The organism is Serratia sp. JSRIV004 (assembly GCF_019968705.1).
Lineage (GTDB): Bacteria > Pseudomonadota > Gammaproteobacteria > Enterobacterales > Enterobacteriaceae > Chania > Chania fonticola_B.
On the sequence record NZ_CP074140.1, the window covers coordinates 2,700,625 to 2,814,611 of the forward strand.

The 113,987-nt window shown below is 53.4% G+C and carries 118 protein-coding genes, 2 pseudogenes and 1 other annotated feature (2 of these 121 only partly in view); of the genes and pseudogenes, 82 read left to right on the forward strand and 38 right to left on the reverse strand.

All coding sequences use genetic code 11. From position 1 onward, the window contains the following. The 10 genes from KGP21_RS12910 to KGP21_RS12955 form a co-directional block, all read left to right on the forward strand. Positions 1-453, forward strand: the 3' portion of a protein-coding gene (locus tag KGP21_RS12910) for a YmfL family putative regulatory protein (RefSeq protein ID WP_021805917.1). It extends 81 nt beyond the left edge of the window; the window shows 453 of its 534 coding nt (coding positions 82-534); the start codon falls outside the window, past its left edge; the stop codon is at positions 451-453. A 189-nt stretch (positions 454-642) separates the two neighbouring features. Continuing rightward, on the forward strand, positions 643-888 hold the full coding sequence (locus tag KGP21_RS12915; protein WP_202728176.1) for a hypothetical protein: 246 nt from the start codon (positions 643-645) through the stop codon (positions 886-888). Continuing rightward, positions 860-1,048, forward strand: coding sequence for a DUF4222 domain-containing protein (locus KGP21_RS12920; protein ID WP_094981935.1), 189 nt, complete (start codon positions 860-862; stop codon positions 1,046-1,048). Before KGP21_RS12915 ends, KGP21_RS12920 begins: the two co-directional genes overlap by 29 nt. After that, positions 1,038-1,982, forward strand: coding sequence for a helix-turn-helix domain-containing protein (locus tag KGP21_RS12925; protein ID WP_223538400.1), 945 nt, complete (start codon positions 1,038-1,040; stop codon positions 1,980-1,982). The genes KGP21_RS12920 and KGP21_RS12925 overlap by 11 nt, the downstream gene beginning before the upstream one ends. Next, positions 1,979-2,701, forward strand: a complete 723-nt coding sequence (locus tag KGP21_RS12930) for a replication protein P (protein WP_223538401.1) — start codon at positions 1,979-1,981, stop codon at positions 2,699-2,701. The genes KGP21_RS12925 and KGP21_RS12930 overlap by 4 nt, the downstream gene beginning before the upstream one ends. Then, on the forward strand, positions 2,698-3,042 hold the full coding sequence (locus KGP21_RS12935) for a hypothetical protein (protein WP_223538402.1): 345 nt from the start codon (positions 2,698-2,700) through the stop codon (positions 3,040-3,042). Before KGP21_RS12930 ends, KGP21_RS12935 begins: the two co-directional genes overlap by 4 nt. Next, positions 3,039-3,263 (forward strand): hypothetical protein, encoded by a 225-nt coding sequence (locus KGP21_RS12940; RefSeq protein WP_223538403.1) that lies wholly within the window; start codon positions 3,039-3,041, stop codon positions 3,261-3,263. The genes KGP21_RS12935 and KGP21_RS12940 overlap by 4 nt, the downstream gene beginning before the upstream one ends. Continuing rightward, positions 3,248-3,817 (forward strand): MT-A70 family methyltransferase, encoded by a 570-nt coding sequence (locus KGP21_RS12945; protein ID WP_223538404.1) that lies wholly within the window; start codon positions 3,248-3,250, stop codon positions 3,815-3,817. Before KGP21_RS12940 ends, KGP21_RS12945 begins: the two co-directional genes overlap by 16 nt. Further along, entirely contained in the window at positions 3,814-4,800 is a 987-nt protein-coding gene (locus tag KGP21_RS12950; RefSeq protein WP_223538405.1) for a DUF968 domain-containing protein, read from the forward strand. The genes KGP21_RS12945 and KGP21_RS12950 overlap by 4 nt, the downstream gene beginning before the upstream one ends. A 52-nt stretch (positions 4,801-4,852) precedes the next feature. Next, positions 4,853-5,212, forward strand: a complete 360-nt coding sequence (locus KGP21_RS12955; protein ID WP_223538406.1) for an antiterminator Q family protein — start codon at positions 4,853-4,855, stop codon at positions 5,210-5,212. Between the two features lie 77 nt (positions 5,213-5,289). Here KGP21_RS12955 and KGP21_RS12960 read toward each other — a convergent pair whose 3' ends face one another. Further along, positions 5,290-5,427: a hypothetical protein gene (locus tag KGP21_RS12960; protein WP_223538407.1), complete on the reverse strand. Its 138-nt coding sequence runs from the start codon at positions 5,425-5,427 to the stop codon at positions 5,290-5,292. A gap of 10 nt (positions 5,428-5,437) precedes the next feature. After that, complete coding sequence (locus tag KGP21_RS12965; protein WP_223538408.1) at positions 5,438-6,721, reverse strand: hypothetical protein; 1,284 nt, start codon at positions 6,719-6,721, stop codon at positions 5,438-5,440. Positions 6,722-7,033: 312 nt separating this feature from the next. On the opposite strand from KGP21_RS12965, the gene KGP21_RS12970 reads away from it, so the two are divergent. Beyond that, the gene (locus tag KGP21_RS12970; RefSeq protein ID WP_223538409.1) at positions 7,034-8,062 is read left to right on the forward strand and encodes a site-specific DNA-methyltransferase; all 1,029 of its coding nucleotides are present in this window, start codon (positions 7,034-7,036) and stop codon (positions 8,060-8,062) included. Between the two features lie 162 nt (positions 8,063-8,224). On the opposite strand, the gene KGP21_RS12975 is transcribed toward KGP21_RS12970, so the two are convergent. Beyond that, positions 8,225-8,476, reverse strand: a complete 252-nt coding sequence (locus KGP21_RS12975) for a bssS family protein (protein WP_223538410.1) — start codon at positions 8,474-8,476, stop codon at positions 8,225-8,227. 153 nt (positions 8,477-8,629) lie between these two features. Here KGP21_RS12975 and KGP21_RS12980 point away from each other — a divergent pair, with 153 nt between their 5' ends. From KGP21_RS12980 to KGP21_RS13110, 28 genes and pseudogenes are all read left to right on the forward strand, one after another. Beyond that, positions 8,630-9,022, forward strand: coding sequence for a putative holin (locus KGP21_RS12980; protein WP_223538411.1), 393 nt, complete (start codon positions 8,630-8,632; stop codon positions 9,020-9,022). Then, positions 9,019-9,303, forward strand: a complete 285-nt coding sequence (locus KGP21_RS12985; protein ID WP_223538412.1) for a phage holin family protein — start codon at positions 9,019-9,021, stop codon at positions 9,301-9,303. The genes KGP21_RS12980 and KGP21_RS12985 overlap by 4 nt, the downstream gene beginning before the upstream one ends. Next, the gene (locus tag KGP21_RS12990; protein WP_223538413.1) at positions 9,300-9,926 is read left to right on the forward strand and encodes a glycoside hydrolase family 19 protein; all 627 of its coding nucleotides are present in this window, start codon (positions 9,300-9,302) and stop codon (positions 9,924-9,926) included. Before KGP21_RS12985 ends, KGP21_RS12990 begins: the two co-directional genes overlap by 4 nt. Next, entirely contained in the window at positions 9,923-10,282 is a 360-nt protein-coding gene (locus tag KGP21_RS12995) for a hypothetical protein (RefSeq protein WP_223538414.1), read from the forward strand. The genes KGP21_RS12990 and KGP21_RS12995 overlap by 4 nt, the downstream gene beginning before the upstream one ends. 218 nt (positions 10,283-10,500) lie before the next feature. After that, a complete protein-coding gene (locus KGP21_RS13000) occupies positions 10,501-11,193 on the forward strand; it encodes a DUF4145 domain-containing protein (protein WP_223538415.1) in 693 nt (230 codons plus the stop codon). Between the two features lie 123 nt (positions 11,194-11,316). Continuing rightward, on the forward strand, positions 11,317-11,667 hold the full coding sequence (locus KGP21_RS13005; RefSeq protein WP_223538416.1) for an HNH endonuclease: 351 nt from the start codon (positions 11,317-11,319) through the stop codon (positions 11,665-11,667). Between the two features lie 146 nt (positions 11,668-11,813). Then, complete coding sequence (locus tag KGP21_RS13010; RefSeq protein WP_094981919.1) at positions 11,814-12,275, forward strand: phage terminase small subunit P27 family; 462 nt, start codon at positions 11,814-11,816, stop codon at positions 12,273-12,275. Beyond that, on the forward strand, positions 12,275-14,023 hold the full coding sequence (locus tag KGP21_RS13015; RefSeq protein WP_202728190.1) for a terminase large subunit: 1,749 nt from the start codon (positions 12,275-12,277) through the stop codon (positions 14,021-14,023). Before KGP21_RS13010 ends, KGP21_RS13015 begins: the two co-directional genes overlap by 1 nt. After that, positions 14,020-14,181 carry a hypothetical protein gene (locus KGP21_RS13020; protein ID WP_021805898.1) on the forward strand — a complete coding sequence of 54 codons (162 nt, stop codon included), beginning with the start codon at positions 14,020-14,022 and terminating at the stop codon, positions 14,179-14,181. Before KGP21_RS13015 ends, KGP21_RS13020 begins: the two co-directional genes overlap by 4 nt. After that, the gene (locus tag KGP21_RS13025) at positions 14,171-15,391 is read left to right on the forward strand and encodes a phage portal protein (protein ID WP_202728191.1); all 1,221 of its coding nucleotides are present in this window, start codon (positions 14,171-14,173) and stop codon (positions 15,389-15,391) included. Before KGP21_RS13020 ends, KGP21_RS13025 begins: the two co-directional genes overlap by 11 nt. Then, a complete protein-coding gene (locus KGP21_RS13030; RefSeq protein WP_094981916.1) occupies positions 15,384-15,983 on the forward strand; it encodes an HK97 family phage prohead protease in 600 nt (199 codons plus the stop codon). The genes KGP21_RS13025 and KGP21_RS13030 overlap by 8 nt, the downstream gene beginning before the upstream one ends. A gap of 18 nt (positions 15,984-16,001) precedes the next feature. Continuing rightward, entirely contained in the window at positions 16,002-17,216 is a 1,215-nt protein-coding gene (locus KGP21_RS13035; RefSeq protein ID WP_223538521.1) for a phage major capsid protein, read from the forward strand. An 84-nt stretch (positions 17,217-17,300) separates the two neighbouring features. After that, on the forward strand, positions 17,301-17,618 hold the full coding sequence (locus KGP21_RS13040; protein ID WP_223538417.1) for a head-tail connector protein: 318 nt from the start codon (positions 17,301-17,303) through the stop codon (positions 17,616-17,618). A 9-nt stretch (positions 17,619-17,627) separates the two neighbouring features. Then, the gene (locus KGP21_RS13045; protein ID WP_223538418.1) at positions 17,628-17,966 is read left to right on the forward strand and encodes a phage head closure protein; all 339 of its coding nucleotides are present in this window, start codon (positions 17,628-17,630) and stop codon (positions 17,964-17,966) included. Then, a complete protein-coding gene (locus KGP21_RS13050) occupies positions 17,963-18,409 on the forward strand; it encodes an HK97-gp10 family putative phage morphogenesis protein (protein ID WP_094981913.1) in 447 nt (148 codons plus the stop codon). The genes KGP21_RS13045 and KGP21_RS13050 overlap by 4 nt, the downstream gene beginning before the upstream one ends. After that, positions 18,406-18,753, forward strand: coding sequence for a DUF3168 domain-containing protein (locus tag KGP21_RS13055; RefSeq protein ID WP_094981912.1), 348 nt, complete (start codon positions 18,406-18,408; stop codon positions 18,751-18,753). The genes KGP21_RS13050 and KGP21_RS13055 overlap by 4 nt, the downstream gene beginning before the upstream one ends. A 56-nt stretch (positions 18,754-18,809) precedes the next feature. Then, positions 18,810-19,256: pseudogene (locus tag KGP21_RS29775) on the forward strand (phage tail protein); the annotation flags it as partial. A gap of 57 nt (positions 19,257-19,313) precedes the next feature. Next, entirely contained in the window at positions 19,314-19,511 is a 198-nt protein-coding gene (locus tag KGP21_RS29780) for an Ig domain-containing protein (protein WP_371824865.1), read from the forward strand. Between the two features lie 15 nt (positions 19,512-19,526). Continuing rightward, the gene (locus KGP21_RS13065) at positions 19,527-19,946 is read left to right on the forward strand and encodes a phage tail assembly chaperone (protein ID WP_223538419.1); all 420 of its coding nucleotides are present in this window, start codon (positions 19,527-19,529) and stop codon (positions 19,944-19,946) included. Further along, positions 19,946-20,227 carry a DUF4035 domain-containing protein gene (locus KGP21_RS13070; protein WP_223538522.1) on the forward strand — a complete coding sequence of 94 codons (282 nt, stop codon included), beginning with the start codon at positions 19,946-19,948 and terminating at the stop codon, positions 20,225-20,227. The genes KGP21_RS13065 and KGP21_RS13070 overlap by 1 nt, the downstream gene beginning before the upstream one ends. A gap of 34 nt (positions 20,228-20,261) precedes the next feature. After that, positions 20,262-23,699 (forward strand): tape measure protein, encoded by a 3,438-nt coding sequence (locus tag KGP21_RS13075; RefSeq protein ID WP_223538420.1) that lies wholly within the window; start codon positions 20,262-20,264, stop codon positions 23,697-23,699. A 4-nt stretch (positions 23,700-23,703) separates the two neighbouring features. Then, on the forward strand, positions 23,704-24,057 hold the full coding sequence (locus KGP21_RS13080; RefSeq protein ID WP_223538421.1) for a phage tail protein: 354 nt from the start codon (positions 23,704-23,706) through the stop codon (positions 24,055-24,057). A gap of 8 nt (positions 24,058-24,065) precedes the next feature. After that, on the forward strand, positions 24,066-24,818 hold the full coding sequence (locus KGP21_RS13085) for a phage minor tail protein L (protein WP_223538422.1): 753 nt from the start codon (positions 24,066-24,068) through the stop codon (positions 24,816-24,818). A gap of 2 nt (positions 24,819-24,820) precedes the next feature. Then, on the forward strand, positions 24,821-25,537 hold the full coding sequence (locus tag KGP21_RS13090) for a C40 family peptidase (RefSeq protein ID WP_223538423.1): 717 nt from the start codon (positions 24,821-24,823) through the stop codon (positions 25,535-25,537). A gap of 35 nt (positions 25,538-25,572) precedes the next feature. Continuing rightward, positions 25,573-25,905 (forward strand): hypothetical protein, encoded by a 333-nt coding sequence (locus tag KGP21_RS13095; protein ID WP_223538424.1) that lies wholly within the window; start codon positions 25,573-25,575, stop codon positions 25,903-25,905. A 53-nt stretch (positions 25,906-25,958) separates the two neighbouring features. After that, the gene (locus KGP21_RS13100) at positions 25,959-26,570 is read left to right on the forward strand and encodes a tail assembly protein (protein WP_223538425.1); all 612 of its coding nucleotides are present in this window, start codon (positions 25,959-25,961) and stop codon (positions 26,568-26,570) included. Positions 26,571-26,630: 60 nt separating this feature from the next. Continuing rightward, positions 26,631-30,023, forward strand: coding sequence for a DUF1983 domain-containing protein (locus KGP21_RS13105; RefSeq protein WP_223538426.1), 3,393 nt, complete (start codon positions 26,631-26,633; stop codon positions 30,021-30,023). Between the two features lie 12 nt (positions 30,024-30,035). After that, entirely contained in the window at positions 30,036-32,075 is a 2,040-nt protein-coding gene (locus KGP21_RS13110) for a prophage tail fiber N-terminal domain-containing protein (RefSeq protein ID WP_223538427.1), read from the forward strand. Between the two features lie 577 nt (positions 32,076-32,652). On the opposite strand, the gene KGP21_RS13115 is transcribed toward KGP21_RS13110, so the two are convergent. Beyond that, positions 32,653-33,201 (reverse strand): hypothetical protein, encoded by a 549-nt coding sequence (locus tag KGP21_RS13115; protein WP_223538428.1) that lies wholly within the window; start codon positions 33,199-33,201, stop codon positions 32,653-32,655. Between the two features lie 169 nt (positions 33,202-33,370). Here KGP21_RS13115 and KGP21_RS13120 point away from each other — a divergent pair. The 6 genes and pseudogenes from KGP21_RS13120 to KGP21_RS13145 all read left to right on the forward strand — a co-directional run. After that, a pseudogene (locus KGP21_RS13120) lies at positions 33,371-33,547 on the forward strand (isocitrate/isopropylmalate family dehydrogenase); the annotation flags it as partial. 934 nt (positions 33,548-34,481) lie between these two features. Next, positions 34,482-34,814, forward strand: a complete 333-nt coding sequence (locus KGP21_RS13125) for a fimbrial protein (RefSeq protein WP_021804665.1) — start codon at positions 34,482-34,484, stop codon at positions 34,812-34,814. Positions 34,815-35,452: 638 nt separating this feature from the next. After that, on the forward strand, positions 35,453-35,998 hold the full coding sequence (locus KGP21_RS13130; protein ID WP_021804664.1) for a fimbrial protein: 546 nt from the start codon (positions 35,453-35,455) through the stop codon (positions 35,996-35,998). Positions 35,999-36,056: 58 nt separating this feature from the next. Next, positions 36,057-36,761, forward strand: a complete 705-nt coding sequence (locus KGP21_RS13135; RefSeq protein ID WP_094981829.1) for a fimbria/pilus periplasmic chaperone — start codon at positions 36,057-36,059, stop codon at positions 36,759-36,761. A 75-nt stretch (positions 36,762-36,836) separates the two neighbouring features. After that, positions 36,837-39,416, forward strand: coding sequence for a fimbria/pilus outer membrane usher protein (locus KGP21_RS13140; RefSeq protein ID WP_223538429.1), 2,580 nt, complete (start codon positions 36,837-36,839; stop codon positions 39,414-39,416). 14 nt (positions 39,417-39,430) lie between these two features. Then, a complete protein-coding gene (locus KGP21_RS13145; protein ID WP_166734812.1) occupies positions 39,431-40,018 on the forward strand; it encodes an AAA family ATPase in 588 nt (195 codons plus the stop codon). Positions 40,019-40,304: 286 nt separating this feature from the next. Here the strand turns inward: KGP21_RS13145 and KGP21_RS13150 are convergent, their stop codons facing one another. Next, entirely contained in the window at positions 40,305-40,466 is a 162-nt protein-coding gene (locus KGP21_RS13150) for a YnfU family zinc-binding protein (RefSeq protein WP_021178250.1), read from the reverse strand. 536 nt (positions 40,467-41,002) lie between these two features. Between KGP21_RS13150 and KGP21_RS13155 the strand changes: the two genes are divergently transcribed. Continuing rightward, on the forward strand, positions 41,003-41,632 hold the full coding sequence (locus tag KGP21_RS13155) for a LysE family translocator (RefSeq protein WP_021804652.1): 630 nt from the start codon (positions 41,003-41,005) through the stop codon (positions 41,630-41,632). Positions 41,633-41,689: 57 nt separating this feature from the next. Here KGP21_RS13155 and KGP21_RS13160 read toward each other — a convergent pair whose 3' ends face one another. The 5 genes from KGP21_RS13160 to puuD all read right to left on the reverse strand — a co-directional run bounded on the left by KGP21_RS13160 (position 41,690) and on the right by puuD (position 46,795). Beyond that, positions 41,690-42,337, reverse strand: a complete 648-nt coding sequence (locus KGP21_RS13160) for a winged helix-turn-helix domain-containing protein (protein WP_051363671.1) — start codon at positions 42,335-42,337, stop codon at positions 41,690-41,692. A gap of 339 nt (positions 42,338-42,676) precedes the next feature. Next, complete coding sequence (locus KGP21_RS13165; protein ID WP_223538430.1) at positions 42,677-43,957, reverse strand: FAD-binding oxidoreductase; 1,281 nt, start codon at positions 43,955-43,957, stop codon at positions 42,677-42,679. Between the two features lie 10 nt (positions 43,958-43,967). Further along, positions 43,968-45,464 (reverse strand): aldehyde dehydrogenase PuuC, encoded by a 1,497-nt coding sequence (puuC, locus tag KGP21_RS13170; protein WP_021804649.1) that lies wholly within the window; start codon positions 45,462-45,464, stop codon positions 43,968-43,970. 15 nt (positions 45,465-45,479) lie between these two features. Further along, positions 45,480-46,037, reverse strand: coding sequence for an HTH-type transcriptional regulator PuuR (gene puuR, locus KGP21_RS13175; protein ID WP_021804648.1), 558 nt, complete (start codon positions 46,035-46,037; stop codon positions 45,480-45,482). Next, positions 46,034-46,795: a gamma-glutamyl-gamma-aminobutyrate hydrolase gene (gene puuD, locus KGP21_RS13180; RefSeq protein WP_021178244.1), complete on the reverse strand. Its 762-nt coding sequence runs from the start codon at positions 46,793-46,795 to the stop codon at positions 46,034-46,036. Before puuD ends, puuR begins: the two co-directional genes overlap by 4 nt. A 236-nt stretch (positions 46,796-47,031) precedes the next feature. Here puuD and KGP21_RS13185 point away from each other — a divergent pair, with 236 nt between their 5' ends. The 5 genes from KGP21_RS13185 (at position 47,032) to KGP21_RS13205 (ending at position 52,560) form a co-directional block, all read left to right on the forward strand. Further along, on the forward strand, positions 47,032-48,450 hold the full coding sequence (locus KGP21_RS13185) for a glutamine synthetase family protein (RefSeq protein ID WP_021804647.1): 1,419 nt from the start codon (positions 47,032-47,034) through the stop codon (positions 48,448-48,450). 127 nt (positions 48,451-48,577) lie between these two features. Next, complete coding sequence (locus KGP21_RS13190) at positions 48,578-49,948, forward strand: APC family permease (RefSeq protein WP_021804646.1); 1,371 nt, start codon at positions 48,578-48,580, stop codon at positions 49,946-49,948. 92 nt (positions 49,949-50,040) lie between these two features. Continuing rightward, positions 50,041-50,934, forward strand: coding sequence for an aromatic amino acid DMT transporter YddG (yddG, locus tag KGP21_RS13195; RefSeq protein WP_021804645.1), 894 nt, complete (start codon positions 50,041-50,043; stop codon positions 50,932-50,934). A gap of 85 nt (positions 50,935-51,019) precedes the next feature. Continuing rightward, on the forward strand, positions 51,020-51,292 hold the full coding sequence (locus tag KGP21_RS13200) for a hypothetical protein (RefSeq protein WP_021178240.1): 273 nt from the start codon (positions 51,020-51,022) through the stop codon (positions 51,290-51,292). A 389-nt stretch (positions 51,293-51,681) separates the two neighbouring features. Continuing rightward, on the forward strand, positions 51,682-52,560 hold the full coding sequence (locus KGP21_RS13205) for a nucleoside-specific channel-forming protein Tsx (protein ID WP_021804643.1): 879 nt from the start codon (positions 51,682-51,684) through the stop codon (positions 52,558-52,560). Between the two features lie 61 nt (positions 52,561-52,621). Here KGP21_RS13205 and KGP21_RS13210 read toward each other — a convergent pair whose 3' ends face one another. The 5 genes from KGP21_RS13210 to hutC form a co-directional block, all read right to left on the reverse strand. Next, a complete protein-coding gene (locus KGP21_RS13210) occupies positions 52,622-52,795 on the reverse strand; it encodes a hypothetical protein (protein ID WP_021178238.1) in 174 nt (57 codons plus the stop codon). 445 nt (positions 52,796-53,240) lie between these two features. Continuing rightward, on the reverse strand, positions 53,241-54,776 hold the full coding sequence (locus KGP21_RS13215) for a serine hydrolase (protein WP_021804642.1): 1,536 nt from the start codon (positions 54,774-54,776) through the stop codon (positions 53,241-53,243). Positions 54,777-55,123: 347 nt separating this feature from the next. Then, positions 55,124-55,921: an N-formylglutamate deformylase gene (gene hutG, locus KGP21_RS13220; protein WP_021804641.1), complete on the reverse strand. Its 798-nt coding sequence runs from the start codon at positions 55,919-55,921 to the stop codon at positions 55,124-55,126. After that, positions 55,921-57,138, reverse strand: coding sequence for an imidazolonepropionase (hutI, locus tag KGP21_RS13225; RefSeq protein WP_223538431.1), 1,218 nt, complete (start codon positions 57,136-57,138; stop codon positions 55,921-55,923). The genes hutG and hutI overlap by 1 nt, the downstream gene beginning before the upstream one ends. Positions 57,139-57,336: 198 nt before the next feature. Next, positions 57,337-58,092, reverse strand: coding sequence for a histidine utilization repressor (gene hutC / locus KGP21_RS13230; RefSeq protein ID WP_021804639.1), 756 nt, complete (start codon positions 58,090-58,092; stop codon positions 57,337-57,339). Positions 58,093-58,275: 183 nt separating this feature from the next. On the opposite strand from hutC, the gene KGP21_RS13235 reads away from it, so the two are divergent. Both KGP21_RS13235 and KGP21_RS13240 read left to right on the forward strand, forming a co-directional pair. Continuing rightward, a complete protein-coding gene (locus KGP21_RS13235) occupies positions 58,276-59,646 on the forward strand; it encodes a formimidoylglutamate deiminase (protein WP_179251462.1) in 1,371 nt (456 codons plus the stop codon). Further along, on the forward strand, positions 59,646-60,218 hold the full coding sequence (locus KGP21_RS13240; protein ID WP_021804637.1) for a HutD family protein: 573 nt from the start codon (positions 59,646-59,648) through the stop codon (positions 60,216-60,218). Before KGP21_RS13235 ends, KGP21_RS13240 begins: the two co-directional genes overlap by 1 nt. A gap of 151 nt (positions 60,219-60,369) precedes the next feature. Here the strand turns inward: KGP21_RS13240 and KGP21_RS13245 are convergent, their stop codons facing one another. Beyond that, positions 60,370-60,579, reverse strand: coding sequence for a DUF2767 family protein (locus KGP21_RS13245; protein WP_021804636.1), 210 nt, complete (start codon positions 60,577-60,579; stop codon positions 60,370-60,372). 172 nt (positions 60,580-60,751) lie between these two features. Between KGP21_RS13245 and KGP21_RS13250 the strand changes: the two genes are divergently transcribed. Then, positions 60,752-60,940 (forward strand): hypothetical protein, encoded by a 189-nt coding sequence (locus KGP21_RS13250; protein WP_059200596.1) that lies wholly within the window; start codon positions 60,752-60,754, stop codon positions 60,938-60,940. Here the strand turns inward: KGP21_RS13250 and yniD are convergent. Next, positions 60,937-61,044, reverse strand: a complete 108-nt coding sequence (gene yniD, locus KGP21_RS13255; protein WP_223499378.1) for a small membrane protein YniD — start codon at positions 61,042-61,044, stop codon at positions 60,937-60,939. The two genes, KGP21_RS13250 and yniD, sit on opposite strands and share 4 nt — an antisense overlap. A gap of 338 nt (positions 61,045-61,382) precedes the next feature. On the opposite strand from yniD, the gene KGP21_RS13260 reads away from it, so the two are divergent. Further along, positions 61,383-61,769: an ASCH domain-containing protein gene (locus tag KGP21_RS13260; protein ID WP_021804633.1), complete on the forward strand. Its 387-nt coding sequence runs from the start codon at positions 61,383-61,385 to the stop codon at positions 61,767-61,769. Between the two features lie 3 nt (positions 61,770-61,772). Beyond that, entirely contained in the window at positions 61,773-62,378 is a 606-nt protein-coding gene (locus KGP21_RS13265) for a hypothetical protein (protein WP_223538432.1), read from the forward strand. A 53-nt stretch (positions 62,379-62,431) separates the two neighbouring features. Here the strand turns inward: KGP21_RS13265 and KGP21_RS13270 are convergent, their stop codons facing one another. Continuing rightward, the gene (locus tag KGP21_RS13270; RefSeq protein ID WP_021178226.1) at positions 62,432-62,680 is read right to left on the reverse strand and encodes a DUF1480 family protein; all 249 of its coding nucleotides are present in this window, start codon (positions 62,678-62,680) and stop codon (positions 62,432-62,434) included. A gap of 507 nt (positions 62,681-63,187) precedes the next feature. On the opposite strand from KGP21_RS13270, the gene KGP21_RS13275 reads away from it, so the two are divergent. The 6 genes from KGP21_RS13275 to KGP21_RS13300 all read left to right on the forward strand — a co-directional run bounded on the left by KGP21_RS13275 (position 63,188) and on the right by KGP21_RS13300 (position 69,176). Beyond that, on the forward strand, positions 63,188-63,733 hold the full coding sequence (locus KGP21_RS13275; RefSeq protein ID WP_021804630.1) for a spore coat U domain-containing protein: 546 nt from the start codon (positions 63,188-63,190) through the stop codon (positions 63,731-63,733). Positions 63,734-63,796: 63 nt separating this feature from the next. Beyond that, a complete protein-coding gene (locus tag KGP21_RS13280; protein ID WP_223538433.1) occupies positions 63,797-64,315 on the forward strand; it encodes a spore coat U domain-containing protein in 519 nt (172 codons plus the stop codon). Positions 64,316-64,326: 11 nt separating this feature from the next. After that, the gene (locus KGP21_RS13285) at positions 64,327-64,851 is read left to right on the forward strand and encodes a spore coat U domain-containing protein (RefSeq protein WP_059200598.1); all 525 of its coding nucleotides are present in this window, start codon (positions 64,327-64,329) and stop codon (positions 64,849-64,851) included. A gap of 18 nt (positions 64,852-64,869) precedes the next feature. Then, a complete protein-coding gene (locus KGP21_RS13290; RefSeq protein ID WP_223538434.1) occupies positions 64,870-65,667 on the forward strand; it encodes a molecular chaperone in 798 nt (265 codons plus the stop codon). Between the two features lie 18 nt (positions 65,668-65,685). Then, complete coding sequence (locus KGP21_RS13295; protein ID WP_094981818.1) at positions 65,686-68,208, forward strand: fimbria/pilus outer membrane usher protein; 2,523 nt, start codon at positions 65,686-65,688, stop codon at positions 68,206-68,208. Further along, entirely contained in the window at positions 68,205-69,176 is a 972-nt protein-coding gene (locus KGP21_RS13300; protein WP_021804625.1) for a spore coat protein U domain-containing protein, read from the forward strand. Before KGP21_RS13295 ends, KGP21_RS13300 begins: the two co-directional genes overlap by 4 nt. Before the next feature lie 3 nt (positions 69,177-69,179). On the opposite strand, the gene rsmF is transcribed toward KGP21_RS13300, so the two are convergent. From rsmF to yebS, 3 genes are all read right to left on the reverse strand, one after another. Further along, the gene (gene rsmF, locus KGP21_RS13305) at positions 69,180-70,616 is read right to left on the reverse strand and encodes a 16S rRNA (cytosine(1407)-C(5))-methyltransferase RsmF (protein ID WP_209527431.1); all 1,437 of its coding nucleotides are present in this window, start codon (positions 70,614-70,616) and stop codon (positions 69,180-69,182) included. A gap of 168 nt (positions 70,617-70,784) precedes the next feature. Beyond that, entirely contained in the window at positions 70,785-73,418 is a 2,634-nt protein-coding gene (locus KGP21_RS13310) for a PqiB family protein (protein ID WP_223538435.1), read from the reverse strand. Further along, positions 73,387-74,634, reverse strand: coding sequence for a membrane integrity lipid transport subunit YebS (gene yebS, locus KGP21_RS13315; RefSeq protein ID WP_037374824.1), 1,248 nt, complete (start codon positions 74,632-74,634; stop codon positions 73,387-73,389). Before yebS ends, KGP21_RS13310 begins: the two co-directional genes overlap by 32 nt. Positions 74,635-74,875: 241 nt before the next feature. Between yebS and KGP21_RS13320 the strand changes: the two genes are divergently transcribed. The 4 genes from KGP21_RS13320 to htpX all read left to right on the forward strand — a co-directional run bounded on the left by KGP21_RS13320 (position 74,876) and on the right by htpX (position 79,395). Beyond that, positions 74,876-75,373 (forward strand): GAF domain-containing protein, encoded by a 498-nt coding sequence (locus KGP21_RS13320; RefSeq protein ID WP_021178215.1) that lies wholly within the window; start codon positions 74,876-74,878, stop codon positions 75,371-75,373. 95 nt (positions 75,374-75,468) lie between these two features. Beyond that, entirely contained in the window at positions 75,469-76,182 is a 714-nt protein-coding gene (gene proQ, locus KGP21_RS13325; protein WP_021804621.1) for an RNA chaperone ProQ, read from the forward strand. Between the two features lie 19 nt (positions 76,183-76,201). Beyond that, positions 76,202-78,250 carry a carboxy terminal-processing peptidase gene (prc, locus tag KGP21_RS13330; RefSeq protein ID WP_223538436.1) on the forward strand — a complete coding sequence of 683 codons (2,049 nt, stop codon included), beginning with the start codon at positions 76,202-76,204 and terminating at the stop codon, positions 78,248-78,250. Between the two features lie 266 nt (positions 78,251-78,516). Further along, positions 78,517-79,395: a protease HtpX gene (gene htpX, locus KGP21_RS13335; protein ID WP_021178212.1), complete on the forward strand. Its 879-nt coding sequence runs from the start codon at positions 78,517-78,519 to the stop codon at positions 79,393-79,395. Positions 79,396-79,482: 87 nt separating this feature from the next. On the opposite strand, the gene KGP21_RS13340 is transcribed toward htpX, so the two are convergent. Next, positions 79,483-80,874, reverse strand: a complete 1,392-nt coding sequence (locus KGP21_RS13340) for an MFS transporter (RefSeq protein WP_223538437.1) — start codon at positions 80,872-80,874, stop codon at positions 79,483-79,485. 228 nt (positions 80,875-81,102) lie between these two features. On the opposite strand from KGP21_RS13340, the gene kdgR reads away from it, so the two are divergent. After that, the gene (gene kdgR, locus KGP21_RS13345; RefSeq protein ID WP_021178210.1) at positions 81,103-81,894 is read left to right on the forward strand and encodes a DNA-binding transcriptional regulator KdgR; all 792 of its coding nucleotides are present in this window, start codon (positions 81,103-81,105) and stop codon (positions 81,892-81,894) included. 99 nt (positions 81,895-81,993) lie between these two features. Here kdgR and KGP21_RS13350 read toward each other — a convergent pair whose 3' ends face one another. The 7 genes from KGP21_RS13350 to hxpB all read right to left on the reverse strand — a co-directional run bounded on the left by KGP21_RS13350 (position 81,994) and on the right by hxpB (position 88,865). Then, a complete protein-coding gene (locus tag KGP21_RS13350; RefSeq protein ID WP_223538438.1) occupies positions 81,994-82,887 on the reverse strand; it encodes an SMP-30/gluconolactonase/LRE family protein in 894 nt (297 codons plus the stop codon). Further along, on the reverse strand, positions 82,880-83,758 hold the full coding sequence (locus KGP21_RS13355) for an SDR family NAD(P)-dependent oxidoreductase (RefSeq protein ID WP_223538439.1): 879 nt from the start codon (positions 83,756-83,758) through the stop codon (positions 82,880-82,882). The genes KGP21_RS13350 and KGP21_RS13355 overlap by 8 nt, the downstream gene beginning before the upstream one ends. Positions 83,759-83,840: 82 nt before the next feature. Then, on the reverse strand, positions 83,841-84,761 hold the full coding sequence (locus KGP21_RS13360) for a LysR substrate-binding domain-containing protein (protein ID WP_209522087.1): 921 nt from the start codon (positions 84,759-84,761) through the stop codon (positions 83,841-83,843). Between the two features lie 115 nt (positions 84,762-84,876). Then, the gene (locus tag KGP21_RS13365) at positions 84,877-86,268 is read right to left on the reverse strand and encodes an L-cystine transporter (RefSeq protein WP_021804615.1); all 1,392 of its coding nucleotides are present in this window, start codon (positions 86,266-86,268) and stop codon (positions 84,877-84,879) included. A gap of 183 nt (positions 86,269-86,451) precedes the next feature. Further along, complete coding sequence (locus tag KGP21_RS13370; protein ID WP_021804614.1) at positions 86,452-87,000, reverse strand: metal-dependent hydrolase; 549 nt, start codon at positions 86,998-87,000, stop codon at positions 86,452-86,454. 224 nt (positions 87,001-87,224) lie between these two features. After that, on the reverse strand, positions 87,225-87,986 hold the full coding sequence (gene kduD, locus KGP21_RS13375) for a 2-dehydro-3-deoxy-D-gluconate 5-dehydrogenase KduD (protein WP_223499390.1): 762 nt from the start codon (positions 87,984-87,986) through the stop codon (positions 87,225-87,227). A gap of 213 nt (positions 87,987-88,199) precedes the next feature. Then, a complete protein-coding gene (gene hxpB / locus KGP21_RS13380) occupies positions 88,200-88,865 on the reverse strand; it encodes a hexitol phosphatase HxpB (RefSeq protein WP_021804612.1) in 666 nt (221 codons plus the stop codon). 213 nt (positions 88,866-89,078) lie between these two features. Between hxpB and KGP21_RS13385 the strand changes: the two genes are divergently transcribed. Continuing rightward, a complete protein-coding gene (locus KGP21_RS13385) occupies positions 89,079-89,639 on the forward strand; it encodes a YniB family protein (protein ID WP_021178205.1) in 561 nt (186 codons plus the stop codon). A gap of 39 nt (positions 89,640-89,678) precedes the next feature. Here the strand turns inward: KGP21_RS13385 and KGP21_RS13390 are convergent, their stop codons facing one another. Further along, positions 89,679-90,548, reverse strand: coding sequence for a fructosamine kinase family protein (locus KGP21_RS13390; protein ID WP_223499391.1), 870 nt, complete (start codon positions 90,546-90,548; stop codon positions 89,679-89,681). 476 nt (positions 90,549-91,024) lie between these two features. Between KGP21_RS13390 and KGP21_RS13395 the strand changes: the two genes are divergently transcribed. Further along, the gene (locus KGP21_RS13395; RefSeq protein WP_059199085.1) at positions 91,025-91,984 is read left to right on the forward strand and encodes an IS110 family transposase; all 960 of its coding nucleotides are present in this window, start codon (positions 91,025-91,027) and stop codon (positions 91,982-91,984) included. A gap of 275 nt (positions 91,985-92,259) precedes the next feature. Here KGP21_RS13395 and KGP21_RS13400 read toward each other — a convergent pair whose 3' ends face one another. From KGP21_RS13400 to ghoS, 5 genes are all read right to left on the reverse strand, one after another. After that, complete coding sequence (locus KGP21_RS13400; protein ID WP_223499393.1) at positions 92,260-93,117, reverse strand: metal ABC transporter permease; 858 nt, start codon at positions 93,115-93,117, stop codon at positions 92,260-92,262. Then, entirely contained in the window at positions 93,117-93,980 is an 864-nt protein-coding gene (locus KGP21_RS13405; protein WP_223499395.1) for a metal ABC transporter permease, read from the reverse strand. The genes KGP21_RS13400 and KGP21_RS13405 overlap by 1 nt, the downstream gene beginning before the upstream one ends. Then, a complete protein-coding gene (locus tag KGP21_RS13410) occupies positions 93,980-94,870 on the reverse strand; it encodes a manganese/iron ABC transporter ATP-binding protein (RefSeq protein ID WP_223499397.1) in 891 nt (296 codons plus the stop codon). The genes KGP21_RS13405 and KGP21_RS13410 overlap by 1 nt, the downstream gene beginning before the upstream one ends. Then, positions 94,867-95,805, reverse strand: coding sequence for a metal ABC transporter substrate-binding protein (locus KGP21_RS13415; protein WP_305801158.1), 939 nt, complete (start codon positions 95,803-95,805; stop codon positions 94,867-94,869). The genes KGP21_RS13410 and KGP21_RS13415 overlap by 4 nt, the downstream gene beginning before the upstream one ends. A 129-nt stretch (positions 95,806-95,934) precedes the next feature. Next, complete coding sequence (gene ghoS / locus KGP21_RS13420; protein ID WP_059200612.1) at positions 95,935-96,234, reverse strand: type V toxin-antitoxin system endoribonuclease antitoxin GhoS; 300 nt, start codon at positions 96,232-96,234, stop codon at positions 95,935-95,937. A gap of 109 nt (positions 96,235-96,343) precedes the next feature. Between ghoS and KGP21_RS13425 the strand changes: the two genes are divergently transcribed. The 6 genes from KGP21_RS13425 to KGP21_RS13450 all read left to right on the forward strand — a co-directional run bounded on the left by KGP21_RS13425 (position 96,344) and on the right by KGP21_RS13450 (position 104,330). Continuing rightward, positions 96,344-97,006, forward strand: a complete 663-nt coding sequence (locus tag KGP21_RS13425; RefSeq protein ID WP_021178197.1) for a transglycosylase SLT domain-containing protein — start codon at positions 96,344-96,346, stop codon at positions 97,004-97,006. A 307-nt stretch (positions 97,007-97,313) separates the two neighbouring features. After that, positions 97,314-98,039 (forward strand): gluconate 2-dehydrogenase subunit 3 family protein, encoded by a 726-nt coding sequence (locus tag KGP21_RS13430; RefSeq protein ID WP_021804604.1) that lies wholly within the window; start codon positions 97,314-97,316, stop codon positions 98,037-98,039. A gap of 2 nt (positions 98,040-98,041) precedes the next feature. Beyond that, entirely contained in the window at positions 98,042-99,826 is a 1,785-nt protein-coding gene (locus KGP21_RS13435; RefSeq protein ID WP_021178195.1) for a GMC family oxidoreductase, read from the forward strand. Between the two features lie 11 nt (positions 99,827-99,837). Beyond that, positions 99,838-101,178 (forward strand): cytochrome c, encoded by a 1,341-nt coding sequence (locus KGP21_RS13440; RefSeq protein WP_021804603.1) that lies wholly within the window; start codon positions 99,838-99,840, stop codon positions 101,176-101,178. Positions 101,179-101,931: 753 nt separating this feature from the next. Further along, complete coding sequence (locus KGP21_RS13445; protein ID WP_223499399.1) at positions 101,932-102,816, forward strand: PHP domain-containing protein; 885 nt, start codon at positions 101,932-101,934, stop codon at positions 102,814-102,816. A 230-nt stretch (positions 102,817-103,046) separates the two neighbouring features. Continuing rightward, the gene (locus KGP21_RS13450; RefSeq protein ID WP_021804601.1) at positions 103,047-104,330 is read left to right on the forward strand and encodes a serine transporter; all 1,284 of its coding nucleotides are present in this window, start codon (positions 103,047-103,049) and stop codon (positions 104,328-104,330) included. A gap of 37 nt (positions 104,331-104,367) precedes the next feature. Here KGP21_RS13450 and KGP21_RS13455 read toward each other — a convergent pair whose 3' ends face one another. The 3 genes from KGP21_RS13455 to KGP21_RS13465 form a co-directional block, all read right to left on the reverse strand. After that, positions 104,368-105,054, reverse strand: a complete 687-nt coding sequence (locus KGP21_RS13455) for a MarC family NAAT transporter (RefSeq protein WP_209523569.1) — start codon at positions 105,052-105,054, stop codon at positions 104,368-104,370. Positions 105,055-105,127: 73 nt separating this feature from the next. Continuing rightward, positions 105,128-106,492, reverse strand: coding sequence for an MATE family efflux transporter (locus KGP21_RS13460; RefSeq protein WP_223499400.1), 1,365 nt, complete (start codon positions 106,490-106,492; stop codon positions 105,128-105,130). Between the two features lie 98 nt (positions 106,493-106,590). Beyond that, positions 106,591-107,169, reverse strand: coding sequence for a DUF2239 family protein (locus KGP21_RS13465; RefSeq protein WP_179251477.1), 579 nt, complete (start codon positions 107,167-107,169; stop codon positions 106,591-106,593). A 303-nt stretch (positions 107,170-107,472) separates the two neighbouring features. Between KGP21_RS13465 and thrS the strand changes: the two genes are divergently transcribed. From thrS to pheT, 7 genes are all read left to right on the forward strand, one after another. Further along, on the forward strand, positions 107,473-109,401 hold the full coding sequence (gene thrS, locus KGP21_RS13470) for a threonine--tRNA ligase (protein ID WP_218519414.1): 1,929 nt from the start codon (positions 107,473-107,475) through the stop codon (positions 109,399-109,401). Positions 109,402-109,404: 3 nt separating this feature from the next. Further along, complete coding sequence (gene infC, locus KGP21_RS13475; RefSeq protein WP_071683678.1) at positions 109,405-109,956, forward strand: translation initiation factor IF-3; 552 nt, start codon at positions 109,405-109,407, stop codon at positions 109,954-109,956. 97 nt (positions 109,957-110,053) lie between these two features. Next, positions 110,054-110,251, forward strand: a complete 198-nt coding sequence (rpmI, locus tag KGP21_RS13480) for a 50S ribosomal protein L35 (protein ID WP_004931418.1) — start codon at positions 110,054-110,056, stop codon at positions 110,249-110,251. Between the two features lie 43 nt (positions 110,252-110,294). Continuing rightward, positions 110,295-110,651 (forward strand): 50S ribosomal protein L20, encoded by a 357-nt coding sequence (gene rplT / locus KGP21_RS13485; protein WP_004963673.1) that lies wholly within the window; start codon positions 110,295-110,297, stop codon positions 110,649-110,651. Positions 110,652-110,764: 113 nt separating this feature from the next. Further along, positions 110,765-110,889 (forward strand) — a sequence feature (Phe leader region). Beyond that, the gene (pheM, locus tag KGP21_RS13490; RefSeq protein WP_121608962.1) at positions 110,771-110,815 is read left to right on the forward strand and encodes a pheST operon leader peptide PheM; all 45 of its coding nucleotides are present in this window, start codon (positions 110,771-110,773) and stop codon (positions 110,813-110,815) included. (Overlaps the previous feature by 45 nt.) A gap of 139 nt (positions 110,890-111,028) precedes the next feature. Continuing rightward, a complete protein-coding gene (gene pheS, locus KGP21_RS13495; protein ID WP_021804595.1) occupies positions 111,029-112,012 on the forward strand; it encodes a phenylalanine--tRNA ligase subunit alpha in 984 nt (327 codons plus the stop codon). A gap of 14 nt (positions 112,013-112,026) precedes the next feature. Next, positions 112,027-113,987, forward strand: the 5' portion of a protein-coding gene (pheT, locus tag KGP21_RS13500) for a phenylalanine--tRNA ligase subunit beta (RefSeq protein ID WP_223538440.1). Its footprint extends 427 nt past the window's final position; the window shows 1,961 of its 2,388 coding nt (coding positions 1-1,961); it begins with the start codon at positions 112,027-112,029; its stop codon lies beyond the right edge, outside the window.

A 113,987-nucleotide genomic window follows, 5' to 3' on the forward strand; every position in this document is an offset into this window, starting at 1 on the left:
AGCGCCATGGCCAAGCAGTTGGATCCGCTAACTGGTACCGAAAACGCGCTGCGTAATCGGGTACGCCAGATCGCTGGTCAGGTAGTACCGCTTGGCATGGCTGCCGAGATGGAATCGATCTCGGGCCGGACTGATATCACAGAGGCAATGTGTCGTCGTGCTGGTGGCGTGTTCGTGAAGCTGCCGGAAGTCGGTCAGGTGGATAACGAAGAGCTACTGATCAAGTTCAACGAGTTGATGGCGGCGCTGGGGCAGTTTGCCCAGGCACATAATGAATTCACATCCGATGGGGTGCTGGATAAAAGCGAGAGTAAGCGGCTTAAGGCCAAAGGGTACCGAGTGCAATCACTGGTGGCAGAAATCTATGCCGTGACAGTGATGATGTTTGGAGAGGGTGACGCCCAGGATATGCGGTCCCGGGCGTCGGTCGCATCAATTAAACGTGTGGAGTAATTAACGCATGAGCAGTGTACGAAATTTAGCGGGTATTCCGCAACTTCGTTGCCGAGCTGTTACCGGTGGGCGGTCAGCTACAGCGTTTCGGTATGAGCTGAATGTACAGGGCCGGCGGTTGGCTATCAACCACAGCTTTGCGGCATGGGTTGTGGGTAACGGGGAGTTCCTGACTAAAAGAGCCCGCCCATGAACCCGATCGAATTCATCCGTAAAAACATAGTGACGCAGCTCGTTGGCGAGGGCTTTCCCGAAGATGTCGCCAGGGGGGGGGCAGAAGAGGGCGTGGATCTCTACCGCCGCATGTCACAAGCCAGCCGCAAAGGGCGTTGTTTCGACGACTGCCTTGCGCAGGCGCGCCAGCATTGCCGCTTTCAAACCCCGAAAAAGCCCAAAGGAGGATCGAATGGAAAACGAGGTAATCGTGCCGTTTGAAATGCTCTGTCGTGACAGTCACGGCGTGGTAGTTCGCGTGACTGGGGTTGATCAACTGAACCACCGAGTAATTTTCCGGCGTCCAGGCTATGAGCATGATTGTGCCTGCCCGCGCCGCGACTTCGGTAGAAAATTCAAGAAGGTGCAGGATGAGCATTAAGTTGATGTCGATGGTCTGGGAGCTACAGAGCCTGACTCAGCCCAGAAAAATGCTGCTTCTGTCGATCGCTGATCATGCAAGTGATGAGGGGTTGGCCTGGCCTGCCGTAAAAACGCTGATGCGCAAGTGTAGCCTCCGTTCTGATAGCGGTACCCGCAGAGCTATTAACGAACTGGTTGAGCTGGGTTGGCTGACGAAAATCGAGCGCCCAAGCAAAGAACGTAAGGGCAAGCACCAGCAAGACACGAACATGTACCAGTTGAATCTTGCGAAGCTTTACGCGGAGGGAAATATTCAGCCTGCACAGTATGCAGGCTCAAAGAAACCCGTTCAGCCTGTACGTGGTGAAGGCTCACTGCATGACGGCTCACAAGGTGAGGGCTCACACGGTGACCCTGCACAGAACAGCCAAAAAACGCCGAGTGAGCCTGTACCCGGTACAGCCGATCCATCAGTTAAAACAGATCCTCCATTAAACCCTTCTTGTCCGGTTGCCGAGCAACCCGACGAACCAGAGGCGGATACTTTCCTAGCTCTTCACCCAGAGGCCGCAGTATTCAGTGCCAAGAAACGCCAGTGGGGCAGTGTTGAAGACCTGCGCTGCGCCGAGTGGATTTGGGGCCGCATCATCCGGATGTACGAACAGGCCGCCGAGAGCGATGGCGAGATTTCCCGCCCTAAAGAACCTAGCTGGGCGTCATGGGCAAACGAGATCCGCCTGATGTGCACCATCGACAGCCGCACTCATCGCCAGATCTGCGAGCTCTACGGCCTGGTTAATCGGGATGCCTTCTGGTGCAAGAACGTCCTCAGCCCGTCGAAACTGCGTGAAAAATGGGACGAGCTGACCCTCAAACTCAGAGCCAATCCTCAAAGCGGCGCAGTGACTGGCGGCCATTGGAACAGCGCCGAAGCTTGGGAGAACACCCTATGAATAAACTTATGGCAGTTGTTCAAAACCGCGATGGTGGCGCACTGGCCAGCATGATGCCAAAAGAGCCACAACGCCGTGTGGTGAACGATCAGGCTGAAAAGCTGGTTGATGCGTTGTTCACCAACTTGATGCAGATATTCCCTGCTGCCCGACAGACCGCACTCAGCACACCGGAAGATGTTGCCGCGGCCAAGCGCCAATGGATCCTGGCGTTCGCCGAGAACGGGATCACTTCACTGGAGCAGGTCAAGGCCGGTATGCGTATGGCGCGACAGCAGGCTACAGACTTCTGGCCAAGCTGTGGCAAGTTCATCGGTTGGTGCAGGGAAGGGGCCGCGGCTGTTGCCGGGTTGCCGTCGATTGACGATGTGATAGCAGAGTTTGACCGATACAGCGCCCAGCATGATCTCCATGAGTCAGCCGAGGCTTTCCCCTGGTCGCATGCTGTCATGTACTGGATCGTGCTTGATGTACGCAATGCCATGCACCGCTACAACCACACCGAGGCCGAAACCCGTAAAGCGGCACAAACCCAACTCAATCTGTGGGCCAAGAAACTGGCAGCAGGTGAACCCATTCCCACGCCCGTTATCCAGATCGCCAATAAACAGCGCCCGCTAGCTCCAGCACAGTTACTGGACACCAACGGCGACTATCAGCGCATTGGCTCAGAGATGCTGGCACGCATCCGGGCGAAAACCGGGAGGACATCATCATGAAAAAATTAACGATCCCTGTGGACGTATTCGAGAGCGACCGTATCAACACCGGCATTCGTGGCCTGGTTCGCGCTGGCATGCTCAAAGACAACCCAGACAGCCAACAGACCAGGGTAATGCTTGCCGCGGCTGGTGCAACGTGGCGCACTCTGCGTGATTTGGAGCTACTGGTTTTGCAGATGTACGGCGTGGCAGATACCCAGTCAGCAATTAGCGCCCGGCTGCGCGAATTCAGCAAGCCTCGTAATGGCCTGATCAAAGAGCGCCAGATGGCAAGGGCCGAGTCCGGGAAGATGGTTTATTTCTACCGCCTGGTAGCCGTAGAGCAGGAGGCCGCATGACGTTCATCACAGGAACGAGGGAGATCCTGCATCACCTCCGTCGCTGGTACCTACTGCGCGAAGCCGCTCGCACTTGGCAGGATCGCGGAGAGTTTCGGGCCTACGCCATAAAGCGCGGCTGGCTGACCGCATGGCAGCGCCAGAACTTTGGCCGGGATTACTACGGCGTTAAGCGCTTGGCACGTCGAGCCATGAAGGGGGCCAAGTGGAATACAGTCTGATTTATGCGGATCCACCGTGGACCTATAACGACAAGTGCGCCGATGGCAAACGTGGGGCTGGTTTCAAATACTCAACGATGAAGGTAGCCGACATTTGCCGTTTACCTGTTTGGGATTTGGCCGCTGATTCTTGTTTGCTGGCCATGTGGTGGGTGCCGACTCAACCGATCGAGGCACTTAAAGTTGTAGAAGCCTGGGGCTTCCGATTAATGACCATGAAGGGCTTCACCTGGCACAAGACGAACCGCAACAAGGGCAATAGCGCGATCGGTATGGGCCATATGACCCGCGCCAATAGCGAAGATTGTCTGTTTGCCGTCAAGGGTAAGCTGCCGCCGCGCTTGGATGCATCGATTTGTCAGCATGTAACGGCACCACGAATGGATCACAGCGCAAAGCCTGAGGTGTTCCGCGAGAAGTTGGTGCAGCTGTTGGGGGATGTTCCACGCATTGAGCTGTTCGCCCGTAAGCAGGCGGCTGGCTGGCATACCTGGGGCAACCAGTGTGATCAGTCGGTGATTATGGTACCTGGTAAGGTTGAGGTGACCGCGTGAGAGCACTCCTTAAACCAATCATCCAGCCCGAGCTCGGGCTGGTTTTCCTCAAGCCAGGCAAGGCGCTGCTGCCTATGTTCGGCGGGCGTGTTTTGATATCGACCGAACCGCACGAATTCAGTCAGCTGCCATCCGGTGCGCTGCCTGCTGCCGATCAACTGATAGCGAACGACCCACGCTTCCAGCCGTTCTATCAGCAAGACAGAGTGATCCGGGCCGCTGGTGGTATTAACGCCTTGGAATACTGGGTATCTCAGAAATCAGCCTGCCAGGTCGATGGTGAGCATTCGCGGCATATGGTAACCCTCCGCTATGGCAATAGCGCCTTATGTCTCTGTCAGAGCCACGACAACCTCTATACCGGGCAAACACTACCAAAGCTGGATGTAATAGCCGACACAAACCGAGCTGCCTGGATTGTCGATCGGGTGCGCGGTCACTTCCTGCTACCGGAAGGCCACCAGCTAACCCTGCCTGAGTTGTGCTGGTGGGCCGTACTCCATGACTTGGCCGATCTTCTGCCCGAGGATGTATCAGCCGCCTCCTTGCGTGTGAAGCCCCACACGGTACCAGCAGGTACCAAAAAGGAAGCCGATATCACTCATACGCCAGCGGCGCAGGAGGTTGTGGCGGCAAAGGCCAGCAAGGCAATCAAGGTGTTGAAGATAGACCCAGAGCCACCGCAGTCCTTCATGAAGATACCGAAGCGCCACCGATGGGTTAACGCGAAGTATTTGCAGTGGGTTAAGTCGCAGCCATGCGTCTGCTGTGGGGCCAGAGCTGACGATCCTCATCACATTATTGGTCATGGCCAAGGCGGGATGGGAACCAAGGCTCATGACCTTCTCACTATTCCGCTATGCCGCCAGCATCATGATGATTTACATCGTGACATGTCACGGTGGGAAGTGGAGCACGGAAGCCAGGTGGATCTGTGGTACGAGTTTTTTGATTTGTCCGTTGCGCTGGGCGCAATTTCTTAACGTGGAGTAATTGGTGAGTTGGCATGCGGGCCAGACACCTGGAGAATTTAACATGAGAGATATGTATGAGGTTTTATCCCGCTGGGGTGTGTGGGCTCGTGATAATAAAGGTATTGGCTATTCCAGCATAGCGGCTGGGTTTAAAGGGCTTTTGCCGCCACAATCCAGCGGGAAGCAGGCATGCAGCGACAATGACGGTCTGATAATTGATGGTTGCATTGCCAAGTTGTTTAAGTTTGAGCCAGAGGAACATGAGCTGGTTATGAGGCATCACTATTGTGGCCAGTCTATACGTTCTATCGCTCGGGGATGGAAGTGTTCGGATGGAACTGTGCGGAAGAAGATGCAGGCGGCAGAGGGCTTTATCGGTGGTTGCCTGGCCATGCTAGACGTAAGACTAGACATGGAGTAAAAAATACCCTATGAGAGAGATCGCTCATAGGGTAGATCATACACACCATTAGAGTCCGCAGTTGCAGAGTTTAATGGTTATGATGGAATCATGTTTTTTTTCAGCAGCTTATGAAGAATTGTTTCCTCTTTAAGATTTTGCTCTTTTATTTTTTTTGTAAAAAAATCATTAACATTCTTAGGCTTAGACTCTTGATATGATTGCTTCATTGTCATTATGGACCTCCTAACTCCTCGCAAAGTAGTGGTGGTTAAATTCTTTGTCGAAGTAATGCTTTCTTTTCACCCAAATAAATCCGTCAGCCTTTGATATCACAGCTACATCAATTGGTCCACCTACAGTTTCACTATCATCGGAAACTTTACGTTTAAACGCAGTTAAGTTGACCAAAGATTCAGCCATATAGGCAAGGTCTTGTTTCGGTAAGAACTTGATCATGTTAACTACTTTACTTATATAGTTTTCATGCACAAATCGCTCTATACGTGCATCACAATCGGAGACAGTGTTTTCTACAATCTCAACAATAGCAGATCTTAGAGCATCCAGATGCTCAGTAGACACTTTTTCAGTGATTACGCTATCAATTCCTTCAAGGAGGTTAACTATTGACCCTTGATATTCGCCATGAAGCATTTGGATTAGATTTTGGCTACAACCTTGCATAAATGCTGTTACTTCATCATCTTGAGCGAAAGGAGTTACTCCTCCCTCTCCGTTGCCTGAGCATTTTTCTTGATTGATATACTTACGTATTTTTCCGTTATAAAAACCGCAAACATCGTAGGACAACACTTTAGGATAGTAGTCTTCGTTGCCGTAACCGGCAATCACAATGCCAGAAATGTTTCCAACGTCACTTCTTTTGCAAATCATGGCGGCGAAAACGTTCGTAAGAACGGATATTAGTCCTGAAGGGATCTCTTCTATAGGTGTATCAGCAAATTTTTCGATTATGATTCGTAGCGAGACATCCTCACAGAAACGAGTAGCATCATCTACGTCATCACCTGAGAAATCGTCAAGAAAATCAGTGTCTGATAAGCTTTCTAGTAGAGAGTTACAGTAATCTTCTAGATCTGCGAAAAAGGTCTGTATTGAGAACGAATTCCAGTACTGAGGGTTTTTTGTTAATGAAAATTTTTCAACTAAGTTATTGAATACACCTTCAGATAGATATTGATATAGATGACCAGAGCGCATCCCATCTGTAACGAGATTTTGTGATTTCTCTAAAAACTCGAAAAAATCTTTGGAGTATTCCTCCAGCTTATCGAAACAGGTTTCACCTAGTTGTTTTCTGTATGCTTTAATCACTAATTCCCAAGGTGCCGAGCACAGGTCACCACTCCCATATACCATTAAACCAACAGGGTGATGTTTTGTTAAAGCAAAGAGCTTCTCCGCACCGTTATAAATTTTTTGAGTTCCTCCTCCTGAAATTGTAACCGCGGAATCTGCAGCAAGAGCAACCGCAGATTTATTGAAAACGGCGATTTCTGCAGTCATTTCTTACTTCCTTGAAATTGAAATTATATTCATTCTAACTAATCTCGTTAGCTGCTGGATTTTTATATTATATTAATGCTAACGCGTACGCAAAAGCTGTTGTAATGTGATAAGAGTGGTTACGCAGTTAGTAGCTTATCCAATCAAAGAAACCTCGCTCTGACGGGGTTTTGTCGTTTCTGGAGTTTGTGAAATGGGCGGCAGCTAGGTGTTATCAGCACTCTAACCGCCAGTTGCTCATGCTTTTAGGTCACAAGCGAACCTTTGCCCATGCTGCTTAACAGCGGTATGAGCTTATCAAAGAGGGCGCTCATGATCTCAGGTACCAGTCTTGTCAACGCTGACACAATCGAATACATCAAAACCCTGCCTGATAACTGCATCGACCTGATCGCTACTGACCCACCGTATTACCGGGTAAAGAGCTGTGATTGGGATAACCAATGGAAGACCGAGGCAGACTATCTAGCCTGGCTGGATGCGCTGCTGGCTGAGTTTTGGCGGGTACTCAAGCCAAACGGCAGCATGTATATTTTCTGCGGTAGCCGGTTGGCTTCCGATACTGAACTGTTGGTACGCCAGCGGTTCGACGTGTTGAGCCATATCGTATGGGCCAAGCCCTCCGGGCCGTGGAGACGCCAGAACAAAGAGAGTCTGCGGGCATTCTTCCCGGCAACAGAGCGGATCATCTTTGCAGGGCATTACGCCGGACCATACCAGCCAAAAGATACCGGTCACGCTGCCAAGTGCTCCGAGTTGAAACAAAACGTCTTCAAGCCGCTGATCGACTATTTCAGATCGGCGCGACAGGCGCTTAACGTATCAGCAAAAGAGATCAACGCCGCCACCGGCCGCCAAATGGCCAGCCACTGGTTTAGTGAAAGCCAATGGCAACTGCCCAGCGAAGATCAGTATCTGGCGTTACAGCACCTTTTCCGGCGTAAGGCAGTCGAACGGCACCAAGCTGCTGGACTTGAAAAGCCGCATCATGCTCTTGTTCGTGAATATGCCACACTGAACCAGGAATATAAGGAGCTTTGCCGGGAGTACAAGCAGTTGCGGCGGCCTTTCTCCGTATCGGTAGATGTACCGTATACCGATGTCTGGACGTTCCCGCCGGTGCAGTATTACCCAGGCAAACACCCTTGCGAAAAGCCAGCAGCCATGATGGCGCATATTATCAGCGCCAGCAGTCGCCCCGGGGATGTAGTGGCAGATTTCTTTATGGGATCTGGTTCCACCATCAAAGAGGCGATAAAGCTGGGCCGTATTGGCCTGGGCGTGGAGCTTGAGAAGGAACGATTTGATCAAACCTTCAGGGAGATAAACCCGGAGGGATAAACGAGCCTCGGCATAGTCCGTGGTTTCACACATAAGGGCTGCGCTATTGCGTGGCTTTTTCTTTTACTGGGGCACAGGTGAAGAAAATGGGCATCACGCAGCAAAAAAGCGCCCTTGAAATCAGACGCTTTAGTTCAGAGGCAATTTTGACTGTATACAGTGTTAATGCTTACTGCCTATTGGGGATTGAACGCCGGACTTTTCCAACGTCTCAACATGCCTTGTTAAGTCTGAAATAAGTTCTCTGACCATCTCAGGCGTCATTGCAAAGAATTGACTTTCTTGAACTTCATCAAGTTTCTGTAATTCACTAGAAAGAAACTGAAACTTCAGTGCAATCGCATTATACCCAGGAAAAGGCCCGGCCTGCCAACCTGCAACAGGGAATACTGGAATATCGTCTTTCTTAGACATTAGCTATCCTTCTTGGTTGATTAAGCACCTCCAAGATACCACTACTGCCTGATATAAAAAATAATCAGGCTCTCAAGGCTACCAGTTGGTGGCCTTTTTTTATTTCTTGCGCCCGGCGTTTGCTGAGCGAACAGCAAACATTAAGGAGCAAATATGAGCGAGCCGATTACCGGAACCGGGGCGGCGGCAGCGGCAGTAACTGGCGTAACGATTGTTGGTGTATTTTCCAACCTTGATCCTGCTGTGGTAGTCGGTGCATTTGCAGGGGCAGCGGTTTTCGTCCTGTCTTCGAGTGACTTGTCTAACTTCAAGAAAGTGTGGATGTTTGCTTCTTCGTTCCTGACAGGGATGTTTTCTGCTGAATTCTTTGCAGACGTTATCGAAGCCTTCTTATCCGTTCTGCCGGGTAAACACATTGAAGTAGGGGACACCATAGGGGCGCTGGTGGGCGGGGCTGTTGCTGTACGGTTGCTGATGTACCTTATCGCCAAATCTTCAGACCCAAAAGCGCTGGACGATATTACCCGGCGAGGGGGAGACAGATGAATGAATACCTGCTGACAATCAATGCTATTGCATGCGGTGCAACAGCCTTCCGTCTCATGGCATACCGTAGGAACGGGGCAACCCATCGACCCATTGTTACCTTCTTTGCATGGCTGCTCATTGTAGCTTGCGCCTCGGTAACTATCCGCATACTGACCGGCGATTATCAGAACGCTAACTGGTCGGAAACCTTAATCAATATAGGCTTCTGTGTTGCTGTCTGGTCTTCAGGTGGCAACGTAATGCGCCTGGCTAAACCCCTTCAGAGAAAACAGCTATGACACAAAATCAATTTCAGCGGGCGGCAGGTATCAGCGCCGAGTTAGCCGCGCGTTGGTATCCTCATCTGGTGGCTACATTCAAAGAGTTCAACATCACCAAGCCGGTAGACCAGGCAATGTTTATTGCTCAAGTTGGGCATGAGTCCAACGGTTTTAAAGTGCTGGTGGAGTCATTCAATTACAGCGTTGATGGTCTATTCCGCACATTTGGCCCGCTCTCAACAGCAAAGCGCTTGAGCGATTATCAGTGCAAGATGTTGGGACGTACCGTGCAGCAATCCGCACAGCAAGAAGCTATAGCAAACTTGGTATATGGTGGCCGGATGGGAAATAAAGCTCCGGGTGATGGATGGAAATATCGCGGGCGCGGTTTAAAGCAGCTTACAGGCTTGAATAATCATCTCGCATGCGGCACGGCTCTTAAGCTCGACTTAGTGAGCCACCCTGAGCTATTGGAACTGGACGCTAATGCTATGCGTTCTGCTGGTTGGTTCTGGTCAAGCAATAAGTGCGGGCAATATAGCTCTGATGTTGTCGCTGTAACTAAAGCAATCAATGGCGGGTTGAATGGTATTGATGACCGTAAGGCTAGGTTTGAGAAGGCTAGTAAGGTGCTGCTATGAAATGGTTATCAATGCTAAGGATTAGTGTTTTGCTCGGTCTGCTGGTGACTGCTTTAGTTTTGGCCATCAGTACCTCTGTATTAACGAAGAGGCTTGAAGTGACGAAGTTACAGAACGAGCAACAATTAAAGGATCTAGCTCAACAGGCTGGGGTGATTGTTACGTTGCAGACACAAGATGCCCAGAATCGTGTGCTGTTGACCAGACAGTTGCTGCAAGAACGGCAGTTAAGACAACAAGCCAGTGACAACGAGAGGAAATACAAGGATGCGATCAAAAACGACGAATGTGCCGCTCGCGATATGCCTAGCGCTGTTATTGAGCTCTTGCAGCCACTCTCTACAAATGGTACCTAAACCAGTAATCCTTCTCCCTCCTGAGACAGTTTTCATTCCTTGTGAGCATCCATTTTTTCAGGGGAATACTTGGGGAGATGCGGCTAACTATGCGTTGACCTTACAATCAGCATTGAAGATCTGTTCCAGTAGGGTGGATAATCTCAATAAATGGAGAGACAGCCTTAACATGAAGCCCTTATAATGATGCGTTAGCCAATCGTGAAAAGGAGATAGGTATGTCATCATGGGAGTGTCCTTACTGTGGCTCCGTAGCTGTTTATGAGAATATGCGGAAAAAAAGCAACAGTTTTTTCTTTAGTCATGAAAATAAATATGGGCCTATGGCGTTACATTCGGCAGTGTTTGTCTGCCCTAATGAAAATTGTAAAGAATATACCGTTGGAGTCTATATAACAAAATCTGAGACTGATAGTTATGGAAATCTTTATGACCTCGAAGAGGTTGTTGATAAATGGAGGTTGAAACCTCAGGCTAATGTTAAGTTATTTCCAGACTATATTCCAATAGCGATTCTTGATGATTATAAAGAATCGGTGTTAATAAGGGATTTGTCACCTAAAGCTGCGGCCACCTTAGCAAGACGATGCCTTCAAGGAATGATTAGAGATTTTTGGGAAGTAAAGCCAGGACGCTTGGTTGATGAGATTAATGGTATTAAGGATAAGGTGGATCACAGTACTTGGAGTGCAATTGATGCCATAAGAAGTATAGGTAATATCGGCGCTCACATGGAAAAGGATATAAATCTTATTGTTGATGTTGAGCCTGATGAAGCGGATTTGTTAATTCGCTTGATAGAGACGCTTCTTAATGATTGGTATGTTGAAAGAGAAGAGAGAAATAAGAGGACGCGAGCTATTGTTGATCTTGCACGAATTAAACAAGAAGAAAGAAAACATAAGGCTTAGTTTTTGTAATTATATTTTACTCAGCAATCGACTAAGTTAAAAACCAATCACTCTGAATTGATTGCTCATTGTGAAATTTACAAGCCTCGGCATAGTCCGGGGCTTTTCTATTTGAGGTACCCCATGCCACCAAGGATACCCAGGGCATGCCGTAAGCACGGTTGCTGCCATACCACCACTGACCGCTCAGGCTACTGTACCGAACACCAGAACACCGGCTGGGAGGTGCATCAACAGGGCAAGAGCAGGCACCAGCGCGGCTACGGTAACGATTGGACTATTCGCCGCGTCCGCATCCTCAAGCGTGATAACCACATCTGCCAGGAGTGTCTGCGGAGCGGTCGAGCGGTACCGGCTACCACAGTGGATCACATCGTACCCAAGGCACATGGGGGTACCGATGACGATTTGAACCTTGAAAGCCTGTGCTGGCCATGTCACAGGGCGAAAACAGGCCGCGATCGGCTCAAATGACATCAATTCTCATCACCGAGAGGGGGGGATCAAATCTCTGCAAAATTTCGCCCAAAGTACCGCCGCATTACCTTTTCTTACATACCCGCAGGTTAGAAACTTTTTTTTGGGATACCCCAAGCGATGATTAATAGGAGTTTTCGATTATGTCAGGGCCACCGAAAACCCCTACCCATCTACGTTTGGTCAGGGGGAACCCATCAAAACGGGCCATAAATAAAAATGAGCCAAAACCCCCATCAGGGGTACCCCCAACTCCCAAGCATTTTGATAAGCAGGGAAAGTATTGGTTTAAGCGGATGGCTGAGGAGCTTGATGCCCTCGGCGTTATGTCTCAGCTCGATGCGCGGGCTTTGGAATTGTTGGTTGAAGCCTACACCGAGTACCGGCACCACTGCGAAGTTTTGGATCAGGAAGGGTACAGCTACAAAACTGATGAGGGTTTAGTTAAGCCACACCCGCAGGCTGCAATGAAGGCAGATGTATGGAAACGCATGCGCGGGATGTTGGGCGAATTTGGAATGACCCCTTCCAGCCGTTCAAAAGTAAATACCACCGGTCCCGACCAGGTTGATCCGATGGCTGAGTTTATGAAAGCGAGAGATTAATGGCTAAAGTTGCCGATGGTATTCGCTACGCCGAGCGCGTCGTGGCGGGGGAGATTGTTGCCTGCGAACTGGTCAGGCTGTCGTGCCAGCGTTTCCTTAACGATCTCAAGGTCGGGCCGGAGCGCGGGATCACATTCAGCGAAGCCCGAGCGCAACACATCCTCAATTTCTACAAGTTTGTGCCACACGTTAAAGGGGCGCTGGCTGGTCAGCCGATCGAATTGATGGATTGGCACATTTTCATTCTGATTAACATTTTCGGCTTCATCATCCCGTTGATTGATGAGAATACCGGTGAAGTAGTGCTGCGCAATGATGGCAGTGGCCGCCCGGTGATGGTTCGCCGGTTCCGCACCGCTTACAACGAAGTGGCGCGCAAAAATGCCAAGTCCACCCTGTCTTCCGGTGTTGGTCTGTACATGACGGGCGCAGATGGCGAGGGCGGGGCCGAGGTTTACTCTGCTGCCACCACACGTGAGCAGGCCCGGATCGTGTTCGAAGATGCCAAAAGCATGATCAAACAGGCCCGGCCAACATTGGGCAGGCTGTTCGAGTTCAACAAGCTGGCGATCTTTCAGGAGCAAACCTCGTCACGTTTCGGCCCGCTGTCCAGCGATGCCAACAACCTGGACGGGTTAAACATTCATTGCGCTATCGTTGATGAGCTTCACGCCCATAAAACCCGCGATGTGTGGGATGTGCTCGAAACGGCAACCGGTGCACGTCTGCAATCATTATTGTTCGGTATTACGACCGCAGGGTTTAACAAAGAGGGGATCTGTTACGAGCTGCGCGATTACGCCATCAAGGTTCTGCAAGGGGCGGCGACCGGCCAGTTTGAGGATGATACCTTCTTCGGCATCATTTTTACCCTGGATAAAGATGATGATCCCTTTGATGAAAAGGTCTGGCAGAAAGCCAATCCGGGGTTAGGTATCTGCAAGCGTTGGGACGATTTGCGCCGCCTGGCCAAGAAAGCCCGAGAGCAAGTTTCCGCCCGTCATAACTTCTTCACCAAGCACATGAACCTGTGGGTGACCGCCGAGGCCGCATGGATGGACATGCTGAAATGGGGCAAGTGTGAGTACATTGCGCCACAGCATGAGCTGAAGACCTACCCGTTATGGGTGGGTGTTGACCTGTCGAACAAAATCGATATTTGTGCTGCCGTGAAGATCTGGCAGGCCAATAACGGGCATGTCCACGCCGACTTCAAGTTTTGGCTGCCGGAAGGGCGGCTCGATCGCTGCTCCCGCCAGATGGCTGAGTTGTACCGCAAGTGGGCCGAGCTTGGCAAACTGACGCTGACGGATGGCGATGTCATCGATCACGGGCAGATCAAAGAGGAATTGCAGCTGTGGGTAGCCGGTGAAAGCTTGCGTGAAATCGGCTTTGACCCCTGGAGCGCCACCCAGTTTAGCCTGGCGCTGGCCGAAGAGGGATTGCCGCTGGTGGAGGTGCCACAGACGGTGCGCAATTTCTCCGAGGCGATGAAAGAGATCGAGGCGCTTGTGTACGGCGGGCGACTGCACCACAGCAACCACCCGGTGATGAACTGGATGATGAGCAACGTTACCGTTAAACCGGATAAGAACGATAACATTTTCCCCAACAAATCGACCCCGGAGGCCAAGATTGACGGCCCCGCAGCCTTGTTTACAGGCATGAGCCGGGTGTTGGTTAACGGCGGTGGCGATGTTGATTTCCTTTCCACTCTCGACCCAGACGAAGAACTATTGACCCTATGAAATCACTCATTATCGACCTTTGCGGGTTGGCCGGCTTCGGCTTGCTCGTCGCAGGGCTTTACCTGCAATACGGCACCGCGATCGCGCTAATGGCTGGTGGCGGTTCAATGCTGGCGTTCGCGCTGGCGGCGGCCAGGAGGAATAAACGTGCTATTTGATGCTCTATTTCGTAGCGAGTCGCTGGAAAATCCCGCCACCCCGATCACTGGTGACAGTCTAGATATGGGTTTTCGTGCGGGTGATGTCTTTGTCAGCCCTGAAACCTCCATGAGGTTGGCGGCGGTTTATGCCTGTATCTATGTGCTGTCTTCCACGCTGGCGCAGATGCCGGTGCATGTGATGCGCAAAACCGGCGATAAGGTGATTCAGGGCCGGGATCACCCCCTCTTTTACCTGGTGCACGACGAGCCTAACGAGTGGCAGACCAGCTATAAATGGCGGGAACTGAAAGAGCGCCATGTTTTGGGGTGGGGTAACGGGTACACAAAGATCGTTCGATCTCGCCGGGGTGAAGTGACCGCGCTGGAAGCCTGCATGCCATGGCAAACCACGTTGCTCAATACCGGTGGTCGGTACACTTACGGGGTATACAACGAAGAGGGCAGCTTTGCCATTAACCCCCACGACATGATCCACATCCGGGCGCTGGGCAATAACCAAAAAATGGGGCTGAGTCCCATTCTGCAGCATGCTGAAACGATCGGCATGGGTATGAGTGGCCAGCAGTACACCAGTAACTTTTTTGGTGGCAATGCGCGGCCTGCGGGGATCGTATCCGTTAAATCCGCATTGAATGCCGAGTCGTGGTCGCGGCTTAAAGAGATGTGGCAAAAGGCCACGCATGCCTTGCGCAGCCAAGAAAATAAAACGCTGTTACTGCCCGCTGAACTGGATTATCACGCTCTGACCGTTTCGCCGGTTGATGCCCAGCTTATCGACCTGATGAAGCTTAACCGGTCGCAGATTGCCGGGATCTTCAATATTCCGGCGCACATGATCAACGACCTGGAAAAGGCGACGTTCTCCAACATCACCCAGCAATCTATCCAGTTTGTTCGCCATACGGTCATGCCGTGGATCGTGAACTGGGAGCAGGAACTTAACCGCCGCCTGTTTACTGTCGCCGAGCGTAATGCCGGGTACTACATCCGGTTTAACCTGGCTGGTCTGCTACGCGGTACCCCGCAGGAACGCGCCCAGTTCTACCACTTTGCCATTACAGACGGGTGGATGAGCCGAAACGAGGCCCGTGCCTTCGAAGATATGAACCCGGTTGACGGCCTGGATGAAATGCTTGTCAGCGTTAATGCGGCCAACCCAGCCAAAGACATTACAGACCCAACAAAAGAGGAAAAGCCCGATGAGTGACAGAGAAACACGCTGTTACGGTGGTGAGGTGCGCGCCCAGCAGGAAGAAAACCAGCCTACGCACATTATCGGCTACGGCTCGGTATTCGATAGCCGCTCAGAGGTGCTCTGGGGCTTTCGCGAAATCATCAAGCCTGGTGCTTTTGATGATGTGCTCAAAGATGACGTTCGCGGCCTGTTTAACCACGATCCCAACTTCATCTTGGGCCGCAGTTCGGCGGGTACTTTATCGTTATCCGTGGATGCTCGGGGGCTGCAATACAACATTGTGGCGCCGGAAACCCAGACCATTCGCGATCTGGTGATCAGCCCTATGCAGCGCGGCGACATCAACCAATCTTCCTTTTCCTTCCGCGTCGCCCGTGATGGCGAGGACTGGTATCAGGATGAACAAGGGGTGGTGATCCGTGAGATCACCAAGGTTTCGCGCCTGTTCGACGTAAGCCCGGTGACCTATCCCGCTTATCAGGAGGCTGATTCAGCCGTCCGATCCATGAAAGCCTGGCAGGAAGCGCGAGACAGTGGCGCGCTCACTAATGCCGTAAACCAAAGAATGGCGCGTGAGCGCCTGCTGACTTTATTAAACGCGTAAGGAAAGACCATGCCTATTATCAAATTGCACGAACTGAAGCAAAAACGTAACACCATCGCCACCGATATGCGCGCTCTCAACGACAAGATCGGGGATACCGCCTGGACGGAAGAGCAGCGTACCGAATGGAACAAGGCCAAGGATGAGCTGACCAGGCTCGATGAGCAAATCACCCGCGAGGAGGAATTGCGCGCACTGGATCAGACCTTTGTTGATGATAACCAGAATGAACAGCGCCAGCAGTTGAACAAAGACAACCCAGAGCATAAACAGCACGAAATCCGCGCCGCAGCGTTCGATAAGTTCCTGCGCCAGGGCTTTGCCGAGCTGAGTGCCGAAGAGCGCGCCGCTGTGCGTGAACTCCGCGCACAAGGTACCTCGCCGGATGAAAAGGGCGGTTACACCGTACCTACCCAGATGCTGGCTAAAATCGTTGATGCCATGAAGGCCTACGGCGGTATTGCTAGCGTGGCGCAGATCCTGAACTCATCCAATGGGCAGGACATCACCTGGTCAACGTCTGACGGTACGGCGGAAGAAGGGGAGCTGTTGGGCGAAAATACGGCCGCATCAGAGCAGGATGTGGAATTTGGTACCGCGATCCTGGGGGCCAAGAAGCTGAGCTCCAAAATCATCCGCGTTTCTAACGAGCTGCTGCAGGATAGCGGGGTTGATATCGAGGCGTATTTGGCTGGCCGCATCGCCCAGCGTATCGGGCGCGGCGAAGCAAAATACATCGTTAAAGGTACCGGCGCAGGATCACCAGTGCAGCCCAAGGGGCTTGAGGTATCGGTAACCGGTACCGTACCGGCCAAGGCGGTAACGCTCGATTGGACGGACATTAACACCCTGAAGCACAGCATTGATCCTGCCTACCGCAACGGGCCTAAATTCCGCCTGGCGTTCAACGATTCCACGCTGAAAACGCTTACTGAGCTGGTAGACGGTAATAAACGCCCGCTGTGGTTGCCGGATATTGTCGGCGTTGCGCCTGCGTCGGTGCTGGGCATGCAGTACGTTATCGATCAGGCGATCGACAGCATGGCAACGGGTAAAAAGTTTGTTTACTGCGGTGACTTCGACCGCTTCATTCTGCGCCGTATCACTTATATGACACTGAAACGCCTGGTTGAGCGCTTTGCCGAGTACGATCAGACCGCGTTCCTGGCCTTCCATCGTTTCGATTGTGTGCTGGAAGATGCATCAGCGATCAAGGCGCTGACCGGGAAATAATCATTATTCCGGCGTATTCCTGCACCGCTTCGGCGGTTTTTTTATGCCTGCAATCTGGCAACAGGTTGCAGGTAAGGAGCATTGATGAAGCCAAGCATCAAACAATTGCGCCTGCAATGTCGTCTTGATGACGATGATGATTCAGACGATGAGCTGTTAACGCTTTATGCGGGAGCGGCGCGGCGCAAGGCTGAAAATTACACCAACCGGAAGCTATATGATGAGTCGGTTCCCGAGGGGCAGAGCGAAGGGCTACTGGTCAGTGATGACGTTATGCTAGCCATCATGCTGGCTGTCGGTCACTGGTACGAAAACCGTGAAGATACCGCCGATGTACAGAAAGTCAGTATTCCGCTCGGGTTTAAGGCTCTGCTGGAGCCCTACCGATTTATTCCGCTGTAAGGGGGCGCTATGCAAGCAGGCCGACTGCGCCACCGCGTCACCATTCAGAGCTTTGTCCCGGTGGAACTACCCTCCGGGCAGGAACTGGAGGAGTGGCGCGACGGTAAGACTGTTTATGCAGAGGTGAAGGCGATCAGCGGGCGCGAGCTGGTGGCATCCGGCGCAGAGAAGGCAGAAGCCACTATCCGCGTTTGGATGCGTCACCGCACCGATGTTACCGCCGCCTCTCGGCTTTTGTGTCTGAACGGCCCGTTTAAAGGGGCTGTATTGGAGATTACCGGCCCACCAATCCCCGATCCCAAGGGAACCCGGCTGGAAATTCTCTGTAAAAGTGGGGTGAAACCATGATCAGCGGCAATCTGGATTTTTCCGGCCTGCTCGACATTTCGAAGGATTTGGAGCTGTTAAGCAAAGCTGAGAACCGCAACGTTTTACGTCAGGCTACGCGGGCGGGTGCAAACGTGCTCCGTGATGAAGTTCGAGCGCGGGCGCCGAAGAAAACCGGCAAGCTGGCGCGTAATGTCGTTGCTGTGAACATGCGGGCAAAAGATGGTGGGGCGGTTGCCGGGGTGCATATCCGGGGTCGCAATCCACGAACGGGCAACAGCGATAACTCGATGAAGGCCAGCAACCCGAAAAATGCTTTCTACTGGCGCTTTGTGGAGCTGGGGACGGTGAAGATGGCACCTGTACCGTTTATCCGACCCGCATACGATGCCAAAGAGGGGGCGGCGGCAGAGGCGGCGTTTGCCAAGGTCAACGAGGCGATCGATAAGGTACTGTCCAAATGACCGAAGCCGATCTTAACCCGTTGTTAAAACCGCTGGTGGGCGGGCAGGCTTACCCGTATGTCGTCAAACTTACGCCGGAGGGGCAGCCAGCAGTAAAGCCACCGTGGATCGTCTACACCGTTCCCGATGAAAATCGGGGTGATGTGTTCTGCGGTACCGCTGAAACGGCCTCCATGGTGCAGATCGACGTGTACGCCAGCAGCATTGACGAGGCGAAGGCCATACGCGCCCAGGCCGAGGAGGCGGTAACCGTATTGTTACCCGCCGAAGTCCATCTATTCAGCGGCCACGAACCCGACACCGGTCTTTTCCGCGCCTCATTCGAATTCAGGGTGTGGCGATAACCCAACCCCCTTACACAGCCGCTTACGAGCGGTTTTTTTATGTCTGGAGAAAACTCATGACAAGTAAGTATGAAAAAACGCAAGGCACGGTGATCAGCGTTTCCGCTGGTGAAGTCAGCGAAGCTAATCCTGTTGGTGTTACCTGGCTTGCCGCATCGTGCAGCACAAAGGAACTCAGCTACACAGGCGGCCAAAAGGCTGATATTGAAGTTACCACGCTGTGCTCCGAAGAGCAGGAGATGACAAACGGCCTGAAAGCCCCGTCTGAAATGACCATTGGTAAAAACTGGAGCGGTTACGATGCTGCCCAGGATTCCCTGATGGATGCCTATGAAGACGACAGCCGCCGCGCTATTCGTATCGTATTCCCTTCCGGTAACGGCTTTGCCTACCTTGCCGAAGTGCGTCAAAACAGCTGGAGTGCGGCCACATCCGGCATCGTATCCGCTTCCTATACGTTGCGCATTATCGGTAAACCCGTACGGATCTACGCCGTCAACATCCCGGTAACCGGTGTAACGCTGGATAAAGCCACGGCCACCGTTGCCGCTGGTGCCAGCCTGACCTTGACCCCAACGATCGCCCCGGCATCAGCCACTAACCGCGGCGTGACCTGGACATCCTCCGCCCCAGGTAATGTGATGGTGACCAACAAGGGCGTTATCACAGGCCTAACCCCCGGCACCTCAACGATCACCGTCAAAACCACGGACGGCGCTAAAACCGCGACGTGTGTTGTGACCGTCACTGCAGCCTAACAGGAGCATTAACCCATGGCAGTAAAGAAATCAGACCTCAAGGCGTTGGCATCTGCACCCATGTCGGGTTTTCGCACCAAACCACTAAAGGTCCCTGAGTGGGGAGGCGCGAAGGTGATCCTGCGTGAACCCTCGCCAGCAGGGTGGGGCCAGTGGTGCGAGATTATGGAGCCTGAAGAGCCCAAAGAGGGCGCAAAGGCGGTTGAGCTTTCCATCACGGAGCAGACGCAACGTAACATCCGCGCTGACGCTGTAATGTTTATTGATGTCCTGCTCGATGAAGATCAAACTCCGGTATTTACCCGCGAAGAGCTGGACGAGGTTGTGGGTTTTTACGGGCCGGTGCATTCCCGTCTGCTTAAGCAAGCGCTTGCCCTGCAAACCTCGCCGGAAGACGCTGAAAAAAAGTCAGAGAGCCAGAAACCTTCTTCTTGATGCAACTGGCTCTACGCCTCGGTAAAACCCTGGGTGAGCTTCAGAAATCTATCAGCATCAGTGAATTGCGCATGTGGATGGCTTTTGACCGGATAAGCCCGATCGGCGATGACCGTAATGATTATCACGCCGCGCAAATCGCCGCCGCCGTTTTCAATGCCCAGCGAACCAAGGATCCATTGTCCATCGGGGATATGTTGATTCGATGGAACGCGGAGGAAGATGCGGAAGAAGAGGATACCGCTGGGCTTGAGGCATTTCTGGAAAATCTGGCTAGTTAACACCCGCTGCGGCGGGTTTTTTTATGGGTGAAATATGGCATCTCTGCGTGAGCTAATCATTAAAATTTCGGCTAACTCCAGCTCCTTCCAGACTGAGATCGCCCGTGCCTCACGCATGGGGGCCGATTATCACAGAACAATGACGCAGGGTAACCGCCAGGCAGAGAATGCCACTCGTCAGAGTCAGCGAGCTCTTGCTGATCTGAATGGGCAATTGGCGACCGTGCGCAGCAGCGCATTGGCGATGGCTGGTGCGTTTGCCGGGGCGTTCGCTACTGGGAACCTGATCGCCATGGCCGACAAGTGGAACTCGCTCAATGCGCGGGTGAAGCTGGCCACTACCTCTGCACAGGATTTTGCTGTTGCGCAGGCGGGGCTGATGCAGATTAGTCAGTACACCGGCTCAACGTTTGAGTCTAACGCTGCTTTGTTCTCGCGGGCATCCAGTTCGCTTCGTGAATACGGCTACACGACCAAAGATATCTTGTCATTGACTGACGCACTGGCCACCGGTCTGCAAGTGTCTGGTGCATCAGCTGACGAAACGGCATCGTTGATCACCCAGCTATCACAGGCGCTGGGGCGCGGCGTTCTTCGTGGTCAAGATTTTAACTCCGTTGCTCAGTCTGGTCAGAGGGTCATGAAAGCGTTGTCTGATGGGCTTGGCGTTGCGCAGAAAGATCTTAAAGGGTTGGCCGACGCGGGCGAACTGACCACGCCGAAGATCGTACCGGCGCTGATCAGTCAACTCGGGCAGTTGCGTAAAGAGTTCGAGACGATGCCCAACAGCGTTAGCGCGGCGTCAACTCGCGTTATGAACGCCTTCCAGCAGTGGGTGGGTGGTCAGAATAATGCTGTCGGTGTTACGGCAACCATTTCTGCCGGTCTGGATGGACTGTCTAAAAACATTGATACCGTCGCATTATCCCTCGGGGCGCTGGTGTCTGTTGGTGCCGTGCGCTATTTCGGCGGCATGGTGTCAAGCGTGGGGAGCGCAACAGCGGGCATGCTATCCGCATATCGAGCTGAGGTATCTCTGGCCGCTGCGCAAGTACGCGGCACTCAGGTTGCAACAGCACGAGCACGGGCAGCCGAGTATCGAGCGCAGCAGGCGCTGGCCGCAGCGCGGGGAACCGATGGGCAGGCGGCAGCGGAAAGACGGCTGGAGGCTACGCAGCGTGGCGTTACGCGCAGCATTGCAGCAAGAACAGCCGCACAAGGCGCGTTGAATAACGTCACCTCGTTGGGTAGCCGGTTGTTGTCTGGTGCTTTAGGGCTTGTTGGTGGGTTCCCTGGATTAATCATGGCAGGTGCCGCCGCTTGGTATGTCGTCAACCAGCGGCAGGAGCAGGCTCAACAATCAGCCATCGCTTATGCTGACTCACTAGGCTCGGTCGTAGAGAAGATGAATAGCCTCAATCAGGCTCAACTGAAAGGCGCATTGGCTGATACTTCAGAATCCATCCTTGCCCAGAAGGATAAAATCAGGGAATTGGCAGATGCCCAAGCATCCGCACAATCTGATTTTGAAGAATATACCAAATTGGTAGCCAAGCTTGGTGTCCAGCAAGACCAGAGTAATGAGTTTACAAAAAAAGCCGCTCAAGCCCAGCGAGATCTCGATAAAACCACTCGAGATTTGAATGACGCGAAAGATAAGCTTGCTAGCACTATTGGTAATCAGTCTAAGTTGCAAGGGGAGCTGAACCGGGTAACCACTGAATCTGAAGCGTCATTCAATATCTTGAAAAAGGGGTTGGTTGAAACTTTTAACCTTTCTGGTGCAGCGTCTACCGCATTGGCAACAACCCTTCAGGTGCTTAAAGAACTCAATGCCGAGCAGGAAAAATCAGGTACCAGCGCAAAGCCCCCTGTCGATACGGCGAAATATGACGACTTCATTAAAAAACAGCAAGAAAGTCTTGCCCTGTTAAAAGTTGAAGGCGTCGAACGGGCAAAACTGAAAGCCGTACAGGATGCCATCAAAGGTGAGGCGCTGAAAGTTGATAGCTCTGGCAATGTCGTTGCTGATATGAAGGATCAAAAAGCAGCTATCGAGGCTAATGCCGCAGCTGAATTTAACCTGCAGGAGCAACAGAAAGAACGCAACAAGACGACAAAGGCGGGGGCTGGTGTTGCTGGCGACTACCAGCAGAAGATCGCCAACCTGAACAAAGAGATTCAGGTTGAAGGTGTCCGGCTGAAAGAGGGTGACGCAGCGGCTGCATTATTCGCTGCATCTCTTGAATCTGGTACAAAGTGGACTGACGCGCAGCGAGCAGGGCTTGAGGAGCTCAATAAGAAACTTGCAGTGGCAAAACAGCGTTGGGAGGATCACAACGCTACTATTGCTAACGATCCCTACCGGCAGGCAGCCGATACTCAGAAAAAGGCCAGTGAACAGCTACAGCGTCAGATTGCAGACGGCGAAATCAAGGGGGCGGAGGAGATCGCCCGCCGCAAGCAGGATATCGACACCGCCTATCTGCAGGCGAAGGCCGAGGCCGCTCAGCGTTACGCTGTTTCCGGTACCGCCGAGCTGGCCGGTAATATCGATCCTATCCAGAACCTTGAAAACCAACTGGCTAAAAGGCATGCACTGATCGAGAGCTATGCCACTGCGGGTGTAGTGTCTCAAAGCCGCGCCAATCAGCTCATTGTTGCGGCGGATCGTGAAGCGATGGAGCAGCGTTACCAGGCATCACTACAACTGTATGCCAGCCAAGGCGATATGCAGAAGATGGCGGTTGACCTGTTCCAGACCTCACAGGAGCGGCTCGGCAATATGCTTACGGGCATGCTGACAGGTACACAGACATTCAAGGAGGGTATGACTAACCTTTTCGCTTCTCTCACACAATCGATTATTCAAAACCTTATAGAGATGGCCGCGCAAGCGCTGGTCACCAGCTCCATTATGCAGACGATCACCGGCATTATGGGCGGATTGTCTGGTGGTATCGGTGGTGCAGCCTCCGGAGCTGCTTCAGGGGCTGCCAGCGCAGCAGGCTCTGCAAGCACTGGTGCAATGGGGATGAGTACCAATTTTAGGGCGTATGAACTCGGCGGCTTTACCGGTGTTGGCGGTAAGTACGATCCGGCTGGTGTGGTTCACAAGGGGGAGTTTGTTTTCACCAAGGAAGCCACTGAGCGGATCGGCGTAGAGAATCTCTACGGCATGATGCGAGGTTACGCCGATGGTGGGCTAGTTTCGCCAGTTGCCGCTGGTGGATCATTGGGGATTCGCCCGACGACCGCCAGCCAACTGAACAGGGTGAGTGCTGGTGGCAGTGCACCGACAGTAAACATTACAGTCTACAGCGATGGGCAAACGACCACATCCGCACCGCCAGGCATGGAACAGTTCGGTAGTGAGGTTGGAAAATACGTTGATCAACGCATCAAGGTGTACATGGAAAAAGCTACAGCCCAGGGAGGGATGTTAAACACCGCAAATAGGGGAAGAAGGTGATTTAATGGCACTGGAAACTTTTAGTTATGCCGCAAGGTTAAACCCAGTCGGCGATCACTCCTTTCGTGTACGTGAAGTGCAATTTGGCGATGGCTATAAACAGCAGGTTGGCGATGGGATGAATGCTGAGCCTCAAAGCTGGTCATTAACATTTGTCGGCAACTGGAAGCGCACTTTCGAGATCAGGAGTTTTTTCAAACGTCATGCCGGTTATAAGTCCTTTAAATGGATTACGCCAAATTTTGAGCCTGGGTTGTTCACTTGCAAAACGTATCAGGTTACCGCGCTGGGCAAGAATGCCCGCGGCGATCAGATGTACCAGCTTGCAGCTACGTTCGAGACCGCCTTCCGACCATAGGTAAAACCATGTCTATCAATGCTGATCACCAGGTGCTTGAGCCTGGGAGTAAAATCCGCCTGTTCGAAGTTGACGGCAGTCAATTTAGCGGGCCGGAGTTGTATTTTCACTGCCACCCGATCCCGTTCACTCCGGCAGAGCTGGAAAAGGTCGGTGATGATCCGGCCAAGCTACCGGCAAAATCCATCTGGTTCGGTGGCCGGGAGTACAAGCCGTGGCCGGTGGAGATTGAGGGGCTGGAGGTCACTAGCGACGGCACCGCACCAAGCCCTACGTTGTCAGTGGGTAACATAGATGGCACCGTTGGTTCGATGTGCCTGGCATACCAAAATCTGGCTATGTTCAAGGTCACGATCCGCGATACTTACGCGCATTACCTCGATGCCAGAAACTTTCCAGAGGGCAACCCGCAGGCCGACGCGACACAGCAAAAAATTGATGTGTGGTACATCGACCGCAAGATCAGCGGCAACAATACCGGCATCCAGTTCGCGCTGTCCTCGCCTGCCGACCTGCAGGGCACCATGATCCCAACCCGACAGATCCATAGCCTTTGCACCTGGTGCATCCGTGGCCAGTACCGCGGGGCGTCATGCGGGTACACCGGTACCAAGTATTTCGACGCAAACGGCAAGCCGGTTAGTGACCCGTCGAAAGATGTTTGTTCTGGCCTGCTGTCCACCGGCTGCGAACCCCGCTGGGGAAAGGGTAATCCTTTGCCGTTTGGCGGTTTCCCTGGCTCCGCATTGCTAAAGAGGTAGCCATGAGAAAACACATTATCAGCGCCATCATGGCGCATGCAGAAGCGGAGTACCCCAGGGAATGCTGCGGGTTGGTGGTGCAAAATGGCCGCCGCCAGCAGTATCTTCGTTGCCGGAATACGGCACCAGAACCAACAGAGCAATTCAGCATGCACCCGGAGGATTATGCAGCAGCGGAGGATGCGGGGGAGATCGTCGCTATCGTTCACAGCCATCCTGACGCCACAACGCAGCCGAGCCAGATCGACATAGCGCAATGTGACTTGTCACAGCTACCATGGATTATCGCCAGTTGGCCGGAGGGCGATATCAGAACGGTCATGCCTATTGAGGGCACCAAGCCTTTGCTAGGTCGCCCGTTCGTGCATGGTATCTGGGACTGTTACGCTATAGTGCGGGACTGGTACCGACAGGAAAGTAATATTGAACTCCCCAACTTTGACCGTTCAGATGGCTGGTGGAACCGAGGCGAAAACCTCTACATGCAGCACTATGGCGAGGCTGGGTTTAAACCGGCAACTGGTGATCTGCAGATCGGCGACGTAATCATTATGCAGGTACGTGCCGATGAGCCGAACCATGCTGGGGTTTATATCGGTGATGGAGTTATGCTCCATCACATGTATGGACAGTTTAGCAAGCATGTCCCTTACGATGGTTATTGGCAGGAGCGGACGATCATCACGCTTCGCTATAGTGATCTTGGCGTCAAGCAGTGATACGATGTGACAAATTGTAACCAAAGGATAGGTAAATGAAAAAATTGCTATTAACTATACTGATGGTAGCCTCTTTTTTTGCCACAGCTAAAGAATATACTAAAGAGCAGCTAAATAGTCTCGTCGGATCTGGTAATTATCCTGAGCAAGGGGTACCGCAAACATTGGCGGACGAAATAGTGAGCTTCGCCGAATGTAAAGAGATTGGTAGGAGTACGTTAAGTAGTGTCTCAAGTTATCCAACAAGGGTTTTAGCTGATACGTCATTAATTTACTCAATAAAGATATGGGCTAATGATGGTGTTATATTTATGACGTGTACAAAACCAGATAATAGAAGTGTGGTGAAAAAGTCAATTTATAGATAATCGATGGGAATTGCAAATAAGCCCTCTCTGGAGGGTTTTTTATTGGGGTGAATATGAATACTGCATCACACGAATTTAGAATGGTCAGACTCTATGGCGTTCTAGGCTCAACATTCGGTCGAGTTCACAAACTAGTTGTATCCACGCCGCAAGAAGCAATCAAGGCGCTATCCATAACCATTCCAGGCTTTGAGCGATTCTTACAGACCGCAAAAGAAAGGGGACTGACATTCTCTATTTTTGTAGGGAAAAAAAATATCGGAAAAGACGAACTCGAATTTTCAGGTAGTGAAGGTATCAGGATCGCCCCGGTTATTATAGGCAGTAAGAAGGCGGGTGTGTTCCAGACTATCCTTGGCGCGGTATTGGTCGTCGTTGGTGCTATTGGCATGTCCCCGTGGGGACAGGCTTTTGGCGGTGGCGCTTGGGGGTCTTATGCCTTGCAGGCTGGTGCTGCAATGATGCTTGGCGGTGTTGCCCAAATGCTTTCCCCGATGCAGGGAGGGGCCGCAAGGCGCGAAAGCCCGGATAATAAGCCGAGCTATGCCTTTGGCGGACCTGTGAACACAATCGCTCAGGGCAACCCGGTACCGATTCTCTACGGCAAGCGCCGGATCGGTGGTGCCATCATCTCTGCAGGGATCTTCGCCGAAGACCAGCAGTAAACAATCTGCATTCCTCAATGGCCAGCCTAGAGCTGGTTTTTTTACGCCTGGAGAAAATTAATGGCAACAATTGAAGGCCGCAAGGGGGGCGGTGGTGATGCTCATACGCCTGTTGAGTCCCCTGACTCCCTGCAATCTACCTCTTACGCCAAAATCCTGCTTGCGCTTGCCGAGGGAGAATTGGCCGGTGGCTTAGACGGAAAAAATATCTTTCTCGATGGCACCCCGATCATCAGCCCAGACGGCTCGGAAAACTTTCCTGGTGTGAAGTGGGAGTTTCGTTCTGGCACCCCCGACCAGGACTACATTCCCGGCATGCCGGATGTTGAGAACGAGATAACCGTTAGTACCGAACTCACCAGCCAGAACCCGTGGGTTCGTTCGCTGACCAACACCCAACTCTCAGCTATTCGCCTTCGCTTCTCATGGCAGCAACTGCAGGAGCAATGGGATAACGGCGACGTAGTGGGCTATCGCATCGAGTATGCGCTAGACGTTGCGACCGATGGCGGTGCTTACCGAGAGGTGTTGAAAACGGCTGTTGATGGCAAAACCACGACAAAATACGAGCGCAGCCACCGCATTAATCTACCGAAGGCCACCACCGGCTGGCAGGTGCGTGTGCGCAGGATCACACCAAACAGTACAAGCAACCGAATAGCTGACAAGATGGTCATTGAGTCGATTACTGAGCTGATCGACGTGAAACTCCGGTACCCAGAAACCGCGCTGCTATTCGTCCAGTTCGACGCAAAGCAGTTCCAAAATATCCCACAGGTTTCCTGCGAGCCGAAAGGCTCCGTGATCCGTATCCCCACGACATACGACCCGATCAAGCGTACCTACACCGGCACTTGGAACGGCAGCTTTAAATGGGCATGGACGAATAACCCCGCCTGGGTGTTTTACGATCTGCTTATCAACGACCGCTACAGCATCGGCAGCCGCGTTAAGGCTGAGAACCTAGCGCTCACCAAGTGGGATTTGTACGCCATTGCGCAATATTGCGATCAACTGGTACCCGATGGTCGCGGTAGCAGCGGTACCGAGCCGCGTTTCCTCTGTGATGCCTACATTCAATCGCAGGAAGAAGCCTGGACTGTTCTGCGCGACTTCGCGAACATCTTCCGGGGCATGACTTACTGGGCAAATAACAGTATGAATGCGCTGGCGGATATGCCACGCGATGTTGACTACATCTACACGCGCGCCAACGTCAAAGATGGGCTGTTTACGGACAGCAGCGCCAGTGAGAAGACACACTATAGTGTGGCAATGGTGAGCTGGAGCGACCCTGCAAACGGCTATCAGGACTCTGTAGAGCCAGTGTTCGATAACAACTTGATCCGGCGTTACAACGTCAAGCAGGCCGATTTAACGGCCATCGGCTGCACCCGTCAAACAGAAGCTATCCGCCGTGGGAAATGGTTGTTGCTGACCAACGACAAAGACAGGGTGATCTCTTTCACGGTCGGGATGGATGGCAATATCCCGCTACCAGGCTGGATTATCGGTGTGGCTGATGAGGCAATGGCAGGGCGGCCACTCGGTGGCCGTATCAGTGCGGTGTCTGGCCGCAACCTCACTTTGGATCGCGTCTCGTCGGCAAAAGTTGGTGAGCGTCTTATCGTTAACCTGCCCAGCGGAAAATCACAGGCCCGCACGATCAGCGCCGTGAGCGGCAAAGTAGTGGCTGTCTCAACCACTTACAGCGAGCCGCCAGCGGCAGAATGTGCCTGGGCTGTTGATGCGTCCGATCTGGCTATTCAACAATTCCGTGTCACCGGTATTACAGAAAATGAGGACGGCGTTTCGTTCGATATCACGGCCATCGAACACGACCCGGACAAGTACGCACGTATCGACACCGGCGCACGTATCGAAGACCGCCCGATCAGCGTTATTCCTCCGGGCGTACAGGCTCCACCGAAGAACGTCCGGATCAGAGAGAACTCTGCGACGATCCAGGGGTTGGCGGTGGCCACGCTCTATGTGACGTGGGACAGAGCCGAGAGTGCTATTGCATACGAAACGGAATGGCGCAGGGATAACGGCAACTGGATACCCGGCCCGCGTGTTTCAACGCTGGGTTTCGAGGTGCAGGGTATTTACGCTGGCCGGTACCAGGCGCGTGTCCGGGCAATAAACCCGGCAGAGATTTCGAGCGTGTGGGCTAACGCACCGGAAATGGTGCTGAAGGGCAAAATCGGAGAGCCGCCCGCGCTTGCTAGCTTTACCACGGTTGGCCAGGTGTTTGGCATCGTGTTGAATTGGGCGTTCCCACCGGGTGCAGAGGACACGCAGAGGACGGAGATCTGGTATAGCCAGAGCTCAAACGGTAGCGGCAAAATGCACTTGGGCGATTATGCCTACCCACAGCGCAGCCATACTATGACCGGCCTAGCCGCTGGCGTAAATTTCTGGTTCCAGGCTCGCCTAGTCGATCGTCTCGGCAATGCCGGGCCGTGGACAGCGTGGACAGCTGGCACATCGAGCAGTGACGCTAGTGATGTGCTGGACTACTTAACTGGCCAGATAACGCAAACGCAGCTCGGCAAGGACTTGCTAGGGCCGGTGGAGGACGCAAGCAAGCTGCAGGACATGTGGTCTGTCAAAGTCGGTAAAACGCAAGATGGCAAGCTATACACCGCAGGGATCGGCGTTGGTGTGGAGAACACACCAGAGGGTATGCAGAGCCAAGTGTTGGTAGTAGCTGACCGTTTCGCTATTTTGAACACTGCCAGCGGTACTGGTTCGGCAGTGTCCACGCCGTTTGCTATCGAGGGCGGCCAGGTCTTTATGAATTCTGCATTCATCAAAGACGGGTCTATTGATAGTTTGAAGATAGCCCAGCATATCCAGTCTGATAATTTCAATTCCGAAGGGACGACTGGTTGGGCAATAAATAAAGATGGCGGTGCTATTTTTAATAGCGTAGTCATTCGTGGCCATGTAGAAGCGCAAAGCGGCTACTTTAGCGGGAGTGTGTTTGCTGGCGCTGGTGAGCTAAATAACGTATTAATAAATGACACGTGCGTTATAAAAGGTAAGTTATCAGCAGCTAATATTGAAGGTAATCTAGTTGAAGGTAATTCATTTGATTTTGAACTTATACATACAAATGCCAATAGAGTTATTCGCTACAATGGTAATCCGTTAATGCCGATGCGTGTTTATGGTTATGTTATGGCTTCGATGTATAGTAATCAAAAAACAAAAATCTTCTTTAATCATAATGAAAGTACAGCAGTGAGAGGTTTGCAGCTTGCAAGAATTGGGGATAGAGTTTTTACATATACTGTGATGTTCCCATTTTCAAGGGATATAGCAAGTGGTGAGGCATTGGATATCAACGTTCATGCAGGGGCGTTAAATCAAGGGAGTGGAGAGTCAACACAATACACTGTAATGTTATGGGCTACCCCTTCAACAGGTGGCTTCAATATTTTGTAAGCTAGCCTATCTATGTATTATTACATCTCTTTTCTAAGGGGTGCCAACAATGTCATTCACATGGCGTTATTTTATTTGGAGAATAAAATCATGGCAGTAATTAGTGGTGTATTAAAAGGCCCAATGGGTGATGCGCTGGAAGGCGTTGTAATCGAGCTGCGCGCTTTAAGAACCTCGGCCACGGTAATTACTCAAGAGCGCTCCAACTCTGTGACGAATGCTACAGGGCGCTATACATTAACTGTAGAACCTGGTGACTATGATGTTTTCATCAGCGCATTCGGTCGCCTGCCGGAGAAGCGCGGCAGTATTTCGGTTAAGGTAAACTCCCAGACAGGGACGCTAAACGATTTCCTTCTAATCCCAGGCGAGAGCGACCTTAACCCGGCGATTGTGGCGACAGTAGACCAGATGCGGGTAGCGGCATCGGCATCAGCTGCGGCCGCAAAGACCAGCGAGAATAACGCGGCTGCAGCAATGACGAACGCACTGAGTAAAGTTGATACAGCAGAGCAGCGTGTTGTCGGCCCGGTCTTATTCTCTAGACCGACCCGGCTAACATCAGGCGCAGCTGGCCCATTAATTCCAGACAGCCAAGGTACTTGGGCATTGTGGGGCCGCGCAGCAGGAAGGGGTAGCACGGATTTTGTAAATCACAGAGGGAACGGATCCGGGGGGTATTGGTTTTATGATACTGATGGGACCACTATAACAGCACTTACGTATATTAATAACCTTGGTGATTTGACTACAATTGGCACGTTAACATCTACTGGTGACCAGACAATAAAAGCTACCGCTGCCACATCTAATCTTTCATTGCGTTTATGTGATAGTCAAGGGAGGGAAAAGAGTGCCATTTATGCCCAGACGGATACTGGAGTAATAAATATTCGCTGGAGCGGTACATCATATGTAATACAGGGACGAGCCGATGGTTTTGTATCAACACCAAAGGGAACACTGGTATCAAATGCCCACCCGACTGCTCAAACGGTTGTTGATGCTGTGGAAGGGGGGATTAATAACGCCCCATTTACGTTCCGTGGTTCCGATAGTGCTCAATTTGCCAGCCCGAGCAACTATAGTGTTGGCACGTGGTATGGATTTTCAGTTGTACCGACTTCAACTCAGGCTACATTGGGAGCGGGTGTGACACGTGGCCAACCGGTATTTTATGTTAATGCTAGAACAGGTACAGCTCACGTTCTGAATAATATTTATATTGGCTCTGCGCCTGTAATCAAAGTTGGCGATTTTGGAGTGGGCGGGACAACGCCAGTGACATATTCCGACCTGACAAATACGGGGCAGAATATGTTTTATAACACGCCTGCAAATACGGCGGGGGCAGCCAGCAATGTGGCATCTGCAGGAATTATTGGCGGTTACGATGGCGGCTCTCGCTGGCAACTCGGATGGGAACAGGGCGCTTTAAAAGTAGCCCTAGCTACCCGTGTTCGGGTTTCTGCTGGAACATGGAGTCCGTGGTATGCAATGTGGCATGCAGGTAACACTACAGTAGACGCCAACGGTTTTATCAAGAAAGCCTCCCCGATCGTGAAGCTATTCGGTACCGGCGAGAGCGAGCTGAACGACGAAAGCCAGGGTGTGATAACTGAGCGAGTTTCCGAAGGCGTCTATCGTATCTCTGGCACTCTTGGCTTTAATGCTGATGCAGAGTGGGGCGGGGTGGATGGCGGTATCGAAATCCCGACAGACCGCAATAAGCTGCCGCTGGTCTGGGTTGATTACGAAGTTGATGAAACCGGTGACCTGCTGATCAAGACGTTCCACCGGGTCAACTCTACCGCGCCGAAGTTCGCCCAGAACGTCAAAGTCGGATACAAGGAAGGTCAGCCGATCGACATCCCTGCCGGTCGCTGGATTGATCTGCGTGTCGAGATGCCTGGCTGCGATGAGCCAGAGTATGAGCCGATACCGGAGGGCGAGGAAGTGCCGGAAGTCACCCCGGAGGTAACAGAGCCGGAGGGTGGCGAAGAACAGGCGCCAGGTGAAACGCCTGCACCGATCGAAGAGCATAAGGAGTAGTAAGAAGGCCGGGAGAAATCCCGGTCATATATCTTTCTTTGCTGATCAGTATCCTATCATTCACCAACCAAATCGATCTTCACACAATGATTATGTCATGCTTATACTGTATGCATGAACAGTTGTTTTGTGAGGGTTGTATGGGTTGCAAAGACGGGGATTATGACATCCTCTATCGTGGGGAAACGCGAGATTACATTCCACCCGGTAGAGTGATGTTCATTCAGCGGCCAAAGGAATGTGGCGGTGGTTACTGGCTGGGGAAAGCATACGATAATGCTTTTATCTTTGAGATAGAGAGGCCAGTGTCACTTAGTGAGGGGATTGACTACATCATGATCCTTCGGAGCGTTGAAAGGCATGCTGATGAGTTTGATGATAACTTCACGCTTTTTTGATTTTGAACGTCGCGAAAATGGCTTTTATGTCGGCAGTTTTACCATCATTTTACCATCGTTTTACCATTGCCAAATTCCAGGCATAAAAAAACCAACCATAAGTGGTTGGTTTCTCTATCGAATATTGGTCGGCATGAGAGGATTCGAACCTCCGACCCCCGACACCCCATGACGGAGAGCTATGATGGGGCCAAAGTACGAAGGTATATGGCCTGTTCTCCGCAATCCCCATGAATCCAAAACTCGATGTTTCCCAATGCAGTACCATCTTTAAGAAGATCGTTGTAATTTTTAGAGATTTTTTCGATGAGATCTTCGCTGATGTCAGGGCCGAAAAGCAAGAATATTGCTCTTTCATATCCTGCATTTAAGGTAAAGCGCGACAAGTTAACAAGATCTTTTTTTACTCCTGTATGACTAAAAGTCGCTGACTTCACTTCGATCACTGTATCGTTGGTCATGGTGTCAGGAATATGTATGAGGAAATCAGGGATAGGCTCGGAGCCTATCAGCCCCTTCAAGTGGTGATGAGCAGCTTTATCAATCTCACCAGAAAGAATTTTCTGTTCGTCTTGGGGCCATCTTGAGCGTAATTGATGGTAAAGCTCATAGCAGTAATGCCTTTCACGCAATACAGATGTTCCGCCAAATACTGGAAGATTAAAATAAGCAGAGCCGATGGCTTGAGTTGCCCCTTCAAAAATTTCATTAAACCAATGCATTTTCATCAACTTTTGTTTTGTCCATCCTTGAAATTATGTCAACTCCACGTCGCGGAGTGGTTATCAAAACTTGAAATCAATATAACAAAAACAGATAGTTAGTGGAACCCTGATAAGTGCTATTTGGCTTTGTTAAACGCTTCTTTATCTTTTAAATTCATGAGGTTGAAGCCATTCTCTATATATATTGCTGCGTCATATGGGCTGGTTCGAAGCTGCTGACCTGATCGTTAAGGGCATGGAAGGCGCTATCGCTGCCAAGACCGTGACTTACGATTTCGAACGTCTGATGGAAGGCGCTAAACTGCTGAAATGTTCAGAGTTTGGCGACGCTATCGTTAAACACATGTAAGTGTGTTTTAGCGTTTGATGATAACGGGAGCTTATGGCTCCCGTTTGTTTTTTCCCCTTCAAAAAATCTTCTGCAAAACTGTATGAAAAAAAGCCAAAACTCGATGTTGGATCAGTTAACTGCAGTTCGAATGTTCCGCTTTTTCTTGGCAATACTTGATCTACCATTTTGACGAATCTATTCCAACCATACCCATTTGCTATTGCCAGTCTTTGCATCGTTATTATTGAGTGCAGATGTTGAGCTAACATTGGATTATGGCCAAGCAATGGCGTGCAGGTATGAGCGGTATAAGCGGGCTTGATTGCACAGTTTGCCCTGGTTGATGAAACTGCATGGCGTAGAGGATGAGGTAACCGCGTTCTTAGATATCTTGGTGATTGAAGCGACGGCGCTTTCGGTTATTCATGAGAAATGAAGGGGAAAGTTATAGGAAAGCTAATTCTTACAAGGATATGGCATTATTTTTACCTCCTCAGTAGTCTACTTGTTGGTTTTGTTAGCAATGATATCCTGTTACTCTTTAGCCTAAAATATTGAAGGGATAGGGACATGAAAAGGCTACTTCTGACGTTAGGAGTGATAACTCTCACAGGGTGCGTTAACCCCTACACTTATAGAGAAGATCAAGAGATTGTCGCCTCTTTTACGACATCTAACGGAGTTCAGGAGACGCAGGAATGTATCTTGGTTGCGTGGCAAAGTAATATGACTGGGGGAGGAGCTGTTACATCACAGAAAACAGGGAAGTACTACAGCATTATTTCGATAGCGGATAATGCAGATGTCTATAGTGATGGCGGCATAACCAAGATTGATTTCTACTCGCTGAGAGGTTCACTGGACCCGTGGCGAGGAGTAAAAAAACGAACAGAAGGAATAAAATCCTGTCTATAACCACCTTCGGGTGGTTTTTTTACGCCTGGAGAAAAGCATGAGTGACATTGTAAGTATTGCTCTGCGTGTCGATACCAGCAACTTGCAGAGAGGAAACAGTGAGCTGGATAAATTCCAGCAAAAAAGCGTTGGCGCGGAGGGAAAGGATGGTCGTCTTGGCATTACAGGTACGGCTAGCGGTGCCAGTGTTGCTTTGACCGATGGTTCAGGAAATGTGCTTGAGCTGGGAAAACCCAGCAAAAACTTTTCGCTCCAGAATGGTAATAACACCCTTCCTTTTACCGTTTACCTTCAGGGAGATGGTGTGCCGGGAAATATTCAAGCGGGTGATTATCAGGCTATGGCTGGTTTCATGCTGAAATTCCAATAACTAAAAATTCACTATTGAGTATCGGGAGCCTTATGGCTCCCGTTTGTTTTCCTCAAAAACAGATCAGCAGCCAAACGCCGATGAGCTTTACCTTTGCTGCAGAGCAGTAAGTAACTTATGGGTAAGCGAAGCTATCTGCGTATCGCTGCCAAAATCCATTTTATTGGTTTTTTGTTATATATCAATTTGTTGCATGGTTTTCTTATATGGAATTGCAGTGCTGTTAGAACAATAGAGAAATCCGGTCTTTCATATAAGAACGTTGTTTAATCTATTGATTTTAATGGTAATAAATGTTTTACCCTGCATTTTATACTACTTCACTAAGAATATTCTGTTCTTGGCGATAATATTTATCCCAACAGCAAGGCAGTATGCAACACCGAACGAATGATTCGTGATGGGGTAAGGGATAAAGGTTCGCTGAAAAGGCTTTCAACACGGAACTACCATTCATTGATATCTTGTGAATGTATTTCTATTTGATTTTATTGCACCAGTTATTGTCCTGCATTTTCAATGCTGTGTTATTGCCGATATGTACTCGTCATATTTATAGAGTTATGTATTGCATAAATATACCCACATTTTTGTGGGTAACCTATTAGTTTAATGACGTAAGGTCACTAGGAATAAATATGAAAAAATTAACAGTTGTAGCTTCCCTGGTTGCGGTATTTGGTTCAGTGGGTCTGGCTCAGGCCGCTTCTACCGGTACCATCACCTTCAACGGTGAACTGACCGCCAACACCTGTGATGTCGTAGTCGATGGTCAGACGGCAGACGCCACTGTCGTGCTGCCAACCGTTGGCACCAGCCAGTTGAACGGCGCGACCCAAACCGCTGGTGAAACGGGTTTCGTGATGGCACTGAACAACTGTTCAGGCACATTGCAGACTGCCTCAGCCTTCTTTGAAGCGGGTGCTTCGGTAGATTCCGTTACTGGGCGCCTGAAAAATCTGACAGGCACGGCTTCAAACGTCAGTCTGCAACTGCTGGATGCGTCCAGCACGTCTCGGGCAGTGATCGAGGCCGGTAACGCGAACCAGGTGACCAACACCACTTATCAAGATGTTACTAGCGGTAGCGCTACCCTGCCTTATGCAGTGCGTTATTATGCTGAAGGAGCCACTACTGCTGGCACCGTGATCAGCAATGTAGTCTATTCTATTCAGTATCAATAAGCAGTTTTAGAAGGGGGGAGTCATCCCCCTTTATCTCCCGTTGGGTTAGGAGTTTTTTATGAAACTTTTTCCTCTAAATACTGCGCGTCAGGTTTGCACTCTTGCCGCGATTGCCCTTTTCAGTGGCAGCAGCCTGGCCAGCGTGGTACTCACCGGAACTCGTGTGATTTATCCGTCGGACGCCAAAGAAGTCAGCGTCAAAATCAATAATGTCGGTCCCTCGCCGGTACTGCTGCAGAGCTGGATAGATAATGGCGATCCCAATGCCAAACCTGCGGCAATCAAAGTTCCCTTTGTACTGACTCCACCCATGAACCGGGTTGAGCAGGGTAAGGGCCAGACACTACGTATCAGCTATGCTGGCGGAAGCTTGCCAATGGATAAGGAATCGGTGTTCTGGCTGAATGTGCTGGAAGTTCCGGCCAAGAGCGAAGCCAAAACGAACGAAAACCGTCTGCAAATGGCTTTCCGTACCCGGATCAAGCTGTTCTATCGTCCGGCGGGCCTGCAAGGCAATGCCAATGATGCTTCTAAAGCGGTAACTTGGAACACGCAAGGCGGCAAAGTACAGGCAACCAATCCCACGCCGTTTTATGTCAACTTTGTGAACCTGTCAGTCAACGGCAAAAAACTCGATAACGCCATGGTGGCACCGCGCTCAAGCATGGTGTTGAATCTGGCTGGCAATGGGGGCAACAAAATCAGTGGGAGTGTTGTTAATGACTATGGTGCGGTCAACCCCTTCGATGCTGTAATAAAGTAACATAATAATATCTATCACTATTTTTATATTTAAGTCTTAGTGATAGACCCGGTATCAAGCTCTTGAGGGGGCGGGATGTCAAAATTTTTGCGCTACGCTATTCGTGAGCCGTTCGCCTCTTTTGCGGTAGCGGCGTTATCGATTTTTGTGGCGGGAAGTGTCAACGCGGCAACTGAAAACGCACCGCAAACCAGTGCCAAGAGCCTGGAGTTCGACTCGTCTTTTTTGAACGTTGATGACGTTCAGTCGGTCGATCTCAGCCGTTTCGCTGAAGGCGCCTCAGGGTTGCCCGGAATTTACAAAACCGCGCTGTATGTTAACGATCAACTGATCAGTAATACCGATATTGAATTCAAGTCTCGGGCCGATAAGTCGGTCTATCCCTGCTTGACCAGCGACATTATTAGAAATATTGCGTTCAACTACGAAAAACTGCCCGCCGACTTTTTAAAACAGCAGTCTAGCGGCGCCCTATGTATGGATCTGCAAAATAAGCTTCCTGAAGCCCAGGTGAATTTCGACAGTAATGAACAACGCCTGGATATCATTATCCCTCAGATTTACATGCTCAATATTGCCCGGGGCACAGTGAGCCCGGAATTATGGGACAGCGGTATCCCGGCGTTCCTGCTTGGTTACAACGTTAATGGTTACACCAGCGAATCGCACGGCAACACCTTTAACTCGCTGTTCGCCGGGGTGAACGCCGGGCTGAACGTGGGGGCTTGGTATTTGCGTCACAACGGCTCTTATAGCCAGATGAGTGACGGGCCCAGCCAATACAGCAGTATTAATACCTATTTACAGCGCGACATTCCGCTACTGAAAGGGCGAATGTTGCTGGGGGAATCGAATACTACCGGGCAATTGTTTGATACCTTGCCTTTTACCGGGGCTCAACTGGCCAGCGACGAGCGGATGTTACCGGAATCCCTGCGTGGCTATGCGCCGGAAATCCGGGGGATCGCCCGCACCAATGCTCGGGTGACCGTGACTCAGGGGGGCCAGGTTTTATATGAAACCACAGTGACGCCGGGGGAGTTCCTGATTAATGACCTTTACCCGACCGGTTACGGTGGCGATCTTGTGGTTACCGTGCGTGAGTCCGATGGCACCGAACAGACTTTCAGTGTGCCTTATGCTTCGGTGGCACAACTGCTGCGCCCGGGGTCATCGCGCTATTCCGTCACTGCGGGTCAATTGCGTAGCGAAAACCTGCGTGATGAACCGACTCTATTCCAGGGTACTTATCAATATGGCCTGACCAATGCCATTACCGGCTATGGTGGCTTGCAAATCAGCCAGGATTACTATGCGGTGCAGGTAGGGGCGGCATTGGGGATCCCTATCGGGGCACTGGCCTTTGACGTCACTCAGGCTGGCACGAAACTGGGTGATAGCACCGATGCGAACGGGCGGAGCCAGCCAGGCGGCACCCTAAGCGGGCAGCGTTACCAACTGAGCTACAGCAAGCTTATCAGCGAAACCAACAGCAACCTTTCGGCGGTCTTCCATCGCTCTTCTTCCCAAAACTACCTGGATTTTCTGACTGCCGCGCAAACCCGTGATGCGGCAGAACAGGGGAATTTTCTGGACTCCATATCACGAGTCAAAAACCGCCTGACGCTGACCGCCGGGCAAGGCTTGCCGGATAACTGGGGGCAACTGTATGTCAGTGGCTCAGTGCAGGATTACTGGAATCAGGATGGCAGCGACATACAGTATCAGGTGGGGTATAACAACCGCTATAAGAGCCTGTCATACGGCATCAGTGCCAACCGCAGTCACTCAAGCATCGGGCAGATGCAAACTAACTACCTGCTAAGCTTCAGCTTGCCACTGGGCCGGAATGACGAACTCCACACGCCACAGCTGAGAATGGACCTGTCTCATGACAGCAGTGGGCGTTATGGCCAGCAGGCCACGGTATCTGGTACCTCCGGCGTGGAGAATCAGTTCAGTTATGGCATAACCGCGATGAACGCCAACCAGGGGATGGGGACCAGCGGTTCGGTGAATGGCAACTACCGCAGCCGCGTCAGCGCACTGAGTGGAACCTACAGCACCGGGAAAGGCTACCAGAGCGGCTCTGCCGGTATGACAGGGACGGTGATCGCCCACGCAGGAGGGATCACCTTTACTCCCTACACCTCAGACACCTTTGCCCTGGTAGAGGCCAAGGGAGCAGAAGGGGCCAGCGTGTCGTCGTATCCTGGGGTGAACGTTAACTCCCGCGGCTATGCAATGGTGCCTTACCTGAATCCCTACCAGATGAACGAAATCAGTATTGATCCGAAAGGCACCGCAGCGGATGTTGAGTTGGATAACACCAGCCAGAAAGTTGCACCGTATTCCGGGGCAGTGGTGAAATTGAAATACAACACTAAACAAGGGACGGCGATTCTGGTGAATGCGACCTATCAGGGGGAACCGGTACCGTTCGGCGCCGATATCTTTGATAGTAAAGGCAACAATGTGGGTTCAGTGGGGCAAGGTGGGCAAATGTATGCTCGTGTAGCGGAAGACAAAGGAGAGCTGATTGTGAAATGGGGCGCCGGTAGTGAAATGCAATGTACTGTGGGGTATATGCTGATGCCGCAGGCAAAAAACAGTCCCGTTTCGGCGATCCAGGTCTTCGATTCAGTTTGCCAATAGGGCTAAATAGTTTAATGGCCAGAATACTTAAAAATCAGCCCCCGGTGACGCCGAAAATAAACAGAATACACATTTTGGGTGCCTCTGGAGTGGGGACGACATCGATCGCAAGACGATTGGCTGAACGAATTGATTGCCAACATTTTGATTCCGATGATTTCTATTGGCGCAACACATCGTCGCCCTATACCGTGGTGTATGAAACTCAAGAAAGACAACGGCGCCTGTCAACTGCATTGGCATCCCACAGACAGTGGATACTGAGTGGCTCGCTATGTGGCTGGGGCGACATGTTTATCCCATTCTTTGAGCTTGTGGTCTACGTATACGTAGAAAATGAAACTCGTCTTGAACGTATCCGCCACAGAGAGTCAATGAGATTCGGGGATGCCATTTTACCCGGCGGTGATCAATATGAGCGCTACAGGGAGTTTGTTGAATGGGCTGCAGCGTATGAGACATCAATTGACGTCAGTAGAAATGCTGTCCGGCATCAGCAATGGCTGGAAAAAGTAAACTGCCCCATTGTTATGGTCATCAACCACAGAACAGTTGACGATGCGGTGAATGACATTATGGCTCATATGCGGATGGGAAACTGATGGTAGTTTAGAAGCAGTGCTTTTATTCCAACCGAGTTGAGCGTCAGAGGCTGGGAGTTCATACTCACGGTGTAAGCCACACTGGAAATCTCGGGATAAATTCCTAAATGAAGAGGGTAGGCATAACCCACTCTCTATACATGAATATAATGGCCGTGTTTGCCATATCCATTCAAACAACGTTCCGAAGTCCCATGTGGTCTTTGCCGCTATCGAGCCCATTGATAGCGGTTTATTTGCAGCCACTCCCGCCTATCTCAGCCGACGCAGTTCGTTCTTGGCACTCTCAATCTTCGCGTTTACGGAAATAATGTCCACAGTGGGGGCAGATCAGCGTGACGTTTTTTTTCACCTTGCTGCGATTTTGCGGCGAACTTTTTGCGCATTCAGGGCAGGTGACATCAACGGGGGCGTCACCGAATAGCTTAAAAGCATCAAAGAAAGACATCTTTTTCACCGGGTAGAGGTAGGAGGAGTTCAGTGTACCTTTATCGCTCGGTGATAGCTCCACATAGATTGGTAAACCACTGGTAGAGACGAAGCTAGCCGCACGCTAAAAAGGGAGTAACAAGTGGGATGACGGGTCAGGGGGAAGAAAAAAGCCCCGCAAAAAATGAGGGGCAAACACAACAACACCAGGGAAATCATTGATGATTAATCTGCTATTACTATATGTTTTTTGAGACGAGAGTTCATCAATAAATTGCTGCATTATTGCAACATTATAGTTAATTAATTTGTATACATTTGGCTTTATTCATACGTTTTGTGAATTTGTTCGCTATTTGTGAGCAATAAGTCCGCATGCTGGTTGTTTTTTGTTGAATTGATGGCTTGGGGGATGGTTTCTTGCTCCATCACTCCGTTCCGGACAGAATGTGACTTGAATCACATCGGCCAGATCCCCTATATTCCCCACCATAACGAAGTTGTCGTGTTGCGATGCAGCGGCGCAGAGAGTTTTACATTTGTCCGGAGTTGTTGATGGAGTTAACTACGCTTTTGCTTTACGTGATTGCCGTCAGTGCGGTTATGGTGACGCCTGGCCCGTCCATGCTGTTGGCGCTAAACAATGGTGCAATCCACGGTATGCGTATTGCCAGTTACGGTTTCCTGGGGGCGGTATTGGCCGATCTGTTGCTGATCGGCGCCGTCGGTTGCGGACTAGGGGCGTTGTTGCAGGCCTCTGAGCAGTTGTTTGCCGTGGTGAAATGGGGTGGTGCGTTATATCTGGTCTACCTGGCCTGGGTGCTGTGGCGAGCGCCGGTAAAGGCGTTGGCGGTAAACGCTAGCGCCGCCGCTGCGACCGGGAAAACGGCATTCCTGCGTTCCCTGATGGTCGGTTTGTCCAACCCTAAGGGCCTGCTGTTTTTCTCGGCCTTTCTGCCGCAGTTTATTCAGCCAGAAAAGCCGATCGCCATGCAATACCTGATCCTGGCATTGGTCAGCGCGATGATCGACTGCGTGATGATGACGATCTATGCCTACGGCGGCCGCCATGCGATGCGGAAATTCTCGGCGAACGTGATGCGCTGGGTAAACCGTAGCTGTGCCGGCATGCTTGGCGTATTGGCCGTAGGTGTTGCGCTTTATCGGCGTAGCGATGTGAGCTAGAGCCTATCGGTTAAATCAGCGGGCGCAGCATACTGCGCCGCTACTTGGCGAGAATGTCTAGAGTTTCAGGGAGCTTACCAGCTCCCTTTTTAATAGGTGACTGCCTGTGTTAGCAAAAGAGGACAGCTTAGGCATATGACCTACTGACGGATCTGCAGTTAACTCGCAGCCCGGATTGTTCCACGTCATAGCGGTATAGTTCGCATCTGATTGGTAGTAGTGCTGGTAGATGTGAAATATATGCACCACGGTAGTCACCGTTAATATAATCACCAACGCAATTAAAACGTAAGTGATTTTAATTTTGCTCAGAAAATTCTTTTTCTCTTTACGAGGTAATTCAGGCTCGCCCTGATTAATTGCGATCTCTTCAATGGCGACATCACTAGCTATTCTTAACCCTACTTTTGGTATGGTTTCTATGATGTTTTTATCAATACCCATGCTCTTGATGATCCGCCGTAGCGTGCTCAGGCATTGGTTGAGATTATTATTGCTGGCCTGTAGACCGTAATCATCCCACACTTTTTGCAGAAGCACTTCTCTCTCAACAATTTCTCCTTTATTTTTAATAAGAAAGGAGAAAAGTCGAGCTGCAGACGAGGAAATAGTGACGATTTCTTCCTGAAGTTCCTGATGATAAAAACCGACGCTATTCGGGCAGAAAAGGACATCTCCTTCGATGAGATATTGAGGCTTTGTCATGCTGATTCACTCCATGTCAGACAGTGTAATTAACTTAATTAACGTTAATCCTAAGTCTTATAATATTGTTTTTTTGTCGGTAGAGCAACAAAGAAGCAATATAAAATATAGTGTAACCAGCAAATTTCAGTTTAAAATCCGCTCTATTTCGTAACGGCAGTTATTAATATTAAGTAAATGGCCTGTAAAATATTAACCGGTATTTAATAAAAATTAAGATCGCTAACTTACTGATAATTTTGCTAAACAAAGGTTCTAACTAGTCCGACCTCTAAGAATCAGCCTAGTTAGAAAAATGTATCAATTTAAGTAACAGATTTGTGCGGAGGCAGCGATGAATTAAACCCCAATTCGATCGCGCAGAGTGTAGTAGGCAGCACCAATGGCGGTGAAGGGGATTTGCAGGTTACGGCCGCCAAAGAACGGCAGGTGCGGCAGTTTGGCAAAGGCGTCAAAACGTTCGGCATCGCCACGCATCAGCTCTGCTATCAGCTTGCCCGCCAGATGGGTGCAGGTCACGCCGTGCCCGCTGTAGCCTTGCATGTAGTAGACATTGTTTTCCAACCGACCAAACTGCGGCATGCGTGATAGCGTCAGCAAGAAATTGCCGGTCCAGCGATAATCAATGCGTACGCCTTTCAGTTGCGGGAAAGTTTTCAGCAGCTTGGGGCGGATCAGGTTGTCGATATCATCCGGATCCCGGGCGCCATAGACCACACCACCGCCGTACAGCAGCCGGTTATCACCGGTTAAACGGTAATAATCCAGTAGGTAATTGCAATCTTCCACGCAATAGTTTTGTGGGATCAGTGAGGCTGCCACTTCTGGAGCCAAGGGCTCGGTGGTGACCACTTGAGTCCCGCACGGCATACTACGTTTGGCCAGCCTTGGCTCCAGTTTATCGCCTAGATAGGCGTTCCCGGCCACGATCACGTAACGAGCGGTGACTTGGCCGTTGGCGGTGCTGACCACTGCTGGCTCTCCGTGACGGATATTGGTGACTGCGGACTGTTCGAATATCCGTCCTCCTTGCAGGCGAATGGCCTCGGCCTCGCCCAATGCCAGGTTGAGCGGGTGGATATGGCCGCCGCTGTGATCGAGTAACGCGCCAACATAGCGATCGCTGCTGACCTCCCGGCGGATACGGTCGGCATCCAGCAGTTCAAGTTGCGTATTGCCGTAACGCTCCCAGTGCTGCTTTTGTTCGATCAGCGCGTGGTACTGCTTATTGTTAAGCGCGGCGAAGATCCCGCCGGGGCGATAGTCACAGTCAATGGCATAGCGCTTGATACGGCTGCGGATAATCTCTGCACCTTCAAACATCATGCTACCCAGCAGCTTGGCGCTTTCTGCACCGTAACGGCTTTCGATCACGTCGATGTCGCGGCTGTAGGAGTTGACCAGTTGGCCACCGTTGCGGCCGCTAGCACCAAAGCCGATACGGGCAGACTCCAGCACTACCACGTTATAACCGGCTTCGACCAGAAACAGCGCCGATGACAGGCCAGTGTAGCCCCCCCCCACGATACAGACGTCACAGTCGATCGATTCATTCAACTGCGGATAAGGCTGATGGTCATTGACCGTTGCCGCATAGTAGCTTTTTACGTGTTCAGTCATCATCAATTCCTTATTCCAGTGAAATCCAGGTGGTTTTCAGTTCGGTAAATTTATCCAGCGCATGCAGCGATTTATCGCGGCCGTTACCGCTTTGCTTGTAGCCGCCGAACGGTACGGTCATATCGCCGTCGTTGTAGTTGTTGACGAACACGGTGCCCGCTTTCAACTGGCGGGCCATGCGGTGTGCCCGTGACAGATCGCGGGTCCAGACGGCCGCACCCAACCCATATTCGCTATCGTTGGCTAATGCGAGTGCCTGTTGCTCACCGTTGAAGGTCGTGACGGCCAAGACAGGGCCAAAAATCTCGTCCCGCGCGACGTGCATCGCGTTATCCACTTGAGTGAGAATAGTAGGGCCGAGATAGCCGTGATGATCGCCTTGCGGATGAGCTCGCCCATCAAGGAACAGCGAGGCTCCCTGGCTCAAACCCTGTTCGATATAGCCGGTGACTTTTTCACAGTGCTGTTGGTCGATCAGCGTACCCATCAGCGTTTGCGGATCGAGCGGATTGCCCGGTGCGAAGGCCGCTGCATGCCGCTGCAATGCCTGTAAAAACGCCTGCTGAATACTTTCCTCTACCAGCAGGCGCGTACCGGCAATGCACACCTGGCCCTGGTTATAAAAGATCCCGGCCGCCGCGCCTTGCGCCGCCTTATCCAGGTCCGGGCAGTCGGCGAAGATAATGTTGGCGCTCTTGCCACCGGCCTCCAGCCACACGCGCTTCATGTTGGATTCACCGGCGTACTTCATCAACTGCTTGGCCACCTGGGTGGAGCCGGTAAAGGTGAGAGCGTCAACGTCGTTATGCAGTGCCAACGCCTTGCCCGCATCGTGGCCGAAACCAGGAATAATGTTCAGGACGCCATCGGGTAATCCTGCCTGCTGTGCCAAAGCGCCTAGATAAACCGCGGTGAGCGGTGATTTTTCCGAGGGTTTAAGCACTACGCTGTTACCGGCCGCCAGCGCCGGGCCTAACTTCCAGCAGGCTAACAGCAGCGGAAAGTTCCACGGCACGATGGCACCCACCACGCCGATGGGCTCCCGCTGGATGAGGGCGAGCGCATCATGGCCGGTTGGGGCAATTTCGCCATACACCTTGTCGATGGCTTCGGCGTACCAGCGGATACAGCGGATCGCCCCTGGGATATCGTCGCGCAGGCTGTGGCGGATGGGCTTGCCGGTATCCAGCGTTTCCAGCAGTGCCAGTTCTTCGCTGTGTTGTTCCATCAAGCTGGCGAGTTTGAACAACGTTGCCTTGCGTTTGGCAGGGGAGGCTTGCGACCAGTCGCCGCGTTCAAACACCTCGCGAGCCGCCTTGACGGCCAAATCGATATCAATGTGGCTGCCACGGGCCATCTGTACCAGTTCACGAGCCCCGGCAGGATCCTGAATGCTAAAGGTTTCCCCTTCTGCCGACGGGAGGTAGCGGCCATTGATAAACAGCCGGTTTTCAATCTTCAGGGCCTGTGCCCGTTGTTGCCAATATTCCAGGTGGTGGAAGTCCATACCTTGCTCCGTTAATCAGAATGTCGTCGGCGTATGTGCGCTGATAATTCGGCAAATGCGCGCCGAGGTGTTGCTGAAACTATGGGGGATCGCGGTGTTGATGGCGTAGCTCTGGCCTGCCCGTAGGTGAAAGCTTTGCCCGTTGACCTGCAGCATCACTTCGCCTTCCAGCAGGGTGCCAATCTCTTCCCCCTGATGTTTGAGCCGTTCACCGGTGGTGGTGCCCGGATCGTAGGTTTCGATCATCATTGCCAGGGTGCGGTTGGGATCGCCGTTGTGGATCAGCTTCATCGAAACCCCCTGGCTGCCGATTTCGATCAGATGGTCATGGTCGATCACGATCTGCGGCTCATTCGGCTGTTCCGGTTCGGTAAAGAAAGCCGATAGCGACAGCCCATACACAGTCAGCAGCTTTTGCAGCGTACTGATGGCCGGGCTGACCTTGTCCTGTTCAATGGTGCTGATGGCGCTGTGCGTCAAGCCAGACAGTTCGGCTACCCGGCGCTGTGATAGCCCTAACTGCTGGCGGATCTGCGACAAGCGTTTCCCCGGAGCCAAGCTGACGTCGCTCATAGGCGTTTTTCCTTCTGATAGTGCTGACAGGCGTTAATAAATCCTTCGAACAGCAGACGGGACAGGGCGTATTCATCGCTGTTCCATTCAGGATGCCACTGCACCCCTAAGGCAAAGGGCTGATCGCGAATGCTGAGGGCTTCCACCAGGCCGTCGGCGGCATAGGCTTCAACACGCACGCTTGGGCCGAGGGTTTTGGCTCCTTGGCCGTGCAGGGAATTCACCCAGAATCGGTGGCAATCCGGCAGCAGCTGCGCCAGCAATCCTCCGTCTTGCACGGTAACTTCATGAGCCGGGGCATATTGCTGCTCCAGCGGCAGATCGTGATCTTCACGGTGCTCGAGTAGCTCGGGTTGTTCATATAAACGACGGTGTAGCGTACCTTGCGTCGCGACCACCAGCTCTTGCATACCGCGGCAAATGGCGAAAAGGGGGATGCGCCTGCTCAGTGCCTGGCCGATCAGCGCCAGGCTCAATTCATCGCGCCCAGGATCGGCGTCAGGCTCATCGCCGTTTTCACCATAAAGGTGCGGCTGCACATTACTGGGGCTACCCGGCAGCAGGATGCCGTCGAGGTGGGGCAGCAACTCTGCCAGCATTTCCGGCTCTGCCAGCGCGTGCGGCAGGGCGATCGGTAATCCTCCGGCAGCTAACACTGCATTTAGGTACTTTTCTTGCAAGGTCTGGGTGAGGTGCTGGTTTAACCTATACCTGCACATCACGACGCCGACGATTGGTCTGTTAAATATATTGCCCATGCTATCCCCTACAGGTTGTTCGAAATTATGACCGATAAGCCGTTTAATCGCCTTTTTTGTTCAATATTCACTAAATCTAGCAGTCGAATGGCCAATATTCAAACCAAAATTAACACTTGCAAAACATTTTTGTTGCATCTATGTTTCATTGGTGGACATTATATTGAGCAAGATGGTCAAAACATCGAAGCCAGTAAGTGTGAGAACCACAGACCAAACATAACGGCGGGTGAAACATGCAAACCAACATCGTAGAAGTCGAAAACTTTGTGCAACATAATGAAGAAAGGCGAAGTAGCACGTTCCAGCGCGAAGTGAAGAAGTATCTGGAACGTTATCCGTTAACCCAGCATATCGACGTGCTGCTGACCGATCTCAACGGCAGCTTCCGCGGCAAGCGCATTCCGGTGAGCGGGTTGGGTAAACTGGAGAAGGGCTGTTACTTCCCAGCCTCGGTGTTCGCGATGGATATTCTTGGCAACGTGGTGGAAGAGGCGGGTTTGGGGCAGGACATGGGTGAGCCGGACCATATTTGTGTGCCGGTAGCCGGAACCCTGACGCCATCGGCGGCCGATCCGCAATATCTGGGCCAGGTACTGCTCACCATGCTGGATGAAGATGGTACTCCCTTTGACGTTGAACCGCGCAATGTGCTGAACCGAGTGTGGCAGCGTTTGCGTCAGCGCGGGTTATTCCCCGTAGTAGCGGTAGAGTTGGAGTTCTATCTCATCGATCGCCAACGCGATCCGGAAGGTTATTTGCAACCCCCTTGCGCCCCCGGCACCCAGGAGCGTAACACCCAGAGCCAGGTCTATTCGGTAGATAACCTCAACCACTTTGCCGACGTGCTGAGCGAAATCGACGAACTGGCTCGCCTGCAAGGGCTCCCGGCCGACGGTGCGGTAGCGGAAGCGTCACCGGGCCAGTTTGAGGTTAATCTACATCACACCAATGATGTATTGCAGGCCTGTGACCATGCCCTGGCGTTAAAGCGGCTGGTACGCATGGTGGCAGAGAAACACCATATGCATGCAACCTTCATGGCTAAGCCTTACGAGGAACATGCGGGCAGCGGTATGCATGTGCATATCAGCATGCTGGACAAGCAAGGTAACAACGTCTTTGCCGATGCGGATGGCGAAGATTCCGCGCTGTTGAAGCAGGCGCTGGCTGGCATGATCGCCTTGATGCCTGCCTCTATGGCGCTGCTGGCTCCTAACGTTAATGCTTACCGCCGCTTCCAGGCGGGGATGTACGTTCCTACCCAGGCATCCTGGGGCCATAACAACCGCACCGTAGCGTTACGTATTCCCTGTGGCGATCGCGACAGCCACCGCGTGGAGTATCGCGTGGCGGGTGCCGATGCCAACCCTTATCTGGTGATGGCAACCATTCTGGCCGGGATTGTCTACGGCCTCGACACTCAGTTACCGCTGCTTGAGCCAGTCACCGGCAACGGGCTGGAGCAAGAGGGGCTACCTTTCCCGATCCGCCAGAGCGATGCGCTGTATGAGTTCGAACACCAGCCGGTGCTCAATGCGCTGCTGGGCGAACGTTTCAGCCACGTCTATCTGGCCTGTAAGACCGATGAGCTGCAGCAGTTTGAGCGGCTGATCACCGAAACCGAAATCGAGTGGATGCTGAAAAACGCCTGACGTCCTCAGCCCGATCCTACCGCGCGCCGGCGCATTCCCGCGGGCTACCTGTGGCCTGGCGAAGCCGTGCGCGACGGTGATGACTTCTTCCAACTTGGCGTACAGGACGCCGGTGAGGAATAACCCAATGACGATAAGTGCCATCGACGATAATGGCGCGGGCAAACCGCAACTGCGCAAGACATTGAAACTGTGGCAAGTGGTGATGATGGGCCTGGCCTATCTGACGCCAATGACGGTGTTTGACACCTTCGGTATCGTTTCTGGCGTGACAGACGGGCACGTTCCGGCGTCCTACCTGTTGGCATTGGCCGGGGTGCTGTTTACCGCCATCAGCTATGGCAAGCTGGTGCGCCAGTTCCCGACCTCGGGCTCGGCTTACACCTACGCGCAAAAGGCTATCAACCCGCACGTGGGGTTCCTCGTTGGCTGGTCATCGCTGCTGGATTACCTGTTTTTGCCGATGATCAATACGCTATTGGCCAAAATTTATCTTACGGCCCTGTTCCCAGAGGTTCCGCCGTGGGTCTGGGTGGTAGGCTTTGTGATCCTGATCACCGCGATCAATCTGAAAAGCGTCAGCCTGGTGGCAAACTTCAACACCCTGTTTGTGGTGGCGCAGGTGGCGATTATCGTGGTGTTTATCTTCCTGGTGGTACGAGGGTTGCACAATGGCGAAGGGGTTGGCCAGGTGTGGAGTCTGCAACCCTTTATCAGTGAAAACGCCCATTTATTGCCGATTATTACCGGCGCCACCATCCTGTGCTTTTCGTTTCTGGGTTTTGACGCCGTCACTACGCTGTGTGAAGAAACGCCCGATGCCGCCCGTGTGATCCCGCGCGCTATTTTCCTTACTGCACTCTATGGTGGGGTGATCTTTATCACCGTGTCGTTCTTTATTCAGCTGTTCTTCCCGACGCTGGAGCGTTTCAAACAGCCTGATGCGGCACTGCCGGAAATCGCGCTGTATGTGGGCGGCAAGCTGTTCCAGTCGATCTTCCTGTGCATCACCTTTATCAACACCCTGGCTTCTGGCCTGGCTTCCCATGCCAGCGTGTCCAGGCTGCTGTATGTGATGGGGCGCGACAATGTGTTCCCGGAAAAATTCTTTGGTTACGTGCATCCTAAATGGCGCACGCCAGCGCTTAACGTGCTGCTGGTTGGTCTGGTGGCGTTATCGGCATTATCCTTCGACTTGGTGACGGCGACCGCCCTGATCAACTTTGGCGCGCTGGTGGCCTTTACCTTCGTCAACCTTTCGGTGATCAGCCACTTCTATATTCGACAAGGGCGCAACAAGAGCTGGAAAGACCGCTTCCATTACCTGATCCTGCCGCTGGTGGGTGCGTTGACGGTAGGGATCTTGTGGCTGAACCTGGAAAAAAGCTCCCTGACCATGGGGCTGCTGTGGGCGGCGCTCGGGTTTGGCTATCTAGCCTATCTTACCCGTCGTTTCCGCCAGCCGCCGCCGCAGTTGGAGCGCCAACCTCAGCAGTAAATGCATGGGCGCAACGTTGCGCCCTTTCTTTTTCCCTGGTAGGGCAGTAGAGTAAAAAATCGTATAAAAATAACCAATTGGATCCTACGCTAATGCCTCCGTTGTCTGCTTCCCATAAAGCTACCTTGCTCGGCCTGCTGGCCATTGTGTTATGGAGCAGCGTGGTTGGCCTGATCCGCAGCGTCAGCGAAGGGTTGGGGGCGGTCGGCGGGGCGGCGATGATCTATAGCGTGGGCACGCTGTTTCTGCTGGGGGTGATGGGCATTCCCAAGCTGCGCGAGTTCCGCCGTTCCTATCTGATCCTCGGCAGTCTGCTGTTTGTGCTGTATGAGATTTGCCTCTCGCTGTCGCTGGGCTATGCCAACAACCGTATGCAGGCCATTGAGCTGGGGATGATCAACTACCTTTGGCCCTGTTTTACCGTGTTGATGGCCATTCTGTTCAATGGGCAAAAGGCCAAATGGTGGGTGGTGCCTGGTTTGTTACTTTCCCTGTTCGGGATTGGCTGGATCATGAGTGGCAGCGGCGGTTGGTCACCGGCACAAATGCTGGCCAACGTGCGCAGTAATCCGTTGAGTTACGGGCTGGCATTCAGCGGTGCGGTGATTTGGGCCATCTATTGCAACGTGACCAAGAGGATCGCCCAGGGCAAAAACGCGGTAGTGCTGTTTATCTCGCTGACCGCGCTGGCGCTGTGGCTGATATATCCTTTCAGTAATGAAAGCGGCATGCACTTTAGCCTGCCGGTTGTGGTGGCATTGCTGTGCGTGGGGACGGCGATGGGGGCTGGCTATGCCGCTTGGAACGTCGGGATCCTGCATGGCAATATGACGCTGCTGGCGACCGTATCTTACTTTACCCCGGTATTGTCATCGGTGTTTGCCGCCGTGGTACTCAGCACCGCGCTGACCCTCAACTTCTGGCAAGGGGTGATGATGGTCACGCTAGGATCGCTGATTTGCTGGCGGGCCACCCGCGCCGACTGAGGCCTATTTTTTACCTGCGCAGGCGGCAGAATAATGAATTTCGAGCTAATCTCAAGGTAAGTGTTCTGCCAGAAGGAACGGGAAAATGAGAAAAGATATTCAATTTATTCAGCAGCCAGCGCTTAATGGTCACAGTTTCAGCACTGGTGATATCGTTCGCCTGACCACCGCTAACCTACCGCATGAATACCAGTTGGATGTGATGATCCTGCGCCGTGACGATAAGCTGATCCACGGCTCGGTAGTCGTGGCCTCGCCGAAAGTCGATATCCCGGTCAGCCAGTGGGAAATTGCCACGGGTGATGAGGTGATATTCCGGCAAGAGAACATTGCCAAGGCCGTACCCGGAGCCCGCTGACAAAACAACCGGTTCGCCATCCAAGGGGACGTATCCCGTGCCCGCCTGCCACTAAGCCGACATAAGCGTCGGCTTTTTTACGCGCTTTTTAACCCCAGGTTAAAATTTGGTGTTGTACACCAAGACACCAAAAATCGTCATTTGAAACTTATCGACATGATGAAAATCACATCAAAAATGTTTTGTACTGCAATTTATTTTAAAAAATGAGAACGCAATCGATTACGCGATGGTAAAATGCCTGACTGGATCACAGATTATTACAGTGAGAGCTTTCTATAATGCGCACGGCTAACGGCAATAGGTAACCGTTCGTTTACAGCAGGCGTCGCCAGACACATATCATTCCAACGGGCAGGGAATTGGCCCACTCAGCATGTGGTAATAAAATGAAGAAAATAGCTCTCGCAGCAGGTGTGCTTCTTTCCGCGTCTTTCAGCCCCGCTTCCATGGCGGCAGAAAGCAAAGACAGCCAGTATCTTTCAGACTGGTGGCATCAGAGTGTCAACGTAGTAGGCAGCTACCATACCCGCTTCGGGCCGCAGCTGAACAATGACGTGTATCTGGAGTATGAAGCCTTTGCCAAGAAAGACTGGCTGGATTTCTATGGCTACGTGGATGTGCCAAAGTTCTTCGGCACCGGTAACACGCCAAACCGTGGTATCTGGGATAAAGGTTCACCGCTGTTTATGGAGATCGAACCGCGCTTCTCCATCGACAAACTGACCGGCACCAACCTGGGCTTTGGGCCGTTCAAAGAGTGGTATTTTGCCAACAACTACATTTACGACATGGGGCGTAACAACGCCTCCCGTCAAAGCACCTGGTATATGGGCCTAGGTACCGATATCGAAACCGGTCTGCCGATGAGCCTGTCGATGAACATTTATGCCAAATACCAATGGCAGAACTATGGTGCATCCAACGAGAACAGCTGGGACGGCTATCGCTTCAAGGTGAAATATTTTGTGCCGTTGACCGAAATGTGGGGCGGCAACCTGAGCTATATCGGTTTCACCAACTTTGACTTTGATTCCGATCTGGGCAGCGACAACTTCGTGGTGGATGGCCGTCAGGCACGTACCAGCAACTCTATCGCCTCCAGCCACATTTTGGCGCTGAACTACGATCACTGGCATTACTCCTTCGTGGCACGTTACTTCCATAACGGTGGTCAATGGAATGATGGGGTGGACATCGGTACGCCGCAGGGGCCAATCAAGTCTACCGGCTGGGGTTACTACCTGGTTGCCGGTTATAACTTCTGATTTTTCGTGGTATCAGAAACAGGAAACCCCGCGTTGGCGGGGTTTTTTTTCATCATTATGGCTAACTTTCCGCGGGTAAATGTTTAACCGGCATAACCAATTTACCCTTGATAACGTAGCACTCATTGTCGATCCACTTGAGGATTTGCTCACGGCTGACACCTTCAAATTGCGCATAGCGATAAATATCACCATTGAAGTGCAGCTGGATGTACTCCATCAACGTCATGTGCATGGTTATAACTCCTAAACGCCCAGAAATAGCGGTTTCGCCACGCTGAGTGGTTGAGCTTTTCAAGGCCTAAAGGTAAATTATTCGCAACAAAACAGCAACAAAAAAGACTAAAAAGTGGCGTTATAGTAGTGAAAAGTAGTAAAAGAAATCCCGCACGGGACTGCGGGAAATTGAGTAGTATCATTTATCGATGACATAAGATGGGTTTTGAGGTGCAACGAAAAAGAGCAGGTTTACTCATTTCTGTGGCCGACTAAAATTACTGGATGGCTTATTTTGCCGCAAGAAAAATCTACGGCATTTACTCGGATATCATGAGTAGTTTTGCGCGTGAACAATTTTTTGCCTGATAGCCACGACCTGTTTTTTAATAATTAGTGTGAATGATATGTCGGGCTGATAGGCGGGCGCAGCATGCAGCGCCCCGTCATGGCACGGCGAACCTTTACGCTCGGGCGCAGATGTTCTTTTTGAACGTGAGTACACGGCTGCGGCTGGCGATCAGATCGACCTGGTAACCGCGGAAATACAGACAAAACCGATTCAGGTTGGGCCCATCGTTGCTTTCAACCAATATCCTCCCATCCCCCAGCGAACTTAGGGTGCCGGTTTGCACCGCCGGGCCGACCCCGATGTGGATCTGGTTGCCGCAAATTTCAAACGCGGTGCGGTATTGTGGATGATACCAGTGCCCTTGAACCTGCTTGAGACAAACCGTTTCGCTAGCGACCGGCAGAAAGCGGCGTGCAACGTGGCCAACTTCACCTTCTATGGCTTCACCTGTCCACTTAAGGCGCATTGGCTGATGGGCCGAGAGCGATACTGCATAACCGTCTTCACTTTGATACAGCGGTTCGTTGGAGCCCAGATAGGCCACGTTGCCCCCTTTAACTTCCAACCAATAGGGTTCCGCCCGGGTGGCGTAGATGCCATCTGGGATCGCCGTGCTGCGTTGGGGCAGCGGTTCGTTCAACAGCGCCGCCATCACCTGTAAAATGATGGCAAAGCTGTCACAATCTTCACGGTTGGCGACCAGCAGGGCACCTGCTTGCCGGTCAGGCGCTAGCAGAAAATAGGTCTTATAACCGGCATGAGAACCGCCATGGCCGAGCAATATCTGGCTGCCAAGCGGCGTTTGCGCCAGCCCTAGTCCGTAACGGCTGACTTGGCCCTGGCTGAGCCGACGCGGGGCACTTAGCTGCGTCAGGACCCCTTTGCCAGGGCCGTTATTGGCCAGCAGGCATTGCAACCAGCGGGTGAGGGCGTTGGCGCTCCCTGTCAGGCTGCCAGAGGCGGAGAGATGCAAGCCGGCGCTGGTCTGTTGCCAACCATTGGCCGTATGCCAATAGCCGGGAGCTAGCCCAGACACCACATCAAACCAGCTTTCGGGGGCTTGTAGCTGTACGTCCAGAGGGCGGGCCAGATGCTGCTGAACCAGATCATCAAAAGCGTACCCTTTAGTCTTCAGCGCCGCTTCTACCAGGCGGTAGCCGGTATTGGTGTAGGTGATCTCACTGCCTAGCGGGTAGTTGAGCCGGGTTAAACCATGGATAAACTCCATTACTGGCTGGGCCTCACTGACGGTGTTGACCGAGACGCCAAGCAGCCCCAGCGTTTGCCGAATATCGGGTAGCCCGCTGGTCATGTCCAAAGCCTGGCCTACCGTCACCTCCGCCAATTGTCCCTGCAATTCGGGCAGTAGACTGCCAAGGCGATCGTCAAGCTGCAGAGCGTTATCGGTGGCATTAAGCGCCAGCGCGGCAAAAATATGTTTGGTGATGGAGGCATAGCGCACCACGGTATCAGCAGTGAAAGGATCGCGGCGTGCCAGATCGGCCAGCCCAGCACACACCACTGCCTGGGTATTATCAGTGTCAAACAGGGTGATAGCCCCACCGGGTTGGCCTGCGGTTTGCCAGCCTGCCAACAGTTGAGCGGCGGTTGCCTGTGCGGCGCGCCAGTTTAGCGGGGTGTCAGACATAGTTTCCTCCTGAGATAACGAACGCCACACATCACCGTGGCCGACTACACACGAGTGTCTACCACAGCCACGATAGAGACGTGGATGGCGGGTAAGGCAAGGGTGGTCTTTCAATCCCTGATCTCTGGCCAGCAACGGGTGGGCATGGGATGAAAGAGGCCCAATTGTGGCGCAAGGCAAAAGTCACGGGCCGCTGTTTTGTGCGCTGTTCAGACCAGTGGGCAACCTTTCCATCAAAATTGGGATGCAGTGCTCAAATCGTCATGGAAGGTTATGAAAGACAGGAGGGGATATCGGTGAGGGCAAGATTGACTCCGGCGCAATAGCGGCACCGGAGTTGTGGCGGATTAGCGTTGTTGCTCGCCCCAGGCCAGCATGCTTTCTATCATCTGCTGCAACAGGCGTTGTAAAGGTGCGGCACGGGCGGCATCAAACTCAAATGTCTGCTCGGACATATAGTTCACCTGCGCCAGCTCCAGCTGCACCGCGTGCTGGTTTTCCTGCGGTTGACCATAGGCACGGGTAATGTAGCCCCCTTTAAAGCGCCCGTTGAGCACGTGGCTGAACTGCTGTTGTTGCTGACAACAGGTGACCAGCCTGTCACTCAGTGAAGAAGGGCAGCTTTCACCCCCGTTGGTGCCCAGGTTGAGATCGGGTAGCTTGCCGTCGAACAGGCGCGGTATCACGGAGGCGATCGAGTGGGCGTCAAACAGTAAGGCGTAACCGTGTTGGGCTTTTAGCCGTGTCAGCTCATTCTGTAGTTGCTGATGGTAGGGCTGCCAGATGTTCTGCAGGTATCCGGCCCGTTCTTCGTCCGAAGGGGCGGCGTCTGGCAGAAAACTGGGGCGGCCATCGAACAACACATCCGGAAACAGACCGGTGGTGGCAGTGGTGTAGAGCGGTTTGTCATCTGCCGGCCGGTTGAGGTCAATCACCAGGCGCGAATAGTTACCCACCAGGATGCTGGCACCCATGGCACGGGCAAAATCGTACAGCCGTGGAATATGCCAGTCGGTGTCTTGCAGGGGGCGGGCCTCATCGGTGAGCCCTTTCTCAACCGCTGGCGTCAAGCGGGTGCCAGCATGGGGAATACTGATCAACAGCGGCAGTTGGCCGCTCTGGAACTCGAAAGGATCGCAAATCATTAACGGACTTCTCCTCGGAAAATCACCGTGCAGGGCAGTTGGCCGCCCAACCAGTAAGCCAGCTCTGCCGGGCGTGCCAGCGGCCAGTGAACAAAATCGGCCACTTTGCCCACTTCCAGCGAGCCGTGGGTTTCCTGCAGGCCCAAAGCCTTGGCGGCATGCAGCGTGACGCCTGCCAGCGCTTCTTCCGGCGTAAGACGGAACAGGGTGCAAGCCATATTAATCATCAGACGCAGCGATAGTGCGGGTGAGGTGCCAGGGTTGGCATCACTGGCAATGGCCATCTTGACGCCGTGTTTGCGGAACAGCTCAACCGGTGGGCACTGCGTTTCTCGTAACAAGTAGTAGGCCCCCGGTAACAGTACCGCCACGGTTCCGGCCGCTGCCATCGCCATTGCATCTTGTTCGGTGGCATATTCCAGGTGATCGGCGGAAAGGGCATGATGCCGTGCCGCCAATGTGCTGCCACCCAGAGCCGAAAGCTGCTCCGCGTGCAGTTTCACCGGCAGGCCAGCAAGCTCAGCGGCCGCGAAAACCCTCTCAACCTGCTCAGGGGAGAAGGCCAGATGTTCGCAAAATGCGTCTACTGCATCTGCCAGGCCTGCTGCTGCGGCTTCAGGGATGATGGTATTGCACACCAGATCGATATAGTCGTCGCTGCGTCCGGCATATTCCGGTGGCAGGGCATGAGCGGCCAGGCAGGTGGTTTTCACCTCGACCGGCAATGTCGCGCCTAATTGACGTGCCACGCGCAACATTTTCAGCTCGCTGGACAGCGTTAATCCGTAACCGGATTTTATCTCCACGCAGGTGACGCCTTCGGCCAGCAGTGGCAGCAGACGCAGCAGCGCCTCATGCAGTAACTGGGGTTCTTCTGCATCGCGCGTGGCCTTGACCGTGGAGATAATCCCACCGCCCTGAGCGGCAATCTCTGCGTAGCTCACCCCGTTCAAACGTTGTTCAAACTCACCACTGCGGTTGCCGCCAAACACCAGGTGCGTGTGGCAATCCACCAGGCCGGGGGTGATGATGCCACCGTCAAGCTTCACCGTTTTGGCCGCGTTCAAGGCTGGCATAGTGGCCTGTTCACCCAACCAGACAATCTTGCCTGCGCGCACGGCGATCGCACCGTTGCTGATGATGTGATATTTGCCGTCACGCATGGTGACGATATCGGCCCCGTGCCACAGGCTGTCGCAGTGGATCTCAGACGTCATGGTGTTCCCGCTCCCACATGGTTGTATATACAATTAAAAACAACCTAGCGCATTCGCCGGGCTGCGACAAGAGAGGGGATAAATATTTGTTACCGAGATGTGATGAAACGCGAAAAAGGCAGGGTTTAGCGGTACCGGAAACGGCACTAGGGGCGCTGCACATGAACTGCGCCCCCTGGGTAGCACGCTCTGTCCAACTTAAACCTGATTGATAAAACGGCCAAACAGCTGATAGCGGCTGCCTGGATAGAGCAGGCGGGCAGAGGTCACCACCATTTTGCCAGACCAGGTGCGACGATGGATCAGCAGGCCTGGCTCGTGGTCTTCCAATTGCAGCAGTTCGCGCTCTTGCTTGGTTGGCACCACGGCTTCGACAATATGTTCACCTGCGGTCAGCGGAGCGGACTGGGTCAGGTAAATATAGGGCGTGACCCGATCAAAATCCTGCTTCATATAATCTGGGGCCGCCAGCGGATTGACGCAGCGATCTTCCACCTGCACCGGCACGTCATTTTCATAATGCACAATCTGCGAGTAGAACAGCTGCTGGCCCGGCGGGATCCCCAATGCCGTCGCCTCCTCTGCGCTGGCCGGGCGGGCGGTCAGCTGCAAAATTTTACTGCTGTGGCGGTGCCCTCGGGCGGCGATCTCATCGGCAATATTATGTACTTCCAGCAACGCGGTGTGTGCCTTGGCCTCGGCCACGAAGGTGCCAACGCCCTGCATGCGGATCAAAAAGCCCTCGCTGGTCAATTCACGCAAGGCCCGGTTGATGGTCATGCGGCTGACGCCCAGCTCGCTGACCAGTTCACTTTCCGAGGGAACGCGTTGGTGCGGCTGCCAGTGGCCCGCACGGATTTGGCTTACGATGGCCTGTTTGACCCGTTGATAGATCGGGGCGGGGGTTTCGCTCATTGCTGCAGCCAGCTGCAACACGGTCTGTTGATCTACCACGACGTTAACCTCGTCAAATAAAAAAATAATAACACCAGTTTACTGTTGATGTTGAAGATATGTATATGTATATACAAGTAAGCGTCCGTTCACCAGATGAATGAAACTGGTTTACAAATTTTTTACCTGCGCGGCGTGACAGTCGTGCGTTCTTAGCCGTTACACCTACTTTGGAATACTGCTATGCCTGCTTATTTTGCCTCTCGCGCACTGCTTCCGACCGGTTGGGCCCATAACGTACGGCTTGAAGTCGATGCTCACGGCCAATTGGCCCAAGTGACCCCCAATACTGACTCAGACGGCTGCCTGCGCCTGCACGGCGACGTGGTGCCGGGCATGCCGAACCTGCACTCTCATGCCTTCCAGCGCGCGATGGCGGGGCTGGCGGAAGTCGCGGGCAACCCACAAGACAGCTTCTGGACCTGGCGCGATCTGATGTATCGCCTGGTTCAGCGCTTAACCCCGGAGCAGGTTGGGGTTATCGCCCGTCAACTGTATATCGAAATGCTCAAGGGCGGCTACACCCAGGTTGCCGAGTTCCATTATCTGCATCACACACCGGAAGGAAAAGCCTACGCCGACCGGGGCGAGATGACAGGTCGCCTCAGTGAGGCAGCGCTTCAGGCAGGCATTGGCATGACCCTGTTGCCGGTGCTTTACAGCTACGCCGGGTTTGGTGCCCAGCCTGCGCAAGCGGGGCAGCGGCGCTTTATTCAGAGTGTGGAGAGCTACCTCGAACAGCAACAGGTGATAGCCCGCCAACTGGCAGGCCAGCCATTGCAGAATCAGGGGTTATGTTTCCATTCGCTGAGGGCGGTTGAACTGGGGCAGATGCAGCAGATCCTGGCGGCCTCTGACCAGACCTTGCCGGTACATATTCATATCGCCGAGCAGCAAAAAGAGGTCAACGACTGCCTGGCCTGGAGCGGTCAACGCCCGGTAGCCTGGCTGTATGAACATTTGCCGGTGGATAGCCGCTGGTGTCTGGTGCATGCCACTCATCTGGATCGTGAAGAGCTTGAGCAACTGGCTCGCAGCAAAGCGGTAGCCGGATTATGCCCGACTACCGAGGCCAACCTGGGTGACGGCATTTTCCCAGGCGACAGTTATTTGCACCACCAGGGGCGCTGGGGGATCGGTTCGGACAGCCATGTTTCCCTAAACGTGGTGGAAGAGTTACGCTGGTTTGAGTATGGGCAGCGGCTGCGCGATCAGCGACGTAACCGCCTGACCACGTCAGAGCAACCCGCTGTGGCAGACGTGCTTTATCAACAGGCACTACGGGGCGGTGCTCAGGCCTGTGGTACGGCAATTGGCAAGCTGGCGGTAGGCTATCGTGCGGACTGGTTGGTGCTGGATGGTGAGGACCCGTATCTGGCATCTGCGCCTGATGCCTCTATCCTCAACCGCTGGTTGTTTGCCGGGGGCAAAGAGCAGATCCGCGACGTATTTGTTGCAGGCCGGCAGGTGATTGAGCAGGGGCGTCACGCGTTGCAACAACAAAGCAGCGCTGAGTTCCTACAGGTGCTGAAAACGTTCCAACAGGAGGCGTGATGAAACTGAACCGTTTCGATTTTGCCGAGCTGCCGGTGAGCCCTTGGCGTAATGGCGGCGGAGAAACTCGCGAAATTACCTGCCAACCGCCGGGCAACACCGAATTCGGCTGGCGTGCCAGCATTGCTACCATCGCGCAGAATGGGCCTTTCTCGGCCTTTAACGGCATTGACCGGTCCATCACTTTGCTGGAAGGCGATGGCGTACATTTGTTCAGCGAAGGCCTGATCGATCACCGGTTGCAGCGCATCGGTGAGCCGTTTGCTTTCTCTGGGGATGTGGCGCTAGAGGCCAGATTATTAGGCGGCAGCAGCCAGGACTTCAACATCATGACGCGGCGTGGTCACTACCAGGCGCAGGTGCAACGCATTGCTGAAACCATCGGGCTATCGCTACAGCATGCCGGTGTGTTGTATGTGCTGCGAGGGCAATGGCAGTTGCCAGACGGCAAGTTGCTGGCCGCACGACAGGGTTGCTGGTGGCTACCAGGGGATGGCCCGCTAAGGCTGGTGGCTCAGGGCAATGATGCGCGGGCCTTATGGGCCGATATCGTGCCTGCCACGCTGTTATAGGGGGCTGTAGGCCGAGCCTGCGCATTCTTTGTCACCAATCTGGACTATTCCGATTACTCTGCCAGGGCTGACGTGAGAATATAACACCAAGAGAGGCCGGGCTTGCATACCTTGGGCTCTTACAGGATCGCCAACCATTTCGGTTGGCGATTCACTTTCCCTCTTTCAGCATGTTGATCGCTGCACCGATCAGGATGCGCTGCTCGATATCGTGGCTTTCCGCCAGATGCTGCGCCAACTGCCTGGACAGGCTCTCCACCGACAATTCCTCGCCTCGATGACGCAACTGCATCACGCTGTCGCCAATCAATCGGGCAACCTCATCCCATACTGGTTTGATCTCCTGTTCCGAGAACTTCATCGCTAACCTCGGCTGGGTGATTTTTGCTCAATGTAGCAGTTGCCAACCGGCTACGCCAGCCGTCAGGCCATAGAGAAAATAAAACCGGAAGTATAAAAATCATCCCATCAGTGTTTCTTCTGGTTTTTATATTCAATACTGGATTGGTCAAATCAACGAGAGGGGCGCAACCATGAAACTGGTCGAACAATTAGCGGCTTATTATCAACTTAGCCGAGATGCCGAAGTGAAAAACCGCTGGTGCCGTTGGTGGCTACCACAGGGGGAGGCCCGCATCGCCTATTTGCGTGAGCTGTTGGAGCCAGTGGCCAAAGCGCCTCCTACCCGAGCGGGAGAGGCGGTTAACAAAATGCAGGATTAGCCGAAGACGATAGCTGCCCAGCGCAATAGCAGCAGGGCCAGACAGATCAGCACCAGGATCACAAACATTTTCCAGTGTTTGGTACGCATACGCTTGGTTGGCAATTCGGGGTTCCTTATTTTTCTTTAGACGCAGAGGTACCAACTACCCAGAGCGATGAGGATGATGGCTATAACTGTGATGATTTTCAGTAAATCACTGAAGGTGTCATCGGGATCTTGCTCTGCCTGGTTCATTTTATTGCCCTGGCAGGTTGGCTGCCATTGAGGACATGTTGATCCACAGTATGAATGCTGCACTGCGATACGCACAGAACTTTACCGTAAAGTCAGGTAAAAAGCAGGGGCTGCGAGCCGGTGCGGCAACGTGATGGATGCAGACGTGAGGGAATACGGTGTAATATTGCCTGAGCACCTGTGACTCAATCAATAAAGGTAAAGCAATGGCCATTCCTGAAAAGTATGAAAATGTAGAACGTTGGGCGTTTGGTGATACCGAACAGCAGGCGGATGAGTTGGTGAAGCTGGTGCTGGATGGCGTCAAAACCGCCACCTGTTCCAATCTGGATGGCGAAGGTATTCCGCAGCCTGGCGATGTCTTTGTAGTGGTGGACGGCAAGAATGAGCCGGTGTGCGCCATTGAGCTGACGAAGGTGGATATGAGCACCTATGAGCAAGTGGATGCTGCTCATGCTCTGGCTGAGGGGGAAGGCGATCGCTCGCTGGATTACTGGCGCAAAGAGCACAAACGCTTCTTCGAAGAGTATGAACTGTTCTCACCGGATATGACGCTGGTGTTGATGCATTTCAAGGTTATCGAAAAATTCTGAGTGATGTCTCAGCCTGAAGTGCCCTACGTGTGCCAATGGGCGACGCCAGAGCTGGCTGCCGATCTGATTGCCGGGCGTGCCACGTTGGCGGATGATGCCAATTGGGTGCAGAGCGGGGCGGCCAGCCAGGCGGAATATGTTGAGTGGGCCAACCACGTGTGCGGCATGGCCTGTCTGAAAATGGTGCTGACGCACCGGGATGGCACGGCGCCGCCCTTGCTGGAGCTGGCACGCCGCAGCATGCCTTACGGGGCCTATGTGCGCGACGGCGAACGGATCAAGGGGCTGATTTATGCGCCCTTTGTGGTGTTTGTGCGTGAACAGTTTGCGCTAACGGCAGAGGTGCGAGTCAATCTCGATGAACGTCAGTTGCCGCAGTTGCTGGAGCAACACCGCTATTTTATCGCCTCGGTGCATCCGAGTATCCGGCAGCCAGCGGCACAGCCGCCAGCGCGGGGTGGGCATCTAGTGTTGGTGTTCGCTGCAGATCGGCATAGCGTTACCTTTCATAATCCTTCCGGTGATAGCCTTGCCAGTCGCCAGAAGGTGACAATGTCACTGGCAGATTTTGGCCGTTTCTTTGCCGGGCGCGGTATCGCCATCGAATAAAACAACGTGCCGTGCCCAATGGGAACACGGCGCGTCCTTTCTCCTGAACCTCTCTACTCCAGCCGCATCACCCAGGCATCCGCATGTCGATCGTAATGCTGTTTGTACAGCAGCGACTGTTGGCCATCCAGCATAGCCGGAATACTGGTGTGCTCGTCCCAACCGTCTAGCTGCATGCACAGGTCGGGGTCCGATTTGCAGGGGATCGCCAGGGTGCTTTTCCCTTCGGCGTGTTCAGATGCTGGCGTTAAATGCGCGTCATCAACCTCGAAGCTGCCTATTTTCACGACGGTTTTGCCCATTGGAACTCCTTGCTGAAACTAGTGGTATGAGGTGTGACCAGTTGTGACCACCCAATAAGCATAGACAAACAGGCGAAAAAGTCACAAAAAAAGTAGCCATTGGTCCGCGGGACGCTGCCGTGGCACTAGACCCAACCATCAATGCTTACTTAATAGTCACGATAAATATTAACGTTCCTCACTATCGCACTCCTTAACAATTTTAAAGTCGAGGTATAGCGCGCTTTGCTGGAGTAAAGTTTGTTAATAACATGGAAAATGGTTTTTTATTCTTATTTCATTCAAAGCAGATAAATTCCGCTTAAGCTAAATTTATTAATCTATATTTAACCACGATAGCCTGTTTCATCAGGTTGTTACCGTCAGGGTTCCCTTGCAAAAAAACAGAACCCGGCTTGAGCGTCGTCCTTTGGCAGTTTTTGGCAGTGCGTGAGTCCACCAGAGAATTTCCATACGCAACCTGGTTGCATGAATACACATCGGTGTAAGTTGTTATTGGGAGTTATCATGGGCGAAAAAAAACGTTTATTACTGGCCTTGTTGGCTGCTGCAACCTTGACGTTGGCTTCTGGTGTGCAGGCGGCGGGGACCTTGACAGGGCAAGTCGGTATTCAGTTGACGATCGGTAGCGGCTGTACCGTGGGTAATGGCGGCGCGACTGGCGGCACCAACCAATGGGGGACCTTGAACTTTGGCAGTTACTCCGATCTGACCAGCGTAATCAACGGTACGGTGTTTGGTGCCAATGGCTCCAGCGCAGTCACCATCACCTGCAGCAACGGCCTTAGCCCGACGCTGTCGCTCAATGGCGGTCTGGCGGCAACGGGCGGGCTGCGCGCCATGAGTTCCGGCGGCGACACCATTCCTTATCGCCTCTATTCTGATAGTGCACGTACCACGGAAATCGCCATTAATACACCGATTGCTTTAACGACGGGCACCACGGCGCAAAACATCCCGATTTATGGCCGCGTATTACCTGGCGACCAACTCAGTACCACACCAACCGCAGGGACTTACAACGATACCGTAGTCGCCACGCTTTCCTGGTAAGGCTGTTATTCCGTCGGGGGCGAATCAGCCCCTGGCTGGTTTTCTATACGGGAAGGAATGAGCATGGGGATCAGGGTATTGCTGCTGTTGCCAGCGATCTTGTCGCAGTCTTTGCTGCTCAACATTTCCTTAGGCCAGGCGGCGACGATCGGTATTGCGGCTACGTTGCTGCCCGCCTGTGAAGCGGGAACAACGACGTCTGGCAATACCAGCTTTGGCACGATGAATTTCGGCAATTTTGCCGCTGTGAACACTGTGATCAACGCGACCAGCGCCCAGTTTGCCGGCTCAATCCGTGTCAAATGCGTCAGTGGTCTGAGTTATAAAATCTTGCTGGATGGGGGCAGCAGCGGCGTGGTTACGAATCGCAAAATGGTAAATACCACCAATAGCTCGGCTAGCGTGTTGTACAACCTTTACACCAACCAACCTGGGGGAACGATTTGGGATAACACCACCGGGTTGAGTGACACTGGCAACGGAGCCGATCAATGGCACACCGTCTATGGCCGTGTTCCCGCGCAAACCACACCGGCAGCCGGTATTTATCTGGATACGGTGAATGTCACCGTGTCCTGGTAGCGGGGGCATTGATGCGCCATGTCTCCTTGCTCATGCTGCCGTTGATGATGTGCGGTGCGCTACGTGCTGCCACGCCAACTACCACCACCTTTACCGTGACGGCAACCCTGACCAACGGCTGTGCTTTTGGCAGCTCGTTTTCCAGCCCCACATCCAACCTCGGCACCATCAATTTTGGCACCATGACGACCCTTGCCAGTAATGTCGATACCGTGAGCACCGCCGGTGCCGGTTCGGTGGTAGTGACCTGTACGCCGGGAGCGACCGTCAGCATAGCCATGGATTACGGCATCCACGGGGGCAGCGCTACCCGGCGTTTTATGCAAAACAGCGCCAATAGCGACACGCTGGGTTATCAGCTGTTTCGCGATGCCAACCGTAGTCAGGTCTGGGGCAATGGCGCATTGGTGATGTCTATCCCCAGTTTTCCCAGCACCACACAAACTTACCCGGTTTATGCCCGGTTATACGCCGTGACCACACTGCCTTCGGCAGGCACTTATACCGATACGGTCACCGTAACATTAACTTATTGAATCATCAGGATATGAGCCATGTCTACCTTGTTTACCCGTATGATCAGCGCTGTAGTATTGAGTTACACCCTGTGTGCTTCAATCACGGCACAATCCGCCAGCTCGGTGCTGGTCTGGCCGGTATATCAAATCATTGAGTCCGATCAGAACGGTTCCGCCTTATGGCTGGAAAATCGCGGGGCAGAACCCGTTTCTCTACAGGTGCGGGTGCTGGCGTGGAAACAGGAAAATTTTAACGAGCGCTATGCCGATCAGAATAACGTGGTCGCCAGCCCACCTTTTGCCACCGTACCACCGGGGCAACGCCAACTGATCAGGCTGATCCGCAATACGCCGGTACCGGCCAATACTGAGCAGGCCTACCGCATCATCGTTGATGAAATCCCGTCGCCGATCAACGGCGCTGCCGGGGGGCAAAGTAAGGCGGTGGTCGGGCTGCAGTTACAGATGCGCTATCTGCTGCCGCTGTTTATGGATGGTGGCGGCTTATGGACCAACGAACGTAGCGATATCAAACGTGATGCCGCCACGGCGACGCGCCCAGTGTTGCAATGGCACACGGTCAATGACGGCGGGAAAACCTATTTGCAGGTGCGTAATAGCGGCATTGTGCATGCGCGGCTGAGTAATGTGTTCTGGTCGGAGAAAGGCAACCAACAGCAGGGCGTGAAAACCATGATCGCGGGTTTTATGGGCTACGTCTTGCCTGGGCAGTCGATGCGCTGGCCGGTTCCTGCCGGGGTTAGCCCTGGTGCGCAACTCAATGCGCAAATTGCCGATAACACCAAACCCATCGTCATTCCACGCGGCGAATAGCGGCAGGAAGCGCGACTAATGCCGATCCGAGCCATTACTCGTTCCGGTCATCAGTATCCGCTGAATTGCCGGGGCGGTCTGTGCCTGCTTTGCCTGAGTACCTTCTGCGTTCAGGCGCAGGAATACTCATCATTGCCCGATGCCCCGCGTGCGGCACCGGTGATCACCAATGCGATGTTCTACCTGACCCTGGTCGTCAATGGTCAGAGCGACGGGCAGGTGGTTCCTGTGACCTATCGGGACAATGCGTATTACGTGGAGGCCGGCGTGCTGGCAAAGAACCACGTGCAGACCAAGGGTCAGCAAGGGTTGATTAAGGTCGAGGAGTTGCCTGGGGTGAAGGTGAAATATGATTCTGCCGCCCAGCAGCTGATTTTTCAGGTACCGGATGCCTGGCTGCCAAAACAGGACGTCGGCGGCGGCGAGCTGATGAATTACACGATGGCCCAAAGCAGCACCGGTCTGTTGCTAAACTACGACTCCTATTATACCGACCCCCACGAAGGCTCCAGATCGGTTGCCACCTGGATGGAGCAGCGTTTGTTTAGCAACCTGGGGTTTATCAGTAACACTGGGACCTATCGCTACAATATCGACACCGCATCGGGCGAGGGCGGCAGTGCCGTACAAGACCGCTATCTGCGCTACGATACGTTCTGGCGTTATAGCGATGAACAAGATCTGATCAGCTACCAACTGGGGGATTTTGTCAGCAACTCGCTAACCTGGAGTAATTCGGCCCGCATGGGGGGATTACGCATCAGTCGCAATTTTGCCCTGCGCCCGGATCTGGTGACCTATCCGCTGCTGCAATATAGCGGTACCGCAGCGGTCCCCAGCACCGTGGATTTATTTCTCAACGGCTTTAAGGCCAGCAGCAATAATCTGAACTCCGGGCCGTTTACCCTCACCAATGTGCCTTACATCAACGGGGCTGGTGAAGCGACGATCGTCACCACCGATGCGGTCGGGCGCCAGGTATCGACCACGGTGCCGTTTTATGTTTCCAACACCCTGTTGCGTAAAAACCTGAGCGACTTTGATGTGTCACTCGGCGCGGTGCGCCAGGATTATGGCATCTCCAACGGCGATTATTCCGACGCGGCTTTCAGCGGGATTTACCGCTACGGGCTGAGTAATTATCTGACGCTTTCCGGGCACAGCGAGGCCACGCAAGGGCTGGCACTCGGCGGGTTGGGGGCCGATATCGCGGTGGGAACATGGGGTACGCTCAGCCTGTCTGCCAGCCAGAGCAAGGCTAATCATCCGCCGGTGGCGACCAGCGACGTGGTGAACGACCAGATTGTCCGGCCGAATACGCCAGGTATGCCCGACCCCAATCAGAATATAGACAATCCGCTGGGCACTAACGTGACGGACAAAAAAGACGGTAGCCAGTACACACTGGGCTACTCCTATAATTCGACGTTATTTAGCTTTTCGGCACAGCGGGCATCGCGCACCGTGGGTTATCAGGATCTCACGTCTTACACCAGCAATACCCGCCTGAGCCGCCAATCCGATCAGGCCACCTTCAGCGCTTCGCCGTTTGGCTCGAGTAATGGCACCTTGGGCTTGGGCTATTACGACGTGCAGGCCTATGACAACTCGCATACCCGCCTGGTGAACTTCTCTTACAGCCGTGCCCTGTGGGGCCAGAGCAGCATGTTTGTCTCACTCAATAAAACGTTGGGGGATAACGGTTACAGTGCGCAGCTGCAATTCATTATTCCACTGGGTAGTGATGTCAGCCTCAATGCAGGGTTAGCACGTAACAATAATGGGCATTATCAGCATCAGGTGGGGGCCAGCAAGGCGGCTCCCACGGATGGCGGCATGGGCTGGAACCTGGCTTACAGCGGTGGTGGCGATGCCTATCAACAGGCCGATGCCACCTGGAAAACCCGCTATGCCACGCTGCAAGGCGGCATCTTCGGCCCACAAGGAGAATATACCAACTGGGCAGACCTGAGCGGCTCAGTGGTGTTCATGGCTAACTCCTGGTTCCTGTCGGACAAGATCAACGACGCGTTTATCGTGGTGGATACCGATAATTATGCCGGGGTTTCGGTGCTGTATGAGAATCAGAAGATGGGCACCACCGACAGCAATGGGCACCTGTTGATCCCGTCGATCAGTTCGTACTATCCGGCCAAGGTCGAGATCGACACACTGCCGTTACCGGCGGACGTGGTGGCTAACCAGGTCAACAATCGCATTGCCGTTAAGCAAGGCAGCGGGATGGTGGTGAAATTCCCGGTACAAAAAGTCCTCTCGGCCAATATCACGTTGCATGACACCGCCGGGCAACCGCTGAAATTGGGCACGTTGGTCACGGAACAAACCACGCAACAAACCACCGTTGTCGGCTATGACGGGCTGGTGTACTTCTCACATTTACAATCCCACGGCCAGTTAAGTATTCAGCAGGACGACCGCTCAATGTGCCGTGTGGATTTCGACCTGAACCCCAATTATCACAGCATTGAACAGGTCGGGCCGCTGGTCTGCCAAGGCAGTGCCGAAGAGAAAAAATCATGATTATGTTATTACGATGGATGCGAGCAGGATTGGCATTGCTGCTGTTAGTGGGGGTTATGCCATTCGGTTGGGCGGGCTGCACCGCCCCTGCAACCGCGGGCAGCCTGGGCACACAAAATTCCTTTGACGTCAGCACGACTCCGTTAACCACCTCTGTCAGTAGCGGGCTGAAATGTACCGGCTCGCTGCTTAATATTGGCGGTACTAACACCATTAAGGCCACCATCGGTGCGACTTTACATCCAGTTGGCAACCAGCCGCGTTTATACAGTGCGGCAACCGGCCAGTATCTACCATACAGTCTGTGCAAGGAGGGTGGCTGTAGCACCCTGTATAATCAGGGCAGCGTCATTACCTGGACCAGTACTACCGCACTGGATTTACTAGGCCTGTTTACCGGGCCAAACAGCACGCTGCCGATTTTTATCCGGCCACAAATGAACTCTAATCTGGCTGCTGGCACTTATACGGATACCATTCCGATCGCTTGGGACTGGAGCATCTGCTCGATTGCGCTTGGCCCCATTTGTGTCGCGGACACCGGGAGTATAACGTCCGGCGCCAATATCAGCCTGTCGCTGGTTGTCACCAATTTTTGCTATATCGACAGCGCGCCAAATGTCGGGTTCGGTAGCGCGGCGTTGCCGTCTGGCCTCACTACGGTTGTGTCCAATACCATCAGCGTACGTTGCACCCTCAACGCCAGCTACTCGGTCAACCTGACCAGCAGCGTCGCCAGTTCGGGGCAATATCGGCAAATGGCGTCTACGGTAAACGGCACCACCAGCTATATTCAGTATCAGCTGTTCAAGGGGGATAGCACCGTTTGGACCGCCGCCACCAATAGCAACGCGACGGGCACGGGTACCTCGCAATCCTTTCCCTATACCGCCTCGGTTAACCTGTCGCAAAACAACCAGCCAGCGGGGAGTTATAGTGACACTGTCACGGTTACCGTCGCCTATTAGACGTTATTGATGGAAATCCAGTACTCCGTCGCGCACCAGTTCGCGGGGCAGGCTGTTTTTAATCCGGCTGCCGATCAGTTTGGCCAGCCCTAGCGGCTGATGCTGATAAGTAACGATACACTCATTGCTCTGTGGGGGTTGCGCGGGATAGAGATCGCGGCCATGGAACCATTCCTGTGCCAGTGCTGCATCGAGCTCAAAAGTCTGTGGGTTGTCACTGGCCGCCAAGGCGATCACCGCCTCATGCTGCCAGCGGAACCCTTTTGGGAAGCGTTCCGCCAACTTTACGCCAATGCGGGAAAAACGCACTTTGCTGACCAAAGGCTCCAGCGCGGCTGGAAACAGCCAGATTTCTTTATCCCGCGCCCATAATTTACTGGTTTCATCCCAGACCAAACCCGAGGCTGCGGCAGCCTGCGCCACCAGTGCGGACTCCTGGGCCGAAAGTGGGGCGAAAGGGAACTTGCCCAGCTTATAGCTCGGTTTGGCCAATGCCGAAACGCTGTGATTTTTGCGTAGCCGGGCGACGAAGAAGCCTTCACTGTCATAAATCTGTGGGAATACGTGCAGGAAGCCTTCTGGAGTGAGGGCCAGTTGCGCTTGTGGGAACAGGTCACCCAGCGGCTCAATGCTGACGGCGTCGCCATAGGTTGCCAACAGTTGATGTATCACCTGTTGATTTTCCTGGGCATTCAGCGTGCAGGTGGAGTAAACCATCACGCCGCCGGGGGCCAGGGCGTGGAAGGCGCTGTCGATCAGTTCCCACTGGGTTTGCGCGATGCTGGCTACGCTTTCTGGCGACCAGTTGCTCATGGCATCCGGATCTTTACGCACCACGCCCTCACCAGAGCAGGGCGCATCCAGCAGGATGGCATCAAAGCTTTCCGGTAAGGCTGCGCCAAACACCCGGCCGTCGAAATGGGTCAGCGCCGTATTTTTGACGCCGCAGCGGCTGATGTTGGCATGCAACACCTTGACTCGGCTGGCCGAATATTCATTGGCGACAATGCCGCCCTGATTGCCCATCAACGCGGCGATCTGGGTGGTTTTGGAACCCGGCGCTGCGGCGACATCCAGCACTCGGCGCGGGGTTTCACGCTCGGCAAACAGGGCGCTCACCGGCAGCATGGAACTGGCTTCCTGAATGTAGAACAGGCCGCTTAGATGCTCCGCCGCGCTGCCCAGCCGTAATGCATCGTCATCGCGCTCGATCCAAAAGCCTTCGGGGCACCAGGGGATGGGTTCCAGCCGCCAGTCGTAGTCTTTGACCAGCACCAGAAAGTCCGCAACGCTGATTTTCAGCGTGTTGACCCGCAGGCTACGCCGCAAGGGTTGCTGGCAAATAGCGATGAAGTCATCCATGGATAAATGGTCAGGCATGATGGCGCGAGTTGCGTCGAGAAAAGCAGGAGGCAAAAAAGCAGGAGCAGGTTTAGCCACAGGGAGCTCTCAGGGCGGAAAAAAATCGAAGGGGCTAGTTTACCATAAACTGCCTGCCTGAGAATACCGACAAGTTTCGATCAATGGGATGGATGGCAAAGCAGTAATGGTATGGATTATCTTGGGGGGAGCGGCAGGGCTCAGAACATTGAACCCTGCCGAGAACTATCAGTTGTCCCTAGGGATAGCGGTGCCCCATTCGCGCCAATCTTTAGGCTCTTCCGCATTCAGCAGGAAGTGTTTGTTCGGCGTGGCTTTAGGGGCCAGTGGAATGCTAGGTGGGGTGGCAAAGGCAATACCGCCGCGAATAAACTGCTGGAAGGTACCGCTCTTGATCACGCCGCCCGTCAGGCCAAACTGCAGGTTATAGCCAGAGGCCAGCCAGAAGACGCTGTTGTTACGCACCAGATGCTGGTATTTCTTGCTGACTCGCAGCGAGACGTGCACGCGATCTGACATCGCCCCCAGATAGAAACCGGTCACGGTACCCACTTCAATGCCACGGAACAGGATCGGCGTGCCGATTTGCAGCGAACCGGTCTCGGCGGCGTCCAGGATCACGCTCAGGCCATCCAGGTAGCGGGAGTCGGTAATGCTGGCTTCCTGCAGCTCAAAAGTACGCATTGATCCGCCGTGGCCGGGTTCCACGTTGATATAGGGCTGCAACAGGGAGTCAAGATTATTGACCCCAGCGGCAGAAATCTCCGGTGAAACGATGGCGAAACGGCTGCCGAGACGGGCAAAGGTTTTCACATACTCTGGGTACAATACTGCTTTGGCCAACACCTCGTTACGCTCCGGTGCCAGTTTCAGTGATTCAAGCTGGCCGATATCAATGCCCAGATAGCGTATTGGCATGCCAGGGGATAGTTTGCTGGCATCATAGGTGCGTAACGTGATCTGGCTACCCACGGCGCGAGCGGCGGTTTCTGAGGCGTACAGCACGCGTTTGGCCCCTTTATCCAGCGTTACGCCCTGCAGGTTATCAAAGCTGATAGCGCCTTTCAGCGCGCGGTTGAGCGGGGAAGCCTGCACTGTCAGGCCGCTGCCGTTCAATTGCACCTTGGCACCGCCTTCCGCCCAGAAAATGCTTTCGCTGGTTAACAGCTTGCGGTATTCCGGGCTGATATAAACCTCAACGTCAAACTCGTTGGCCTTGGGCCGTACGTTGACAATCTCCCCCACCTGGAACTTGCGGTATAACACCACCGAGCCAGCTTGCACATCTGGCAGGCTGGTGGCGGTAAGCGTCAAGGTGGGCAGTGGGCTGTTGCCGACGATGCCCTCGGCGGCTTTTTCCACGTTGCTGTACAGCGGATACTGCGCGTCCGGTTCGCCTTTACCCCCAGGGATCAGGCGTACGCCACCGTCTAGCCACTCCTGAGCGCTGGCACCTAACACTTGCACGCCGTCCAGCCCGAATTTGACATCCACCCGGCTGTTGACCACGAATTTACTGTCTTTATGCAGCAAGCTGCGGTGCTGAGCTTCGATCGCTGCCGTAAAGGTCACACCGCCGTCGGTCAGGGTACGGGTCAGGATTTGCCCGACCTTGATACCGTGCACGATTAACGGTTGCCCAACGTCGATGCCGTAGCTTTGCGGGGCATTCAAGGTGACCGTCACCACGCCAGGCTGTTGCAGCAGCGTTTTACTACTGTCCAACACGGTAAAATGCTGCTGGGGTTCGCCTTCACCCGGCACCAATTCCAGGGTGTTACCGGTTAACAGCTGACTCAGCTTGGCGTCGTTAAGGCTGACTTTTGGACTACGCATCTCAATGCGCGTGCCGCTGCGCATCAGATCGACCACCGAAGGATCGATGGTGAGTTCGCCGGTGACCTTGCTATCCTGTTGCAGGGCCAGGCGAGTCAGCGTGCCAACCTGCAATCCTTGATACATCAGCGGCGTGCGGCCCTCGCTCAGGCTATTGCCGTCGGGCAGGTCCAGTGAGATGTTAACCCCACGCTGGCTACGGGCCAGATCCGGATACAGCGTATAGTTTTGATCGGCCTTGGCCTGCTTGCTGTCTAGCGGGGAGTCAAAGGCTATCGCACCGTTTACCAGCGCGGCCAGGCTCTCCATCTGCACGCTGGCGCCGGACAGGCTGAAATCGCCTTTAAAACCGGAAACGTTCCAGAAACGGGTGTTGTCCTTCACCAGATTGGCAAAGCGGCGGTCGATCAGCACGTCGATGATCACGCCCTTGTTACCCGGCGAAATAGTGTAGTCATACACTTTACCGACCGGGATCTTGCGATAATAGACCAGCGAGCCAGTGTTCAGGGAACCGAGGTCGTCTGCTTGCAGGTGGATCATCAACTCGCCGGTATTCAGGCGGTATTTCGGCTGCGTATCCAGCGCGGTGAAGTGGGTTTGCGGTTTGCCACGGCCCGGCATCATGCCGATGTAGTTACCACCGACCAGTGCATCCAGGCCGGACACCCCAGCCAACGAGGCTTTGGGCGTGACCAGCCAGAATTGTGTGCCTTCCCGCAGTGAGTCTTCCAGATCGCTCTTGATGCTGGCTTCAACCACGATACTCCGCAGATCCTTGCTCAGCGAAATGCTTTGCACGGTGCCCACGTCCACACCCTGGTAACGTACCGGCGTACGGCCAGCGACAATACCCGCCGCAGACTGGAAGTCTATGGTGACACTATTGCCGCTCTCCTGGTAATTGGTATAGACCAGCCACCCGGCAATCAGCAGGGCGATAAACGGCAGTAACCAGAATGGCGAGATTCGGCGCTTGTTTTTGACCCGCGCCTCAGTCGGCGTATTCGGCGTTTCCTGTTGCATGTGCATCCCAAATCAATCGGCTGTCCAGCCACTGTACGGCAAGGATAGTTAAAATAACCGCAGACCCAAAGTAAAAAGCTGCTGGCCCCATAGTAAAAGAAAACAGTTGGTCGCGATTGATCAGCGACATCATCAACGAGATCACGAACAGATCGAGCATCGACCAGCGGCCAACCCAGGTGACCAGCCGGAGCAACCGGATGCGGGTTTTGAGGCTGTGCGACGTTTTGAAATGAATGCTGAACAGCAGCACCAGCAGTACGATCACCTTGGTAAAGGGCACCAGGACGCTGGCGATAAATACGATGGCGGCGATTGGCATGTTGCCCGAGTTGGCCAGCGAAACGACGCCGCTGAAAATGGTATCTTCCATACGCGCGCCGTTGGCGTAGACCACCGAGATCGGCAGCAGGTTGGCGGGGATCAGCAGCACGATGGCGGCAATCAGCGCGGCCCAGGTTTTTTGCAGGCTGTAAGGTTGGCGATGACACATCGGCACATGACAGCGGGGGCAGCGGCCACGCTCATCCTGAAAACCGGTAAAATGGCAGGCGAGGCAGACGTGTAATGCCTCTGGTTTGCCCTCTGGCTGTTCCTGCGGATAGTAGCGTTCCCACATCTGCTCCAGGTTCATGTGGATCAGCGTCAGCAGGCTGAGCAGGGTCAATGCCAGATAGGCAATCAGGGCGCTGCCGGGTTCAATATCTGCATATTCCTTGACCTTGATCGCCGCGACCACCATACCGATCAGGTAAATATCGAGCATGATCCACTCTTTCAGGCGTTCCAGCATCAGCAGCACTGGCCGCAGGTTCATGCCGAGCGCATGGCCAAACCACAGGTACAGCAATGACAGAGATAGCGTCAACGGCGCGCCGATGGTGCAGAAGGCGACCATGCTGGCGGTAAACGGATCCCCCTGGCTGCTCATTTGCCAGATGCCTTCCAACAGGCTAGCGTTAATCTTCGTGCCGAGCAGGCGGATGCTGATCAACGGCTCGCTAAAGGCAAAGGGCATCAGTAACAGCATGGTGACGGCTACCGCGGTCAGGCGGGTCATTGACCAGTCGCGGCCATTCACCACTTTGGCGTTGCAACGTGGGCAGTAGGCGGCCTGATTGCGGGTTAACGGCGGCAACGTGAACAGCAAATCGCATTCACAACAGCGTTGGTGGCGAGCCTTGGAGAGCGGGCCGGTAATGGCGAGTATCTTCATCATGAATGCTGTTTGGCGACCTGAGGTCTACTTAGCGTAGCTTGAAAACCAACCCGTCAATGCTATCAACCGGTAAAAAGGGATTAGCATCGCAGGTTACAAATGATTTTTAGACGGCAAACATACCCTGTTGTACCGTGTTTTGTGAAGCAACAGATGATTAACCTTGTGGCTATACGCATTTAATGCTTATTTTATACGGGTTAAGTCGAAGCTATTTTGAGTATTTGAACGGTTAATCATGACTAAAGAATCATTCTACGCGGAATTAAAACGCGATTTGAGCGCATTGCTGGATGGGGAAGATAATTTTATCGCCGCATTGTCTAACGCCAGTGCGCTACTCAATGAGCGTCTTGATGACGTGAACTGGGTCGGTTTTTACCTGATGGAAGGCCATCAACTGGTGCTAGGTCCGTTCCAAGGCAAGATTGCCTGCGTGCGGATCCCGTTGGGTAAGGGCGTGTGCGGTACGGCAGCGGCGCAGAACCAGGTGCAGCGCGTTGGCGATGTTCATGCATTTCCAGGACATATCGCCTGCGATGCCGCCAGCAACGCGGAAATTGTGTTGCCGTTAGACGTCAGTGGTCAGGTCATCGGTGTTCTGGATATCGACAGCACAGTTTATCAACGCTTCGATGAACAGGACGAAATCGGCCTGAAAGCAGTGGTGGCGGGGCTTTGCGCACGGCTGGCACAGAGCAATTTTGCGAAATATGTCACTGTAGCGGCAAGTTGATCTACGGTTAACGTGGCATTTAGCGATGGCGTCATTATAATGACGCCTGTTCATGCCTGCGGCTTGTTGGCAACCCGTTGTAATCAGGAAATTTCATGGAAAATCAACACAAGTTGAACACAGTTAAAGAAGTCATTGCTTTTCTTGCCGAGCGTTTCCCGCTCTGCTTTAGCGCCGAAGGCGAAGCACGCCCGCTGAAAATCGGTATTTTTCAGGATCTGGTAGAACGTGTACAAGGGGAAGAGAACCTCAGCAAAACGCAGCTGCGTTCAGCTTTGCGCCTGTATACCTCAAGCTGGCGTTACCTGTACGGTGTCAAAGTTGGCGCCCAGCGTGTAGACCTGGACGGTAACCCGTGCGGTGAGCTGGAACAGCAGCATGTCGATCATGCTCGCCAGCAGCTTGAAGAAGCCAAAGCGCGCGTTCAGGCACAGCGTGCCGAACAGAATGCCAAAAAACGTGAAGCTGCTGGTGAGTCTGCCACTGCCGAGCCTCGTCGTCCGCGTCCTGCCGGCAAAAAGCCAGCCGTACGTCGTGAAGGCGGAGCCGCAGCAGAGAACCGCAAGCCGCGCCCACAACAAGCACGCCCACAGCAAGCTCGTGAACCTCGTGTAGCCAAAGAGGCCAGCCAGCCGCGTCATGTGCCAGTCACAGACATCTCAAAACTGCAAATTGGCCAGGAAATCAAAGTCAGAGCAGGTCAGAGCGCGATGGACGCAACCGTACTCGAAATCGCCAAAGATGGCGTTCGTGTACAGCTCTCCTCCGGTCTGGCGATGATTGTGCGCGCAGAACACTTGCAGTTCTGATACGGAGGCCAACCAAGGCATGAACAAATTTGTCAGATTAACCGCAGTTGCGGCTTTGCTGTGGGCGGGTGTCAGTTACGGAGCGGATACAGCCAACATCCGCATCGATCAACTGCCCAAGCTTGAGCAGGAAGCTGAACATGCAACCGTGAGTGAGCGCGTAACCTCGCGCTTCACTCGCTCTCATTATCGCCAGTTTGCTCTGGATGCGGATTTTTCAGGCAAGATCTTCGATCGCTACCTGAATATGCTGGACTACAGCCATAATGTGCTGCTGGCCTCTGACGTCGCGCAATTTGCCGACAAACGCAGCACGCTGGGTGAAGAGCTGAAATCCGGCAAACTGGTTACGCCTTATGCGCTGTTCAATCTGGCGCAAAAACGCCGCTTTGAGCGCTATCAGTATGCGCTATCGTTGCTCGACAAGCCGATGAACTTCACCGGCAACGACACCATTGACGTCGACCGCAGCAAAGCGCCGTGGCCGAAAGACAAGGCAGAATTGGACCGCCTGTGGGATGCCAAGGTCAAATACGATCAGTTGAACCTGAAGCTGACCGGCAAAACGGATAAAGAGATCCGTGACACACTGACCAAGCGTTATCAGTTTGCGATCAAACGCCTGACGCAAAGCAACAGCGAAGACGTGTTCTCGCTGATCATGACCGCGTTTGCCCACGAAATCGATCCGCACACCAACTACCTGTCTCCACGCAATACCGAACAGTTCAATACCGAGATGAGTCTCTCGCTTGAAGGGATTGGTGCCGTGTTGCAGATGGATGATGATTACACCGTGATCAACTCCATGGTGGCAGGCGGCCCGGCAGCCAAGAGCAAGGCGATCGCCGTAGGTGACCGTATTGTCGGCGTTGGCCAGGCAGGCAAACCGATGGTTGACGTGATCGGCTGGCGTCTTGACGACGTCGTCTCGCAGATCAAAGGGCCGAAGGGCAGCAAGGTTCGCCTGGAGATCCTGCCGGCAGGTAAAGGCACCAAAACCCGGATAGTTACGCTGACTCGTGAGCGTATCCGCCTGGAAGATCGCGCAGTTAAAATGACTATCAAGACCGTCGGCAAGCAGAAGGTCGCAGTGATGGACATCCCTGGCTTCTACGTCGGCCTGACCGATGACGTCAAAGTTCAGCTGCAAAAGATGGCCAAGCAGAACGTCGACAGTCTGATTATCGATCTGCGTGGCAACGGCGGTGGGGCATTGACCGAGGCGGTATCGCTTTCTGGTCTGTTTATCCCAAGTGGCCCGGTTGTTCAGGTGCGTGATAACAACGGCAAGATCCGCGAAGATGCGGATAACGACGGCGTTGTCTACTACAAAGGCCCGCTGGTGGTGCTGGTTGACCGCTTCAGCGCCTCCGCTTCCGAGATTTTTGCTGCGGCAATGCAAGACTATGGTCGTGCGCTGATCGTGGGCGAGCCTACCTTTGGTAAAGGCACGGTGCAGCAGTACCGTTCACTGAACCGGATTTACGATCAGATGCTGCGTCCTGAATGGCCTGCACTGGGTTCTGTCCAGTACACCATCCAGAAGTTCTATCGCGTTGACGGTGGCAGTACCCAGCGTAAAGGCGTTACGCCAGATATTCTGATGCCAACGGGGATCGATCCGGCAGAAACCGGCGAGAGCTTCGAAGATAACGCCATGCCGTGGGATAGCATTAATGCAGCTGCCTACACCAAAACCGGTGATTTGAAGCCGTTTGAACCGCAACTGCTGAAAGACCATGCGCAGCGTATCGCCAAGGATCCCGAGTTCCAATACATCGCGCAGGATATTGCCCATTACAAGGCGTTGAAAGACAAGCGCAACATCGTTTCTCTCAATCTGGCTACCCGTGAGAAAGAGAACCATGACGATGATGCTACGCGCCTGAAGCGTATTAATGAGCGTCTTGAGCGTGAGGGTAAGAAACCGTTGAAGTCCCTGGAAGACCTGCCAAAGGACTACAAGGAACCGGATCCGTATCTGGATGAAACGGTCAAGATCGCACTGGATCTGGCCAATAATGAAAAGCAGCAGCCATCGCAACAGACGGCCGCCACCAAGTAAGTTATTTGCGGGTTTAACGCTATCGAGCGCACCTTCGGGTGCGCTTTTTTTTTGCCATACCCGCACTAAAATTTCTGTTGAGGTCTCCACTCTGGGCTCAGAAATCGTTTACACTTTGTAAAACCCTTGTTTCTTCGTGACTTTGTAAAGTTACGTATTTTTAGTGGCTTAATGGCCTGCCAATCTTGAAATTGTGACCAATGCCCATAAGATCTGGGTATCTGAGGTCGCGTTTTGTTAACAAATAACGAGGAAGTAAACATTCTATGATGCGTATAGCTTTGTTCCTGCTCACCAACCTGGCGGTGATGTTGGTTTTCGGGCTGGTGCTTAGCCTGACAGGGATCCAATCCAGTAGCGTTCAGGGCCTGATGATCATGGCCGGTCTGTTCGGTTTTGGCGGTGCGTTTGTTTCACTGCTGATGTCCAAATGGATGGCGCTACGCTCCGTCGGTGGGGAAGTGATTGAGCAGCCGCGTAACGAAACCGAACGCTGGCTGTTGGACACGGTGCGCCGCCAATCGCAGCAGGCGGGTATCGCCATGCCGCAGGTGGCCATCTACCAGGCACCGGACATCAACGCCTTTGCGACCGGCGCTCGCCGCGATGCATCGCTGGTGGCGGTCAGTACCGGCCTGTTGCAAAGCATGAGCCGTGATGAGGCGGAAGCGGTGATCGCCCACGAAATCAGCCACGTTGCCAATGGCGACATGGTGACCATGACGCTGATCCAAGGGGTGGTGAACACCTTCGTGATCTTCGTGTCGCGCCTGATTGCCCAGGTGGCCGCCGGTTTCCTAGGCAACCGTGATGGGGAAGGCGAAGGTAACGGCAACCCGATGATTTACTTCGGTGTTTCGATGGTGTTGGAGCTGGTATTTGGTATTCTGGCCAGCATTATCACCATGTGGTTCTCACGTCATCGTGAATTCCACGCCGATGCGGGTTCAGCCAAACTGGTCGGCCGCGAGAAGATGATCGCTGCGCTGCAACGTTTGAAAACCAGCTATGAACCGCAGGAAGCGGGCACCCTGATGGCTTTCTGCATCAACGGCAAATCCAAGTCGTTCAGCGAGCTGTTTATGTCACACCCGCCGTTGGACAAGCGTATCGAAGCGCTGCGTTCCGGCCAGTATCTGAAATAACCCGGTATCAAACGAAAACCCCGGCTCGCCGGGGTTTTTGCTATTCAAGCGGGCGCCGCAGATAACACGCATGCTGCGTCCGATAAGCTATTTGCCAGGTTCAGCGAGATTCGCACGGGGTTGAGTGATGCGCAGGCAACTCACTACGGCAGCGACGCTGGCGAAGATCCCCGCCAACACCAACGAAGCGTGTGTGCCGCTGGTGGGGAATAGGTTGAACATCAGAGCCACCAGCGCCGCGCCAGAGGTTTGCCCCAATAATCGCGCTGTGCCCAGCATGCCACTGGCTCCGCCGCTGCGGTGGCGTGGGGCGGCAGAAATAATGGTGTGGTTGTTGGGCGATTGGAATAACCCAAAGCCCGAACCGCACAGCACCATGCGCCAGATGATATCCAGATCCGTCGGGTTATGTGGCAACAGCGCTAGCAGGAACAAGCCGAGCGCGAAGGTCGCCAAACCAATCCCTCCCAGTAACCCCGCATGAACACGCTCCACCAGGCGGCCTGCAATCGGCGCCATCACGATAATGGCCAACGGCCAGGGAGTTAACAGCAAACCCGTCGCCACCTCGTCACGGCCCAGAGAGGCCTGCAGGAAGAAGGGTAACGACACCATGGCCAGCATCTGGGCGGCAAAAGAGCAGATCGAGGTGCCCATCGACAGCGCAAAAATAGGGATGCGCAGCAGATCCACCGGCAGTAAAGGGGATGTCTGCCGCAACTGACGGCGCACAAAGAAGTAACCAATCACCAGCAACGCCGCGATTTCAGCGGCAATCAGCAGCAGGCTTTGGCCTTGGGCAAAACCGCTGATGGCGGTGATCAGCAGGCCAAACGTCAGGGCATTCATCACCGCGCTGGTAGGGTCAAAGCGCTGATTGCTGCTTTTCTGGCTGTTAGCCGGCAAAAATTTCATCCCTAGCATCAGTGCGACGATGCCGATCGGCAGATTGATGGCAAAAAGCCACTGCCAGGAGGCCACCGATAAAATGGCGGCGGCGACCGTAGGCCCGGCGGCGGAGGAGAAGGCTACGATCAACGAGTTTATGCCGATGCCTCGGCCAAGAAAGCGTTGCGGATAAATAATGCGGATCAGGGCGGTATTGACGCTCATAATCGCCGCGGCACCAAACCCTTGCAGCACGCGGGCAATCGTCAGTGTTAATAGCGAATCGGACAGTGCGCAGAATAACGAGGTAATGCTGAATACCAGCAGACCAGCCTGATAGATACGGCGATAGCCAATCAGATCGCCCAAGGAAGCCAGCGATAGCAGCGAGATGGTGATCGCCAACTGATAGGCATTGACCACCCAGATCGAGCTGGCCGGGCTGGCGTTAAGATCGCGGGCGATGGTCGGCAAGGCCACGTTGGCGATCGCTCCGTCAAGCACTGAAACGGTAATGCCTAGCGCAATGGCCAGGATTGCTCCGTAGCGTTGCGGGACCGGTAAGCCGTCGGAATTTGCAAGCGTTGTCATGGAGGTAGTTATTAAACAGGGGGAATATTACAATGCTAATCATATTTCCCGCCGAATGCACCCGCCGTTTCTGTGCTAAATGTAAAAGTAGTGGGATGTCTGCCGCTAATCCCATCAATAATGGCGAATATTGCGCAACTTCCATTGCATGGGGTGAAATGTTCCGATTATACTGAAACTCTTGTTCAAATTTCCTAAAACAAAAATAGTTAAGTTAAGGTATTAACCATGGCTAACGCAGATCTAGACAAACAACCGGATTCCGTTTCATCAGTGCTGAAAGTGTTTGGCATCCTGCAGGCACTGGGTGATGAGCGTGAGATCGGCATTACCGAGCTTTCACAGCGGGTAATGATGTCCAAAAGTACCGTTTACCGTTTCCTGCAAACCATGAAGTCGCTGGGCTATGTCTCACAGGAAGGGGAGTCGGAGAAATATTCGCTGACCCTCAAGCTGTTTGAACTGGGTGCCAAATCGCTGCAAAACGTCGATTTGATCCGCAGTGCAGACATCCAGATGCGTGAACTGTCTAACCAGACGCGTGAGACCATCCACCTGGGGGCGCTGGATGAAGACAGCATCGTCTATATCCACAAAATCGACTCCATGTATAACCTGCGTATGTATTCACGCATCGGTCGCCGCAACCCGCTGCACAGCACCGCGATTGGTAAAGTCTTGCTAGCCTGGCGCGATCGCGGCGAAGTGGAAGAAATCCTGTCCCATGTCGAGTTTACCCGCAGCACTCCGCACACCATCGCCAGCGCTGCAGAGTTACTGCCGCTATTGGATAAGGTACGTGAGCAGGGGTTTGGCGAAGATATCGAAGAACAGGAAGAAGGCTTGCGCTGCATCGCGGTGCCCGTGTTTGACCGTTTTGGCGTGGTGATCGCGGGCTTGAGCATCTCCTTCCCGACCATCCGTTTCTCTGAAGAAGGCAAAGAGGGCTACGTGGCGCAGTTACATACCGCCGCTCGTCTGATTTCAGCGCAAATGGGTTATCACGACTATCCGTTTTAAGCTTGCCGTAGTTGTAGGGGGCTGAGCATAGCTTCACCCCTACGCTTTCTCGCCCAGCCTTCGAAATCTCTCCTCGGTTTATAAAATCCAACTACTCTGCTATTCGCCTATCTTGCACTCTTTGAACAAGTGACGTGGAACACCGGCAATGGCTGGACGAATAGTAAAGAGGTCCCCAGAATCAGGGTATTCAGCCAGTTCTGAAGCCGTCATGGCAAAGCGCGCCGTGGTGATGAATAAGGTTTCCAGACCTTCCCCGCCAAAGCAGCAACTGGTGGGGCGCGGTACGGGCATGGCGACGCGCCCGCTCAGGCTGCCGTTACGGTCGTAGCGCAGCAAACATCCTCCGTTGAACATACAGACCCACAGCCCTCCGGCTCGATCCAGGGCGATACCATCGGGACGTCCCAGTTCTGCCGAGGTTTCGGCGAAGCGCATTACGGCCTCCAGTTCCCCGCAGGTCGAATAAGCGGCCCGAAATATTGATTGTGCGATGGAATCGACAAAGAACAGCGTTTGGTCATCTTCCGACCAGGCCAGGCCATTAGGCAGTGCGATATTCCTCTGGATCGCTTGGGCGTTTAGTTCACTGTCATAGCGGTACAGCGCTCCGGCCTCACGGTTCGGCCCCTCGTGCATCAGGCCGGTGATAAAGCGTCCTTGCGGATCGCAGGCCCCATCGTTGAACCGATAACTGGCTTGGTTATGGACTGCGCTGGAGTGCGTGCGGACCACTCCTTGTTTGGGATCAAGAATGGCAACCCGCGCGTCTTCGGTGAAGATCAGATTGCCTCTATCCGTGAGGGCCAGAGCACCGATGCGTGCCGATGATTGATAAACGGTTGCCACCCGTGCTTGCGGGGTCATCACGTTAATCTTGCCACCAGAGATATCGACGAAGTACAAAAGGCGGTTGTCTTTATCCCAGACAGGACTCTCGCCAAGGTCGGCGCGGACTTCGGCGATCTTGTGCAGATGACCCCCGTCACGCATCGCCAAACTCCTTGATGCGTTGCCAATTGTGGGCGACGTCTTCCACGCTGGCACACTCAATGCGCGCCAGATCCGTAGGATAGGTTACGTCTGGGTTTTCACAAAAGCGGGTGGCGGTGAACTGGCCGTTGCTGGCGCGCAGGATCACGCCTGTGTCTTGACATAACGAGCTGGCCAGATACAGCAAGCCTGGCACCACCCACTCGGGCTTGAGGTCTGTGGGAGACTGCGTGATCCCCCACATGCGGGTTTTAGCCACCGGAGAGATAGCGTTGACCAGGATGCCGTCCGGTTTTCCTTCCATGCTCAGGGCATTCATGATGCCGACTTGGGCCATCTTGCCAGCGGCGTAGGCCGTCAGGCCTGGCTGCGCGTAGCGTTGATACATGGCACGGTCAGAGGTTGTCAGCACGATCCGAGGTGATGGGGAACGTTTGAGATGCACCCAGGCGTGCTTGCTCAACCAGATAGGCGCACGCACGTTGATGCCAAGGGAGCGCTCAAGGAATACCTCTTCCTGTGTCTCAATGGGCTGATAGCCGACCCAACCAGCGTTATGGATCAGGATATCCAGCGCGCCGAATTGCTTGATGGCCAGCGCTACAAGTTGCTGGCAACCCATCTCGTTATCCAGGCGCCCGTTGTGGGTGATGAACGAACCAGGGTCGGCCTGCAAGTCATGAACCGCTTCGCTCATTACGTCTGGGTCAGCACCATCGCCGGTCAGGCCGGTACCCAGGTCGCTAACGATTACCCTTGCACCACGCTCCAGGAGGGCTTTGGCGTAAGCGTTGCCAAGCCCGCGGCCAGCACCGGTGACGATAGCTACCTTGTCTTTGAAAAGCTCGTCTGAGCGTCGATCTGTCATCATGTACCTCCGTTTGGCAATGGCACGATGATGGAGTGACCGCTCCTGAGTGTAAAATATCTTATTTGTACCGAAACAAGACTTATCAAGTTTCAATCAAGGGTGCCGATGCCATGGCATCTCGCACCTCATCGATCAGTTTGTCGCGAATTGAAGATGGCTTGTGCGGGTTCCAAGCCATCAGCAATTCCACATGCCGCAGTGCGTCTGGTGCATTGACCTGGATTGGTCGGAATACCACGTCTTTGCGACCCTCCTGCGCCAGTGACGCGGGCAACAGTGCTACGCCGAAGCCGCTGGCCACCAACGCAACCAGAGTGTGCAGCTGCCGCGCCTGTTGGGCAATGCGTGGCATGAACCCCGCCGCTGCACAAAGCTCAACCAGTTGGTCATGGAAGCCCTGGCCCAGGTGCCGTGGTGACGATACGAAGGCGTCATCGCGCAGTGCGGTCAGTGGAATGATTTCGTGGCACGCGAGAGGGTGTGTGGTTGGCAGAGCGATCACGATGGGTTCGCGCAGAATGCGCTCGAAGTGCAGCTCCGGAGCTGTCCTTCCCGGTGGCCTCATGAAACCGAGCTCGGCGCGGCCATGTTCCAGAGCCTCGATTTGCTCTTGAGTCGTGGCCTCACGCATCGTGAAGGAGATGGCGGGGAATGCAGCGCGGAAGCGCTGCAATGCGCCTAGCAATGCGTTATAGGGGGCGATATTGATGAAGGTTAACGTGAGATGGCCTTCGATGCCTTGCGCTACCCGCCTAGTCTGTTCGACGCCTTCATCAAGCAGGCGCAACACCTTTCTTGCCGTTGCCAGAAAGTCGGTTCCGGCAGGTGTGAGCGACACGCTGCGATTGGTGCGTTCAAACAGGGGAGCGCCGATCTCATGCTCCAGCCGACGAATAGCCTGACTCAACGGGGGCTGCGCCATATGCAGCCGTTGCGCTGCGCGATTGAAGTGCAATTCCTCGGCGACGGCGATGAACTGATGTAGCAGGCGGGTTTCAATCATAATGGGTTCCACGGATCCTATTTGCTACACACTAATACTAATGAGATATCATTGGCAGTCCTGGCGAAAAAAAACCGGCGCCTGGGCGCCGGTTCAGTTGCAAATCAGTCTAGGGTTACCGGTGAGCCAGTTCCGCTTCGTCTTCGCTGTCCATAATGGCTTTGTCGGTCTGCTTCATCAGTTGGCTGGTGACGGTACCTGCGGTCATCGAACCACTAACGTTCAGCGCGGTACGGCCCATGTCGATCAACGGTTCAACCGAAATCAGCAGGGCGACCAGGGTTACCGGCAGGCCCATCGCTGGCAGAACAATCAGCGCAGCAAAGGTCGCACCACCGCCCACACCGGCAACACCGGCTGAACTGACGGTAACAATACCGACCAGCGTTGCGATCCACAGTGGGTCCAGAGGGTTGATGCCTACGGTTGGCGCAACCATTACCGCCAGCATTGCCGGGTAGAGACCCGCACAACCGTTCTGACCAATAGTGGCACCAAATGAAGCCGAGAAGCTGGCAATCGACTCCGGCACACCCAGACGGCGAGTCTGTGCTTCGACGTTCAGCGGGATGCTGGCAGCGCTGGAACGGCTGGTGAAGGCAAAGGTCAGCACCGGCCACGCTTTGCGGAAGAATTTCAGCGGATTAACGCCGGTGAAGCTCAGCAGCAGGCCGTGAACCACGAACATGATCGCCAGACCAAGGTAAGAGGCAACCACAAAGCTGCCCAGCTTGATAATGTCGTGAATATTTGAGCCTGCAACGACCTTGGTCATCAACGCCAGTACGCCGTAAGGCGTCAGCTTCATCACCAGACGGACCAGTTTCATCACCCAGGCTTGCAGGGTATCGATAGCTACCAGCACGCGCTGGCCCTTCGGTTGGTCATCTTTAAGCAGTTGCAGCGAAGCCACACCCAGGAAGGCAGCGAAAATCACCACGCTGATGATTGACGTTGGGTTAGCCCCGGTCAGATCGGCAAACGGGTTTTTCGGTACAAATGACAGGATCAGTTGCGGTACGCTCAGATCGGCCACTTTACCCGCGTAGTTGGTTTCGATCGCCGACAAACGAGCCGTTTCTTGTGTGCCCTGGACCAGACCTTCTGCAGTCAGCCCGAACAGGTTGGTGACCAATACGCCCACCAGTGCGGCAATCAGCGTGGTAAACAGCAGGGTACCAATGGTCAGGAAGCTGATTTTTCCCAGCGAGGAAGCGTTGTGCAACTTGGCTACCGCGCTCAGGATAGAGGCGAAAACCAGTGGCATCACGATCATTTGCAGCAGCTGTACATAGCCGTTACCGACGATGTTAAACCAGCCGATAGACGCTTTCAGTACCGGGTTGTCCGCGCCGTAAACCAGTTGCAGTGCCAAACCGAACACCACACCAAGTACCAGGCCGACCAGCACTTTTTTAGCCAGGCTCCATTGCTTATGGCGGGTTTGCGCCAACAGCAAAAGGAGGGCGGCAAAAACCAGCACGTTTAATACGAGCGGTAGATTCATCCCCAATGTCTCCAATCTTGTTTTTTATAATTAAAGGTGCCAAGCACCGATGTAATGCGATGTAAATATCGTAACAGTTTGCGATGAAGCGCACTTATATCTAAAAAGAATTTAATATAACTTTTGGCTTGAAATCGTCGATGTAATAAGCGGAAAGGCGGGAAAATAGACGGTTTTTTGTGATCACAGCCGGATATTTTTTATTTGCTCAAAATACGACTGCACGGGAAAGGTGTAATCCCCTTGCCAGTAGATGGCGAAAGCCACCAAAACTATACACAGTACCCGCTCCAGCTGGTTGCCTTTTTGTGAGTTCAATATTGGCAGGCAGAAACGCCAGCGGCAGGGCCAAAGCAACGGCACGCCGGCAGGGGTGAGCATATCGGCCAGCAGGTGGCTGAAATAACCGATAATCATGGCGTGCAGCACGTCTGCGGGGATGGGCCAACCGCGCGGCACCTCTAGCTGAAATAGCCACATGCCGCCGACGATCGCCAACAGGCTATGGGTGAAACCGCGGTGACCAAAGGCGCGAGATATCGGGATGGCTATCCAGCGCAGGCGCTGGCCCAGGATGGATTTAGGGTGATCGATATCGGGTAGCAGTGACGTCAGTAGCGCGGCGGGAATGATGTGCCACCAATCGCCAGCGGCGAGCACGGGTGTCACCTCCGCTTTCTTGGCAAAGATCGCGCAGGCAACAGAGAATATGAGATGTCCTTCCGCGGTCATGTTGCTAAATTCCGGCCACTAAACTGTTAATTTATCCAGTATATGGGAATTTTTACAGTTACGGAAGCGGTTACCCTGTAACGAGTTGTTAATTTAACGCCGTTTTACAAAGGGTTGAAACGGTGTTTATGACGGACGAGGTATACAGGAAGACTGGTAATGTAGGGGCGCTGCAAATGCTGCGCCCGCTCAAATTCGGAGGAAGGATATGTTCGCAGTGGAGATCAGCGAGCGAGCCAGCCACCGTCTACCGCGAGCGTGTAGCCATTAACGTAGTCGGACGCTGCCGAGGCAAGGAAGACGATCGGGCCCATCAAGTCATCCGGCGTGCCCCAGCGCCCTGCCGGGATGCGCTCGAGGATCTGCTGGTTGCGGTCTTCATCGGTACGTAGTTGCTGGGTATTGTTGGTGGCCATATAGCCCGGTGCAATGGCGTTAACGTTAATCTGGTACTGTGCCCATTCATTGGCCAATAGCCGGGTGAGGCCGAGTACCGCGCTTTTCGACGCGGTGTAAGACGGTACGCGAATGCCGCCCTGGAAAGAAAGCATCGAAGCAATATTGATAATTTTACCGCCGCTGCCCTGGCTGATGAACTGTTTGGCCACCGCCTGTGCCATAAAGAACAGGGTCTTGATATTGACGTCCATCACCTCATCCCAGTCTTGTTCACTGAAATTCAGGGCATCTTCACGGCGGATAATTCCTGCGTTGTTCACCAGGATATCGATTCTGCCAAACGCCTCAACGGCGGTGGCTAGCAGAGAAGGGATGGCGTCGATATTGCCGAGATCGGCGTTCAAATTCAGGAATCGACGCCCAGTCTGGGTAACTTTGCTCATGGTCTCAACGGGCTGACTGCGGTTCACGCCGATAATGTCGCAACCGGCCTGCGCCAACCCAATCGCAATGCCTTGCCCCAGGCCGGTATTACAGCCGGTGATCAGCGCCACTTTGCCCATTAAGTCGAAGGAATTCAGAATCATAGCGTTGCTCTCTTGCCGTGAGGGAAGAAAGCACCGGGCTTTCGATGGCAACTGCGTGGCAGTGACAGTGTCACCTAATGGCCCGGTGTTTTCTTTATGCGACTAGCATAATTTGAATGGTGTCTTAATTCAATAAAAATGAAATGGTGTTTTATTTATTTTTCGAGTGCAGGGGGAGGGAAAAGGGCACCGGTGGGGCCGATGCCGTCAAGATCAGGCCAGATGGGCGGCAGTTAACTGCTCTAGGCTTTGCAACTTAAGGTCGGCCAAGGCCCAACGCGGATCCTGGCTGTATTCGTGCGCAGGGATCACGATCGATTTCATACGCGCTGCTTTGGTGGCAATCATACCGTTGAAGGAGTCTTCCAGAGTAATGCAGTGCTGTGGATCGCTGCCCAGGCGTTCGGCGGCGATCAGATAGACTTCCGGGTGCGGTTTGCTGTACGGCAGGTATTCGGCTGAAACCAACTGATCGAAATAGCTCTCCAGATCGAACATCTTCAGCACCTGCTGCTGCATATGTAGCGGAGAGGCGGAGGCCAGCCCAATATTTAAATCCAGGCTACGGCACAGTTCCAGCGCTTGTTGCACCCCAGGCAGCAACGGGCGCTTTTCCCGTACCAACTCGATGGCCCGCTCGATAATGCGGCCAGCCACTTCCTCCTGAGAAGGCCCTTGCCACGGCATGGCCTGGAACCACATTCGTACCACCAGATCGATGCGTAAACCCAGCGTATCCGGTAGGTTGTGACGATCGGACAGATCCAGGCCCAATGAGCTGAAAATATCCATTTCTGCCTGTAACCACAGGGGTTCAGAGTCGATCAGTAGACCGTCCATATCAAAAATTGCGGTTGCTATGCGTTGCGAATAAGCCATTAACAATTAACTCCTGCAGCACCAGTAAAAGAAAATGTTTTCGCCACTCTATCATTTTTGTTCAGGCGCCTGCACCCTTCGGGCCCGGGGTGTTTTCCCAAAGTACAGGATCTCTCTGGAACTGGGGGGAAGATAAAGAAAACGGTGGGCGAGTTTCATTAACTACAGGTAGACTTAGCGCAACAACGATTGCGTCGCTTACAAGGGGAACACATGACGTATCAACAGGCTGGGCGCGTTGCCATACTGAAACGCATTTTCGGATGGGTCGTTTTCATCCCGGCGTTACTGTCAACGCTGGTTTCACTGCTGGGTTTTGTTTATCAACACAGTGAGAAGTCCAGAGGGATCAACGCCGTGATGCTGGATTTTGTCCACGTCATGGTCGACATGGTGCGCTTCAATACGCCATTCCTGAATATTTTCTGGTACAACTCACCGGTACCGGACGTGGATAAGAGCCTGTTTAGCGGCGCTAATCTGATGTTTATCATTATCTATTTCCTGATTTTTGTCGGCCTGGCATTGCAGACTTCCGGTGCGCGCATGTCGCGTCAGGTGAAGTTTATCCGTGAAGGATTGGAAGATCAGATGATCCTGGAACAGGCCAAGGGCAGCGAAGGGCACACGCGTGAGCAATTGGAAGAGCGGGTGACGTTGCCGCACCACACCATATTGCTGCAATACTTCCCGCTGTATATCTTGCCGGTGGTGATCGCCGTGGTGGCTTATTTTGTGCTCAAGCTGCTAGGGCAAATGGCCGGAGTGGCGTAGATCTGCAAAGAACGGGCGCCCTATGCGGCGCCCATGACATTACAGCGTCTCTGGATGGAGCAGCTTGTCGATGGCCCGCTGCGCCATGACCAGATGTTGGCCGCCAAACAGGTTGCTGCGGTTGAGCAGGTAATAAAGCTGATACAGCGGCTGGCGTTCGATAAACCCGGTCTCCAGCGGCCACACGCTCTGATAGCCGTCATAAATCTGGGCGGGCAATTCAGGATAAAGCGGCAGCATCGCCAAATCACACTCTCTGTCGCCCCAGTAGCAGGCTGGATCGAACAGTAAAGGCCCATCCGCGGCCTGAGCACAGTTGGCTGGCCACAGATCGCCGTGCAGCAGGGAAGGCTGAGGTTGATGGTGTTGCAACCGCAGATACACCACGTCAATAATTTCGTCGATATCACCGAAGGTCATGCCCTTTTCCGCCGCCAGCTGTAGCTGCCAGCCGATGCGTTGCTCGGCAAAAAATTCCGCCCAGCGGCGTTGCCAGGCATTGGGCTGCGGTGTGGTGGAAAGGTCGTTATCGAAGTCGAGGCCGAACTGCGGTTGTTCGCTCCACTGGTGCAGGCGGGCCAGTTGTTGCCCGAGGCAGTGCGCCCCGTGCGCATCCAGCGGCTTAAGGGGTTGATACTCCAATAGCAGGAAACTGTAATCGCGATCGCTGCCAACCCCATACACTTCGGGGACGCGCACGGTCTTACTGCGAGCCAGCAAGGCCAGTTGATCGGCCTCCGCAGTAAATATCGGCAGCATTTCGCGGGTATCACATTTAACAAACACCTCGCTGTCACCGTAACTCACGCGCCACGCCGGGTGGATTTCTCCCCCGGGCAGTTCAGTCCTTTCGCGGATTTCTGCGCTGCCAAGATGTTCACTCAACAGACGGCTAACGGCTTGCCACATAGTAATCCCCTTCTGTGTTGCCTGCGATTTCATTAGGTTAGCGTCTTTCCTGCTGCGAAAACACGATGTGGCGCACAGCTGCGCCATCTATTGACGAAAAAATCATCGCCGCGTGTCTGGTCAAAGTATATACGCTATTGATTAATTTAAGTACGCTTATGCTGAATGCTGCTTGGTTCAGGCTAACTTGCCGAGTTCCTTGTTACACGGGAAACGTCATAGTAGGGATTTTCCCCTCACCCCAACCCTTATGTCTTGATCTTCTCCGCCTTAGCGGAGAAGATCCCCGACTGATCATCGGGAGATAGCCGGTGAGCTCCCCCTAACCCTAGTGCCTATGAGCCCGTGGGAGAGATTGTGCCCCGGCTGTCTATTTCCCTGTCGCCTTGTAGACCGAACGGTATCCTGTGCCTATGAGCACCTACATATAAGGATGGTCCGGCGATAAATTTCAGACATGGTTATGGAGTGCCATAATGCGTAGAACCCCTGTCGGCGTTGATATCGCTAAACACAAATTTGATGTCGCCGTACTGCTGGACAATCAGAAGTATAAAACCAAAAAGTTTGCCAATACCCCTTCTGGATGCCGCGAGTTCGCAGCCTGGTTGAGCCGCTTTGGCGACTGTCATGTCTGTATGGAAGCCACCGGGAGCTACAGCACGGAACTGGCCACTTATCTGGCAGACAACAACTACCACGTCAGTCTGATGAACCCGGCGTGTATCCATTCCTTCGGCAATACAGAACTGGCCCGGAACAAAACGGACAAAAGCGATGCAGCGATGATAGCCCGCTACTGCGCACTGCATCAGCCTGCCCCGTGGTTCCCAGCCCCGTTGAGCGAGCGCCAGTTGACCGCGTTGGTCAGGCATCTTAAGAACCTGGAAGAGATGCGTCAGATGGAAGAAAATCGCCTGGAGGTGGCCGAAGCAGTCATCGTCCCTTCACTCAATGAGCACATCGCCACGTTGGATGAACTGATACGAGAAACGAAAAAGAAAATCAGTCAGCACATCGATGATAACCCTGACCTGAAACGGGACAGCGAGTTGCTAAAAAGTATCCCTGGAGTGGGAGAGATGCTGAGCTCCAGCCTGCTGGCCTTCGCAGGAAACCTGCGTCGGTTCACCAGCAGCAAGGCCCTGGTAGCGTACGCAGGACTGAATCCACAGCGATGTGAGTCGGGGATGTTTAAAGGGAAAAGCCGGTTATCGAAAGTGGGGCACGGTGAGCTGCGAAGTGCGTTATACATGCCCGCGGTAGTGGCAGGCCAATACAATGTTGTGGTTAAAGACTTAACAGAAAGGCTAAAGTTGCGTGGGAAGTCGGGCAAAGAAAGAGTGTGTGCGGCGATGCGAAAGTTGCTGCAACTGGCCTATGGTGTGGTGAAATCAGGAAAGACATTTAATGCGGAAATACCGCTTGCCGGATAGCCGACAAGACGGTATCTCTCCCACAGGGAGAGGGGGCTGGAGCGGAGCCGCGGGTAGGGGCAGGAGTCAGTCTGTGGCACGTTTTGTTCTCTTTCCCACAGGGGGCTGGAGCGGAGCCGGGGATAGGTGCAGGAGTCAGTCTGTGGCACGTTTTGTTCTCTTTCCCACAGGGAGCGGGTGGCGTAAAAACCTTTATCGGTGTTCGATATTACTAGACCACAACAGTGGCACATTCTGTTCCCTCTCCTGGGGGAGAGGGTTAGGGTGAGGGCGGCTTAATGGTTTTTAACTACGGTGATTTCGTTGCGTTGCACGGGTTTGAAGTGGCTATAGAGCAGGGCGATGACAAACAGCAGCGCCTGTACGACCACGATGCACGGCCCGGTTGCGCCGTCGATATGAAAGCTGATCAGTGTACCCAGCACACAGGAAAAAACCGAAGCGATGGTGGCAACAATCAACATCCGGTTGAAACTGCGGCACAGCGTGAACGCAATAATCCCCGGTGCGATCAGCATCGCAATCACCAGGATCACCCCCACCGCCTGTAGCGAGGCCACAATGGTTAACGCCAGCAGGCACAGTAAGCCGTAGTGCAGTAACTTCACCGGCAGGCCGATAACGCGCGCATGATTGGGATCGAAACAGTAGAGCATGAAGTCCTGGCGCTTGAGCAGCACGATTGCCAGCGTGATCCCGGCGATCCACAACGTTTGCCGTAGCTCACCGTCGGTGATCCCCAGCATATTGCCGAACAGGATATGGCTGAGGTGTTGATCGGTATCGATGCGGGCAAACAGCACCAGCCCAAAGGCAAACATGCCGGAGAATACGATCCCCATCATCGTGTCTTCTTTTACCCGGCTGTGCTCTTTCAGATAACCCGTCGCGACCGCGCAGAAAATGCCGGAAAGAAATGCGCCAATCACCAGCGGAATACCGAACACAAAGGCCAGCACAATGCCGGGGAGCACGGCGTGAGAAATGGCATCACCCATCAGTGACCAGCCTTTCAATACCAGATAGCAAGACAACACGGCGCAGACGACACCGGTGACGATAGCCGCGATGATGGCGCGTTGCATAAAGGGATAGGCGAACGGCTCAGAGAGCCATTGCAACAGGAATTCCATCAGTTGCCCTCCGGAGAGTTGCCACGATTTACGCGACGTTTTGAGGCTAACAGCCCGTGCTTCGGTGCGAACAGGAAGGCCGCCAGGAACACCAGCGTTTGCAACGTGACGATCACGCCGCCGGTGGCCCCATCGACGAAGAAGCTGAGGTAGGCACCCAAGCCGCTGGTCAACGCACCGATCGCGATGGCGATAATCACTAGCCAGCCAAAACGGTCGGTCAGCAGATAGGCGGTAGCACCGGGAGTGATCACCATGGCGATCACCAGGATGGCGCCGACGGTTTGCAGCGCGGCCACGGTGCAGGCGCTAAGCAGGGTAAAGAACAGTATCTTCAACTTGAGTGGCGAAAGCCCGATCGACACCGCGTGGTTTTCATCGAAAAATACCGCCAGCAGGTCTTTCCACACCAGGCATAAGATCAATAACGAAACGCCGATAATAATCTCCACCTGCAACACGTCTTCATCTGCGATGCCGAGAATGTTGCCGAAGATGATCGACTGCACGTTCACCGAGGTAGGATTGAGCGAAATGATCAACAGGCCGACGGCGAAAAAGGTGGAGAAAATAAAGCCGATAATCGCATCTTCACGCAGGCGGGTAACGTGGCGTACCAACGTCATCGCCAGCGCGGCCAGCATGCCGGTGAAAAACGCACCGGCTGCATAGGGCAGGCCGAGGGCATAGGCACCGGCCACGCCAGGCACCACGGAGTGGGAAAGAGCATCCCCCATCAACGACCAGCCTTTCAGCATCAGATACGCCGACAGAAAAGCGCAGGCCGCACCGACGATGGCGCTGACCCACATCGCCTTGACCATGTAGTTGTAGTTGAACGGTTGCAGCAGGATCTCGAGCATCAGGGAGTATTCTCCTTTTGCTGACTTTGCGCCGGAGGATCGCTCTTGGTATGGCCATAAAACACCGCAGGGCGCTCGTCATCGGTGATTACCGTTACGGTGCGGGGATCGTTGTCATCGTGCAGGTCGGGCCCGGAGAGGTTGATATGGCGCAATACGCCACCGAACGCCAGTTCCAGATTGCTTTGCGTGAACGTGGTCTCGAGCGGGCCGGCGGCAAGCACGGTACGGTTAATCAGGATCACCCGATCGCAAAACTCCGGTACGCTGCCGAGGTTGTGGGTCGATACCAGGATCAGGTGCCCCTCATCGCGCAGCGAACGTAACAGATCGATAATGGCGTTCTCGGTTTTGACATCTACGCCGGTAAAAGGCTCATCAAGCAGCAGCACAGTTCCCTGCTGAGCCAGGGCACGGGCCAGGAATACGCGCTTTTTCTGCCCGCCGGAAAGCTCGCCGATCTGTCGGCTACGTAATTCAGTCAGGCCAACGCGTTCCAGCGCCTTATCGACCCGCAGCCGGTCTTCCTTGGTAGGAATGCGCAAGAAGTTCATTTTGCCGTAGCGGCCCATCATCACCACGTCTTCCACCAGCACCGGGAAGTTCCAGTCAACCTCCTCGGTTTGCGGCACGTAGGCGATAATATTTTTCTTCAGCGCGGCGACAACCGGCTGCCCGCTCAGCGTCACCTGGCCAGATGTCGGTTTTACCAGGCCCATGATGCTTTTGAAGAGGGTCGATTTCCCGCTGCCGTTAACCCCCACCAGCGCACAGATCGAACCACCGCTAAGGGTAAAACTGGCGTTATGGATCGCCGTATGGCCGTTGTTATAGGTGACCGATACGTCATCCACGCTAAGTTCGGGGCGGATAAAGGTCTCTGCACTCATTGATTGAATCCTTTGGCGATGGTTTGCACGGTGGCATTGAGCAGATCGATATAGGTGGGCACTAGCCCGTCGGCGGCAGAAAGCGAATCGACATACAGCACGCCGCCGTAGTGTGCGCCGGTTTCTTTGGCCACCTGCTTGGCAGGCTTATCCGAAATGGTGCTTTCGCTGAACACCACCGGAATGTGGTTGGCCCGCACGGTATCAATCACCCGGCGCACCTGCTGCGGTGAGCCCTGTTCGTCGGCATTGATTGGCCACAGGTAGACTTCTTGCAACTGATAGTCTTTGGCCAGATAGCTAAAGGCGCCTTCGCTGGTTACCAGCCAGCGCTGGGCTGCCGGAATACGCGACAAACGCTCGCGTAGCGGGGCATCCAGCGCCGCGATTTTTTCAGCGTAGGCTTTGGCATTGCGGTTATAGGTTTCGGCGTTATCAGGATCGTGCTGCACCAGCGCTTTGCGGATGTTCTCAATGTAGATCAGCGCATTGCTTGGCGACATCCAGGCATGGGGGTTTGGATTACCGTTATACGGGCCTTCGTGGATCGGCAGCGGGGTGATCCCTTCGGTTACCACGGCGGCGGGCACCTGTTTGATATTTTCGAAGAAGCGTTGGAACCAGCGCTCCAGGTTCATCCCGTTCCATAAAATCAGATCGGCGTGCTGTGCCTTAACGATATCCCGCGGCGTGGGCTGATAGTCGTGGATTTCCGCCCCAGGCTTGGTGATGGACTCCACTACGGCAGCGTCGCCCGCCACGTTCTGGGCGATATCCTGGATAATGGTGAAGGTGGTCACCACGCGCAGCTTTTCCTTTGCCGAAGCCGGTTGGCTCACAGCAACAACGCTAAGGCATATGCAGAGCAGGGCAAGGGGGCGAAAGTGGGACAAGCTAAAACGACGACGAGTAAATACGTTGTTTTTCATTGGCATGATGACGTCTCCTTATTCAAATGAAAATGATTATCAATATCAATTGAGCGGAAGTCAAGCATCACCAAGCTTTGCCAAGGGGTTATGTTGTTGTTAATGAAATAGTACCGCCGTGTGAGTTATAACATTTTATGTATCGGGATGTAACCGCTTAAAGTAATCACTGCCAGTGACTATCTCCACTTCGGGTTTTGCCCCCAATGCCACCTCGCCCAACCCTTGCGCCAACTGTTTGACATCTTCTTGATTTAATGGCGTTGTTAGCGAAAAACTGTTGATCCCCAGCTCATGGGGAACGCCCTCGCTGTCGCTGAGCATGGTGGAAAAACCGGCCAGCGTCATTTGTCCGGTTAATTTGGCTAAATCGGTTAAGCTCTGTTCCGGATAGGTGAAAGTCACCACAAATCCTATGGACGAAGATTGACTCATAAATCACCTCTTGGTATATGGATAGCCTGAGAATAGACCAAAAAAGTTATGCAGGTATCCTTACCCGTTGTATATGCTACGCAACTCATTGAAAGGAGTGAGGGATTCTGTGAAAACAAAAATAGGTTGCCTGATGGCAATCGTACTATTAGCCGGTTGTGCGAAAGATCCGCAAACAACCGGCAATCAGGCAGGCAGTGGCACTTCGGGCGGTTGGCTAAAAACTCCACCGCAAACACCAAGCAACCGTACCGGGACACCGGTCGCTTATAACGATTATATCCGTCAGGCTGCCAGCAACTATGGCGTCGACGAAACGCTGATTAAGGCGATCATTCAGGTGGAGTCCGGGTTTAACCCGAACGTGGTCAGCACCTCGAATGCCGTGGGGCTCATGCAGCTGAAAGCCTCAACCGCTGGACGCGATGCTTACCGTATGAAGGGAAAGAACGGGCAGCCAAGTTCACGTGAGTTGAAGGATCCGGCGGTCAATATTGATCTGGGAACAGCCTATATCAATATTCTTCAAAGCCAGCAGCTAGCCGGGATCACCAATCCACAAACGTTACGCTATGCCACCATCGTTTCCTATGTGAACGGGGCAGGCGCGATGTTACGGACCTTCTCATCGGATAAACGTGTGGCGGTAAACCGCATCAATCAGATGAGCCCGGACGAGTTTTATCAGCATATCCAGAAGAAACACCCGGCACCGCAAGCGCCGCGTTACTTGTGGAAGGTTACCACTGCTTATCAAGCGATGGCTGACTAGCCTCAGATTGCCTACAGCCGGCCCCAATAAAGGGCCGGTTTTGCTATTTCTTGCCGGTAAAAATGTGCTCTGCATCCCATTTCCGTTGTTCTCCCGCCTTTTGAACTAAAAAACCGCACAAATTGTTAATTTTACATTAACAAAGAAAACTTTACGCTCAATCAAATAGTTACCGGTAACATTGCTGCCAAAGCTCACATTCTGACCTTCAAAAAATAAACAATTACGTAACAATATATGTTTAAACTCCGTATGGAACGCGAGGTTGAGGTTAAATAGTTGTGATTTTTTTTGGAAGGAATGTGCTATGTCGAACGATAAAACCAACAACTCCCGGCGTGATTTCTTGCTGAAGTCGATGACGCTGATCCCCGCAGCCGTTATCGGTGGCAGCGGTGTGAGTGCCCTGACGGCGCCCACACCCGTGCTTGCCGCTAGCGACACCCCCAAGCAGGCTGACTATCAACCAACCTTCTTTACCCCCGAAGAGTGGGCCTTTGTCCAGGCGGCGGTCGCGCGTTTGATCCCTGCGGACGAGCGCGGCCCGGGCGCTTTGGAAGCAGGCGTGCCGGAGTTTATCGATCGGCAGATGAATACGCCTTATGCCACCGGCTCAATCTGGTACATGCAAGGGCCGTTCAATCCCGATGTTGCACCGGAAATGGGTTATCAACTGCCGTTGGTGCCGAAACAGATTTATAACCTGGGTATCAGCGACGCGGATGCCTACAGCAAGAAAACGGCAGGTAAAGTATTCGCCGAGCTGGATGGCGCACAACAGGATGCGCTGTTGCAGAAGTTTGAATCCGGTGAGGCCGAGTTTGCGCAACTGCCTGCCAAGCTGTTCTTCTCTTACCTATTGCAAAACACCCGTGAAGGTTTTTTCAGCGATCCAATCCATGGCGGTAACAAAGAAATGGTGGGATGGAAGCTGATTAATTTTCCGGGCGCGCGCGCCGACTTTATGGACTGGGTTGAGCGAGGGGAACGTTATCCCTTCCCACCGGTATCGATTCGTGGGGAGAGGGGGTAATTATGGCAACGGTAATGAAGAAGCAGGATGTGGTGATCGTCGGTTTTGGTTGGGTTGGTGCCATTATGGCCAAGGAGTTGACCGAGGCCGGGCTAAACGTGGTGGCGCTTGAGCGTGGCCCGATGCGCGATACCTACCCAGACGGCTCCTACCCGCAGGTGATCGATGAACTAACCTATAATATCCGCCGCAAGTTGTTCCAGGACCTTTCAAAAAGTACGGTGACTATCCGTCACAACACAAGCCAAACCGCAGTACCTTATCGCCAGTTGGCGGCTTTCCTGCCGGGTACCGGAGTGGGCGGAGCTGGCCTGCACTGGTCTGGCGTGCATTTCCGTATCGATCCTATCGAGCTGCGTATGCGCAGCCATTATGAAGAGCGCTACGGTAAAAGCTTTATTCCAAAAGACATGACGATCCAGGATTTTGGGGTGAGCTACGACGAGCTGGAGCCGTTCTTTGATAAGGCCGAGAAGGTATTCGGTACCTCCGGCACAGCCTGGTCAGTGAAGGGGCAGTTGGTGGGTAAAGACAAAGGCGGAAACCCCTTTGCACCAGACCGTTCCGACCATTTCCCACTGCCAGCGCAGAAGAACACCTTCTCCGCGCAGCTGTTTGAAAAGGCGGCGCGTGAGGTGGGTTATCACCCTTACAATCTGCCCTCTGCCAATACGTCAGATTCCTACACCAACCCCTATGGCGCGCAGATGGGTCCTTGCAACTTCTGCGGTTACTGCAGCGGTTATGCCTGCTACATGTATTCCAAGGCGTCGCCAAACGTCAATATCTTGCCAGCACTGCGGATGGAGAAGCGCTTTGAGCTGCGCACCAACGCTAACGTGCTGAAAGTTAACCTGACAGCTGACAAAAGCCGGGCGACCGGGGTGAACTATATCGATGCCCAGGGGCGTGAGATTGAACAACCTGCCGATCTGGTGATCCTCGGGGCCTTCCAGTTCCACAATGTGCATCTGATGCTGCTCTCCGGTATTGGCAAACCTTACGATCCACAGACCGGTGAAGGGGTGGTTGGGCGTAATTTTGCCTACCAGAACATGACTACCATCAAGGCGTTCTTTGATAAGGACGTCCATACCAACCCGTTTATTGGCGCGGGCGGTAACGGCGTCGGCGTGGATGATTTCAACGCGGATAACTTTGACCACGGCAAGGAGGGCTTTGTCGGTGGCTCACCGTTCTGGGTCAACCAGGCGGGTACCAAACCGATCTCCGGCCTGCCAACGCCTCCTGGTACTCCAGCCTGGGGCAGCAAGTGGAAAGCCGCGGTGGCGGATGCCTATACGCACCATGTCTCTATGGATGCGCATGGCGCGCACCAGTCCTATCGTAGCAACTATCTCGATCTCGATCCGACCTACAAGAACGTCTTTGGCCAACCGCTGCTACGCATGACCTTCGACTGGCAGGAAAACGACATCAAGATGGCGCAGTTTATGTTCAACAAGATGGCCCCGATCGCCAAGGCGATGAACCCGAAACTGATTTCCGGCAGCCCGAAAAACGCCAACAGCCATTTCGATACCACCAGCTACCAAACTACGCACATGAACGGCGGAGCGGTGATGGGAGAAGATCCCAAGACCAGCGCGGTAAACCGTTATCTGCAAAGCTGGGACGTGCATAACGTGTTCTCGATAGGCGCATCGGCCTTCCCGCAGGGGCTGGGCTACAACCCGACCGGCACCGTTGCCGCGTTGGCCTATTGGTCTGCCCGCGCCATTCGCGAGCAGTATCTGAAAAACCCAGGCCCATTGGTGCAGGCATGAGGATGCGAGTGATGAAAGCTTTGGTTCCCGCACTGGTTCTCAGTGCACTGAGTTTTTCCGTTTTGGCGCAGGACGCGGCGGTCAGCAGCGAATTGCTCAAACGTGGTGAATATCTAGCACGTGCCGGTGACTGTGTGGCCTGCCACACCAATGGTAAAAACGGTGTGCCCTTTGCTGGTGGTTTGGCGATGGAAACGCCGATTGGCACTATCTATTCCACCAACATCACCCCGGACAAAACCACCGGCATTGGCGATTACAGTTTTGCAGATTTCGACAATGCGGTACGCAAAGGCGTCGCCAAGAGCGGCAGCACCCTGTACCCGGCGATGCCTTATCCTTCGTTTGCGCTGGTGAAAGAGGAGGATATGCGTGCCATGTATGCCTATTTCATGCACGGCGTGCAACCCGTCAAACAAGCGAACCAAGACTCCGATATTCCCTGGCCGTTATCCATGCGTTGGCCACTACACATCTGGCGTTCGATGTTTGCACCAACACCGGCCGATTTCGCGGCAAACGCCAACGCCGATCCGGTTATCGAACGTGGCCGCTATCTGGTCGAAGGGCTGGGGCACTGTGGGGCATGCCATACGCCGCGCAGCCTGACTATGCAAGAGAAGGCGTTGAGCAACACGGAAGGGGATGACTACCTGTCTGGCAGTAACGCGCCGATCGACGGTTGGGTAGCATCCAGCCTGCGTGGCGATAATAAAGATGGCTTAGGCACCTGGAGCGAGAGCGAACTGACCGAGTTCCTGAAAACCGGCCGCAACGATAAGTCGGTGGTATTTGGGGGCATGAGCGACGTGGTCGAACATAGCCTGCAATATCTCAGCGATGAGGATTTGACCGCGATCGCCCGCTATCTGAAAACCTTGCCGCCGAAAGACGGTAAACAGCAGGCCGCTCCGGTTGAAGACAGCGTCGCCAAAGATTTGTGGCGTGGTAACGACAGCAAGCCCGGAGCCGCGCTGTACGTCGATAACTGTGCCGCTTGCCACCGTACCGATGGTGTTGGTTACAAGCGTGCCTTCCCGGCGCTGAAGGGCAACCCGGTGGTGCAGACCGAAGACGGGACCTCGCTGATCCACATTGTGCTGGTCGGCAATACCACGCCAGCAGTGAAGGGGGCGGTTTCCAACCTCACCATGCCACCGTTTGGCTGGCGCTTGAACGACCAGCAGGTTGCGGACGTGGTGAACTTTATCCGCTCCAGCTGGGGTAATAATGCCAAAGCCATCAGTGCTTCCGATGTAGCTGACGTGCGTAAGGATCGTTCAATTATCCGCGATGAGAAGGCGATGGGCAGTTCTACTGTCCCAGAGCCAGCGCCTGTGGGTGCCAAGTAATCCTCACAAGGGCCTCGTTCGAGGCCCTTTATTTATCTCAATTATCCTTAAATAAGTTAGAGTTGTTAATCATTTCATGGTGTGTGATTTTTAATCACCTTTAACAGCCCATTCCTGGGTCTTTAAACTATTTGACCTGAGTTTTTTACCTTTCTGCGAGATATTGCACTTCATATTTGTTCTATGTCACTGTTATTGATTGGGTTGTTCTGATTTTATTTGTTGGTGAATAAAAATTTCATTAATGTTATTAATGTTAATCGCAGGGGAGCGTTGAAACTAAAGGGAGGCTATAGGCGTGATGGTAATAGTTTTATTAATGGTGGTGTACATTTCCATCGCTTTTGAGGTTGATAGGCGTAAGCGTATCTGTATTAGTCTTGGTCGAAAATATACCTACAGAAAGCGCATCAAGTTCAAAAGGAAATGTGCGAGGTTAATCGATACGCTGCTTTTCCGAACATGATGCGTTGCGGTTTGCCATCTTTGGCAAAAAAGCAGATTTCATCAGGTGAGATGCCCTGGAAAAGTGGGGCATTTTAGATGGATGACCAAGTAGCCACAGCTATTTGGCACCGTCAATGCCTGTTAACAGTCTGCACCGTTATCCATCTCGTCAACATGTCGATCTACATCCCGTGAGCAGACCCACGCTTTTGTGATCCTGACGATACAAAGTGTCAAATCCACTGTATGCATTCAAGGGCGGCTTTAGTATGGTCTTGGTTTGAGCATTCGCCAAAGGACATTGCCATGGAAAAAATCGACCTGCATATGCATTCCAACTACAGCGATGATGCAGACTTCCCGGTTGAGACGCTGATTGCACGCTGCCTGGCCAACGGTATCAGTACGTTGGCGGTGACCGACCATAATAATGCCAATTCGGTGCCGGAAGCCAAGGCGCTGGCATCGTCCAGCCTCAATGTCCTGTCTGGTATCGAGATCGACTGCACCTTCGCTGGGCGCAACTTCCACCTGTTGGGCTACGGGTTTACCCCCAGCAATGACTTTGTCGAAATCTATAACAATTTCAGCAGCATTCAACGGGAACTGACGCCGCAGAAGTTTGCCAAGCTGCGCGGGTTGAAATTCCATCTGGATGAGCAACGCCTGGAGCAGGTATGCGGTGGCGCTATCCCGCAGGAAGAGCAGATGGGCGAGGTGATACTCGACGATCCACGTAATGATGGGCATCCATTGCTGATGCCTTATCGACCCGGGGGGGAAAGGGCCGATATGCCACTAATCAACTTCTACTGGGACTTCTTTGGCCCAGGAAAGGTGTGCTATATGCCGGTCACCTATCCCGCCATGAACCGCATGGTGGAGGTGATCCGCCATAATGGGGGAATACCGATCCTGGCGCATATCGGTGCCAACGTTAAGCAGGACCATACTCAAGTCATCGATGACATGCTGAAGATTGGTGTGATGGGGGTCGAGGTGTTCTCAAGCTATCATTCACCGGAGTTGGCCAGCCAGCTGTATGAGTTTGCCCTGAGCCGCTCGGCGTTTGTTACCTGCGGCAGCGACTTCCATGGGCGTAACAAGCCAAAAATAGAAGTAGGGCAATGTAGTTACGGCCCGCAGTATATTGGCGAAATACGCCGGTTTGTCGCCGCCGCCAGCGCCTAAGCTTTGTTTCATTCCCTATGGCTCGTGGGCGGCATAGGCTGCTCACGAAGCGCGCAGTTAACCGCCGAAATATAGACCATTCCAGAGATTTTCTTTATCCTTTGCCGTCCTTTTATCAGGTAGGTGAATTTCTCTCGCCATTAATATCCTGTTTTATATAAACATTCTACGGAGAAGGGAGTTTCCGTCGGGCGCAATCGTTGGCGCTGTAGATTAAGGTAAGCTGTCTCATGAGTACGATTTCTCCAGATCATGGCAGGTTGGCCATTGCTCAACCTGCCAAATGGAACAAGACCGACACCGTCTGGATGTTCGGGCTTTATGCCACGGCCGTGGGTGCCGGCACCCTGTTTCTGCCGATCAATGCCGGTCTGAATGGCCCATTGGTGCTGCTATTGATGGCACTGTTCGCTTTCCCTCTGACTTATTTACCCCATTTGGCACTAACCCGTTTTGTCCTTTCCGGCTCCAGCCGCGATGGCAACATTCAGGACGTGGTGGTCGAACATTTCGGCGTGTTAGCCGGCAAGATCATTATGGTGCTGTACCTGATGGCGTTTTTCCCCATCGTGCTGGTCTACAGTATTTCCATCACCAACGCGTTGGACAGCTTTCTGACCCATCAATTTCACTTTGCCCCGGTACCCCGCATCTGGCTGAGTTTGGCGGTGGTGGTGGTGCTCAATTTGGTACTGCTGCGTGGAAAGGATACGATCGTGGCCGCGATGGGCGTTCTGGTATTCCCATTGCTGGTGTTTCTGATGGGGATTTCGCTGTATCTGGTACCCACCTGGCAGACCGAGAACTTTGTCAGTGGTTTGGCCAACACCCAATTTGACAGCCCCGACCTCTGGCATTCGTTGTGGTTGGCGGTCCCGGTAATGGTATTTTCCTTTAGCCATGCGCCGATCATTTCGTCGTTCGCTTCCACCCAGAAAAGCTTATATGGTGACAACGCTGAGCGCCGTTGTGCGCGGATTATGCGTTACAGCTACCTGCTGATTTGCGTCACCGTGCTGTTCTTCGTGTTCAGCTGCGTGCTGAGTCTTTCGCACCAGGAGATGGAGCAGGCGAAAGCACAGAACATCACGGTGTTGACCACCCTGGCCAACAAATTTTCCAACCCGCTGATTGCCTATCTTGGGCCGGTGATGGCGATGTTGGCGATGGCAAAATCCTATCTTGGCACTTCATTAGGCGTTACCGAAGGGGCAACCAGTCTGATCGATGGGCTAACACGCGCCGTTGGCAAGCCACTCACTGCAGTCACAACCCATCGTATTTCCGGTGTGGTGCTGTTCTTGCTGACCTGGGCGGCCACCGTTTGGAATCCGAGCGCCTTGCATATCATTGAAACCATCAGCGGTCCGCTGATTGCGGTGATCCTGTTTATTCTGCCGATGTATGCGGTGCGCGCGGTTCCGGCTATGCGCCGTTATCGAGCATTGAGCAATGTCTTTGTGCTGGTGATGGGGCTGATTGCGCTTTCCGCTTTGGTTTACGGTTTGGCATAGGGAGCAAGTTGGCCCCGCAACAGCGGGGCCGGTAGGGTTAGGTCATTGGTACGTAGGTAGAAATCAGCTCCAACACGCCGTTGATAATAAACTGCACGCCCATACACACCAGCAGGAAGCCCATCAGGCGGGAAATGGCCTCAATACCGCTTTCACCAACCAGTTTCATGATCGCCGTGGAACTGCGTAAACAGATCCACAAAATGATCGCTATCGACAGGAAAATGGCCACCGGTGCGGCCAGCAGCACCCAGTGGGCAAAGCCCAGGGTATTTTCGTGGACGCTGGATGAGGTACTGATGATCATGGCGATAGTACCCGGCCCGGCGGTGCTTGGCATGGCCAGCGGGACAAACGCGATATTGGCCGAGGTTTTCTTGTGCAGCTCTCTGCTTTTGGTTTCTACCTCCGGTGTTTCATCGGCACTTTGCTGTGGGAACAGCATGCGAAAACCGATAAAGGCGACAATCAACCCTCCGGCGATCCGCAACCCGGGGATGGAAATTCCAAAAGTGCTCATCACTAGCTGACCGGCATAGAACGCGACCGTCATGATGCAGAACACGTAGACCGAAGCCATCAGCGACTGATGGTTGCGTTCTTCGTTGGTCATATTTCCCGACAGACCGAGCAGCAACGCCACGGTGGTTAGCGGGTTGGCCAGTGGCAACAGTAGGGCCAGCCCAACCCCGATGGCCTGAAACAACTGCAGAATACTCGACATATAACAAACCCCAGCAAAAGAATGAAATGGGGGCGCAGTCACTACGCCCAAATAAGTACTGTGGCTATCCGTGTCAGACTAGACGCTCAATTTTTCTGTTCCTCCATACCAACCTATAAAACGTTGTTTGCAATGCCAGCATTGTCAAATAGGCGATAGGGAATGCCATCCATACCCCCTCCAAGCCAAAGTGATTGCTGAGCAGGTAGGCCGCTGGCAACTGTACGGCCACGATGCAGAGAATGGATATTGTCACCGGTACCAACACCACGCCACTGGCGCGCATGATGCCGCCGACAATCGCCTGGAAACCAAATACCAGCATGCTCCACAGCATGATATGCAATAAATGCTCCGCTTCTGCCAATACTACCTGGCTGGTCAGGAACAGACCCAACAGCCAATGCGACAGCAGGTAGACCAGAATAATCAACGAACCGGTCAACCAGAGGTTGATATACAACCCGGTACGCAAGATGGGGGCAATGCGTTCGGTTTTGCCAGCGCCGATGGCCTGAGCACCCAAAATAGAGGCGGTGATGGCAATCGACAGGGCCGGGAATTGCACATAGTTAACGATCTGTGTCACGGCGCCGTAGGCTGCCGTGGCATCCGAACCGTGGCGGTTGACCAGCGTCAGGATGATCAATTCAGAGATAGAAATTACCACCATTTGTAAACCGGTGGGCAGGCCAATACGTAACACTTTGCGTAGCACCACCGTATCCAGCTTGAGCGCGGCCAGCATGGCCCGATCGGGGGCCAGCACGTGTTTTTTGCGGCGCAGGCGCAATGTCAGATACACCATCGCCACTGCGTTACCGACCATACCCGCCAGAGCCGCGCTCTGTATGCCCATGGGGGCAAAACCCAGCCAGCCACGGATCAGGGCCGGGGTGAGCAGCAAGCCGACGATGGTAGACAGCAGTAGGGCCAAGAGTGGGGAGATCGTGTCACTGACGCCGCGCAGCAACTGGGTGAACAACACAAATACCAGCAGCAAGGGCATAATCATCATCATGATGCGGGCGTAAGAAACCGCCTCTTCCAGCACGTCCGCTGGCGTGCCTAGGGCTTGTAGCGCCTGGCGAGCGAACAGACTGCCAAATACTGCCGCCAGTAAGCCAAGCGTCACGCCCAGCATCAAGGCCGTACCCGCAATGGTTTTGACTTTTTCTGGTTCATTCGCGCCCCATGCCTGCCCAATCAGCACCGAGGCACCGGCACCAACGCCAATCACCAGTGAGATAAAGAAGAACACCACCGGGAACATGCCAGAGATGGCGGCCAGTGCAGGGGTGCCGAGCATCTGGCCGATATAGATGCCGTTCAGCGTGCCTGAAAATCCTTGCAGGAAGTTGGACAGCACCATAGGCACCAAAAAGATCAGATAGATGCGCCAAAGCGGTGGCTGCTTGTGCTGCGGACGGGTTTGCATTTAATCGTTTTTCCTGCGCCTGAAAGACGTATAAAGAGCTCTAGTGATACTGAAACTCATATGTAGGGGCGCCGCATGCTGCGCCCGCCGGGTTATTATCACCGGGGGAAGGCATCGCGAGTCATCCAGGCCAGATGTGCCTGGATATCAGCAGGCCAGTGCACAATGCGTTCGGCAAACAGCTTGCCATCGTGGCCAAACAGTGCACGCGTGGCTTCTTCATAGCCTGGTAAAGAACCGGCGATGGCGCTCATAAATCGATAGCTGTTCTCTTTGATACGGCGTTCATTATCCTGCTCGACCGAGGTGCGCCGGGCTTCATCAACCAGACGACGTAGTGCCGCAGAGGCTCCACCACGCTGTTGTGCCAGCCATTCCCAGTGACGGGGAAGAAGCGTCACTTCGCGGGCTACCACGCCGAGCTTGGGCCTCCCAACCGAGGGCTGAGCTGCCGGTTCGCCATCAAGCTCAGTGACATCGCCATCAGGCTGGGGCCAAACGTAGCCTGCTGGCCAAGGGTAATCCACTTGGGAGCCGGTAGCATCATCAAACACTAACAGCCCCCCGGCAGTGAGATCCAGCGCAGCCAGTGCTTGTGCAACTTCGGCATAAGACCCGGTGGCTACCCGTTGATGCTGCAAAAATGCGGTGCAGCTTGGCGTATTGATGGTTTTCATGTTTTATATCCGGGTTAAATTATTTTACCCGGGTAATTTGACCGAGTCATCGTGGTAAGTCAAGCCCAGATCGATTCTGCTGCAGAGTAATCTGCGCTTTATTTATCCTCTACAGTTTTAATGTTACTATTCGCAAGGCTGTGAACAGCCACTGGAGGTTCGCGTGTGACTAACGGACCAAGTTGTGCGTCAATCTGGCAATTGTGGGCGAGATATGACGCATAACTGACTCAACACTAACCAAAATATCTGTACTGCATGTGATCTGTCGTGTGGGTCACCACTGTAGATAAGGAATTATGAATGCCTGTTATTACTCTTCCTGACGGAAGTCAGCGTCAATACGACCATGCCGTTTCCCCGATGGATGTTGCCCGTGATATTGGCCCTGGCCTTGCCAAAGCCTGTATTGCTGGCCGCGTTAACGGTGAACTGGTCGATGCCAACGATGTCATCGAAGCCGATGCACAACTGGCTATCATCACCATCAAAGATGCCGAAGGCCTGGAAATCATGCGCCACTCCTGTGCGCACCTGCTGGGTCATGCGATCAAACAGCTCTGGCCCGATACCAAAATGGCCATTGGCCCGGTGATCGACAACGGTTTCTACTATGACGTTGACCTCGACCATACCCTGACGCAGGAAGATCTGGATCTGCTGGAGAAGCGGATGCATGAATTGGCCGACAAAGATTATGACGTCATCAAGAAAACTGTGAGCTGGCAGGAAGCCCGCGACACCTTCGCAGCCCGTGGCGAAAGCTACAAGGTAGCGATTCTGGATGAAAATATCAGCCATGACGATCGCCCAGGCCTGTATCATCACGAAGAATACGTGGATATGTGCCGTGGCCCGCACGTGCCGAATATGCGTTTCTGCCACCATTTCAAACTGCAGAAAACCTCCGGTGCCTACTGGCGTGGCGACAGCAAAAACAAAATGCTGCAACGTATCTACGGCACTGCCTGGGCAGACAAGAAGCAGCTGAATGCCTACCTGCAACGCCTGGAAGAAGCGGCCAAGCGTGACCACCGCAAGATCGGCAAGCAGCTCGACCTGTATCATATGCAGGAAGAAGCCCCTGGCATGGTGTTCTGGCATAACGACGGCTGGACCATCTTCCGCGAATTGGAAGCCTTTGTGCGCATGAAGCTCAAAGAGCACCAGTATCAGGAAGTGAAAGGGCCGTTCATGATGGACCGCGTGCTGTGGGAAAAAACCGGCCACTGGGAAAACTACAAAGACGCCATGTTCACCACGTCTTCAGAGAACCGTGAATATTGCATCAAGCCGATGAACTGCCCGGGCCACGTGCAGATCTTCAACCAGGGCCTGAAGTCTTACCGTGACCTGCCGCTGCGTATGGGCGAGTTCGGTAGCTGCCACCGTAACGAGCCATCAGGTTCGCTGCATGGCCTGATGCGTGTGCGTGGCTTCACCCAGGACGATGCCCATATCTTCTGTACCGAAGATCAGGTGCGTTCCGAAGTGAACGACTGCATCAAAATGGTCTACGATATGTACGGTGTCTTTGGCTTCGAAAAGATTGTGGTGAAACTGTCCACCCGTCCAGAGAAGCGCATTGGGACTGACGAAATGTGGACTCGAGCCGAAAACGATCTGGCCGCTGCGCTGACTGAAAACGGGATTCCGTTTGAATATCAGCCGGGTGAGGGCGCTTTCTACGGACCAAAAATTGAATTTACCTTGCATGATTGTTTGGATCGCGCATGGCAATGTGGTACCGTGCAACTCGATTTCTTCTTACCGGGCCGTTTAGGCGCGTCGTATGTTGGCGAAAACAACGAACGCGTGGTCCCGGTAATGATACACCGTGCTATTCTTGGCTCCATGGAGCGCTTCATCGGTATCCTTACCGAAGAATATGCCGGTTTCTACCCAACCTGGATTGCTCCAGTGCAGGTAGTGGTGATGAATATCACCGACAGCCAGTCTGATTACGTCCAGCAATTGACCAAAAAACTGCAAGATGCAGGCATTCGGGCAAAAGCGGACTTGAGAAACGAGAAGATTGGCTTTAAAATTCGCGAACATACTTTACGACGGGTTCCATACATGTTGGTGTGCGGTGATAAAGAGGTCGAATCAGGCAAAGTTGCCGTTCGTACCCGCCGTGGCAAAGACCTGGGGAGCCTGGACGTACAAGAAGTCGTAGACAAGCTGCTACATGAGATACGCAGCCGAAGTCTTCATCAACTGGAGGAATAAAGTATTAAAGGCGGAAAACGAGTTCAACCGGCGCGTCCAAATCGCATTAACAAAGAAATTCGCGCGCAAGAAGTTCGCCTAACCGGCGTCGATGGCGAGCAGATTGGTATTGTCAGTCTGAATGAAGCTCTTGAAAAAGCTGAGGAAGCGGGTGTTGATTTAGTAGAGATCAGCCCAAATGCCGAACCGCCAGTTTGCCGGATCATGGATTACGGCAAATTCCTCTACGAGAAGAGCAAGTCGACCAAAGAACAGAAGAAGAAGCAAAAAGTTATCCAGGTTAAGGAAATCAAATTCCGTCCTGGCACCGATGATGGCGACTATCAGGTCAAACTACGCAACCTGATTCGCTTTCTGGAAGACGGCGATAAAGCCAAGATCACCCTGCGTTTCCGTGGGCGTGAAATGGCGCACCAGCAGATCGGTATGGAAGTGCTTAACCGCGTCCGTAAAGACCTGTGTGAAGATATTGATCTGGCAGTGGTCGAATCCTTCCCAACAAGGATCGAAGGCCGTCAGATGATTATGGTGCTCGCACCCAAGAAGAAACAGTAAGGCTTCCAAGTAATCGAACCCACGCCGTGCAAGCGTGCGTGGGTTTTATTCGCCTCACTGATTCGTTGTTTAACAATGCGAAGTGGATTTAATTAACATGCCAAAGATTAAAACTGTACGTGGTGCAGCCAAGCGCTTCAAAAAGACCGGCAGCGGTGGTTTTAAGCGCAAACATGCTAACCTGCGTCATATTCTGACCAAAAAAGCAACCAAGCGTAAACGTCATCTGCGTCCGAAAGGCATGGTGTCTAAAAACGATCTGGTCCTGGTTACTGCGTGCCTGCCGTACGCATAAGCCATATTTTTTGAATCTAGAATAAGACTTTAGGAGAGAGCATATGGCTCGCGTAAAACGTGGTGTAATTGCACGCGCACGTCACAAGAAAATACTGAAACAAGCGAAAGGTTACTACGGTGCCCGTTCGCGCGTTTATCGTGTTGCCTTCCAGGCAGTAATCAAAGCAGGTCAGTATGCTTACCGTGACCGTCGTCAACGTAAGCGTCAGTTCCGTCAGCTGTGGATTGCACGTATCAACGCAGCTGCTCGTCAGAACGGCTTGTCTTACAGCAAATTCATTAACGGCTTGAAAAAAGCTTCTATTGAAATTGACCGTAAGATCCTGGCTGACATCGCAGTATTCGACAAAGTGGCCTTTGGCGCACTGGTTGAAAAAGCGAAAGCAGCACTGGCGTAAGCTGGTTGAAAAGAGGGAGCTTGCTCCCTCTTTTACTGTTTGTTCCCAATACAGATATTGACTTTTATCGGCTGGCGCTATCACACTGGTTGCCAATCCATCGACAAGGTACTACCAACATGCACGCTGTTATTTTCCGCTTCTTTTTTTACTTTAGCGCCTGACTTCAGGAGGCTTTGCGCGTAAGAAAAGAAACGGAAAGTAGCGCCCAAGCCTCCCAAGTGGAGGCTTTTTTGTTTTTGGCCACCTTCAGCGCCTTTCAGGCCCACGGCACTTGCCTGGCTACGGCTTGAAATTCTTTGAAGATCAACCAAAGGCGTGTTGGAATAATAGATAACAATTACTTAGGGCCACAAGGCCAGAGGAAGAGGAAAGCAATGTCACATCTCGCAGAGCTGGTTGCCAACGCCAAGGCAGCCGTAGAAGATGCCCAAGATGTTGCCGCGTTGGATTTGGTACGCGTCGAATATTTTGGCAAGAAAGGTCATTTTACCTTACAGATGCAGTCCCTGCGTGAAGTGCCAGCGGAAGATCGCCCGGCAGCCGGGGCGGTGATCAACCAGGCAAAACAGGAAGTTCAGGATGCGCTGAACGCGCGTAAGAACGCATTGGAGTCTGCTGTGCTGAACGCTCGCCTGGCGGCGGAGACCATCGACGTCTCGCTGCCGGGGCGTCGCCTGGAGAACGGTGGCCTGCACCCGGTTACTCGCACCATCGATCGTATCGAAACCTTCTTTGGCGAACTGGGCTTCTCGGTAGAGACCGGCCCGGAAATCGAAGACGATTATCATAACTTCGACGCGCTGAATATCCCAGGGCATCACCCAGCCCGTGCAGATCACGATACCTTCTGGTTTGACGCGACGCGCCTGCTGCGTACCCAAACCTCTGGCGTGCAGATCCGCACCATGAAGAACCAGCAGCCACCGATCCGTATCATCGCGCCGGGCCGTGTGTATCGTAACGACTACGATCAGACGCATACCCCGATGTTCCACCAGATGGAAGGGCTGATCGTCGACAAGGACATCAGCTTCACCAACCTGAAAGGGACGCTGCACGATTTCCTGAACAACTTCTTTGAAGAAGACCTGCAGGTTCGTTTCCGTCCTTCCTATTTCCCGTTCACCGAACCTTCTGCCGAAGTGGATGTCATGGGCAAAAACGGCAAGTGGCTGGAAGTGTTGGGTTGCGGCATGGTGCACCCGAACGTACTGCGCAACGTGGGCATCGATCCGGAAATCTATTCCGGTTTTGCCTTCGGTATGGGTATGGAGCGTCTGACGATGCTGCGTTACGGCGTCACCGACCTGCGTGCGTTCTTCGAAAACGATCTGCGTTTCCTCAAACAGTTTAAGTAAGGCGGGAATATCACATGAAATTCAGTGAACTCTGGTTGCGCGAGTGGGTAAACCCGGCCATCAGCAGCGAAGCATTATCCGATCAAATCACCATGGCCGGCCTGGAAGTAGACGGCGTTGAGCCGGTGGCTGGCGTGTTCAACGGCGTGGTCGTGGGTCATGTGGTGGAGTGCGGTCAACACCCGAACGCCGACAAACTGCGCGTAACCAAAGTCGATGTGGGCGGTGAACGCCTGTTAGACATCGTTTGTGGTGCGCCAAACTGCCGTGCTGGCCTGAAAGTAGCCGTTGCTACCGTCGGTGCCGTGTTGCCAGGTGACTTTAAAATCAAGGCTGCCAAGCTGCGTGGCGAGCCTTCTGAAGGCATGCTGTGTTCGTTCTCCGAACTGGCGATTTCAGACGATCATGACGGCATCATTGAGCTGCCGGCAGATGCGCCGATCGGCACCGATATCCGTGACTATCTGCAACTGAACGATAGCGCGATCGAAATCAGCGTCACGCCGAACCGTGCCGATTGCCTGGGCATCATTGGCGTCGCGCGCGACGTTGCCGTGCTGAACCAACTGCCGCTGAGCGAGCCGGATATGAGCCCGGTAGCTGCCACTATCACCGATACTCTGCCAATCCGTGTAGAAGCCCCTCAGGCGTGCCCACGTTACCTTGGCCGCGTAGTGAAAGGCATCAACGTGAAGGCACCTTCACCGCTGTGGATGCGCGAGAAGCTGCGCCGCGCCGGTATTCGCTCGATTGATGCCGTGGTTGATGTGACCAACTACGTGCTGATGGAGCTGGGCCAGCCAATGCACGCCTTTGACCTCAATCGCATTGAGGGCGGTATCGTGGTGCGTATGGCTCGCGAAGGTGAAACCCTGCGTCTGCTGGATGGCAACGAAGCCAAACTGCAGGCAGACACCCTGGTGATTGCCGATCAGCAAAAAGCGCTGGCCATGGGCGGCATCTTTGGCGGTGAACACTCTGGCGTGAATGATGAAACCCAGGATGTGCTGCTGGAGTGTGCTTTCTTCAGCCCACTGTCGATTACTGGCCGTGCTCGCCGCCATGGCCTGCATACTGATGCTTCACATCGTTACGAGCGTGGCGTAGACCCGGCACTGCAACATAAAGCGATGGAGCGTGCCACACGCCTGCTGATCGACATTTGCGGAGGGCAGGCTGGCCCAATCATTGACGTTAGCGATGAGAGCACCTTACCGAAGCGTGCCACCATTGCGCTGCGCCGTGAAAAGCTGGACCGTCTGATTGGCCACGTGGTGCCAAGCGAGCAGGTGAGCGATATTCTGCGTCGTCTGGGTTGCCTGGTTACCGAGCAGGGCGACAACTGGCTCGCGGTGGCACCAAGCTGGCGTTTCGATATGGAGATCGAAGAAGATTTGGTGGAAGAGGTGGCCCGTGTCTATGGCTACAACAACATCCCGGATGTGCCAGTGCGCGCCGATCTGGTGATGACCAAACACCGCGAATCCGATCTGACCCTCAAGCGCGTGAAGACCATGTTGGTCGATCATGGCTATCAGGAAGCAATTACTTACAGTTTTGTCGACCCGAAAGTGCAAGCGTTGCTGCACCCAGGTGAAGAAGCCCTGATCCTGCCAAGCCCTATCTCGGTAGAGATGTCTGCAATGCGTCTGTCACTGTGGACTGGCCTGCTTTCGGCGGTGGTATACAACCAGAATCGCCAGCAAACTCGGGTGCGCCTGTTTGAGAGCGGGCTGCGCTTTGTGCCTGATACTGCGGCAAATCTGGGTATCCGTCAGGATGTCATGCTGGCTGGCGTGATTGCCGGGCATACCCATGATGAGCATTGGGATCTGGCAAGAAAGCCGGTGGACTTCTATGATTTGAAAGGGGATCTGGAATCGGTATTGGAGCTGACCGGTAAATTATCCGAAATTCAGTTCAAGGCAGAGTCCAATCCCGCCCTGCATCCTGGGCAAAGTGCGGCCATTTATTT

Coding starts and splice junctions, on each gene's coding strand:
- KGP21_RS12990 (WP_223538413.1), top strand. CDS start 9,300: ATGACACAAAATCAATTTCAGCGGGCGGCAGGTATCAGCGCCGAGTTA.
- KGP21_RS13450 (WP_021804601.1), top strand. CDS start 103,047: ATGAGTACGATTTCTCCAGATCATGGCAGGTTGGCCATTGCTCAACCT.
- thrS (WP_218519414.1), top strand. CDS start 107,473: ATGCCTGTTATTACTCTTCCTGACGGAAGTCAGCGTCAATACGACCAT.
- rplT (WP_004963673.1), top strand. CDS start 110,295: ATGGCTCGCGTAAAACGTGGTGTAATTGCACGCGCACGTCACAAGAAA.
- KGP21_RS13245 (WP_021804636.1), bottom strand. CDS start 60,579: ATGAAGTTCTCGGAACAGGAGATCAAACCAGTATGGGATGAGGTTGCC.
- KGP21_RS13140 (WP_223538429.1), top strand. CDS start 36,837: ATGTCAAAATTTTTGCGCTACGCTATTCGTGAGCCGTTCGCCTCTTTT.
- pheS (WP_021804595.1), top strand. CDS start 111,029: ATGTCACATCTCGCAGAGCTGGTTGCCAACGCCAAGGCAGCCGTAGAA.
- KGP21_RS13205 (WP_021804643.1), top strand. CDS start 51,682: ATGAAGAAAATAGCTCTCGCAGCAGGTGTGCTTCTTTCCGCGTCTTTC.
- KGP21_RS12965 (WP_223538408.1), bottom strand. CDS start 6,721: ATGACTGCAGAAATCGCCGTTTTCAATAAATCTGCGGTTGCTCTTGCT.
- KGP21_RS13365 (WP_021804615.1), bottom strand. CDS start 86,268: ATGAATCTACCGCTCGTATTAAACGTGCTGGTTTTTGCCGCCCTCCTT.
- KGP21_RS13055 (WP_094981912.1), top strand. CDS start 18,406: ATGACCGAAGCCGATCTTAACCCGTTGTTAAAACCGCTGGTGGGCGGG.
- KGP21_RS12940 (WP_223538403.1), top strand. CDS start 3,039: ATGACGTTCATCACAGGAACGAGGGAGATCCTGCATCACCTCCGTCGC.
- KGP21_RS13030 (WP_094981916.1), top strand. CDS start 15,384: ATGAGTGACAGAGAAACACGCTGTTACGGTGGTGAGGTGCGCGCCCAG.
- KGP21_RS13275 (WP_021804630.1), top strand. CDS start 63,188: ATGGGCGAAAAAAAACGTTTATTACTGGCCTTGTTGGCTGCTGCAACC.
- KGP21_RS12985 (WP_223538412.1), top strand. CDS start 9,019: ATGAATGAATACCTGCTGACAATCAATGCTATTGCATGCGGTGCAACA.
- proQ (WP_021804621.1), top strand. CDS start 75,469: ATGGAAAATCAACACAAGTTGAACACAGTTAAAGAAGTCATTGCTTTT.
- prc (WP_223538436.1), top strand. CDS start 76,202: ATGAACAAATTTGTCAGATTAACCGCAGTTGCGGCTTTGCTGTGGGCG.
- KGP21_RS13110 (WP_223538427.1), top strand. CDS start 30,036: ATGTATTATTACATCTCTTTTCTAAGGGGTGCCAACAATGTCATTCAC.
- kduD (WP_223499390.1), bottom strand. CDS start 87,986: ATGATTCTGAATTCCTTCGACTTAATGGGCAAAGTGGCGCTGATCACC.
- yddG (WP_021804645.1), top strand. CDS start 50,041: ATGCCTCCGTTGTCTGCTTCCCATAAAGCTACCTTGCTCGGCCTGCTG.
- KGP21_RS13020 (WP_021805898.1), top strand. CDS start 14,020: ATGAAATCACTCATTATCGACCTTTGCGGGTTGGCCGGCTTCGGCTTG.
- KGP21_RS13265 (WP_223538432.1), top strand. CDS start 61,773: ATGTCTCAGCCTGAAGTGCCCTACGTGTGCCAATGGGCGACGCCAGAG.
- KGP21_RS12995 (WP_223538414.1), top strand. CDS start 9,923: ATGAAATGGTTATCAATGCTAAGGATTAGTGTTTTGCTCGGTCTGCTG.
- KGP21_RS13070 (WP_223538522.1), top strand. CDS start 19,946: ATGCAACTGGCTCTACGCCTCGGTAAAACCCTGGGTGAGCTTCAGAAA.
- KGP21_RS13100 (WP_223538425.1), top strand. CDS start 25,959: ATGAATACTGCATCACACGAATTTAGAATGGTCAGACTCTATGGCGTT.
- KGP21_RS13190 (WP_021804646.1), top strand. CDS start 48,578: ATGACGATAAGTGCCATCGACGATAATGGCGCGGGCAAACCGCAACTG.
- KGP21_RS13415 (WP_305801158.1), bottom strand. CDS start 95,805: ATGCCAATGAAAAACAACGTATTTACTCGTCGTCGTTTTAGCTTGTCC.
- KGP21_RS12915 (WP_202728176.1), top strand. CDS start 643: ATGAACCCGATCGAATTCATCCGTAAAAACATAGTGACGCAGCTCGTT.
- KGP21_RS12925 (WP_223538400.1), top strand. CDS start 1,038: ATGAGCATTAAGTTGATGTCGATGGTCTGGGAGCTACAGAGCCTGACT.
- KGP21_RS12920 (WP_094981935.1), top strand. CDS start 860: ATGGAAAACGAGGTAATCGTGCCGTTTGAAATGCTCTGTCGTGACAGT.
- KGP21_RS13350 (WP_223538438.1), bottom strand. CDS start 82,887: ATGCGTGACGGGGGTCATCTGCACAAGATCGCCGAAGTCCGCGCCGAC.
- KGP21_RS13045 (WP_223538418.1), top strand. CDS start 17,628: ATGCAAGCAGGCCGACTGCGCCACCGCGTCACCATTCAGAGCTTTGTC.
- puuC (WP_021804649.1), bottom strand. CDS start 45,464: ATGGACTTCCACCACCTGGAATATTGGCAACAACGGGCACAGGCCCTG.
- KGP21_RS13320 (WP_021178215.1), top strand. CDS start 74,876: ATGACTAAAGAATCATTCTACGCGGAATTAAAACGCGATTTGAGCGCA.
- KGP21_RS13355 (WP_223538439.1), bottom strand. CDS start 83,758: ATGATGACAGATCGACGCTCAGACGAGCTTTTCAAAGACAAGGTAGCT.
- KGP21_RS13130 (WP_021804664.1), top strand. CDS start 35,453: ATGAAAAAATTAACAGTTGTAGCTTCCCTGGTTGCGGTATTTGGTTCA.
- KGP21_RS12955 (WP_223538406.1), top strand. CDS start 4,853: ATGAGAGATATGTATGAGGTTTTATCCCGCTGGGGTGTGTGGGCTCGT.
- KGP21_RS12960 (WP_223538407.1), bottom strand. CDS start 5,427: ATGACAATGAAGCAATCATATCAAGAGTCTAAGCCTAAGAATGTTAAT.
- KGP21_RS13095 (WP_223538424.1), top strand. CDS start 25,573: ATGAAAAAATTGCTATTAACTATACTGATGGTAGCCTCTTTTTTTGCC.
- yebS (WP_037374824.1), bottom strand. CDS start 74,634: ATGAAGATACTCGCCATTACCGGCCCGCTCTCCAAGGCTCGCCACCAA.
- KGP21_RS13010 (WP_094981919.1), top strand. CDS start 11,814: ATGTCAGGGCCACCGAAAACCCCTACCCATCTACGTTTGGTCAGGGGG.
- KGP21_RS13400 (WP_223499393.1), bottom strand. CDS start 93,117: ATGGAATTCCTGTTGCAATGGCTCTCTGAGCCGTTCGCCTATCCCTTT.
- KGP21_RS13005 (WP_223538416.1), top strand. CDS start 11,317: ATGCCACCAAGGATACCCAGGGCATGCCGTAAGCACGGTTGCTGCCAT.
- KGP21_RS13085 (WP_223538422.1), top strand. CDS start 24,066: ATGTCTATCAATGCTGATCACCAGGTGCTTGAGCCTGGGAGTAAAATC.
- KGP21_RS13000 (WP_223538415.1), top strand. CDS start 10,501: ATGTCATCATGGGAGTGTCCTTACTGTGGCTCCGTAGCTGTTTATGAG.
- KGP21_RS13435 (WP_021178195.1), top strand. CDS start 98,042: ATGGCAACGGTAATGAAGAAGCAGGATGTGGTGATCGTCGGTTTTGGT.
- rpmI (WP_004931418.1), top strand. CDS start 110,054: ATGCCAAAGATTAAAACTGTACGTGGTGCAGCCAAGCGCTTCAAAAAG.
- KGP21_RS13150 (WP_021178250.1), bottom strand. CDS start 40,466: ATGTCTTTCTTTGATGCTTTTAAGCTATTCGGTGACGCCCCCGTTGAT.
- KGP21_RS13270 (WP_021178226.1), bottom strand. CDS start 62,680: ATGGGCAAAACCGTCGTGAAAATAGGCAGCTTCGAGGTTGATGACGCG.
- KGP21_RS13015 (WP_202728190.1), top strand. CDS start 12,275: ATGGCTAAAGTTGCCGATGGTATTCGCTACGCCGAGCGCGTCGTGGCG.
- ghoS (WP_059200612.1), bottom strand. CDS start 96,234: ATGAGTCAATCTTCGTCCATAGGATTTGTGGTGACTTTCACCTATCCG.
- KGP21_RS13250 (WP_059200596.1), top strand. CDS start 60,752: ATGAAACTGGTCGAACAATTAGCGGCTTATTATCAACTTAGCCGAGAT.
- puuD (WP_021178244.1), bottom strand. CDS start 46,795: ATGGGCAATATATTTAACAGACCAATCGTCGGCGTCGTGATGTGCAGG.
- KGP21_RS12970 (WP_223538409.1), top strand. CDS start 7,034: ATGATCTCAGGTACCAGTCTTGTCAACGCTGACACAATCGAATACATC.
- KGP21_RS13155 (WP_021804652.1), top strand. CDS start 41,003: ATGGAGTTAACTACGCTTTTGCTTTACGTGATTGCCGTCAGTGCGGTT.
- KGP21_RS13105 (WP_223538426.1), top strand. CDS start 26,631: ATGGCAACAATTGAAGGCCGCAAGGGGGGCGGTGGTGATGCTCATACG.
- KGP21_RS13145 (WP_166734812.1), top strand. CDS start 39,431: ATGGCCAGAATACTTAAAAATCAGCCCCCGGTGACGCCGAAAATAAAC.
- KGP21_RS13430 (WP_021804604.1), top strand. CDS start 97,314: ATGTCGAACGATAAAACCAACAACTCCCGGCGTGATTTCTTGCTGAAG.
- htpX (WP_021178212.1), top strand. CDS start 78,517: ATGATGCGTATAGCTTTGTTCCTGCTCACCAACCTGGCGGTGATGTTG.
- KGP21_RS13405 (WP_223499395.1), bottom strand. CDS start 93,980: ATGCTCGAGATCCTGCTGCAACCGTTCAACTACAACTACATGGTCAAG.
- KGP21_RS13075 (WP_223538420.1), top strand. CDS start 20,262: ATGGCATCTCTGCGTGAGCTAATCATTAAAATTTCGGCTAACTCCAGC.
- KGP21_RS13135 (WP_094981829.1), top strand. CDS start 36,057: ATGAAACTTTTTCCTCTAAATACTGCGCGTCAGGTTTGCACTCTTGCC.
- KGP21_RS13390 (WP_223499391.1), bottom strand. CDS start 90,548: ATGTGGCAAGCCGTTAGCCGTCTGTTGAGTGAACATCTTGGCAGCGCA.
- KGP21_RS13285 (WP_059200598.1), top strand. CDS start 64,327: ATGCGCCATGTCTCCTTGCTCATGCTGCCGTTGATGATGTGCGGTGCG.
- KGP21_RS13360 (WP_209522087.1), bottom strand. CDS start 84,761: ATGATTGAAACCCGCCTGCTACATCAGTTCATCGCCGTCGCCGAGGAA.
- puuR (WP_021804648.1), bottom strand. CDS start 46,037: ATGAGCGACGTCAGCTTGGCTCCGGGGAAACGCTTGTCGCAGATCCGC.
- hutG (WP_021804641.1), bottom strand. CDS start 55,921: ATGATTTGCGATCCTTTCGAGTTCCAGAGCGGCCAACTGCCGCTGTTG.
- KGP21_RS13370 (WP_021804614.1), bottom strand. CDS start 87,000: ATGACCGCGGAAGGACATCTCATATTCTCTGTTGCCTGCGCGATCTTT.
- KGP21_RS13295 (WP_094981818.1), top strand. CDS start 65,686: ATGCCGATCCGAGCCATTACTCGTTCCGGTCATCAGTATCCGCTGAAT.
- KGP21_RS13465 (WP_179251477.1), bottom strand. CDS start 107,169: ATGAAAACCATCAATACGCCAAGCTGCACCGCATTTTTGCAGCATCAA.
- KGP21_RS13445 (WP_223499399.1), top strand. CDS start 101,932: ATGGAAAAAATCGACCTGCATATGCATTCCAACTACAGCGATGATGCA.
- KGP21_RS12930 (WP_223538401.1), top strand. CDS start 1,979: ATGAATAAACTTATGGCAGTTGTTCAAAACCGCGATGGTGGCGCACTG.
- KGP21_RS13440 (WP_021804603.1), top strand. CDS start 99,838: ATGAAAGCTTTGGTTCCCGCACTGGTTCTCAGTGCACTGAGTTTTTCC.
- hxpB (WP_021804612.1), bottom strand. CDS start 88,865: ATGGCTTATTCGCAACGCATAGCAACCGCAATTTTTGATATGGACGGT.
- KGP21_RS13165 (WP_223538430.1), bottom strand. CDS start 43,957: ATGACTGAACACGTAAAAAGCTACTATGCGGCAACGGTCAATGACCAT.
- KGP21_RS13460 (WP_223499400.1), bottom strand. CDS start 106,492: ATGCAAACCCGTCCGCAGCACAAGCAGCCACCGCTTTGGCGCATCTAT.
- KGP21_RS13090 (WP_223538423.1), top strand. CDS start 24,821: ATGAGAAAACACATTATCAGCGCCATCATGGCGCATGCAGAAGCGGAG.
- KGP21_RS13125 (WP_021804665.1), top strand. CDS start 34,482: ATGAGTGACATTGTAAGTATTGCTCTGCGTGTCGATACCAGCAACTTG.
- KGP21_RS13115 (WP_223538428.1), bottom strand. CDS start 33,201: ATGAAAATGCATTGGTTTAATGAAATTTTTGAAGGGGCAACTCAAGCC.
- KGP21_RS13065 (WP_223538419.1), top strand. CDS start 19,527: ATGGCAGTAAAGAAATCAGACCTCAAGGCGTTGGCATCTGCACCCATG.
- KGP21_RS13260 (WP_021804633.1), top strand. CDS start 61,383: ATGGCCATTCCTGAAAAGTATGAAAATGTAGAACGTTGGGCGTTTGGT.
- KGP21_RS13340 (WP_223538437.1), bottom strand. CDS start 80,874: ATGACAACGCTTGCAAATTCCGACGGCTTACCGGTCCCGCAACGCTAC.
- KGP21_RS13080 (WP_223538421.1), top strand. CDS start 23,704: ATGGCACTGGAAACTTTTAGTTATGCCGCAAGGTTAAACCCAGTCGGC.
- KGP21_RS12975 (WP_223538410.1), bottom strand. CDS start 8,476: ATGTCTAAGAAAGACGATATTCCAGTATTCCCTGTTGCAGGTTGGCAG.
- KGP21_RS13300 (WP_021804625.1), top strand. CDS start 68,205: ATGATTATGTTATTACGATGGATGCGAGCAGGATTGGCATTGCTGCTG.
- KGP21_RS13385 (WP_021178205.1), top strand. CDS start 89,079: ATGACGTATCAACAGGCTGGGCGCGTTGCCATACTGAAACGCATTTTC.
- KGP21_RS13410 (WP_223499397.1), bottom strand. CDS start 94,870: ATGAGTGCAGAGACCTTTATCCGCCCCGAACTTAGCGTGGATGACGTA.
- KGP21_RS13185 (WP_021804647.1), top strand. CDS start 47,032: ATGCAAACCAACATCGTAGAAGTCGAAAACTTTGTGCAACATAATGAA.
- KGP21_RS13240 (WP_021804637.1), top strand. CDS start 59,646: ATGAAACTGAACCGTTTCGATTTTGCCGAGCTGCCGGTGAGCCCTTGG.
- KGP21_RS13200 (WP_021178240.1), top strand. CDS start 51,020: ATGAGAAAAGATATTCAATTTATTCAGCAGCCAGCGCTTAATGGTCAC.
- KGP21_RS13310 (WP_223538435.1), bottom strand. CDS start 73,418: ATGCAACAGGAAACGCCGAATACGCCGACTGAGGCGCGGGTCAAAAAC.
- KGP21_RS13040 (WP_223538417.1), top strand. CDS start 17,301: ATGAAGCCAAGCATCAAACAATTGCGCCTGCAATGTCGTCTTGATGAC.
- KGP21_RS13290 (WP_223538434.1), top strand. CDS start 64,870: ATGTCTACCTTGTTTACCCGTATGATCAGCGCTGTAGTATTGAGTTAC.
- kdgR (WP_021178210.1), top strand. CDS start 81,103: ATGGCTAACGCAGATCTAGACAAACAACCGGATTCCGTTTCATCAGTG.
- KGP21_RS13210 (WP_021178238.1), bottom strand. CDS start 52,795: ATGCACATGACGTTGATGGAGTACATCCAGCTGCACTTCAATGGTGAT.
- KGP21_RS13160 (WP_051363671.1), bottom strand. CDS start 42,337: ATGACAAAGCCTCAATATCTCATCGAAGGAGATGTCCTTTTCTGCCCG.
- KGP21_RS13280 (WP_223538433.1), top strand. CDS start 63,797: ATGGGGATCAGGGTATTGCTGCTGTTGCCAGCGATCTTGTCGCAGTCT.
- KGP21_RS13235 (WP_179251462.1), top strand. CDS start 58,276: ATGCCTGCTTATTTTGCCTCTCGCGCACTGCTTCCGACCGGTTGGGCC.
- KGP21_RS13395 (WP_059199085.1), top strand. CDS start 91,025: ATGCGTAGAACCCCTGTCGGCGTTGATATCGCTAAACACAAATTTGAT.
- KGP21_RS12935 (WP_223538402.1), top strand. CDS start 2,698: ATGAAAAAATTAACGATCCCTGTGGACGTATTCGAGAGCGACCGTATC.
- KGP21_RS13455 (WP_209523569.1), bottom strand. CDS start 105,054: ATGTCGAGTATTCTGCAGTTGTTTCAGGCCATCGGGGTTGGGCTGGCC.
- KGP21_RS12980 (WP_223538411.1), top strand. CDS start 8,630: ATGAGCGAGCCGATTACCGGAACCGGGGCGGCGGCAGCGGCAGTAACT.
- hutI (WP_223538431.1), bottom strand. CDS start 57,138: ATGACGTCTGAGATCCACTGCGACAGCCTGTGGCACGGGGCCGATATC.
- KGP21_RS13050 (WP_094981913.1), top strand. CDS start 17,963: ATGATCAGCGGCAATCTGGATTTTTCCGGCCTGCTCGACATTTCGAAG.
- KGP21_RS13215 (WP_021804642.1), bottom strand. CDS start 54,776: ATGTCTGACACCCCGCTAAACTGGCGCGCCGCACAGGCAACCGCCGCT.